Annotated in this window: 103 protein-coding genes, 2 tRNA genes and 1 pseudogene (1 of these 106 running past the window's edge); 60 read left to right on the plus strand and 46 right to left on the minus strand. The window is 44.9% G+C overall.

The window, feature by feature from the left end:
* Positions 1-499, minus strand: a 499-nt coding sequence (locus DYU05_RS10540; protein WP_205771857.1) for a 6-phosphogluconolactonase, incomplete at its 3' end; no start/stop codon positions are given.
* Positions 500-600: 101 nt separating this feature from the next.
* Here DYU05_RS10540 and DYU05_RS10545 point away from each other — a divergent pair.
* The 7 genes from DYU05_RS10545 to hflX all read left to right on the plus strand — a co-directional run bounded on the left by DYU05_RS10545 (position 601) and on the right by hflX (position 8235).
* Positions 601-1788, plus strand: a complete 1188-nt coding sequence (locus DYU05_RS10545) for an anhydro-N-acetylmuramic acid kinase (RefSeq protein ID WP_117383023.1) — start codon at positions 601-603, stop codon at positions 1786-1788.
* Positions 1789-1827: 39 nt separating this feature from the next.
* Positions 1828-2274, plus strand: a complete 447-nt coding sequence (locus DYU05_RS10550) for a cytochrome B (protein WP_117383024.1) — start codon at positions 1828-1830, stop codon at positions 2272-2274.
* Positions 2275-2487: 213 nt separating this feature from the next.
* Positions 2488-3897 (plus strand): anthranilate synthase component I family protein, encoded by a 1410-nt coding sequence (locus DYU05_RS10555; RefSeq protein WP_117383025.1) that lies wholly within the window; start codon positions 2488-2490, stop codon positions 3895-3897.
* A 53-nt stretch (positions 3898-3950) separates the two neighbouring features.
* Positions 3951-4562: an anthranilate synthase component II gene (locus DYU05_RS10560; RefSeq protein WP_117383026.1), complete on the plus strand. Its 612-nt coding sequence runs from the start codon at positions 3951-3953 to the stop codon at positions 4560-4562.
* A 60-nt stretch (positions 4563-4622) separates the two neighbouring features.
* Positions 4623-5408 (plus strand): indole-3-glycerol phosphate synthase TrpC, encoded by a 786-nt coding sequence (gene trpC / locus DYU05_RS10565; protein ID WP_117383027.1) that lies wholly within the window; start codon positions 4623-4625, stop codon positions 5406-5408.
* 15 nt (positions 5409-5423) lie between these two features.
* On the plus strand, positions 5424-6839 hold the full coding sequence (locus tag DYU05_RS10570) for an ATP-dependent DNA helicase (protein ID WP_117383028.1): 1416 nt from the start codon (positions 5424-5426) through the stop codon (positions 6837-6839).
* Positions 6840-7050: 211 nt separating this feature from the next.
* Positions 7051-8235: a GTPase HflX gene (gene hflX, locus DYU05_RS10575; protein ID WP_117383029.1), complete on the plus strand. Its 1185-nt coding sequence runs from the start codon at positions 7051-7053 to the stop codon at positions 8233-8235.
* Here hflX and pepT read toward each other — a convergent pair.
* Positions 8232-9485, minus strand: a complete 1254-nt coding sequence (gene pepT, locus DYU05_RS10580; RefSeq protein WP_117383030.1) for a peptidase T — start codon at positions 9483-9485, stop codon at positions 8232-8234. The two genes, hflX and pepT, sit on opposite strands and share 4 nt — an antisense overlap.
* 62 nt (positions 9486-9547) lie before the next feature.
* On the opposite strand from pepT, the gene DYU05_RS10585 reads away from it, so the two are divergent.
* From DYU05_RS10585 to DYU05_RS10600, 4 genes are read left to right on the plus strand one after another with little or no spacing between them, the layout of a single operon-like run.
* The gene (locus DYU05_RS10585) at positions 9548-10252 is read left to right on the plus strand and encodes an outer membrane beta-barrel protein (protein WP_165852050.1); all 705 of its coding nucleotides are present in this window, start codon (positions 9548-9550) and stop codon (positions 10250-10252) included.
* A gap of 15 nt (positions 10253-10267) precedes the next feature.
* A complete protein-coding gene (locus tag DYU05_RS10590; RefSeq protein ID WP_117383032.1) occupies positions 10268-10624 on the plus strand; it encodes an MmcQ/YjbR family DNA-binding protein in 357 nt (118 codons plus the stop codon).
* Between the two features lie 35 nt (positions 10625-10659).
* Complete coding sequence (locus tag DYU05_RS10595) at positions 10660-12402, plus strand: M14 family zinc carboxypeptidase (protein WP_117383033.1); 1743 nt, start codon at positions 10660-10662, stop codon at positions 12400-12402.
* The gene (locus tag DYU05_RS10600) at positions 12399-13019 is read left to right on the plus strand and encodes a rhomboid family intramembrane serine protease (protein ID WP_317127854.1); all 621 of its coding nucleotides are present in this window, start codon (positions 12399-12401) and stop codon (positions 13017-13019) included. The genes DYU05_RS10595 and DYU05_RS10600 overlap by 4 nt, the downstream gene beginning before the upstream one ends.
* Here DYU05_RS10600 and DYU05_RS10605 read toward each other — a convergent pair.
* The gene (locus DYU05_RS10605) at positions 13003-13992 is read right to left on the minus strand and encodes a hypothetical protein (RefSeq protein WP_117383034.1); all 990 of its coding nucleotides are present in this window, start codon (positions 13990-13992) and stop codon (positions 13003-13005) included. The two genes, DYU05_RS10600 and DYU05_RS10605, sit on opposite strands and share 17 nt — an antisense overlap.
* A 104-nt stretch (positions 13993-14096) precedes the next feature.
* Between DYU05_RS10605 and DYU05_RS10610 the strand changes: the two genes are divergently transcribed.
* Together DYU05_RS10610 and DYU05_RS10615 are read left to right on the plus strand one after the other, a co-directional pair.
* Positions 14097-15107, plus strand: coding sequence for a dipeptide epimerase (locus tag DYU05_RS10610; RefSeq protein ID WP_117383035.1), 1011 nt, complete (start codon positions 14097-14099; stop codon positions 15105-15107).
* Positions 15108-15187: 80 nt separating this feature from the next.
* Entirely contained in the window at positions 15188-17158 is a 1971-nt protein-coding gene (locus tag DYU05_RS10615) for a glycoside hydrolase family 97 protein (protein WP_117383036.1), read from the plus strand.
* A gap of 83 nt (positions 17159-17241) precedes the next feature.
* On the opposite strand, the gene DYU05_RS10620 is transcribed toward DYU05_RS10615, so the two are convergent.
* From DYU05_RS10620 to dinB, 3 genes are all read right to left on the minus strand, one after another.
* A complete protein-coding gene (locus tag DYU05_RS10620) occupies positions 17242-18540 on the minus strand; it encodes an ammonium transporter (protein ID WP_117383037.1) in 1299 nt (432 codons plus the stop codon).
* A gap of 117 nt (positions 18541-18657) precedes the next feature.
* The gene (locus DYU05_RS10625) at positions 18658-19002 is read right to left on the minus strand and encodes a hypothetical protein (RefSeq protein ID WP_133300215.1); all 345 of its coding nucleotides are present in this window, start codon (positions 19000-19002) and stop codon (positions 18658-18660) included.
* Positions 19003-19177: 175 nt separating this feature from the next.
* Positions 19178-20281: a DNA polymerase IV gene (gene dinB, locus DYU05_RS10630; RefSeq protein WP_262511259.1), complete on the minus strand. Its 1104-nt coding sequence runs from the start codon at positions 20279-20281 to the stop codon at positions 19178-19180.
* Between the two features lie 67 nt (positions 20282-20348).
* Here dinB and DYU05_RS10635 point away from each other — a divergent pair, with 67 nt between their 5' ends.
* From DYU05_RS10635 to DYU05_RS10650, 4 genes are all read left to right on the plus strand, one after another.
* Positions 20349-20921 (plus strand): thiamine pyrophosphokinase, encoded by a 573-nt coding sequence (locus DYU05_RS10635; RefSeq protein ID WP_133300216.1) that lies wholly within the window; start codon positions 20349-20351, stop codon positions 20919-20921.
* Positions 20922-21051: 130 nt separating this feature from the next.
* Positions 21052-22143, plus strand: coding sequence for a DUF6515 family protein (locus tag DYU05_RS21130; RefSeq protein ID WP_165852051.1), 1092 nt, complete (start codon positions 21052-21054; stop codon positions 22141-22143).
* A 140-nt stretch (positions 22144-22283) separates the two neighbouring features.
* Complete coding sequence (locus DYU05_RS10645) at positions 22284-22628, plus strand: four-helix bundle copper-binding protein (protein ID WP_117383041.1); 345 nt, start codon at positions 22284-22286, stop codon at positions 22626-22628.
* A gap of 49 nt (positions 22629-22677) precedes the next feature.
* Positions 22678-23865, plus strand: a complete 1188-nt coding sequence (locus DYU05_RS10650) for a class I SAM-dependent rRNA methyltransferase (RefSeq protein WP_117383042.1) — start codon at positions 22678-22680, stop codon at positions 23863-23865.
* A 64-nt stretch (positions 23866-23929) separates the two neighbouring features.
* On the opposite strand, the gene DYU05_RS10655 is transcribed toward DYU05_RS10650, so the two are convergent.
* A complete protein-coding gene (locus DYU05_RS10655) occupies positions 23930-24406 on the minus strand; it encodes an Lrp/AsnC ligand binding domain-containing protein (protein ID WP_067188338.1) in 477 nt (158 codons plus the stop codon).
* A 151-nt stretch (positions 24407-24557) separates the two neighbouring features.
* On the opposite strand from DYU05_RS10655, the gene DYU05_RS21135 reads away from it, so the two are divergent.
* A tRNA-Asp gene (locus DYU05_RS21135) sits at positions 24558-24669 on the plus strand.
* Between the two features lie 1348 nt (positions 24670-26017).
* On the opposite strand, the gene DYU05_RS10660 is transcribed toward DYU05_RS21135, so the two are convergent.
* Complete coding sequence (locus DYU05_RS10660; RefSeq protein ID WP_117383043.1) at positions 26018-26605, minus strand: porin family protein; 588 nt, start codon at positions 26603-26605, stop codon at positions 26018-26020.
* A gap of 188 nt (positions 26606-26793) precedes the next feature.
* On the opposite strand from DYU05_RS10660, the gene DYU05_RS10665 reads away from it, so the two are divergent.
* The 4 genes from DYU05_RS10665 (at position 26794) to DYU05_RS10680 (ending at position 30275) form a co-directional block, all read left to right on the plus strand.
* Complete coding sequence (locus DYU05_RS10665; protein WP_117383044.1) at positions 26794-27009, plus strand: hypothetical protein; 216 nt, start codon at positions 26794-26796, stop codon at positions 27007-27009.
* A 57-nt stretch (positions 27010-27066) separates the two neighbouring features.
* Positions 27067-28803 carry a S41 family peptidase gene (locus DYU05_RS10670; RefSeq protein ID WP_117383045.1) on the plus strand — a complete coding sequence of 579 codons (1737 nt, stop codon included), beginning with the start codon at positions 27067-27069 and terminating at the stop codon, positions 28801-28803.
* A gap of 176 nt (positions 28804-28979) precedes the next feature.
* Positions 28980-29522, plus strand: coding sequence for a hypothetical protein (locus DYU05_RS10675; protein WP_117383046.1), 543 nt, complete (start codon positions 28980-28982; stop codon positions 29520-29522).
* A 315-nt stretch (positions 29523-29837) separates the two neighbouring features.
* Positions 29838-30275, plus strand: a complete 438-nt coding sequence (locus tag DYU05_RS10680; RefSeq protein WP_117383047.1) for a hypothetical protein — start codon at positions 29838-29840, stop codon at positions 30273-30275.
* Between the two features lie 53 nt (positions 30276-30328).
* Here DYU05_RS10680 and DYU05_RS10685 read toward each other — a convergent pair whose 3' ends face one another.
* Genes DYU05_RS10685 through DYU05_RS10695 form a run of 3 tightly spaced genes read right to left on the minus strand, consistent with a single transcriptional unit; the run spans position 30329 to position 34912 of the window.
* Positions 30329-32014, minus strand: a complete 1686-nt coding sequence (locus DYU05_RS10685) for a sodium/sugar symporter (RefSeq protein ID WP_117383048.1) — start codon at positions 32012-32014, stop codon at positions 30329-30331.
* Between the two features lie 47 nt (positions 32015-32061).
* Complete coding sequence (gene xylA, locus DYU05_RS10690) at positions 32062-33390, minus strand: xylose isomerase (protein ID WP_117383049.1); 1329 nt, start codon at positions 33388-33390, stop codon at positions 32062-32064.
* Between the two features lie 34 nt (positions 33391-33424).
* Positions 33425-34912: a xylulokinase gene (locus DYU05_RS10695; RefSeq protein WP_117383050.1), complete on the minus strand. Its 1488-nt coding sequence runs from the start codon at positions 34910-34912 to the stop codon at positions 33425-33427.
* A gap of 173 nt (positions 34913-35085) precedes the next feature.
* Here DYU05_RS10695 and DYU05_RS10700 point away from each other — a divergent pair.
* A tRNA-Asp gene (locus DYU05_RS10700) sits at positions 35086-35159 on the plus strand.
* A gap of 244 nt (positions 35160-35403) precedes the next feature.
* Entirely contained in the window at positions 35404-36642 is a 1239-nt protein-coding gene (locus DYU05_RS10705; RefSeq protein ID WP_117383051.1) for a site-specific integrase, read from the plus strand.
* 151 nt (positions 36643-36793) lie between these two features.
* Here DYU05_RS10705 and DYU05_RS10710 read toward each other — a convergent pair whose 3' ends face one another.
* Genes DYU05_RS10710 through DYU05_RS10735 form a run of 6 tightly spaced genes read right to left on the minus strand, consistent with a single transcriptional unit; the run spans position 36794 to position 44104 of the window.
* Positions 36794-40426, minus strand: a complete 3633-nt coding sequence (locus tag DYU05_RS10710; RefSeq protein WP_117383052.1) for an ABC transporter permease/M1 family aminopeptidase — start codon at positions 40424-40426, stop codon at positions 36794-36796.
* Between the two features lie 21 nt (positions 40427-40447).
* Entirely contained in the window at positions 40448-41335 is an 888-nt protein-coding gene (locus DYU05_RS10715; RefSeq protein ID WP_117383053.1) for an ABC transporter ATP-binding protein, read from the minus strand.
* A 17-nt stretch (positions 41336-41352) separates the two neighbouring features.
* A complete protein-coding gene (locus DYU05_RS10720; protein ID WP_117383054.1) occupies positions 41353-42093 on the minus strand; it encodes a hypothetical protein in 741 nt (246 codons plus the stop codon).
* Entirely contained in the window at positions 42080-42481 is a 402-nt protein-coding gene (locus DYU05_RS10725) for a GntR family transcriptional regulator (protein ID WP_117383055.1), read from the minus strand. The genes DYU05_RS10720 and DYU05_RS10725 overlap by 14 nt, the downstream gene beginning before the upstream one ends.
* A 2-nt stretch (positions 42482-42483) precedes the next feature.
* Positions 42484-43263 (minus strand): hypothetical protein, encoded by a 780-nt coding sequence (locus DYU05_RS10730; RefSeq protein WP_117383056.1) that lies wholly within the window; start codon positions 43261-43263, stop codon positions 42484-42486.
* A gap of 1 nt (position 43264) precedes the next feature.
* Positions 43265-44104 (minus strand): ABC transporter ATP-binding protein, encoded by an 840-nt coding sequence (locus DYU05_RS10735; RefSeq protein ID WP_117383057.1) that lies wholly within the window; start codon positions 44102-44104, stop codon positions 43265-43267.
* 149 nt (positions 44105-44253) lie between these two features.
* Here DYU05_RS10735 and DYU05_RS10740 point away from each other — a divergent pair, with 149 nt between their 5' ends.
* On the plus strand, positions 44254-45285 hold the full coding sequence (locus tag DYU05_RS10740) for a YncE family protein (protein ID WP_117383058.1): 1032 nt from the start codon (positions 44254-44256) through the stop codon (positions 45283-45285).
* Positions 45286-45304: 19 nt separating this feature from the next.
* Positions 45305-46147, plus strand: a complete 843-nt coding sequence (locus tag DYU05_RS10745) for a phosphatase PAP2 family protein (protein WP_117383059.1) — start codon at positions 45305-45307, stop codon at positions 46145-46147.
* A 14-nt stretch (positions 46148-46161) separates the two neighbouring features.
* On the opposite strand, the gene DYU05_RS10750 is transcribed toward DYU05_RS10745, so the two are convergent.
* From DYU05_RS10750 to DYU05_RS10785, 8 genes are all read right to left on the minus strand, one after another.
* Positions 46162-46575, minus strand: a complete 414-nt coding sequence (locus tag DYU05_RS10750) for an EamA family transporter (protein WP_117383060.1) — start codon at positions 46573-46575, stop codon at positions 46162-46164.
* Positions 46576-46586: 11 nt separating this feature from the next.
* Positions 46587-49652, minus strand: coding sequence for an efflux RND transporter permease subunit (locus DYU05_RS10755; RefSeq protein ID WP_117383061.1), 3066 nt, complete (start codon positions 49650-49652; stop codon positions 46587-46589).
* Positions 49649-50536: an efflux RND transporter periplasmic adaptor subunit gene (locus DYU05_RS10760; protein WP_165852052.1), complete on the minus strand. Its 888-nt coding sequence runs from the start codon at positions 50534-50536 to the stop codon at positions 49649-49651. Before DYU05_RS10760 ends, DYU05_RS10755 begins: the two co-directional genes overlap by 4 nt.
* A 49-nt stretch (positions 50537-50585) precedes the next feature.
* The gene (locus DYU05_RS10765) at positions 50586-51824 is read right to left on the minus strand and encodes a TolC family protein (protein WP_117383063.1); all 1239 of its coding nucleotides are present in this window, start codon (positions 51822-51824) and stop codon (positions 50586-50588) included.
* A 156-nt stretch (positions 51825-51980) separates the two neighbouring features.
* Positions 51981-52421, minus strand: coding sequence for a PepSY-like domain-containing protein (locus tag DYU05_RS10770; RefSeq protein WP_117383064.1), 441 nt, complete (start codon positions 52419-52421; stop codon positions 51981-51983).
* Between the two features lie 50 nt (positions 52422-52471).
* Complete coding sequence (locus DYU05_RS10775; RefSeq protein ID WP_117383065.1) at positions 52472-53743, minus strand: sensor histidine kinase; 1272 nt, start codon at positions 53741-53743, stop codon at positions 52472-52474.
* Positions 53740-54417, minus strand: coding sequence for a response regulator transcription factor (locus tag DYU05_RS10780; protein ID WP_117383066.1), 678 nt, complete (start codon positions 54415-54417; stop codon positions 53740-53742). The genes DYU05_RS10775 and DYU05_RS10780 overlap by 4 nt, the downstream gene beginning before the upstream one ends.
* 51 nt (positions 54418-54468) lie before the next feature.
* Positions 54469-55053 (minus strand): HD domain-containing protein, encoded by a 585-nt coding sequence (locus DYU05_RS10785; protein WP_165852053.1) that lies wholly within the window; start codon positions 55051-55053, stop codon positions 54469-54471.
* A gap of 339 nt (positions 55054-55392) precedes the next feature.
* Here DYU05_RS10785 and DYU05_RS10790 point away from each other — a divergent pair, with 339 nt between their 5' ends.
* The 5 genes from DYU05_RS10790 (at position 55393) to DYU05_RS10810 (ending at position 58710) form a co-directional block, all read left to right on the plus strand.
* Positions 55393-55737: a plasmid mobilization protein gene (locus DYU05_RS10790; RefSeq protein WP_165852054.1), complete on the plus strand. Its 345-nt coding sequence runs from the start codon at positions 55393-55395 to the stop codon at positions 55735-55737.
* Positions 55724-57022: a relaxase/mobilization nuclease domain-containing protein gene (locus DYU05_RS10795; protein WP_165852055.1), complete on the plus strand. Its 1299-nt coding sequence runs from the start codon at positions 55724-55726 to the stop codon at positions 57020-57022. Before DYU05_RS10790 ends, DYU05_RS10795 begins: the two co-directional genes overlap by 14 nt.
* Positions 57023-57090: 68 nt before the next feature.
* Complete coding sequence (locus DYU05_RS10800; protein WP_117383967.1) at positions 57091-57612, plus strand: hypothetical protein; 522 nt, start codon at positions 57091-57093, stop codon at positions 57610-57612.
* A gap of 114 nt (positions 57613-57726) precedes the next feature.
* Positions 57727-58068, plus strand: coding sequence for a hypothetical protein (locus DYU05_RS10805; RefSeq protein WP_117383070.1), 342 nt, complete (start codon positions 57727-57729; stop codon positions 58066-58068).
* A 3-nt stretch (positions 58069-58071) separates the two neighbouring features.
* Positions 58072-58710 (plus strand): zeta toxin family protein, encoded by a 639-nt coding sequence (locus DYU05_RS10810; protein ID WP_117383071.1) that lies wholly within the window; start codon positions 58072-58074, stop codon positions 58708-58710.
* 97 nt (positions 58711-58807) lie between these two features.
* On the opposite strand, the gene DYU05_RS10815 is transcribed toward DYU05_RS10810, so the two are convergent.
* The 3 genes from DYU05_RS10815 to DYU05_RS10825 all read right to left on the minus strand — a co-directional run bounded on the left by DYU05_RS10815 (position 58808) and on the right by DYU05_RS10825 (position 61144).
* A complete protein-coding gene (locus DYU05_RS10815; protein ID WP_117383072.1) occupies positions 58808-59080 on the minus strand; it encodes a helix-turn-helix domain-containing protein in 273 nt (90 codons plus the stop codon).
* Positions 59081-59894: 814 nt separating this feature from the next.
* Positions 59895-60734, minus strand: a complete 840-nt coding sequence (locus DYU05_RS10820; RefSeq protein WP_117383073.1) for a universal stress protein — start codon at positions 60732-60734, stop codon at positions 59895-59897.
* 131 nt (positions 60735-60865) lie between these two features.
* The gene (locus DYU05_RS10825; protein ID WP_165852056.1) at positions 60866-61144 is read right to left on the minus strand and encodes a hypothetical protein; all 279 of its coding nucleotides are present in this window, start codon (positions 61142-61144) and stop codon (positions 60866-60868) included.
* Positions 61145-61407: 263 nt separating this feature from the next.
* Here DYU05_RS10825 and DYU05_RS10830 point away from each other — a divergent pair, with 263 nt between their 5' ends.
* From DYU05_RS10830 to DYU05_RS10855, 6 genes and pseudogenes are all read left to right on the plus strand, one after another.
* Complete coding sequence (locus DYU05_RS10830; RefSeq protein WP_117383075.1) at positions 61408-61863, plus strand: pyridoxamine 5'-phosphate oxidase family protein; 456 nt, start codon at positions 61408-61410, stop codon at positions 61861-61863.
* A gap of 200 nt (positions 61864-62063) precedes the next feature.
* Positions 62064-62468, plus strand: coding sequence for a hypothetical protein (locus DYU05_RS10835; protein WP_133300217.1), 405 nt, complete (start codon positions 62064-62066; stop codon positions 62466-62468).
* A 149-nt stretch (positions 62469-62617) separates the two neighbouring features.
* The gene (locus tag DYU05_RS10840; protein WP_117383077.1) at positions 62618-62998 is read left to right on the plus strand and encodes a hypothetical protein; all 381 of its coding nucleotides are present in this window, start codon (positions 62618-62620) and stop codon (positions 62996-62998) included.
* A gap of 138 nt (positions 62999-63136) precedes the next feature.
* A pseudogene (locus DYU05_RS21505) lies at positions 63137-63906 on the plus strand (MlaE family ABC transporter permease).
* A gap of 5 nt (positions 63907-63911) precedes the next feature.
* Positions 63912-64076 (plus strand): hypothetical protein, encoded by a 165-nt coding sequence (locus DYU05_RS21225; RefSeq protein ID WP_205771858.1) that lies wholly within the window; start codon positions 63912-63914, stop codon positions 64074-64076.
* Positions 64077-64277: 201 nt separating this feature from the next.
* Entirely contained in the window at positions 64278-64463 is a 186-nt protein-coding gene (locus DYU05_RS10855) for a hypothetical protein (RefSeq protein WP_117383078.1), read from the plus strand.
* Positions 64464-64751: 288 nt separating this feature from the next.
* Here DYU05_RS10855 and DYU05_RS10860 read toward each other — a convergent pair whose 3' ends face one another.
* From DYU05_RS10860 to DYU05_RS10880, 5 genes are all read right to left on the minus strand, one after another.
* Positions 64752-65165, minus strand: coding sequence for a DUF6691 family protein (locus tag DYU05_RS10860; RefSeq protein ID WP_117383079.1), 414 nt, complete (start codon positions 65163-65165; stop codon positions 64752-64754).
* Between the two features lie 2 nt (positions 65166-65167).
* Positions 65168-65725 (minus strand): YeeE/YedE family protein, encoded by a 558-nt coding sequence (locus tag DYU05_RS10865; RefSeq protein WP_117383080.1) that lies wholly within the window; start codon positions 65723-65725, stop codon positions 65168-65170.
* Positions 65726-65742: 17 nt separating this feature from the next.
* Positions 65743-67161, minus strand: coding sequence for an MBL fold metallo-hydrolase (locus DYU05_RS10870; RefSeq protein WP_117383081.1), 1419 nt, complete (start codon positions 67159-67161; stop codon positions 65743-65745).
* A 300-nt stretch (positions 67162-67461) separates the two neighbouring features.
* Positions 67462-68274: a sulfite exporter TauE/SafE family protein gene (locus DYU05_RS10875; protein ID WP_235854004.1), complete on the minus strand. Its 813-nt coding sequence runs from the start codon at positions 68272-68274 to the stop codon at positions 67462-67464.
* Positions 68275-68327: 53 nt separating this feature from the next.
* The gene (locus tag DYU05_RS10880; protein ID WP_117383083.1) at positions 68328-68990 is read right to left on the minus strand and encodes a Crp/Fnr family transcriptional regulator; all 663 of its coding nucleotides are present in this window, start codon (positions 68988-68990) and stop codon (positions 68328-68330) included.
* A gap of 361 nt (positions 68991-69351) precedes the next feature.
* On the opposite strand from DYU05_RS10880, the gene DYU05_RS10885 reads away from it, so the two are divergent.
* The 8 genes from DYU05_RS10885 (at position 69352) to DYU05_RS10925 (ending at position 81673) form a co-directional block, all read left to right on the plus strand.
* Entirely contained in the window at positions 69352-70674 is a 1323-nt protein-coding gene (locus tag DYU05_RS10885) for a sigma-54-dependent transcriptional regulator (RefSeq protein ID WP_117383968.1), read from the plus strand.
* Positions 70675-71060: 386 nt separating this feature from the next.
* Positions 71061-72776: a potassium-transporting ATPase subunit KdpA gene (gene kdpA / locus DYU05_RS10895; protein ID WP_117383084.1), complete on the plus strand. Its 1716-nt coding sequence runs from the start codon at positions 71061-71063 to the stop codon at positions 72774-72776.
* Between the two features lie 38 nt (positions 72777-72814).
* Complete coding sequence (gene kdpB / locus DYU05_RS10900; protein WP_165852057.1) at positions 72815-74845, plus strand: potassium-transporting ATPase subunit KdpB; 2031 nt, start codon at positions 72815-72817, stop codon at positions 74843-74845.
* A 4-nt stretch (positions 74846-74849) separates the two neighbouring features.
* On the plus strand, positions 74850-75416 hold the full coding sequence (locus DYU05_RS10905; protein WP_117383086.1) for a K(+)-transporting ATPase subunit C: 567 nt from the start codon (positions 74850-74852) through the stop codon (positions 75414-75416).
* 61 nt (positions 75417-75477) lie between these two features.
* Positions 75478-76557, plus strand: coding sequence for a porin (locus tag DYU05_RS10910; protein ID WP_117383087.1), 1080 nt, complete (start codon positions 75478-75480; stop codon positions 76555-76557).
* 5 nt (positions 76558-76562) lie between these two features.
* Positions 76563-77696 carry a sensor protein KdpD gene (locus DYU05_RS10915; RefSeq protein WP_117383088.1) on the plus strand — a complete coding sequence of 378 codons (1134 nt, stop codon included), beginning with the start codon at positions 76563-76565 and terminating at the stop codon, positions 77694-77696.
* Positions 77693-79447 (plus strand): HAMP domain-containing sensor histidine kinase, encoded by a 1755-nt coding sequence (locus tag DYU05_RS10920; protein ID WP_117383089.1) that lies wholly within the window; start codon positions 77693-77695, stop codon positions 79445-79447. Before DYU05_RS10915 ends, DYU05_RS10920 begins: the two co-directional genes overlap by 4 nt.
* 264 nt (positions 79448-79711) lie before the next feature.
* On the plus strand, positions 79712-81673 hold the full coding sequence (locus DYU05_RS10925) for a beta-galactosidase trimerization domain-containing protein (RefSeq protein WP_117383090.1): 1962 nt from the start codon (positions 79712-79714) through the stop codon (positions 81671-81673).
* Positions 81674-81926: 253 nt separating this feature from the next.
* Here the strand turns inward: DYU05_RS10925 and DYU05_RS10930 are convergent, their stop codons facing one another.
* Positions 81927-82295 (minus strand): iron chaperone, encoded by a 369-nt coding sequence (locus DYU05_RS10930; RefSeq protein WP_117383091.1) that lies wholly within the window; start codon positions 82293-82295, stop codon positions 81927-81929.
* A 10-nt stretch (positions 82296-82305) separates the two neighbouring features.
* On the minus strand, positions 82306-82761 hold the full coding sequence (locus DYU05_RS10935) for a VOC family protein (RefSeq protein WP_117383970.1): 456 nt from the start codon (positions 82759-82761) through the stop codon (positions 82306-82308).
* 705 nt (positions 82762-83466) lie between these two features.
* Here DYU05_RS10935 and DYU05_RS10945 point away from each other — a divergent pair.
* The 9 genes from DYU05_RS10945 to DYU05_RS10985 all read left to right on the plus strand — a co-directional run bounded on the left by DYU05_RS10945 (position 83467) and on the right by DYU05_RS10985 (position 93901).
* Positions 83467-84429 carry a hypothetical protein gene (locus DYU05_RS10945; RefSeq protein ID WP_117383093.1) on the plus strand — a complete coding sequence of 321 codons (963 nt, stop codon included), beginning with the start codon at positions 83467-83469 and terminating at the stop codon, positions 84427-84429.
* 347 nt (positions 84430-84776) lie between these two features.
* Positions 84777-85253: a group II truncated hemoglobin gene (locus DYU05_RS10950; protein ID WP_117383971.1), complete on the plus strand. Its 477-nt coding sequence runs from the start codon at positions 84777-84779 to the stop codon at positions 85251-85253.
* Complete coding sequence (locus tag DYU05_RS10955; RefSeq protein WP_117383094.1) at positions 85250-86650, plus strand: sensor histidine kinase; 1401 nt, start codon at positions 85250-85252, stop codon at positions 86648-86650. Before DYU05_RS10950 ends, DYU05_RS10955 begins: the two co-directional genes overlap by 4 nt.
* A gap of 15 nt (positions 86651-86665) precedes the next feature.
* Positions 86666-88324 (plus strand): response regulator, encoded by a 1659-nt coding sequence (locus DYU05_RS10960; RefSeq protein ID WP_117383095.1) that lies wholly within the window; start codon positions 86666-86668, stop codon positions 88322-88324.
* 456 nt (positions 88325-88780) lie between these two features.
* The gene (locus DYU05_RS10965) at positions 88781-90235 is read left to right on the plus strand and encodes a circularly permuted type 2 ATP-grasp protein (RefSeq protein ID WP_117383096.1); all 1455 of its coding nucleotides are present in this window, start codon (positions 88781-88783) and stop codon (positions 90233-90235) included.
* A 137-nt stretch (positions 90236-90372) separates the two neighbouring features.
* Positions 90373-91308: an alpha-E domain-containing protein gene (locus DYU05_RS10970; RefSeq protein ID WP_117383097.1), complete on the plus strand. Its 936-nt coding sequence runs from the start codon at positions 90373-90375 to the stop codon at positions 91306-91308.
* 20 nt (positions 91309-91328) lie between these two features.
* Positions 91329-92306, plus strand: a complete 978-nt coding sequence (locus tag DYU05_RS10975; RefSeq protein ID WP_117383098.1) for a transglutaminase family protein — start codon at positions 91329-91331, stop codon at positions 92304-92306.
* Between the two features lie 19 nt (positions 92307-92325).
* Positions 92326-93063, plus strand: a complete 738-nt coding sequence (locus tag DYU05_RS10980; protein ID WP_117383972.1) for a peptidase — start codon at positions 92326-92328, stop codon at positions 93061-93063.
* Positions 93053-93901 (plus strand): transglutaminase-like domain-containing protein, encoded by an 849-nt coding sequence (locus DYU05_RS10985; RefSeq protein ID WP_117383099.1) that lies wholly within the window; start codon positions 93053-93055, stop codon positions 93899-93901. The genes DYU05_RS10980 and DYU05_RS10985 overlap by 11 nt, the downstream gene beginning before the upstream one ends.
* On the opposite strand, the gene DYU05_RS10990 is transcribed toward DYU05_RS10985, so the two are convergent.
* Positions 93892-95103 (minus strand): glycosyltransferase, encoded by a 1212-nt coding sequence (locus DYU05_RS10990; RefSeq protein ID WP_117383100.1) that lies wholly within the window; start codon positions 95101-95103, stop codon positions 93892-93894. The genes DYU05_RS10985 and DYU05_RS10990 overlap by 10 nt on opposite strands.
* Positions 95104-95254: 151 nt before the next feature.
* Between DYU05_RS10990 and DYU05_RS10995 the strand changes: the two genes are divergently transcribed.
* The 4 genes from DYU05_RS10995 to gldD all read left to right on the plus strand — a co-directional run bounded on the left by DYU05_RS10995 (position 95255) and on the right by gldD (position 102197).
* Entirely contained in the window at positions 95255-98107 is a 2853-nt protein-coding gene (locus DYU05_RS10995; protein ID WP_117383101.1) for a hybrid sensor histidine kinase/response regulator transcription factor, read from the plus strand.
* Between the two features lie 414 nt (positions 98108-98521).
* Positions 98522-100726, plus strand: coding sequence for a tetratricopeptide repeat-containing hybrid sensor histidine kinase/response regulator (locus DYU05_RS11000; RefSeq protein WP_117383102.1), 2205 nt, complete (start codon positions 98522-98524; stop codon positions 100724-100726).
* 95 nt (positions 100727-100821) lie between these two features.
* Positions 100822-101613 (plus strand): shikimate dehydrogenase family protein, encoded by a 792-nt coding sequence (locus DYU05_RS11005; RefSeq protein ID WP_117383103.1) that lies wholly within the window; start codon positions 100822-100824, stop codon positions 101611-101613.
* A complete protein-coding gene (gene gldD, locus DYU05_RS11010) occupies positions 101613-102197 on the plus strand; it encodes a gliding motility lipoprotein GldD (protein ID WP_449406640.1) in 585 nt (194 codons plus the stop codon). Before DYU05_RS11005 ends, gldD begins: the two co-directional genes overlap by 1 nt.
* A gap of 304 nt (positions 102198-102501) precedes the next feature.
* Here gldD and DYU05_RS11015 read toward each other — a convergent pair whose 3' ends face one another.
* The 9 genes from DYU05_RS11015 to DYU05_RS11055 form a co-directional block, all read right to left on the minus strand.
* The gene (locus tag DYU05_RS11015; RefSeq protein WP_117383974.1) at positions 102502-104637 is read right to left on the minus strand and encodes a carboxy terminal-processing peptidase; all 2136 of its coding nucleotides are present in this window, start codon (positions 104635-104637) and stop codon (positions 102502-102504) included.
* Positions 104638-104860: 223 nt separating this feature from the next.
* Positions 104861-106051 (minus strand): sensor histidine kinase, encoded by a 1191-nt coding sequence (locus DYU05_RS11020; RefSeq protein ID WP_117383104.1) that lies wholly within the window; start codon positions 106049-106051, stop codon positions 104861-104863.
* Position 106052: 1 nt separating this feature from the next.
* On the minus strand, positions 106053-107069 hold the full coding sequence (locus tag DYU05_RS11025; protein WP_117383105.1) for an ATP-binding SpoIIE family protein phosphatase: 1017 nt from the start codon (positions 107067-107069) through the stop codon (positions 106053-106055).
* Positions 107062-107484 carry an anti-sigma regulatory factor gene (locus DYU05_RS11030; protein ID WP_117383106.1) on the minus strand — a complete coding sequence of 141 codons (423 nt, stop codon included), beginning with the start codon at positions 107482-107484 and terminating at the stop codon, positions 107062-107064. The genes DYU05_RS11025 and DYU05_RS11030 overlap by 8 nt, the downstream gene beginning before the upstream one ends.
* Complete coding sequence (locus DYU05_RS11035; protein WP_117383107.1) at positions 107456-107866, minus strand: STAS domain-containing protein; 411 nt, start codon at positions 107864-107866, stop codon at positions 107456-107458. The genes DYU05_RS11030 and DYU05_RS11035 overlap by 29 nt, the downstream gene beginning before the upstream one ends.
* 15 nt (positions 107867-107881) lie before the next feature.
* Complete coding sequence (locus DYU05_RS11040; RefSeq protein ID WP_117383108.1) at positions 107882-108736, minus strand: STAS domain-containing protein; 855 nt, start codon at positions 108734-108736, stop codon at positions 107882-107884.
* A gap of 104 nt (positions 108737-108840) precedes the next feature.
* Positions 108841-109458, minus strand: a complete 618-nt coding sequence (locus DYU05_RS11045) for a tetratricopeptide repeat protein (RefSeq protein ID WP_117383109.1) — start codon at positions 109456-109458, stop codon at positions 108841-108843.
* Between the two features lie 207 nt (positions 109459-109665).
* A complete protein-coding gene (locus tag DYU05_RS11050; protein ID WP_117383110.1) occupies positions 109666-110508 on the minus strand; it encodes an isoaspartyl peptidase/L-asparaginase in 843 nt (280 codons plus the stop codon).
* Entirely contained in the window at positions 110505-111422 is a 918-nt protein-coding gene (locus DYU05_RS11055; RefSeq protein ID WP_117383111.1) for a cyanophycinase, read from the minus strand. The genes DYU05_RS11050 and DYU05_RS11055 overlap by 4 nt, the downstream gene beginning before the upstream one ends.
* Positions 111423-111587: 165 nt before the next feature.
* Between DYU05_RS11055 and cphA the strand changes: the two genes are divergently transcribed.
* Positions 111588-114218: a cyanophycin synthetase gene (gene cphA, locus DYU05_RS11060; RefSeq protein WP_117383112.1), complete on the plus strand. Its 2631-nt coding sequence runs from the start codon at positions 111588-111590 to the stop codon at positions 114216-114218.
* A 23-nt stretch (positions 114219-114241) separates the two neighbouring features.
* On the opposite strand, the gene DYU05_RS11065 is transcribed toward cphA, so the two are convergent.
* Positions 114242-114910, minus strand: coding sequence for a DNA-3-methyladenine glycosylase family protein (locus tag DYU05_RS11065; RefSeq protein ID WP_117383113.1), 669 nt, complete (start codon positions 114908-114910; stop codon positions 114242-114244).
* Between the two features lie 65 nt (positions 114911-114975).
* Here DYU05_RS11065 and DYU05_RS11070 point away from each other — a divergent pair, with 65 nt between their 5' ends.
* Positions 114976-115343, plus strand: partial view of a replication-associated recombination protein A gene (locus tag DYU05_RS11070; RefSeq protein ID WP_117383114.1) — the start only. 913 nt of this gene lie beyond the right edge of the window; 368 of the gene's 1281 nt are visible here — the first part of the coding sequence; it begins with the start codon at positions 114976-114978; the stop codon falls past the right edge of the window.

Here is a 115343-nt window from a genome sequence, read left to right on the forward strand (position 1 = left end):
CCGAGCCCGGCTCGTTGAAGCCGATGTGGCCGGTACGGCCGATACCGAGGAGCTGCAGGTCCAGCCCGCCCAGTTCTTCTATCTGGTGCTCGTAGTTGAGGCAGAAGGCGGCTACCGCGTCCTGCTCCAGGGTACCATCGGGTATATGCACGTTGGCACGGTCGATATCTACATGGTCGAAGAGGTTCTCGTTCATGAACGTAACATAGCTTTGCACCGCGTCGGGTTTCATGGGGTAGTACTCGTCCAGGTTAAAGGTGATCACGTTCGAGAAGGACAGGCCTTCTTCCCGGTGCTGGCGCACCAGCTCGGCGTATACGCCTACCGGCGTTACACCGGTTGCCAGGCCCAGCACCGCTGGTTTGCCTGCTGCCTGCCTGCTGCGGATCAGGGCGGCTATACGCCCTGCTACCGCCAGCGAGGCTGTCTTCTGATCGGCATACACCGTTACCGGCAGCTTCTCATATCGCGTCTCTTCTAGTAAATTTAATCGTGCCATAAAGTAAGATTGTGATGGTTACACAAATGGTTGAAAACAAATATATCAGGATAATTATACAAAGGCCGTTTTAATTTACATTTGTGGATACAGCACCACCTATGAATAAAAACCTGCAAAAACTGTTCAAAATAGCGCAAAAACCGGAACGGTTGGCGATAGGCCTTATGTCGGGAACTTCGCTTGACGGGCTGGACATTGCCCTTTGCAGTTTCAGCGGGAATGGCATGAAAACGGCTTTTAAACTGCTCAATTTTGTCACTATGCCTTACGAAGAAAGCTTTAAGGACGAGGTTAAAGAAGTGTTTGCTAAAAAGGATTCGGTAAGCCTCGAAAAGGTTTGCCTGCTGAACGCTTTCATCGGCAGCTTCCATGCAGAATTGATCTTAGAAGCACTTAAAAACTGGGGTGTCACCCCATCAGATGTTGACCTGATCGCCAGCCACGGGCAAACAATTTATCACGCCCCGCAGCATCAACATAAAAAATCCGCCTATGGCAATGCCACACTGCAAATAGGCGACGGCGACCATATAGCCATAAAAACAGGTATTATTACTATAAGCGATTTCCGCCAGAAACACATTGCAGCCGGGGGAGAAGGCGCACCATTAGCCTTATACGGCGATGTAGTATTGGGCAGTAAGGCTGGGGAGAACAGGATACTACTGAATATCGGCGGAATAGCAAATCTCACTTACCTTCCACGAGACGGCGACCTGACTAAAGTTATGTGCACAGACATTGGCCCGGGTAATACGCTTATCGACGCAGCATGCAGGGAATACTTTAACAAACCATTTGACGAGGATGCAACCATCGCCTACTCAGGAGAAGTAAACGAAGTGTTACTCGAAGCTCTTTTGCATCACCCGTTCTTTAACGAAACACTTCCAAAAACCACCGGGCCTGAGCTTTTCAACCTTGCTTACGTAGCCGATGCGCAGCAGGCCACGCGTACCTTAAATATTCAAAAAGCCGACCTGGTTGCTACCCTAAGCGCCTTTACCGGCCGTTCAATTGCCGGCTTTATCCGGCAACATTTCGATAACAACCAGTTACATATTTATGCAAGCGGCGGCGGTGCCCGGAGTCCTTTTATCATCAACTACCTTAAAAAAGCATTACCTGGAACCTTTATAAGCAATAGTGATGTGTTGGGTATAAACGCCGACGCAAAGGAGGCTATCCTTTTTGCTTTGCTTGGTAATGAGGCTGTTTGCGGTGAGCCGCTCCACATAGGCAACAATCCCGCGGTACTTATGGGTAAATTCAGCTTTCCTAATTGAGCCGCTTTGCCGTATATTGCAGGCAAAAATATTCACCTCATGACCGCTTATAAATTTCTCCTGCAGGCACACTCCGGTTTCAGATACATCGTAATCCTACTATTAGTAGTAGCTATAGTTACAGCACTTGCCGGCTGGTTTGGCAAAAAAACATACACCAATGGCAACCGCAAGTTAAACCTGTTCACCATGATCTCGGCGCATATACAACTGCTGCTTGGCTTGGCGCTGTATTTTGTGAGCCCTTTTGTGAAGTTTGATTCGGGAACGATGAAGGATGACACCACCCGTTACTGGACAGTTGAGCACATTGCCATGATGGTATTTGCAATCGCGCTGATCACTATTGGGCATGCACGTTCGAAAAGGGCACAGCTTCCTGAAGGGAAACACCGCGTAATAGCAATTGCTTATTTATTAGCCACTTTGGTAGTAGTGGTGGCTATTCTGCAGAGTCAGCGTGGCCTTTTTGGTATGACACACTAATAAAAAGACAGAAATAATTTGCTAATTCAATTTTCTTTATAAATTTGCTCCCCGGTCATGAAAAAAACTACAAACAATATGTATTGGTGGCACCAGTTAACACTGGCGGCCGGATAGTTTTTTTCATGATATACTGATCAAATATAAACCTGAATTGAAACCCGGCGGATGCTCATCCCCCGGGTTTTTTATTTAACAACACTAACGAAACTAATGACGACATATAAAATAAACACAACGCACAAAAAGCTGCTTGCAGATACCACAACGCCAGTAAGCATTTACCTGCGCCTGCGTGATGTTTTCCCAAACTCGCTGCTGCTGGAAAGCTCCGATTACCATAGCCGCGAAAACAGCATGAGCTACATCTGCTGCATGCCGGTTGCCGGGCTGGTGCTTGATAACGATGAGTTAAAAAAGAAGTTTCCCGACGGAACAGAAGAAGTAAGTACTAAAGGAACCTTCGATTTACCGGATGAGATAAGTGGCTTTTTAGGTCGCTTTGATACGGATGCGTTAACGTCTAAGATCATCTCTAATGGTTTGTTCGGCTACTTTACGCATGAGGCAGTTGAATACTTTGAGACCATTAAGCTAAAAGAAGCTACAGATACCGCGCGCAAAATACCGGTAATGCAGTACCACATTTATAGCTATATTATTGCTATAGACCATTTTAAAAATGAACTCTACATATTTCATAACCAGGTTGAAGGCCAGCCGGAAACCAATGGGCTGGAAAAACTGGAATATCTAATCAAAAACAAAAACTTCCCTGAATACAGCTTTCAAACTGATGGCAACGAGCAGTCTAACCTCACCAATGAGGAGTTCATCGCTATTGTAGAAAAAATGAAACAGCACATCTACCGGGGCGATGTATTCCAAATAGTCCCTTCACGGGCATTTTCCCGTAAGTTCCTGGGCGATGAATTTAACGTTTATCGCGCCCTGCGTTCTATCAACCCGTCGCCTTATTTGTTCTATTTCGACTTTGGCGATTTCAGAATCTTCGGTTCCTCACCAGAGGCGCAGATTACTATAAAAAACAACGTAGCAAGCATTTTCCCAATCGCCGGCACGTTTAAACGCAGCGGCGATGATGTAAAAGACGCAGAGATAGCACGCCAATTGGAGAATGACCCCAAAGAGTCTGCAGAGCACGTAATGCTGGTAGACCTTGCACGAAACGACCTTAGCCGCCATTGTGAGCAGGTAAGCGTGAAAGCGTTTAAACAGGTGCAGTATTACTCGCACTTGATCCACCTGGTTTCGCATGTAAGTGGCAAATTAAAGCCGGATACGTCATCTTTTAAAATAGTTGCTGATACTTTTCCTGCCGGTACATTAAGTGGCGCGCCAAAATACCGGGCAATGGAAATTATCGACGAGAACGAGAAAACCAAACGCAGTTTTTATAGCGGAGCAATAGGCTATTTAGGATTTAACGGCGATTTTAACCACGCCATTATGATCCGTTCTTTCCTGAGTAAAAACAACACCTTGCACTACCAGGCAGGTGCCGGCATTGTAGCGGGAAGTGTGGCCGAAAGCGAGCTTAAAGAAGTGGATAACAAAATAGCGGCGCTTAGAAAAGCAGTGGAATTAGCGGAGGAGCTATAAACCCCCTAGCCCCCTGAAGGGGGAACAGAATTGATATTTTAGACAAGATTATTATGAGTGAAAATATAAGCTTAAAAAACTTCATACCGAATAGACCGGGCGGCATCCTGATCATCGACAATTATGATTCATTTACTTACAACCTGGTACACCTGGTGAACGAGATCGGTTTGGAATGCGACGTATGGCGGAACGACCAGTTTGCGATTGACGACGTGGATAAGTACAGCCACATCATCCTTTCGCCAGGACCGGGCATTCCCTCAGAAGCGGGTTTATTGCTGGAGGTGATAGAAAAGTATGCACCAACCAAAAGCATGTTTGGTGTATGCCTTGGGCAGCAGGCCATTGCAGAAGTGTTTGGCGGCAAGCTGTACAATCTGCCTCAGCCAATGCACGGCATTGCTACTCCTATAAAAGTGACCGACAACGAAGAAAAGCTTTTTGCTGGATTGCCACAGAACTTTAAGGTGGGCCGTTACCACTCTTGGGTTGTAGAAAAAGAAATGCCTGAAGTGCTGTCGGTGACCGCGATAGACGAAACGGACAATTCGGTGATGGCTTTACGCCATAAGGATCATGACGTGCGCGGCGTGCAGTTTCACCCGGAATCTGTATTGACCGAATACGGCAAAGAGATGATGCAGAACTGGCTAAATGGCTAGTACGTTAATATTATTTTATAACTTGACAATAAACTTCTCCCGCAAAAGGATTAAGACGGCATGACGATACTTGATAAAATTGTAGCACAAAAAAGGCGTGAGGTTGACCGCGACAAACGCGAGACCACCTTTATGGAATTAGAAGAGTCCGAGTACTTCAACAGAGAAACCTTTTCGTTCCGCAAGTTTTTACTTGCTGAGGACCGCACCGGTATTATAGCTGAGTTTAAGCGTAAATCTCCTTCAAAGGGCATTATTAATGATGAGGCACTGGTAAAAGAGGTGACAAAAGACTACGCAGAAGCAGGTGCATCGGCATTATCGGTTTTAACGGATAAGCAATTTTTTGGTGGCCGCAAAATGGACCTTGTACGTGCCCGAAGAGTGAATGCTATACCTGTATTGCGGAAAGAGTTTATGATTGACGAGTACCAGGTAGTAGAAGCAAAAGCGTTGGGTGCCGACATCATATTGCTGATAGCCGCAATACTTACCCCGGCCGAAATAAAGAATCTCGCAGGGCTGGCCAAAAGCCTTGAACTGAACGTCCTGTTGGAAGTGCACAACCTGGAAGAATTAGAACGTAGCATTGACCCAAACCTGGATGCCATAGGCGTAAACAACCGCAACCTGGCAGATTTTACCGTGTCGGTTGAGAATTCCTACCGTTTGGCAGAACATATACCACCCGAGTTTATGAAAATATCGGAAAGTGCCATTAGCGATCCGCAGACCATTAAGGATTTGAAGAAAGCGGGTTTTAACGGCTTCCTAATTGGAGAGAACTTCATGAAGCAGGCAGACCCAGGTAAAGCTATGCGGGACTTTGTAAGCCAGTTAAGCTAAGTACAAGCCAGTTTCATGCCCACAAACCTAAACACCGAACAAAAAGCTGCATTTAAAGCCATTCAGAAGTTTCTGGCACATCCCTCGGCAAACGTATTTGTACTGCAAGGTTATGCGGGCACCGGTAAAACTTTCCTGATGCAGGAACTGGCCAAATGGCTTAAGCAGGAAGCACAGGAGTTTTGCATGCTGGCGTCTACAGGCAGGGCGGCTACTGTTCTTAAGGGCAAAACAGGTTTTACCGCCCGAACGGTACACAGCGAAGTTTACAACTTCAGCGAAATAGGAGGGCTGGACGAAGAGGCTGTTCGTGGCGGCAGCGCTATGGCAGACAACCAGCTTTCCTTACAGTTTGCCATTCGCACAGCAGACGAAGATACCCGCCTTTACATTATCGACGAGGCATCCATGCTCTCCGGCGACACGCAAACCAACTCCAACTTTGCAACGTTTGGTTCGGGTAACGTGCTCCAGGATCTGTTTGCTGCTGCCGGGAAAAACAAGATCATTTTTGTGGGTGACCCGTGCCAGTTACCGCCCGTGGGTAGCTCACTCAGCCCGGCACTGGATGTGAACTGGCTTAATATGCAGGATAAAATAGCCTTATCTGTCCGGCTGCAGAAGATTGAGCGGACTGTAGCCGGCAACGACATCTTAAAGCTTGCCGGCAGCATTCGGCAAATGTTTGACGAAGGTGTCTATGAACTTTACCCCAAGATACCGGCATCTGGCCACAGCAACGTGAAGCTGTTTGCTTCTGACGAAGACCTGCTGAAACATTATTATACAACCTACAGTAATAGCGGCCCTGCTGAAACATTGGCAATTGCCCGTACCAACTGGAAAGTGCAGGAAATAAACCGCTTTATGCGCCAGCAGATCTATGGCGATGCATACGTCCCTTTGCAATTGAACGAAGTACTGCTCGTTAGCCAGAATAACCTTAAAGTTCCATTAACCAACGGCGACTTTGTACGCGTAACGGAGTTGTTAGAGACCTCTCAAAGGGAAGGGCTTAAGTTTCAAAAAGTAAAAGTGAAAACTTTCTTGTCGGATACAGAATATACCCTGCTGCTATCCCTGGATGCCCTGCACAGTTTAAAAGGAGAGCTGACCCAGGAGCAAAGCCAAAGCCTTATGATGGATTTTAGTTACCGTATGCGGGCTAAAAATATTTCTCCAAGGTCCGCCGATTTCCGTAATGCTATGCTGGCCGATGAATACTATAACTGCCTTAAGGCTACCTTTGGTTATGCAGTAACCTGTCACAAAGCACAAGGCGGCGAGTGGAAGAATGTTTATCTCTTTTTAGATAATGACAAAAATGGCATGTACCGCATGCCTCCGGCAGATCTTTGCAAATGGTGGTATACGTCAGTTACACGTGCACGGGAGACCCTGCACCTGGTGAAACATTGGTGGGTTAAATAACTTCGCATCGCAAGCTGTTCAATGTCGTGTTATGTTCATTTAAACCAAATGCTTATCTTTGCGTCACTACTACAAAATGTAATTCCTGATTAAACAAACCGTTACGCGTATCCGCTGTATTCTCTCTATAATACTAACAGAGAGCCTAATTATAGATTTATTTAAACGAGTTACGGATCAGTCTGTAACATAATCGTGCCTGATATTATATATGAAACAAAAATTTTATAATACTGCTGTGAAGCAGGAAAAAGTTGTGCTGGTTGGTGTAATAACACCTAACGAGACCGAAGCACAGGAAAAAGAATATTTAGAAGAACTTGAGTTTTTGGTCGCTACAGCCGGCGGCCTTACCGTGAAAAGCTTTACCCAAAAACTTCAGCGCCCCGAGCGTGCCACCTTCGTAGGCACCGGTAAACTGGAAGAGATAAAAGAATATGTTGTTGCCGAAGAAATAGATATTGTTGTTTTTGACGATGAGCTATCGCCTTCACAATTGCGTAATATCGAGCGGGAACTTAACGTGAAGATCTTGGATCGCAGTAACCTTATACTGGACATATTTGCTGGTCGCGCTCAAACTGCCCAGGCAAAAACACAGGTAGAACTTGCCCAACTGCAATATCTGCTGCCCCGTCTTACCCGGCTATGGACCCACTTAGAGCGCCAAAAGGGTGGTATCGGTATGCGCGGACCTGGTGAAAGCCAGATTGAGACCGACCGACGTTTGATCCTGAACAAAATTTCTTTGCTAAAAGAACGGCTCAAACTAATAGACCGCCAGAACGAGACGCAACGCAAGAACCGGCAGGAACTTATAAGGGTGGCACTAGTGGGGTATACCAACGTTGGTAAATCTACCATCATGAATATGCTGTCCAAATCTGACGTGTTTGCCGAAAATAAACTCTTTGCAACGCTGGATACTACGGTTCGTAAGGTAGTGATTGAGAACGTGCCTTTCCTGCTTTCAGACACGGTTGGATTTATCCGTAAGCTGCCTCACCATTTGGTAGAGTGCTTTAAATCTACACTTGATGAAGTGCGGGAAGCAGATATACTGATACATGTGGTAGACATTTCTCACCCTACGTTTGAGGATCAGATACGCACAGTTAAGGAAACACTTAAAGACCTGGGAGCGGCTGATAAAAAGACCATCACCATCTTTAACAAGATAGACGCTTTTAATCCGGAAGATCACAACATTAACATTGAGCAGCAACCGCTCACCATGGAAGATTTCCGCAATAGCTGGATGGCCAAAAACAACAGCCCGGCGCTGTTTATATCGGCTACGCAGAAAGAGAACATAGATGAATTCCGCAGCTTTTTATACAAGGCCGTGAAAGAAATACATACTGAACGTTACCCGTACGATAACCTGCTGTATTAAGCATTTTCCTCCCATATTGCACAAATGTGCAATATGGTTTGTACCGCCTTATGCATGTCCTGTACCGATACCCATTCCTGTTTACCATGGAAAGCGTGTTCGCCAGCAAAAATGTTAGGAGTAGGTAGCCCCATAAAGGATAATCTGGAGCCATCCGTTCCGCCGCGTATACTGCAAAGCTTTGCTTCCACTCCGGCGCGGCGGATGGCCTCCATTCCGTAATCAACAATTTGCGGGTGCTGTGCCAATACGTTCTTCATATTCCGGTACTGCTCTCTTACCTTTAGCGTATAGGTGGAATTAGGGAACCGCTTTAACACCTTATCCGCTACACCCCGAATCACATCTGCATGCGCCTTCAATTTATCATCTTCAAAGTCCCTGATGATAAAATCTATGGTAGCCTGCTCAATATGTCCGGCAATATCTACCGGGTGTACAAACCCCTGCATATCTTCCGTGCCTTCTGGTGAAAGCTCATATGGTAACCCAGCCACTATCTGTGCTGCAATTTTAATAGCGCTTTCCATTTTACCTTTAGCAAAGCCCGGGTGTGTACTTACGCCGTTTATGGTCAACCTGGCACCATCTGCAGAAAAGGTTTCATTCTCCAGGTTTCCTGCGCTTTCTCCATCAATAGTATAACAGGCAAAAGCACCAATTTTGGTTATATCTGCTTTGTCTACTCCGCGGCCAATTTCTTCGTCCGGCGTAAATAGTATTTTAACTACTCCATGCTGTATCTCAGGATGGTTCATCAGCTGGTAAGCCGCATCCATTATCTCTGCCACTCCTGCCTTATTATCTGCACCCAAAAGTGTATTGCCGGATGCGGTAATAATATCATTGCCTATCTGGTTCTTAAGGTCGGGGTGCTCCGCCATTCTAAGTACCTGTGTGGGATCATCAGGCAGTACTATGTCGTCGCCATTGTATTTGCGATGCACTATTGGTTTAACATCTTTTCCGCTGCAATCAGGCGCGGTATCCATGTGCGAGCAGAAACATATAACAGGCACATTTTCCTTTTCGGTATTTGCCGGAATGGTTGCATACACGTAGCCAAATTCGTCCAGATGCGCATCAGCGATGCCTATGGCCAGCAGTTCTTGCACAAGCAGCCAGCCTAAATCTTTCTGCTTTTCTGTAGAGGGGCATGTTGTTGACCCAGGGTCGGACTGAGTATCTATTTGCACATATCGCAAAAATCTTTCTGTTGCTGTAAATCCAAGCTGACTGGTAAAATCCATATCTTAGTAAAATATTCTGCAAAGCAGATGTGCAAAATTGTAAATAATCCTAACTAATTATTTTGAGAAAGTACATTTTATTGGCCGTTGTAGTTTGTTTTGCATTTGCTGCCCGGGCACAGGGTGGGTTTAATTACAACCAGTTTGGCTTTGGTGTTAGCGCAAGCGCCATAAGGCCCTTTGCCGATCTTAAAAAAAACTATACCGACTACAGCATTGCTGCAAACCTTACCTACTATTACAATCCCTACGTTCCAATTGTTCTTGAGTTTCAAACCGGAAAGCTGCGGGGCGGCGGCGACGCTGTAACTGATGATAAGGACACCCGTAAGTTCAACAATAACTTTAAGGCTGTTGTATTGTACATTAACTATGGCCTTGGCGATGCTATTGATTACGACCGCAGCGCTTTCCTTAATTTTGTAAAGAACTTTTATGGTGGTATTGGCGGGGGCTTTATATTGAATAACGTTAAAGTTAACCGTTACAGTTTGCTTCAGCCGGATTATAAATTTCCTGGTAAGGATAAGAGCGTGAACTTTACAGTGCCGCTAAGGATAGGGTACGAGATCAAGATTTATGATGATCTGCGTTACCCAAAGTTCGGGATTGACTTCGGCTATCAGCACAACATTACCTTTGGAGAAGGCTTGGATGGATATGCAGACCCGACATCTAAATTTAAAAACAACTCACCTGATCAGTATCGCCAATTTACGGTTGGATTGAAATACAATTTTGGAAGCGAATCCAGCTATTATAAATAATAATCGGGCACTAACGTGAATATTGAAGAATTAAGAGATTACTGCCTTAGCAAACCTGCGGTTGCAGAAGAATTTCCTTTTGGAAATGACACCCTTGTTTTTAAAGTTGGTGGTAAAATATTCCTGTTGGCCGGCCTTGATGATGGCCAGCACTTTAATGCCAAATGCGAGCCGGAACTGGCGCAGGACTTTCGCGAACGTTATAGTGAAGTACAGCCGGGCTATCACATGAACAAAAAACACTGGAACACGGTGTTTATGGGTGGTGCGTTAAGCCGTAAACAACTCTGCGAAATGGTAGACCACTCGTACGAACTAGTTGTAAAAAGCCTGCCTAAAAAGTTACAGAGCGAAATTGCAACCGAAGGCTAAACTATCAGCAGCGTGAGTATATTTGCCATATTACCATGAAAAAAACGCTTGCGCTATTTGCCTTTATTTTCTTATTTGCTAACTCCTTTGCCCAGCTTACACCTTTTGAAAAAAGCAGCGATAAGAATTATACACCCACTTACCCGGAGATAATCGGTTATTACAGCTCCTTAGCTAAGCAGTATCCCCAAATGAAACTGCAGAACTACGGGATGACGGACGCAGGCAAACCCCTTACATTAATTACGCTTTCCCGTGATAAAGTTTTTGATCCTGCATTGATTAAAAAGCAAAATAAACGGGTACTGCTCATTAACAACGGCATACATCCGGGCGAGCCGGACGGGATTGATGCCAGCATGATGCTCGCCCGGGATCTGCTTAAAAAGAACCTGCTGCCGAAGGACGTAGTAATATGCATTATAGCCCTATACAACATTGATGGCAACATGAACCGCGGCACCTCCAGGGCAAACCAGAATGGCCCGCGGGCATATGGCTTCCGTGGTAATTACCGTAACCTTGACCTTAACCGCGATTTTATCAAAGTTGATAGCAGAAACGCGCTTGCATTCGCACAGATATTGAATACCTGGCAACCGGAAGTTTTGCTTGACAACCATGTGAGCGATGGCGCCGATTACCAATACGTGATGACGCTTATTGAAACACAAAAAGATAAGCAGAACCCGCTTTTAGCAGATTACACGGCTAAAACAATGACCGCCGACTTGTATAAAGGCATGAAGAAGAGCGGCTTCGAGATGATTCCGTACGGTGCGGGTGAATCAGGATTGCCGGATTCTGGTATTGTAAGCTTTATGGAAACTCCACGATTTTCTACGGGCTTTGCAGCACAGCACAACATCATTAGCTACATGACGGAAACGCACATGCTAAAACCCTATGACAAGCGTGTGTATGCTACCTACTACTTCATGCAGCACCTGATAGACATTTGCCAGCGCGATGCTAAAGTAATAGGCAACCTTAAAAAGAAGGCAGATGCGGAAGTTAGCGCTCAGAAAAGCTTTGCACTTGCCTGGCAGCTCGACAACAGCAAAATAGACACCATTACCTTCAAGGGCTTCGCTGCCGATTACAAAACCAGCGAGGTTAGCGGGTTAAAACGCCTTTATTACGACAGGACGAAGCCATACACCAAAACGGTTAAGTTTTACAACACGTACAAACCTTCGGTAATTGTCGACAAGCCTTTGGCGTATATAATTCCGCAAGCATGGGGTAAAGTTATAGAGCTGCTTAAGCTCAACAAAGTTGCAATGAAGCAATTCACGCACGATACCACACTGGCCCTGCAGATGTACTACATAGGCGATTACAAATCACCTCAGCGGCCTTATGAAGGCCACTACATCCATACTGGTGTTAAGGTAAATCCCATAGACATGAAGGTAAAGTTCTTCGAGGGCGATTACGTGATATATGTAAACCAGCCCATTAACCGTTATGTTGTGGAAACGCTGGAACCGCAGGGCGTGGATTCCTTCTTTGCATGGAACTTCTTTGACTCGGTACTGGGGCAAAAGGAATATTTCTCCGACTATGTTTTCGAAGACATAGCTGCCGACCTGTTAAAGAAAGATCCTGAACTTCGTAAAAAGCTGGATGATGAAAAAGCTAAGAACCCGCAAATGGCTAACAGTGCAGGCGCGCAGCTTAACTTTGTTTACCGCAATTCGCCCTATTTCGAAAAAACGTACCTGCGCTATCCTGTAGGTAGATTGTTAACCGATGCTAAACTCGATCTGAAATGATGGAATACCTGATGGTTGCTCCTGTAGCTTCCATAATATTTGCCTTAACGCTGGCAACTTCTCTTTACGCTTTTTCCAATGAGAGTATTTATGGCAAGTTTATCCTTAACCCGTACGAGGTATCCCGCGGTTATCGGGTATATACCATAATTACAAGCGGACTGATACATAAAGATTGGAACCATTTGTTCTTCAACATGCTTTCATACTACTTCTTTGCTTTTCAGCTGGAGGCAGTATTGGGGCACTGGCAGTTTGGAGTACTATATTTTGTCAGCATGATACTTGCCGATCTGCCGTCCATTCAAAAACATAAAGACGACACCTGGTACAATACACTTGGTGCATCCGGGGCAATCAGCGCAGTGGTTTTCAGTGCTATTTTGTTCAATCCCCGTGGCGAGATGGGGTTGCTAATTATTCCGGGGATCAGTTTCCCTGCCTGGGTATTTGGTATACTATACCTGGTATACTGTCACTTCGCGTCTAAGCATGCACGGGACAACATCAACCACGACGCTCACTTATTTGGTGCGCTTAGCGGTATACTCATCACCATCATTCTTCACCACAGCGTAGTGAACGATTTTATATCTCAGTTCAGCGGGGCAAATTAATATCTTCCGTAGAAATACGGTTACCATCTGCATTAAACAGGAAACTCTTTGGATGTTCCGGGTCTTTTATAATCTCGAACAATAGAAAGCCCCAATTCTTCCAGAAGTTCTCCAATACTTGTCCATAGGTTTTTACTATCCAGTCGTCAAATAGTGGCTTGCTGCTCATGCCGCGCAACGGCATTGCTTCTATGTACACCTCCTCCCCAACAGGTAAAATATTGTACTCCGGCAGGCGGTTAAACAGATAGGCAGAATAAAACACCCGGGCCGAGAACTCCTCAAATTGTATGGGATGCAGCCTGTCGTCTTTTATCTGCTTGTATATTTTTTGGTGGTATCGGGCATTGGCTCCATTATCTTGAAGGCACATCACCAAGCCAAAATCTTTTATTCGCAAGGCAAAAGTCTGGGTGTTTATTTCATCACGGTATCCGAACTCCTCCGGCTGGTTATCCACCTGAAAAAGGAAAAGGCTGTAAGGAGTAAAGTCTTCAAAATGTATTGGCTGGTTGAGGCTTTGCAGCATCAGGTGCAATTGCCCAAATTTATGGATAATAGCCTGCGACATGCTGAACTCCTCGCCCTGGGCATGCTGCATTTTTATGCCTGCTTGTATCTCATTAAAAATTATGCCGTACAACAACTTCCCTACCCATTGGAATAGCTTCAGGCTGTCAAGTGATTTTACTCCTTTGTATCCATTGGCAAACGCATTAGCTACATCAGCTTCCAATGGTTCCAGATACTGTTCGTTAACGTTTGCGGCGCAGGGTATTTTAAGGTCTTTATAAGTGGCCATGCTCTCGTCAAGCATTTTAAATGGCTTATCTTCCAGCGCGTACATACTCATTAACCATTGTGGAAAAACCTGGATCTTTTCCTCCGTACTGCTCAGCGCCTGCCCGGTAAGGAAGCAGTTGCGGTTGCTAAAGTTAAACAGGTCGAAAGGCTTATAAATTCGTGCGGCCATAGCGGCAAAGATAAGCAGCTTTTTAAATGATTATTTTAGCTTTGAGTTTTATGGGGTAAATATGACCCTGCAACCCTCAAACAAACACCACAGGGCATAATAATATGAAACTGACCTGGCAGCCATTCAATTTACAGCTTAAGCATACTTTTACTATAGCCAGGTTTTCGCGTAGTTCAACACCAATAATGCTGGTACAGGCAGAGCATGAAGGCATAACAGGCTATGGCGAAGCATCTATGGTGCCCTACATGGGCGAAAGCCACCAAACCGCGGCAGACTTTCTTAGCCGTGTTGATCCAAGCCAAATAAGATATCCCCTCAACTTTAATGATGTTATTGCTTATCTCGACAGTATAGCCCCAGGCAATCCGGCGGTAAAAGCTGCTATAGACGTTTCCCTGCATGACCTCCAAGGAAAGCTGCAGCAAAAGCCTTGTTGGGAAATAGCAGGCAGCCTGCCGGACAAGATGCCGGTAACCAGCTTCACCATTGGTATAGACACCAGAGACGTGATCTTGCAAAAAGTGCAGGAGGCTGCAGGCTTTAAAGTAATCAAGGTAAAGCTGGGACGCGATAACGACAGGGAGCTTATACAAACAATCCGCTCGGTAACTAACGTGCCCTTGTACGTAGATGCCAACCAGGGCTGGACAGACCGCAAGCAAAGCCTCGACCTGCTGTACTGGCTGCAGGAACAAGGTGTAGTGTTGGTAGAACAACCCATGCAGAAGACAGATGTAGAAGGCAACGCCTGGCTTACCGCGCACAGCCCTATTTCGTTAATCGGCGATGAAGCCGTACAGCGCCTGGCTGATGTTGACAAGGCAGAGGGTGTTTACCATGGTATAAATATTAAGCTAATGAAGTCTGCCGGTATGCATGAAGCTTTGTTAATGATTAAGAGAGCCCAACAACTCGGGCTGAAGGTGATGATCGGCTGCATGAGCGAAACCAGTTGTGCAACGCTTGCCGCGGCGGCATTAGCACCACAATGCGACTGGGCAGATCTGGACGGGCCATTCCTAACCTCTAACAACCCCTACCGTCTGCCAGATTTTGAAGATGGTAAGTGGGTACTAAACAAACAGCCCGGGCTGGGCCTTTCCCTTTAACCACGACAGCTCTCGTTTTTTAAATAACCGTCAGGTTTACAGATAATTTATATAATTTCATGGCACTAATTATTCCTGTCATGAAAATAAAATATCTGTTGCTTTTGGCATTTTGGCCCATGGTGTCATCTGCGCAGTCAGTAAAAACCTATCACGTAAAATCGCCCGATGGTAAAATTGATGCCAGCGTTAACATCGGCAGCAATATACAGTGGTCTGTAAAGTATAACCAAACAGATGTGATCACCCCATCAGCTATTGGGCTGGTACTTAGTAACGGTGCCGTACTGGGCAACAACCCGGTGGTTAAAAGCAATACAACGGTTAACAAAGATGAGTCGTTTAGTACTCCTATCTACAAACGGGCCCGTGTTCGCGATAACTATAACCAGCTTACTCTGAAGTTTAAAGGTGACTATGGCGTAATCTTCCGCGCGTATAACGATGGTGTTGCTTACCGCTTTGTTACTTCGATAAATAACGAGCTGACCATTAAAGACGAGGAAGCGAATTTCAATTTTGCTGACGATAATCAGGGCTTCTTTCCGCTTGTAAATGACTATCGTAACAAGGACAAGTTCAATACATCCTTTGAGGCACACTACGACAACATCAAAATATCGGCAATGAAAAAAGATGTGCCTGCGTTTTTACCTGTCGTGGTAAGTGTTAGCGACCAGATTAAAGCCGCCGTAATGGAAGCAGATATTGAAGATTATCCCGGCATGTACCTCACCAACAATGGTACGGGTTTACATGGCGTATTTGCAGCCTACCCGGCAGAACAGGGCACTGGGGGTTATTCATCAATGAACTACGTGGTGAAACAAAGGGCTGATTACATTGCCAAAACTAGTGGTACCCGCAGCTTTCCGTGGCGCGCCGTTGTTATCAGTACCGAAGACAAACAGCTTGCGGATAACGATATGGCGCAAAAACTGGCAGCCCCATCAAGGATAAAGGATATCTCGTGGGTAAAACCTGGTAAAGTGGCCTGGGACTGGTGGAACGACTGGAACATTAGTCATGTTTCTTTTAAAGCAGGGATAAACGTACCAACCTACAAATACTATATAGATTTCGCCGCAGCAAATAAACTGGAGTACATTATTATAGACGAAGGCTGGTCCAGCGATACCGACCTGAACAAGATCTCTCCGGACATCAACATTCCCGAGGTGGTAGCCTATGCTAAAGAAAAAAATGTAGGCGTTATCCTTTGGGCAAGCTGGTTTGCCACCATGCAGCAAACAGATGCAGTGTTTGACAAATACTCCAAAATGGGTGTTAAAGGCTTTAAAATAGATTTTATCGACCGGGATGACCAGTTCGCTGTAAGGTCGCTTTACGAGATAGCGCAAAAAGCTGCGGACCACCACCTGTTGGTAGATTACCATGGTATGTACAAACCTTCGGGCATGCAGCGTACTTTTCCGCATATCCTGAACTTTGAGGGTGTAAAAGGCCTGGAGAACATGAAGTGGGGGGTAGACAACCAACCAGGCTATGATGTAAGTGCACCGTTCGTCCGAATGCTGGCTGGGCCAATGGACTACACACCAGGCGGCATGCGCAACGCACCGAAAGGCGATTTCAGGCCGGTAAATAACAACCCCATGACGCAGGGTACCCGCACCCACCAACTGGCTATGTACCCAATATTTGAAGCACCCCTGCAAATGCTGGCAGATAACCCAACCATATACATGCGTGAGCAGGAGAGTACAGATTTTATTGCGTCCGTTCCGACTACATTTGATGAAACCGTAGCGCTAGATGGCAAAGTGGGTCAGTTTATTAGTCTTGCACGCCGCAAGGGCAACACGTGGTATGCAGGCACCATGACCAATTGGGACGCACGTGAAATTACCATAGATCTTTCCTTTTTAGGTGAAGGCAGCTATAAAGCTGTAATATTTGAAGACGGTATAAACGCCAACCATAATGCAACCGACTATGTGCGTAAAGAACTAACCGTTAGCGGCAAAGACAAACTTACCGTAAAGATGGCATCCGGTGGGGGCTGGGCTGCACGGTTTGAAAAGCAGTAGAAAGCACAAATGTTATGTAAATAAACAAAAAGAGGGGATCGCAAATGCGATCCCCTCTTTTTGTTATGACATGTAGATTATTGCTACAACTCTTCGTCGTGCTGGCTGATGTCCAAACCTGCAAGTTCCTCCTCTTTTGTAACACGAAGCGGACTGATCAGGTCGGTAACTTTCAATAGTATGAATGAACCAACAAACGCAAACACTGATACAGCTACCAATGCGATAAGGTGTTTTACAAACAATGCGCTATCGCCGTAGAACAAACCATCTGCACCTGCGCTGTTAACGCTTTTTGTAGCAAATACGCCGGTAAGTATCATACCCACCATACCGCCTACACCGTGGCATGGGAATACGTCAAGCGTATCGTCGATATTGGTTTTTGAGCGCCACATAACCATAAGGTTACTTACCACCGCTGCAACTATACCAATGATGAGCGAGCTGGATACCGTTATAAAACCGGCAGCCGGTGTTACAGCAACCAGGCCCACTACAGCGCCTATACAAGCACCCAAGGCGGATGGTTTTTTACCACGCAGCATATCAAAGAATATCCATGACATAGCAGCTGCGGCAGACGCGGTAGTTGTAGTTGCTAATGCAGTAGCAGCAAGCTCGCCGGACGTTAACGCAGAACCCGCGTTGAAACCGAACCAACCGAACCAAAGTAAACCTGTACCCAGTATTACGTAGCTGATACGTGCAGGGGTATGTGCTTCCTCAACCTCGTTACGTTTTTTGAGATAGATGGCCGATGCCAAAGCTGCCCAGCCTGCAGACATGTGTACCACGGTACCACCTGCAAAATCCAGAACGCCCATCTTAAAGAAATAACCTTGTGGATGCCATGTTGCGTGGGCAAGCGGGATATAGATGATTACGATAAAGAGGGTGATGAATATTAAATAGGAATTGAAACGGATACGTTCGGCAAAGGCACCGGTAATAAGCGCCGGTGTAATAACCGCGAACTTTAACTGGAACATAGCAAATAATATAACTGGAATAGTGCCCCAGGCAGTGCCAATGGTATTCTGCATCATGAAGAATGATTTAGGATTACCAATAAAACCTAAACCGCCAACATCCTCGCCGAAGGCCATACTAAATCCAAATACTACCCAAATGATAGTGATAAGGCCCATACAAACAAAGCTTTGAAGCATTGTAGAAATAACGTTCTTTTTGCGAACCATACCGCCATAGAAGAAAGCTAGGCCTGGTGTCATTAATAATACAAGGGCTGTAGAAATTAGCAACCAGGCAATGTCCGCCGCGTTGAATTCAGCTGGTTTAGCCGCCGCCACGTTGCCCGGGTACATTAGCGCCAGGATAACAACAATGACAAGAATGCCAAAAGGTACAATTTTTTTCATGTGTTTAGTGATAAGAAATTGATAAATAGTTAGTTAATAGGGTTGTTTACTATGTTAGGTGGTGGATAGCCTTCAAAACGCAAGTAGTATGAGTTATAAAGGCCGATGTATAGCTTATTACAAAAAAGAATGGAACGGAAATAATATCAATTGGATGTTTCTGTAAGGTCTCACTGCAGCTTGATAATAATCTGTAAGCTTTAAAACAGGGAAGTAAATAACAGACACTAAAATCCTTTCAGGAAAATTTAAACTGCCTTTAAACGGATTTTCTTGATCTTTTTTAATGCTAAATGGGTGATTTAAATCCGAAAAAGCCGGACTTAAGCTGTTAAAAGCATTAAACGTGGTTCTGCTTGTAACAAAATAAGCATTGTTTCTAAAAAAAGCGTTAGCAAACAACAATAATGCCTCTATTGGTAAGAGAAAAGTTAATATATGTCTATATTTTCTTATCGGCATACCCTAAAAGTAGCATATTAAAATCAATATTTCAAAAACAACATCATATTTTTATAATTTTTTCACAATAATACACCTAATTTGAGCTTAGTAGTAAAATAACTACCAAAATAGTATACCTTTTTATTAAAATAATATCGATGGACCTCAAAAAGATATTAAACGCTATGGCGGATTATTTAAATAAGGAAAGTTGCCCGGAATTGCTCTTGGGTTTCGCCTCCGGGTCAATAAAGTTTGATACTGTAATTCCCAGCAATCTTATTCGGCTGTTTTCCGTATCTGTAGCCAGCAGCAGTTCCCGGGCAGTCTGTAGTATAATCTCCAGGTCGCTTACGCATTGAGGCAGCGAAACACTTCGGGTAATTTGCCTGAAATCGCTGTATTTTATTTTTAAAGTAACCGTGCGGCCCTTTAATTGGTATTTCATCAAGCGCTGATGTACAATCAGGGCAATCTTAGCCAGTTCTGCGTTCATCTCCTCCACCGTGGTGAGATCATAAGCAAAGGTATCTTCTGCACCCATCGATTTGGTTTCGCGGTGTGGCTGCACTTCCCGGTCATCTATCCCTCTTACAATTTTATAGTAAAAGGAACCAGCTTTGCCAAAGTTCCTTATAATCTCTTCTTCGGTAAGTTGCTTAAGGTCAGCGCCGGTAAAAATACCCATCTTAGTCATCCGGTCGGCAGTGACTTTGCCGATACCGTGAAACTTTTCCACGGGCAGCTTTTCCATAAAGGCCTCTATAGAAGATGGGCCTATAAACGTGAGTCCATCGGGCTTTTGCATGTCCGATGCTATTTTTGCCACAAATTTACTCACCGAAACGCCTGCTGATGCCGTAAGGTGTAACTCGTCTTTAATTGCCTGCTTTATCTGTGTGGCGATAGCAATAGCCGAGCCGATGTTCTTTTTATCCGCTGTAACATCAAGGTACGCCTCATCAAGCGAAAGTGGTTCAATCAGATCGGTGTACCGGCAAAAAATCTCCCGTATTTTTTCAGACACTTCTTTATACACCGCAAACCGTGGCCTTACAAATATGGCATGCGGGCAAAGCTTCAATGCTTGTTTACTGGGCATGGCGGACCGTACACCAAACTTGCGGGCTTCATAACTCGCGGTAGCAACAACACCACCGCGGCCCTCCGGCAAACCGCCAACAACAAGCGGCTTACCACGATACTCCGGGTAATCGCGTTGCTCTACCGACGCGTAAAATGCATCCATATCAATATGAATGATCTTTCTGCGTGTTGTTCTTACGGCCTCTTCCACAAATAGATTATTGTTGTTGCGTATTCGCTTATCTTTACAAAAGTAAACGCACAGACCGAAAAATTGTATGTCATCCCACCACATTGTACGCGAGAAACAAGAACCGGCGCTGCTGCTGTTAAGCTTAGATAACTTTGACGACGAACTACTCGGTCAGCTACTGGAGTGGAGCCCTACTGTAATTGCCACTTCAAAAACAGCCGAACAGGTTTACGCTTTTGGTATTAAAATAGATGTGATTGCTGATGATCACAGCCAGGCAGACAACCAATCAAATATTAAACAAATCCGCCTTAATGGACAAAGTACCACCAATGCTGTACTCAACCACCTGGTAGAAGCCGGGTACCCGGCAGTGAATATAATTGCTGATGAATTAGACATTGCCGCTACAGAGCAATATGGCAATAGCATCAATATCGTTTGGTTTTGCCATGATGAGAAAGTCTTCCCAATCCGCAGCGGCTTTAAAAAATGGAAGCCAAAAGGAGAGCAGATCAGGGTATTATCCGACACATCAACACTGGAGTTTGAAGGCCTGGAACGTGTTGCACCTAATATTTACTCCACCACTGCTGATGGCTTTTACAGCTTCACTTTCCATGAGCCGTTATTGTTTATAGCAGAGCAAATTATATAAGCTATTTCACTCCGAAATAAACTGCGATTTACAGCAAAAATAATTTAAGCTTTGTTAAACCGTTAGTGTAGTTCTTAGTCTATACATCATCAGCGTAGAAAACTGAGGCAATCCTAATTTCAAAATGAAAATGTCATATAAAAAATTATTATCAATCGCCTTTACCGGCCTGTTTGGCCTGTTCCTGGCGTTACCCGCAGTTGCCCAGCACAGAGGTGGCGGAGGCGGCGGTGGTCGCTCCTTTGGTGGCGGTGGTGGCTTTAGTCGTGGCGGAGGCGGTTTCGGCGGAGGCGGCTTCAGCCGTGGTGGCGGTAGCTTCGGTGGTGGCAGCAGACCTTCCGGCGGCAGCTTTTCAAGGCCTCAAGGCACATTCAGCCGCCCGGGTGGCGGCAGTTTCTCACGCCCTAACGTAGGTGTTTCGCCGCAGCGCGGTTATTCACAAGGCGGCTTTTCACGCAGCCCACGAACTAATGGCTACTATGGTGGCGGCTTCAACAGAGGCTCTATAGGTACCCGTGGTAGCTTTGGCCGTGGTGCTTACGCTTACCGTGGCGGCAACTATGGCCGCGGCACTTACCGTGGTGGTTTCTATGGTGGTTACCGTAACGGGTATCGTTCGTACTATTATGGCCCACGCTATTTCAACCGTGGTTTTTATAACTATCGTGGTTATTACAACAGCTATTACCTGCCACGTATTGGTTTCAGCATAGGCGTATTGCCTTACGGTTATTACCCGTTCTATTGGGGCGATTACCAATACTACTACAGCGACGGCTTATACTATCGCCAGTACAATAACCAGTATACCGTGGTTGAACCGCCGGTTGGCGCGCAAGTGAATTCTTTGCCATCAAACGCAGAGTCTATCACTATTAATGGCGAGCAGTACTTCGAATCAAACGGTGTTTACTATCGTGCAGTTACCAAAGATGACGGCAGTGTAGTGTACGAAGTTGCAGGTAAAGACGGTGAACTAAACACCGGCACTGACGGTGACGACGGCTCTTATTCGTCAGCTGACGATGCGCCGCTACAGGTAGGCGACATTGTTGATCAATTACCTCCTGATAGCCGCAAGATAAAAGTGAATGGCGAAAAGCTATTCGTTGCTCCTGACGGAACTTATTTCCAGGAAGCACGTGACGAAGACAACAAAAAAGTTTATAAGGTGGTGGGTTTGCCCGGCGATGAACAGCCTGCAGACGACGATCAAAAATAAATTTCTGAGCTAATGTTTTAGTAAAGGCGTGATGGTGGTATCCATCATGCCTTTCTTATTTTAACTGGCTGCCTTTTCAAATTAATGAAAACTATTTGCAACCAGTATAGTAGTACTTATAACACTTTAAATGTACTACTATGGAAAATCATGATCACACTAACCTTATACAAAAGCTGCTTGCTTGTGTAGCAGCATGCGAAAATTGCGCAACTGCCTGCCTTAACGAGGATGATGTTAAACCTATGGTGCGCTGCATAAGCCTGGATCGCGACTGTGCCGATCTGTGTTCTCAAGCTGCGCGACTGCTTGAGCGCAAATCAGAAATAGCGCACCAATACCTGCTGCTTTGCGAAGAAATTTGCCGCATGTGCGCCGAAGAATGCGGTATGCACGGGCATGACCATTGCCAGATTTGTGCCGACGCATGCCGCCAATGTGCCGAAGCTTGCCATATGCACCACGAGAGGATAAACCAGGACTAAGCGCCAGGCTCATAGCTCAAGGGTGGCATATTGTTGCTACCTTTGCGCTATGATTGACGTTTTGCTTAAAAAAGGAAAAGAAAAAGCGGTGCTGCAAAGGCATCCGTGGGTATTTTCCGGTGCGATAGAAAAGGTAAAAGGCAACCCTGCTAACGGCGAAATTGTACGGTTGGTGAATGCACAGGGGGCTTTCATGGCTTATGGCTTTTACAATAATCAGTCGCGGGTTGCGGTGCGATTGCTGGAATGGGACGAAAGCGTTGCTGTAAACGATGACTGGTTTCGCAATAAAGTTAGGATAGCTGTTGCAGGCCGCGCGCATATCCTTGCAAGCGGCGAAACAGATACCTGTCGGCTGATTTTTAGCGAGGCCGACTACCTGCCCGGCCTAATTGCCGATAAATATGCAGACCACCTCGCTTTACAGGTGCTCACCTCGGGCATACAGAATGCTCTTCCTGTTATTATTGATGAGCTTCAGCAACTACTGTCACCATTAAGTATTTACGATAAAAGCGATGCCACATCGCGTGCGCACGAAGGTTTGGAAACCACCAACACCCTGCTGGCCGGCACACCTCCACCCGAGCTGGTTATGGTTAAGGAAAATGGAATTACTTACGGCATTAACATTGCCGAAGGACAAAAATCAGGCTTTTACTGCGACCAGCGGGATAACCGACGCTTACTGGCGTCGTATTCGAAAGGTAAAAAAGTGCTGGACTGCTTTAGTTATACAGGCGGATTTACACTTAATAGCCTGCGCGAAGGTGCTGCTTCCGTTACCAGTGTGGACAGCTCGGCACTTGCAATAGAGACCCTGAACGAGAATATCAATCTCAACAACTTCAACAATACAGAGCATATTGCCATTAAATCGGATGTTAACAGCCAGCTGCGCAAGTTTAGGGAAGAAGGCGATAAGTTCGATGTAATTGTGCTAGACCCGCCTAAGTACGCGCCATCCCGTTCGGCATTGGACAGGGCTTCACGCGCTTATAAAGACCTTAACCGTATTGGCATGCAGCTGCTAAACAGCGGTGGCTTGCTGGCCACATTTTCATGCTCGGGCGCTATGGATATGGAAACATTCAAACAAGTGCTTGCGTGGGCTGCGCTGGATGCAGGTAAGCAAGTGCAATTCATCTACCAGTTCCACCAGCCGGAAGATCACCCGGTACGTTCATCTTTTCCGGAGGGTGAGTATCTCAAGGGGCTGCTTTGCCGGGTATGGTAAAAACAATGCCGGATAACTACCTCAGTTATCCGGCATAATATTATCACAATAGCCCGTAAAGCATTTACTCCAGGGTTATCTGCCTTTTAATGCTTTCTTCTAAAGAAATAAAGGTCTCGGTACGTTGTATACCTTTTACACTTTGTATTTGTTCATTTAATACCTCACGCAGGTGGTTGGTATCATGGCAAACTATCTTCGCAAATATGCTCCAGCTGCCGGTAGTATAATGTAGTTCCACAATTTCGGGAACCATTTTCAACTGTTTTACTGCTTCATTGTATTGCGAACCTTTCTCTAAAAATATGCCCAGGAACGCTGTAACGTCATAACCGAGCTTTTGAGGGTTAACTTCCAGGCTGGCACCTTTTATCACACCCAACTCCTCCAGCTTCTTCATCCGCACGTGTATTGTTCCGCCTGAAACGATCAATTCCTTTGCAATCTCCGTGTAAGGAGTGGTTGCATTTTTCATCAAAATTGACAAAATCTGGATATCAAGATTGTCAATTTCTAAATTTTGGGGTTTCCTGTGAGGCATATTTTTTAATATCTATATTCAAATACAAGTTTAATTAAAAGAAAGCTAAAAATAAAAATATTTTATTGAAATATTTGCAAGGAATATCAAACTCCTTTAAATTTGTATAAAGCAAATGAGAATTGCTTGCTGTTCTTTTAAGAAAAAACATTGTTGGGTGGTGAAATTTTTGGCAGACACACCTCCTTGTCCCGGTGGCGGAGATCATGGAAAACCCGAAGCGGGCTAACCACTCTGTGAAGGTTCGAACCCTTCCCCAACAGCACGCTAAACGCAAGGTTTAGTTTTTATCCTGTAGGATGGTGAAATTTTTGGCAGACACACCTCCTTGTCGCGGTGGCGGAGATTCTGGGAAACTTCTAGCAATAGGAATAACCACTCTGTGAAGGTTCGACCCCTTCTCCTACAGCTCTTCTCATAATTTAGGTTTATAATTGGTTAGTAAAGGCCCCTGCCCATCAGGGGCTTTGCTGTTTTATAAGGTTTTTTATTCCACCCTCCTAACCCCGTGAAGGAGGAATACTAATATTTAGGATTGAATATTCACTAGCATATAAAAAGGATTATTCCTCATGTGTACCAACGCTTAACGACTCACCCCGACATCGCTATTGCTCGTCGACCTTCGCTACGCTGCACTGAAATAGGACAATACAACAAATCGTCATTGTGAGCGATAGCGTGGCAATCTCCCGACACGCTTGCAAAGACCCTTATTACTGGGAGATTGCTTCGTTCCTCGCAATGACGTGGTAGTTAGATTTCTTAATTAAATCCTAGATATTCTCGCAGGAAACCCATTTTCTATCATCAACAACACCAACGCCAGCCTCTTCTCTCATAACTTACTCACCCCGACATCGCTATCGCTCGTCGACCCTCTCTCCGCTTCGCGCAAAGGGGGGTAATACAAAAAATCGTCATTGCGAGCGATAGCGTAGCAATCTCCCGACATGCTTGCGACGACCTTTTCTATCGGGAGATTGCTTCGTTCCTCGCAATGACGTAGTAGTTAGATTTCGTAATAAAATCCTAGACATTCTCGCAGAAACCCCATTTTCTATCATCAACAACACCAACGCCAGCCTCTTCTCTCATAACTTACCCACCCCGACATCGCTATCGCTCGTCGACCATCTCTCCGCTTCGCGCAAAGGGGGGGTAATACAAAAAGTCGTCATTGCGAGCGATAGCGTGGCAATCTCCCGACATGCTTGCGACGACCTTTTCTATCGGGAGATTGCTTCGTTCCTCGCAATGACGTAGTAGTTAGATTTCGTAATAAAATCCTAGACATTCTCGCAGAAACCCCATTTTCTATCATCAACAACACCAACGCAAGCCTCTTCTCTCATAACTTACTCACCCCGACATCGCTATCGCTCGTCGACCCTCTCTCCGCTTCGCGCAAAGAGGGTTGAAATGCGGAATTAAACAAATATATATGACAGAACCCCCTCTCTCCACTACGCGCAAAGAAGGTTAAGACGGAAATAGTATATACACGCGACAGCACCCCCTCTTTCCGCAACGCGGAGAGAGGGGGCTGGGGGGTGAGTAAAAAAAAGCTCCGGAAAACACCGGAGCCTTCAACACATATTAACTTATCTATTAGAACAATTTAAAACCAATGCTTAATGCCCATAAATTCTGGCGTTGTCCGTAGTTCTGATTGATTTTGGTTAGCCCGCCTTCATAACGTAGGTCGGCTGTAATATGGCCTATATCTACACCGGCACCCGCCTGGAAACCTAACGTGCTTTTACGGTAATCTCCAAAGTCTTGATATGCGCCATTGACATTGTCGGCAAAGTTTTGGTTCTTATCCAGTACGTAGCTGTAAATAGGGCCGGCCATTATCCTGAAGTTGAGGTTATCGCCACCAAAGCCTTTACCTACCAATAAAGGTACATTTATAGTGGTAAAAGAAACCTTGCCGTTGGTAGTAACCGTATTGTTGTTGTTCTTAAAATCGAACTTACCACCGCTGCTGCCCAGGTAAAGCTCGGGCTGCAGGTATAGCTTACTGCCAAACCTAGCGAAAACACCTGCTTGGTAACCCGTTTTTGTAGACTCGTCAAATTGATCGGTGTTGATTTTGGAGAAATTTACCCCACCTTTAATACCCAATGAGAACTGGGCCTTTGCCGTTATTGCTGCCGATATGAGGATAGCAATACTTAAGAATAACTTTTTCATAATTGTAAATGAGTTTTAGTAATTACCCGTAATTATACCATCATAGTTGCCTTTGTTTAAAACCACAGGTAATTAGCATGGTTAATAATTTGGTTCGATGTGGCTGGCGTGTAAAAGTTTAACCGCAAGCCGGGTATTTAACGCAACCGCCATGGTATTTTTTATATTTTTGCTCAAATAATTTATTTATGGCAGAGATTACTATCAGCGATAAAGACTGGCAAAGGGTTAAAATTAAGGTTCAGCGCAAGTATAACCACCTTACTGATGAGCAGCTGCAATATACTCCCGGCGACGAAGAGGGCCTGATAAACCGCTTGATGGCGTTAATAAACCGCGACCGCAAATATGTAGTGTTCACCCTTAAGAAGGCCTTGGTGAATATTGACAATAACCGCCTGTAAATTGAGTTTATTACTTAAAGCTCAGCGCTTTTTGTAGTTTTATAGTTTAGGGAAAAGATGATAACAGAGAAAAGGAAGAACAATTACAAGCGGCCGGCCATTATTGCAGGCGTACTTGCGTTTGCCATAGCCGGTTTTGGTTTTAGCGATGACCTTTTCCAGATCACCAAGAACCTAGATGTTTTTGCCTCGGTTTACAAAGAGGTGAACATTAACTACGTTGACGATATAAACTCGGCCAAACTTATAAAGACCGGGGTTGACGCTATGCTGGACGGACTGGACCCGTATACCGAATTTGTTCCGGAATCTGAAATAGAGGATTACAAGCTTCATTATGTAAGTACGCAATACGGCGGCATAGGGGCAAGCATATTTGTGCGTGAAGGTAAAATATTTATAGCAGATATATTTGCCGGCTATCCAGCCCAAAAAGCAGATGTACGCCAGGGCGACCAGTTGCTGAAGATAAACGACATTGAAGTTACCGGCAAAACCAATGACCAGGTAAGCCTGCTGTTAAAAGGCAGCAAAGGAGCCGCAATAAAGCTTCTGATTAAGCGCGGCACCGAACCGGCCGTTGAAAAGAACCTGCTACGTGATGAGATTAAGCAGCCAAACGTAGTGTACTACGGAATGGTTGACGGTAACATGGGCTATATAAAGCTTAACAAATTCCTCGAGAATTCTGCAGATGAGGTAACTACTGCACTTGCCGCACTCAAAAAGAACAACCCGAACGGTATTATACTGGATTTGCGTTCTAACGGTGGTGGTATATTGCAGGAGGCTGTTAAAATAGTGAACCTGTTTGTTGCCAAAGACATAACTGTGGTATCACAAAAGGGCAAGATAAAAGAAAAGAACTTTACCTATAATACGGTGTCTGCACCCATGGAGCCAAACCTGCCGCTGGTAGTACTGGTAAACAGTCGTTCGGCATCAGCGTCAGAGATTGTAGCGGGTGCTCTGCAGGATCTGGACCGCGCTATTGTAATAGGACAGCGCAGCTACGGAAAAGGCCTGGTGCAGCAAACGTTTAACCTGCCGTACAACAGCCTGGTTAAAATAACTATTGCCAAGTACTTTGTGCCTTCCGGCCGTTGTGTGCAGGAACTTGATTATGCACACCGGAAAGACGACGGAAGCGTGATAAAGGTTGCCGATTCGCTTATACATGAATTTAAAACCAAAAATGGCCGCTACGTTTATGATGGCAGCGGGGTTTATCCGGATATCCTGGTAAAGCAGGAACGCTTTGCCAACATCACCCAAACATTAGTAAGCAAGCTGCTGATATTTGACTACGCTACACAATACCGCAATACCCACCCGGAGATAGGCGATCCACGGGCATTTGCATTAAGCGAAGCCGGCTATGCTGATTTTGTAAAATACCTGGGCACTAAAAATTATACGTACAGCACCGTATCAGAAAAGTTGCTTACTCAGCTTAAAACAGAAGCAACCAAGGAGAAGCAATTTCCGGAGATACAGGCCGAATACGATGTGCTGAAAGCCAAAATGGCTGCAAGCAAGAAGAATGACCTGCAGCTGCATAAAGAAGAAATTAAGCAAATACTGGAAAACGAAATAGCCTCCCGATATTACTACGAAAAAGGCCGTTACGAGACCAACTTTAAGTATGATAAAGAACTGGCACAAGCGGTAAAGACCATGCAGGATAAAAACCAGGTAGCCTCTATATTAAAAGGGGAAGGCGCTTTTAAAACCATAGGTAAACCTATGTTGGCTATGGCAAACCCTAAAGCGGATAGAGACACTACCCAATAGACCATTGTGAAAAAAATTGATAAAGGCGAGGCATAGATGTTTCGCCTTTTTTATTGGTGCTGGAGCATTGCACGTGATACTTACAGCTTGTAACTTCCTTGTTATACACCAGCTAAGGGTGGCAATCCGTTAAACTATCGTGATGTGGTACCGTCATACTACCAAACATTACGATAATGAAAAAGATAATTTTAACAACCGCAATATTCTTAAGCGCCTTGAGTTTTCAGGCCGCTAAAGCCCAGGTAAGTTTTAGTATAAACATTGGCAGCCAGCCCGAATGGGGACCAGTAGGATACGATCATGTAGACTACTATTACATGCCCGACATTGATGCATATTACGATGTACCGGCACACCAATACGTTTACCTCGAAAATAACAATTGGGTGCATCGCTCTAATCTGCCATCGCGCTATAGCAACTACAACGTTTATAACGGCTACAAAGTAGTGGTTAACGAACGCAACCCATGGGTGCGCAACAATGTATATCGTGCTAAATATGCCAACTACCGCGGCAGAGGTAACCAGCCAATCATTCGTGATAGCCGCGATGCCAGGTACGCAAATCACTGGACAGCAGACCGTCGGGACGACCGAAAAGACATTCGTAACGATCGCCGGGAGATCCGCGATGACCGCAGAGATTTTCGCCAGGACCGTAAAGAACTAAAGCATGACCGTAAGGATGCAAGGCACGATCGCGGCCGTCATTAATCTTCATAAACAAGAACAAGACAAAGGCAGCCCAAAAACGGGCTGCCTTTTTTGTACATAATAAAATGAATTTACACCTGTAATTTATAGTATTACCTGCAAATATATTTTCATTTTGCCTGTTAAATAGGTGTGGTTTTTGAAGATAACAGTTAAAGTTTTACGTCAAAAACAGCTTATTTGATGCTAATAGCGCGGTTTTTTCTAGGTATTTGACCGGGTGTTCAAACTGGTGTTCAATTGTGTGTTGTCAAAAAAACGTGAACACTTTTCATAAATCTAAAACAATCTGTCGTACAGCAGGCTTTTAAAATCATGAAAGCATCGCAAAACATTTTGGGTGGTATTGCGGGTTCAATAGCCCTCAACCTGGTACATGAAACAGTAAAGCGGTACAGCAGGTCTGCCCCGCGAGTAGACCTTGTTGGCGAGGATGCCATAAAAAAATGGCTGCCGAAAATAGGATTAACTCCCCCATCAGGCACTAACCTTTACCTGGCAACCCTGGCCGGAGATGTTATCAGCAATGCCATATACTATAGCATTGCCGGTGTGGGCAAAAAGAAGAATGTATTGCTAAACGGCTCCGTATTAGGCTTGGCTGCAGGGGTCGGCGCATTGGTACTTACAAAACCCCTGGGCTTAAGTGATGCTCCTGTCACCCGCACAAATACCACTAAGGCGTTAACAGTAGCCTGGTACTTAATAGGCGGCGTGGTAGCTGCCAGTGTTATAAGGAGGATGAGGAAGTAAATAAAAAGCAGAGGACAAACGGCCCCTGCTTTTTTGTGTTATTGCTTTACTTTCTACCAGAAGAACGAATACAGCGCAACGATTATTCCGCCTACAATTAAGGCACCGGCTGTAAATGCCCTTGAGGTCTTAAACATAGATGAATCTATCTCAAGCCCGTTAGGAACTACACCTTTAGCATTGTCTATTTTAGAGATAATGTACATGCCTATAACACATAGCAGGAACACAAATCCCATACGGTCAATAAAAGGGATTTCGTAGATGCCTTTGTCGTTCAGCTTAGAAAACCCCACTGGCGATAGGAACTGCAGATTCGCAAAATCTGGAAGAAACTTAAAAAATACCGAAAATATAAACCCGCCAATAGTCGCAAACAAAGCCGCATTTGAAGTTGCTTTTTTCCAGAAGAAACCCAGTATGAACATGGCAAAAATACCCGGTGATACAAACCCGGTGTATTCCTGTATGTACTGGAATCCTTGTTTGCCTTCACCCATCAAAGATTCGCCTATTGCAAGTGACATTATCACACCTAGTGCCATGGCCACTACAACCGACCACTTGCCTAAGGAAACCAGCTTATTATCAGGAGCTTTCGGGTTTATAGCCTTCTTGTAAATATCCAGCGTGAATATGGTAGCAATACTATTGGCCTTCCCCGCGAGAGATGCCACAATAGCCGCTGTCAATGCAGCAAATGACAGTCCTTTTAAACCTGAAGGCAGCAACGAAAGCAAAGTAGGATAAGCTTTATTATAATCGATAACGCCCTTTGAGCTTAGCATTTCCTGGTGGAACATTCCGCGCTCGTGTAACACATAAGCAGCTATACCAGGTAACACCACAATTATCGGCATTAATAATTTTAAGAATGCCGCAAAGAGAATACCACCTCTTGCCGTCTTCAGGTTTGCGCCTAAAGCACGTTGAGTAATATACTGGTTACATCCCCAATAGTTAAGGTTCACAATCCACATACCGCCTATCAGGACTGATAGGCCGGGCAGGTCCATATAATTAGGATTCTCTTTTTTAAATATCATATGGAAGTGATCGCTCGCCTCGGCATGCAACGTTTTTAGACCTGCAAGTAACGATTGATCAGGCGCATTCTTGGTAAGCTCACCTAAGCCGTAGTAAGTAGCAGCCAATCCGCCCAGAATTAATACAAATACTTGGATAACGTCTGTATATCCGATAACCTTCATGCCACCTAATGTGATTACCACAGCGAATACAGCAAGGCCTATTATACACACATAAATGTTTATGCCTGATATACCACTAATGGCAAGTGCACCAAGGTACAGGATAGACATTAAGTTCACCACGATGTACAACAGCAACCAAAATATTGCCATTACCATAGCTACAGTACCATTATACCGCTGATGCAGGAACTGCGGCATAGTGAAGATTTTGTTGCGGAGGTAAATCGGGATAAAAAATACAGCTACAATGATCAATGTGGCTGCAGCCATCCACTCGTAAGTTGATATAGCCAGGCCCATTTTGAACGCAGAACCGCTGGTTCCTATAAACTGCTCTGCAGAAATATTAGAAGCAATTAACGATGCGCCAATAGCCCACCAGGTAAGTGATCCTTCTGCAAGGAAATAATCCTTTGATGTCGCATCAGCATTCCGCTTGCGACGGTATATCCAATAGCCATAGAAAGAAACTATCAGAAAATAGATAACAAAAACGATCTTGTCGCTATTGGATAATGCATTCATTTACTCCGCCCGGTTTAATTTGGCCAATGCTACGTAGTGGCTGGTGTTTAGATATAACGATTAATTAAATTTTCAAGGTATTCCTGCTTCCCGCTGATAGTGGCTGGTTCACCATTGTCTATCGCGTACTGACGAAGGTCTTCTAATGAAAGCTTACCCGCTTCAAAATCTTTACCTGCACCGCTATCGTAAGACGCGTAACGTTCCTCACGGATCTTGTTGTAATCTGATTTCTGAAGAATGTTATCTGCAGTAATCAGCGCACGTGCAAACATATCCATACCACCAATGTGTGCGTAGAACAAATCAGCAGGGTCGGTAGAGTTACGGCGAATTTTAGCATCAAAGTTGATACCTCCACCCGCAAAACCACCTGCTTTGAGAATAATGAGCATGTATTCGGTTACTTCATTGATGTCGTTCGGGAACTGATCAGTATCCCAGCCATTTTGAGCGTCGCCCCTATTGGCATCTATCGAGCCAAGCAAACCAGCATCTGCAGCTACCTGCAGGTCATGCTGGAAGGTATGACCTGCCAAGGTTGCATGGTTAACCTCAAGATTCAGTTTAAAGTCGTTCAGCAAATCATATTTCTGCAGGAAGCCGAACACGGTTGCGGCATCATAATCATACTGATGCTTAGTTGGCTCGCAGGGTTTAGGCTCAATAAAGAAAGTGCCTTTGAAACCTTGTTTGCGGGCATAATCTTTAGCAGTGTGCAAAAATTTGGCTAAATGTTCCTGCTCGCGTTTCATATCGGTATTTAGAAGGCTCATGTAACCTTCCCGACCGCCCCAAAATACATAGTTCTCGCCACCTAACGCAATTGTTGCATCCAGCGCAGCTTTCACCTGAGCGGCACCATGCGCAAGCACGTGAAAATCAGGATTAGTTGCAGCACCATTCATGTATCTGCGGTGGCTGAACAAATTGGCGGTACCCCAAAGTAACTTTACGCCACTGGCGGCTTGCTTTTGCTTAGCATATTCAACAAGAGCTTGTAAGCGGCGGTCATTCTCATTTATGTCATTGGTATAGTCTACTACGTCCACGTCATGAAAGCAGTAGTAAGGCAAATTCATTTTCGTGATGAACTCGAACGCTGCGTCCATCTTGTCTTTGGCACGTTCTACCGCGTCAGATTTCTCATCCCAGGGAAAGTTATGGGTTGGGCCACCAAATGGATCGGCACCGTTACCGCAGAACGAATGCCAGTAAGCACAGGCAAAGCGCAAGTGATCTTTCATCGACTTTCCCGCAACAATCTTGTCCGCATCGTACCAGCGGAAAGCCATAGGATTGTCTGATGCTGCTCCCTCGTATTTAACTTGTCCGATGTTTTTAAAGAACTCTTTATCGCCTGTTACTATAGCCATTGTTGTTGATTTAAATTAAAGATTATATATTACTTTATGGTTGTAAACTGTTTATCTGCTTTTGCAAAAGGCCTTTCCAATCTTGATAAACCTCCTCAAAGCTGTCGCTCTTTGGCTCAACACGGTCTATAGCACTCGCATTACTAAATGCATCTGCAGCAGACGAAAATATTTCTGCACCAATTCCCGCACCTATTGCGGCACCCGCACTGCCGTCATTATTATGAAGCTCTACAGGCACACCCGTAGCGCTTACAAATGTTCTGGTGAAGAGTTCGCTTAAAAACATGTTGTTTTTCCCTGCTTTAATAAGAGTGGGGTTCATGCCGTTCTCACGCATAATATCAAGCCCATATCTGAAAGCACAGGCTATACCTTCTTGCGCAGCACGGAAGATGTGGGCAGGCGAATGTAAATTAAGATCGATATTCAATAGATGTGCACCTACCAGCTTGTTGTTCAGCATGCGTTCTGCGCCATTACCAAACGGAAGTATACGTAAGTCGTCTGCCCCCGTCGGTGCTTTTTCTGCTTCTGCATTCATTTGCTGATAAGTTAAGCTGCTGCCAAAACTATTCTTTATCCATCTATATAAGCTTCCCGTACCGTTAATACAAAGTAAAACGCCTAAACGCTTGCGTTCGTTAGTGTAATTTACATGGGCAAAAGTGTTCACGCGCGATTGCGGATCATACGTTAGCTCATCACTAACACCATAGATTACGCCGGACGTTCCTGCAGTAGCTGCTACCTCTCCTGGTTTTAATACGTTTAATGATAGTGCGTTATTAGGCTGATCGCCTGCTTTGTAGGTGACCGGAATGCCTGTATTTAGGCGCAATGCCGCTGCTACATCAGCCGTTAAGCGGCCGTGAGAGGAGAATACAGGCTTAACCACCGGGAATAATTCGTTGTCAAATCCAAAATAATCTACAACATCTTTGGACAATCCATTAAATTGGAAATCAAAGAATATACCTTCAGACAAAGCGGATGCAGAAGTTGTTATCTCACCGGTAAGCTTCATGGCTATGTAATCGCCTGGAAGCATTATCTTGTCTATCTTATCATATAATTCAGGTTCATTGACTTTAACCCAGGCCAGCTTTGAGGCTGTAAAGTTGCCGGGTGAGTTAAGCATGTGTGATAAACAAGCCTCCTGGCCTATGTCTTCAAAAGCTTTATCACCAATTTCAACAGCGCGGCTATCGCACCATATAATGCTGTTGCGCAACACTTTTTGGTTCTTATCTACCAGCACCAGGCCGTGCATTTGATAAGCTATACCAATGGCCGATATGTCCTCCGGATTATAGCCCCCCTTTTTGTGACATAACGCTATTGCCTGACCAGTTTGGTGCCACCACATGTCGGGAGACTGCTCGGCCCAACCAGTTTGCAAAGAGATTATAGGCGATTCAGTTTCCGGGTAACTCGCAGAAGCAACAACACGTTGCGCAGCAGCATCCACCACGCTTACCTTCACCGAAGAGGTGCCTATATCGATGCCTAATAGCAACATGTTCAGTAGAATGTTTAGTAAAGGTTAATACTTGGAGAACCAGCAACGAAATTAAATTAATTTTTGAAATTGTGGCATTTTGCTGCAAATAAAGCTGGAAAAGGCATTTTTTTTAATTTTTTAAAAAAGCGCTTGCGTAATAAAAAACGAAGCGTATATTTGCAGTCCCAAACGGAGTGGTAGTTCAGCTGGTTAGAATACATGCCTGTCACGCATGGGGTCGCGGGTTCGAGTCCCGTCCATTCCGCTAAAAGGGTAACAAAACCCATCGAAAGCGCTTAAATCAATGATTTAGGCGCTTTTTTTATGCCATAAATACCCGTTTCATACCAAGAAAAATGGATCATTCGGTTACCTATTCGGTTACCTATTGAGATTCACTAAATTTGAGGTAACCGAATAGCTAATAATTGATTGATTTTGAATGAATTGCAAAGCAAATCATAGTAGTTCAAAACGTATTAATTCGGTAACTAAAAATTCATGGTATTATGAAGAATTCGACAAGTTTTTCGGTCCTTTTCTGGACTAACAAAGCAAAAGCAGACAATAATGGCCTCGTACCTCTCTATGCAAGGGTTACGATAGGTGGTAAAAGAGCGGAGATATCCCTTAAAAAGAAACTGAATCTCAAAAAGTGGGACGTGCGAACAGGTTTTATGAAAGGCAGCGGAGAAGATGTGCGCATAACTAACAAATATATCAATGAAGTTCGTAACGAGCTATTCGAGATCTACATGGAAATTAATAGAAGTGAGAAAAAGATTAGCGCGGACGACATCAAAATTAAGTTTACAGGCCAAATGAATGTTGATGTCCCAGGCAGAAGTTTATTGGAGGTCTTTGACGAACACAACCGGGAAATTGAAAGCCTTGTAGGTAAAGACTATGTTAAAGCCACCGTAACTAAATATAGAACAATAAGGGGGAAGGTGAGCGACTTTATCATAAAGAAGTATAAAAAGCAAGATCTATTTCTTGACAGCCTTGATTTCACTTTTATAAGCAACTTTGAAAAACATCTTAAAATTCAAGAAGGTATTGAGCATAATACTGCGATGAGTTACATTAAAAGGTTAAAACGAATTTTGACTATTGCCGTTAATAATAGATGGGTCGCACATAATCCCTTCTTAGCATTTAAATGCACAAGCCGTAAGGTTTCCCGGACACATTTAACGGAGCATGAGCTATTCGTTCTTTCCTCGAAAGAGTTTAAAATTAAGCGACTGGAAGAGGTCAGGGATTGTTTTCTTTTTAGCTGTTATACCGGTTATGCTTTTGTGGATGCGCAAAAATTAACATCGGCCCATATCCATAGAAGAAACAATGGTGAATTTTGGATTGAGACAAGCAGAACTAAAACGGAGATAGTCGCAAACGTACCATTGCTCCCCCAGGCAATAGCAATTATTAAAAAATACAAAGACAATGATGTATGTACAGCATCCAACAGGCTGCTTCCAATTAAAAGCAATCAAAAAATGAATGCCTACTTGAAAGAAATAGCCGATTTATGTGAGATCGAAAAAAATCTCACAACACATATTGCAAGACATACTTTTGCAACGACAGTAACCTTAGGCAATGATGTACCTATTGAAACAGTTAGCAAGATGTTGGGGCATACTAAAATAACCACAACTCAAATTTATGCCCGTGTTCAAGAAAATAAAATAAGCCGCGATATGGCAGCACTGAACCGGAAATTAACGTATACAGAAATTTAAAAAACCGCTTTTTAACGAAAAAGGAATGTTACCTGGTTTGGGTCTTAATGGGGCTACCTACCACTGTAGGCCCAAGAAGTCAAACATTTTGATATGTAAACATTTGCATCACGTTTACTTTCAATTGTTTGGCATAGCCGAGAATTTAATTTTAAAATTTTTTTATATTATCATCAGGCATTTGGTCTATTAATTTTCCATAAGGATCAATTCCCACGGAGACCGGTTTCCCTTTTACAACAAGGACAATCGAATGCGTTCCGCTCTTTAATTTCTGTTTTTTTACATATAACGGATTCAATTGCATCCGTCCGGTTTTATCCTCGGATGGTGCTGCAAATACCGCTAGGTCTACGTAATCGTCCATGGGAGTAGAGACGTAGTTGCCTTTTCCAAGCAAATAAGACTTTTCTGCCTTAAGAATGATGGTGACTTTGTAATTATTTTTATCTAGCGGGGACGCCGTGACGCTAAGAATCTTATTGTTATAAAATGTTATTTTCTCCCACGTGTCTTTTAGATAGTATTGCAGCGAATCCGGTGTATGCATTTTTAGGTAACGATAAAGGTCTCTACTCCCTGCGTAAGGAGGATCTTTTTTAAAAGCATATTCATTTTTAAATCCTCTGAGCGCTGCGTTCATGTTTTCATCACCGATAAGATCCCGTAAGCCGTATAACACCTGAGCGGCTTTCGTTTCCCACTCATACCATCGGTTTGCATTGATCAGTGGACGTTCAGGTTCCTGTCCGCGACTATGCCAAAAAAGGTAATTCCAGATCTCCTCCTGCAGTATTTCACCCATATTCTCTTTACCATATTTACGTTCTATCATCACATAAGCATCGTACTTCGGCAGGCCGACAGAAATAACCTGTGAACCAACCGTATTATTTGGAGGTGTTTGAAAGATCCACCATTGTCTTGCAATGAGCTTTGACGCATCATAGTAACAATAGTCAAGCAAACCCTGGTGACTAAGATCAGCACTCCAGCCGGTATTTTCATTGTAGGTATTTAAGGTTGGATAGGAAGATGAGCCGCCGCTATAAATACTCGTTTCAACAAGCCGCAGGTCTTTATAAGGATAAGTGCCGTAAACCTTAGAGTAATACTTCAATCCATCCTCCATCGCATTCATAAACCGCCAGGTATTGATCGACTGGACAGGGTTATAGTAAATACTTGTTTTTACGTTATGCAAGCTGTCAATTTTTACATTACCTGAAGATACTGAATATCTTGCTGACAAGATTTTAAACGACGGGTAAAGGCCGGGGCTTTGCTGCACGTAATGGTAATAATTACGGCCATTTTGTTTCCATGTCTTTTGCAACTCTCCGGGTGCGATGGCGGTTTGGTCGCCCGCGGTGCTGACAGTAATGTCGAGGCTGTATAAATCTGCCGCTGAACCCATGATTAAAGTGCTCTTTCCGACGGGATCATTTTGGGATACCTCTTTATCCGTTTTTGGACTGAGGCCGAAACGTTTCCGCTCATAGTTACTACCCAGTTCCTCGCCTTCATCATATCCTAACCCGGGTATTCCTCCGCTGAAGTATGTGCCATTATGGAGAATGTCACCGCTATAAGAATCATTCTGAAATCCTTTATGTTTGACAACAGAGTTCATTTCAACCACAACAGAATCATGCGGTGCAAGCGCCCTGGCAAAGCTATAGATACGGAAATCAGCGGTATCTCTTTCCGGCCTAAACCAGTTAAACTTGCCGCGGGCATAGGTTAGCGGAACGGTGTAATCCATATCTTTTCCTTCAATTTTGAGGTCATATGTGATGCCTTCACCATCAAGCAGCATTTTTGAAATAGGTTTATCCGTTTTATTGACTAAGGTGAAATAGGCATGTGTTTTAGCCTCCAGCTTATTAGGAAAAAGGTCGACTACCAATTTTATACTGGTTAATTTTGGCAGCGGTAGGTTTTCATACCGCTTTAATGTTCTTTCGTAATCCACCGCACGCTTGTCGGATTCGGCACCTGTCAGGTAGCTATTTAAATAGCTTACATTATAATAGATGTATGACCCTGCGGCGAGAAAACATACCGTTACGGCGAAGGCCATCCATTTCGTTTTGCGGTCAAAGCGTTCCCTGGCCAGTTGCCATCTCTCTTTAAAGGACGATGAAATGCCACGATAATAAAACAATGCTGACATAATAATGAGTAATCCACCGGCCAGTAGCCAGTAAATGTTAAACCATAATACCGGGGTCAACATATGGCCGATGCCATCCATATCGGATATTGAATAATTCGGAGGATAAGAGTATAAAAACAAATTGTAATTAAACACGCCAGTTATGTGCGCGAAGAACAGGACGATCCAGATGGCGATGCCAACGCCATGTGCGGCAAACTTATTATTGATCACCACGTGTATCACATAAGCAAACACCACCATTTCCAGGAAACGCGGTAGCATGAGCACAAATACGTCCAGCAAATAAACTAATAGGTTAAACTGGTAATATCCTTTTATAACCTGGATGAAAATTCCAAGGAACATGGGTATAGTGGACAGGAAAGTCCCCAAGACAAGAAGGCTTAACAATCTGGAACCATTCAACACCCAGTTTGGGGCCGGGAGTGAATCGTTAATGTAAGCATATCGTGTTGTCCTGTCACGGTGAACGGTCTCGCCTGTATAAAAGATGATGATGAAAAATATGAAGAACAGGAAATTATCATAAAAGATCACCAGCAAGGAAACGGTACGCGGCAGGTTGGGCACACGATAAAAACTATCCCCCAGGTAAAATATGAAGCCAAGAAAGGTAAGCCCGCAGCCGATAATGATCCAAAAATAGTTGTCCCGGATGATATTTGACAATTCGGTTTTGGTTAGCGTAAGTAAGGTCCTGATATTATATTTGCCGGCAAAGCTGGTTGAGACTTTTGGCCGCTGCGCACTTCGGTTAACGATTTCATCTTTGATGATCTTCTTATCCCTTTTACCGCTAAAAAAATCTGCAAAATTAAACCGGAGATAACTGAATAACAAAAGTGCGAAACCTATACCCGGCCACAGCAGGCGATTGATTAAAAGCACCCCTTCAAAACTTACCGTAGAAATGTTTTTAAGATAGTCATCAGCCTGATTGACCTGCATGCGTACTCCGTTAAAGGCAAATGGGTCGGCCAGTTTTATTACCATCTCGTTACTGGAATGAGCAAGAAAAAAGGTGGCTATTAAATAACCCAAAAACAGAATAGTGCCACCGCTGTAAATCACTTTAATATTACGGGTAAGCGCGACCAAGCCATAAAATAAGGACGAGGTAAATACAAGATTAGGTACACCGATCAGCAGAAATGGCTGTAAATAGTATATTAATTTATTGGGACCGTAACGACCGGCGTCGTTAAGACCGAGTAGGGGCCCCAGGAATGTGCCGATGTATGCGCCAAACATCACTGCGCTGCCAATAATTAGAACAAACAATAATGAACTGCAGTATCTCCCCCAAAAATACCCTGCCTTTGTGATCGGGTAAGTGAGATAATAATCTTTCGTATTATACTCGATATCTTTATACAATGGCATGCCCATTATTGCCGACGTCACGAGCATCATAATGATGCTTAACCACGCATACGTCCGGGCGATCATCATCGGGCTGTTAAAATGTTCTTTTTCGCCGGCCGGAAGTGCACCTGCTGAAAATGAGAAGATTACGAAAAGTAATACAGCTAAAAAATAAACATAAACCGCCGGTCTCCTGAGGCGGTTCTGCGCCTCAAAAACAAATATTTTCCAAAACATAATCTATTTTTTAGTGGTGGTTTAAATAGTATTTACATCAACACGGGTCGCAATATTGCTAAAGTATACGTCTTCCAAATTAGGCGTTGCAGGTAAAAAACCCTTCCCTGGATCGCTTTCATGTAATACGCGGATATGCAATTTCCCTGTTTTTAGCTGAGTGGATATGACGGTAAAATCATCCTGGTAAAAGCTCAGCTCTTGTTTGGAGATCGCTTTGGTGAAGATCTTTCCTTCCATTTCTTTCACGGCGTTATCAGGCTGGCCGGCATAAAGCACTTCGCCCTGGCAGATGATCGCGAAGTTGGAGCAAAGCGTGCTGACATCTTCCACAATATGGGTGGAAAGAATAACGATCGTATTTTCGCCCAGCTGACTTAAAAGATTATAAAAGCGGTTTCGTTCTGCAGGGTCTAGGCCGGCGGTCGGTTCATCAACAATAATAAGTTTTGGGTTCCCTATCAGTGCCTGGGCGATACCAAATCGCTGCTTCATCCCTCCTGAGTAAGTGCCAAGGCTTTTCTTTTTATCTTTTGATAGGTTTACATTATCCAGTAATGCAGCAACAAGTTCTTTTCTTTCACTTTTATTGCCTACCCCCTTCAATTGCGCGATATGGTCCAGCATCCTTTCGGCTGATATCTTCGGGTATACCCCAAATTCCTGCGGCAGGTAACCCAGTAGTTGCCTAACTTTCGTTTTATCCTGCAGAACGTTCAGATCATCCAAAAAAATGCTTCCGCTGTCTGCTTCCTGTAGCGTGGCGATCGTTCGCATTAAGGATGATTTGCCCGCACCGTTCGGCCCAAGTAAACCGAACATACCGTTACTTAAATTAAGTGAAACATCTTTCAATGCCTTTACCCCGTTGGAGTAAGTTTTTGAAAGGGAATTGATGGTTAATTGCATTCGACTTGGATAAATGGTTATTGCTTTTTAAATAAGTTCTGGGACTGCGCACCGATGGTCAATTTGGCGCTATCAGCTAAATGATAACGGATATTTTCGATTCCGCTGTTACTGAGTAGGAGCTCACTGCGGTTCAGAATTTCAAAGTTTGCGTTTTTTAGCCGGTTGCCTTTCAACAGGTTGATCTTTGAACCGCTTCCGGGGCTTTTCCCTACCGTAGCGTTTACATTTACCAATTCATTATTTGCAAGTTCCACCATACTGCCATCGTCCTGCGAGATCGTCAAACTATCTTGTTTAAATCCGTCTACCAAAACTTTGCGCATGTTCCAGCTGTTGTAATTTACCGTATCTGTAACCCTGATATCTTTACTGACGGTATAGGTTGCACCGGCGTGTACAGCAGATAATCTTGGGCAGGAAATCACGATTAGGTATGGATTGACATTCCATAAATATTCTTTATCATATACGGCCTTTATGACTAGCTTTCTACCTTCCTGGGAAATTTTTATATTAGTTAATGCCGCGGCATCAGCTATTATTTTGAATGGCCCTTGTACAAATTTGACATTGGCTGCAGTAGAAGACACAAGATCTACCGCGTCAAAATCTTTAAAATTTAATTTTACAAAGTCCTTATATGGATCTTTATAACGGCCACTGATGAATTCGGCTTTTAATAGATTATCATAACCCAGCTGCGAAACAACGATCAGTAGCAGAGCAAGTATTATTAATCGGTTACTTGTTTTCATTTTGTTGGTTTATGGGCTGTTTGTAATTTTCGGATATAAACTTTTCATAGCGTTCCTGCAAGTCCTGCAAACCAATATCCAACAGGAAAATATTACGGAAAAACTCCGGGAGGTCTTGTGCTACAAAACGCTCTTTTCGGTAAGCTTTTACTTTGTCAAGACCATCGACTGCAACGAATAAGCCAAGGCCCCTTTTATTGGTCACCACGCCCTGCTGTTGTAGGAATTCATATGATCGCAAGATCGTATTGGGATTAACCTCCAGTTCAACCGCAAGGTCACGAACAGAAGGAATTTTATGCTCCGCTTTCCACTTGCCTAGCAAAATGTGTTCACTTATATAGGCGGCAATTTGCAGGTATATCGCCTCGTTATCTCTAAACTCCATAATTATACCTGTTTTTCTGTTAAGCGGAAATATGCGGCAACCCACAAAATCAGGATGAACGTTATCACCGTGTATTGTGTTATCCAGTCATAGTGAGGGGGCGTCCTGATCACGATGTTATGCATTTGTTCGGTAAACCTCATTTCTCCAAACGGTACATTAGGCCTTACTTTCTGACCCGTCATCAAGCCAAGCAGATACTTATTGCTTATCATCATCAAAGCGATCGTTATGAAAAACGCAAATGCCGTTTTTATAAAGTGTAGTTTGTTGAAATGGATGGCACCATAAAAAGAAACCGCCTGTAATAAACCATATACAATGTATATCTTGAATCCCGCAGGATTATCAGCGATAATACTGAATATCCTTGCATGTTCCCCCCCGGGCTTTAACCGAAGCAAGAAAATCAGCACTCCGTAAAAACTTGCCGTATAAATGATTAAAAACAATGGAAATGAATAAACCCATGCGACCAGGTATTTTTCAAAGTGCGAGGCCGGCAGTGTTAGAGCTGAAACGGACTTCTTCTTTTCGCCATAGTCAGCAAAAAGGGTACTTGTGAAAATGGTTCCTGCAGCAAGCATCACCATAACGTATAATGTAATCTGAAAGCTGACGTTCATCTCATCCGGAAGTGCGTAGATAAAAAGAATCCCTCCTAATAATAAAACACCAATAAGTACAGCCCAGCTCATGAAGTAGGTTTTATAATGGTCAGCCGTGTGTTTGATGAACAGCCGGCCAAAACGGTTATAGCTGAATGAAGAGGTCAGTGCCATATTATTTGGATGAATTGATAAAATCTAAGAGAGTTGTATTGCCGCTGATGACCGCGTTAAATAGCAGTTCCAGATCTACTTTGCTGAATAAGCCCTTGTGATTTTTTAAGATTGCATTTTTGCCCCGAAAATCTTTTTCTTCATATAACACGGGTAAGCCCTCCGTAGCGGGGTAAATCCCAAAAGTAAGTAGAGCTGCGAGCTTATCAAGAGATTGGTTGACGACAATGTCGCGGTTATCTAATATTAATAAAGTATCTATCAGATTATCTAAATCTCTCACCTGGTGCGTAGAGATCACTATACAGCGGTCTTCGGTTAACACCGATGCAATGAGTTTTCGAAATTGGGCTTTCGAAGGGATATCAAGGCCATTTGTTGGCTCATCCAGGATCAACAGTCCAGTATTTGTTGCCAGGCCAAATGCGATCAAAGCTTTTTTTTGCTGCCCGAATGATTGCTGATCCATTTCTGCAGCCACGTCAACGTCAAATACATTCAAAAAATGGTAGAAATCAGACTTACTGAATTTGGGGTAAAAGGCGGCGGTACTTGCGGCAAACTTTTCACAAGACAGCGAGGGTGCATAAAGATCCTCGGCCAGAAAATAAATATCGGAAAGTACAGCGACCGGCCGCCTTGCAACGTTAACACCATTGTATAGGCAACTGCCTTTTGTTGGAAAAGCTAGCCCGGTGATATTTTTTAGTAAGGTCGATTTGCCTGCGCCATTTTTCCCTAATAAGCCGTATATATGGCCTTTTTTAAGCTCCAGATCAAGTCCCTGAAATAATAGTTTCTTTTTAGCATAGCCGAATTCTAATCCTTTAACTTCTATCATATATAGTGTCTTAGTTACATAGGTCACTGCAAATATATTACTAATCTAATCATTCGCAAGTTTTGTAATTTTTTTTGCAACATCTTTCGGCCACTTTATCCAACATTCCTACAGAATATACCCTTAAATAGCATCAAATTAAGGTAGCTATGTTATTTACTCATAAATTAAGAGCTTTAGGTATAATTTTAATTACCCTTGCATCGCTAAATGTGTCAGCCCAAAGTAAAAGCGGTTTACACATCCTCAAAAAGCACGCAATAAAAAGCAGCGGTGGCTGGGATTATGTTACCGTTGATGCTGCCGATAAAAAGATCTATGTATCGCATGGTACGCAGGTTAATATTTTAAGCACTGCAACCGGTGATTCTATCGGAGTGATCCCAAACACGAACGGCGTTCATGGTATCGCTTTGGTTAAAGCTTTAGGAAAGGGCTACACCAGTAACGGCCGTGATAACAGTTGTACCGTGTTCGATTTAAAGACCAATGAAGAGATAGGTAAAATAGCCGTCGGCACCAACCCCGATGCGATATTTTATGACGATTTTTCTAAAAAGGTTTATGCATTTAATGGTAAGAGCAGCGATGCCTCGGTAATTGACCCGGTTACCGATAAGGTAGTTGCTACTATTCCGTTAGGTGGTAAACCGGAAACAGGCGTATCTGATGGTAAAGGGAAGATCTTTGTAAATTCTGAAACCACCAACGAGGTGGTTGTGATAAATGCCAATACTTATAAGGTGGTTAACCGTTACAAAATAAACGAAGGCGATGAGCCCTCCGGCCTCGCTATTGACAAGCTGTCCAACCGCTTATTCATCGGTTGCGGTGGTAATGCTACCATGGTTGTGATGGATGCCGCAAATGGTAAAAACATAGCCAAATTTAAAATTGGCGATTGTGATGGTGTGGCTTTTGACCCTGCCTTAAAGTTGATATACAGCTCAAACGGAGATGGTAATATGTCGGTTATAAAAGAGTTGAACGCTAATAAATTTATGTTCATCGAAAATATTACCACAGAAAAAAGCGCGCGTACTATCGGCATCGATCTAACAACCCATCACTTGTTTTTACCAGCCGCTCAAATGGAAGCAACGCCGCCAACTGCAGAAAATGCACACCCCAGGCCGCACATGATAGCCGGTTCGTTCCATATTATAGAAATAGGTAAGTAATACCCCTAACAACTGTACATTGAAGAAAGTAATCTACATCATACTTTGCCTTGCCGGGTTTAATGCCTCTGCACAGGTAACCGATAGTACTAAAAAAGTAAACATAGTTGATACACTCAAAAAAGATCTGTTTACCGCGCCCGATACGGTCAAGCATTTACGCAGTAAAGCATGGGCTTTAGTACCGCCATCGATTTTGGTAGCTTATGGCGCCAGTAATTTTTTCTTTCATCCTGTAAGGCGGCTCGATATTAGTATCAATAATGATATCATGGAGGACGCGCCTAACTTTCGACATCACCCGGAGAACTTTTTTCAGTACACCCCGGTAGCCTTGGTTTACGGGTTGAATTTAGTTGGCATACATGGCAAAAACACTTTTGTTGACCGCACCTTAATATTTGCTATGGCCGAAGGGATGATGAGCTTAACAACCTTTAGTTTAAAAAAAGTAACCCATAGGCTTCGTCCCGATGGTTCTAACTATTACTCTTTTCCATCAGGCCATACTGCCAACGCTTTTCTTGGCGCGGAGTTTATGGCCCAGGAATTAGGTGATAAATCTATTGGCTACAGCGCCGTGGGTTATGGTTTTGCAACGGCTACCGGTATTTTACGTATGTATAACCGCGATCACTGGTTTAGTGACGTAGTTGCAGGAGCCGGTTTTGGCATCCTTTCTACAAAAGCGGCATACCTGCTTTATCCTTACATCCGTAACCGCCTGTTTAAAGCCGGCCGTGAAAAGGAAAATAACAGGGACGTGCCCGACGAGTTGAAAAAGCAACCTAAAACCAGTTCTATAATAATGCCTTCATACAACGACGGTGTGCTGGGTTTACATTTCGCTATGCAATTGTAAACAGAACAAGAACATTAAAAAATGAGGATGATGGTGCCAATCAAAATAAATACGGCACCAAATGCTGCCTTTATGGTAAGCGTCTCTTTCAAAATTACTACAGAAAGTATGATGGTTAGCGCAACGCTTAGTTTATCTACCGGTGCAACTTGCGATACCTTTCCTATCTGCAGCGCCTTGTAATAAAAAATCCAGGAAAGACCGGTTGCGAGACCGGATAAGATCAAAAACCAAATGCTGTGTTTAGACAGGTCGGTAATACCCTTTAATTCACCGCGGGCAACAACAATACCCCATGCTACAACCAATATCACGATTGTACGGATGGCTGTAGCCAAATCTGAATTAACATTCGTTACACCTATTTTCGCGAAAATGGCCGTTAAAGAGGCAAAAAAGGCTGATAAAAGGGCATAAATCCACCACATGATTTTTATATTTATTTGACAGACGTAGTTGCGTTTTCAAAAGAATGGTTTTTATACAGCACCCTGATCATCGACGGTAAAACAATTAATAACAAAGGCAGCGCAGCTAAAAAGCCACCAATTACAGCTATAGCTAATGGCTGGTGCAATTGCGCGCCTGCCCCGATACCCAATGCTAAAGGCATAAGCGCGATGATAGCACCCAAAGCCGTCATTAATTTAGGGCGAAGCCGTGTTGATATAGAATAAACAATGGCATCATCCACACTGCTTGCTTTCGCGCTTTCGCGGAACTGCCAGAAAGTAAAGATGGCATTTTCACCAATGATCCCTACGATCATGATGAGCCCCGTATAGCTGCCTACATTAAGCGGCGTGTGGGTGAGGAATAAGGCGAGCAAGCTGCCGCCAATGCCTAAAACGGCTACAACCAAAATCAACAGCGCTATCCTGAATTGTTTGAACAGAAATAGGATTACCCCGAAAACCAGCAGGCTTGCCGTAACCAATATCATCAATAGCTCTTTGAACGATTGTTGCTGCTCCGCATATGCGCCACCATATTCCACGTGGTAACCGGGCGGCAGTTTTACTTTCTCGGCTATGCCTTTTTGTATAGCGGGTATAACGCTGCCCAGGTCGCTGTTCTCTAAACGTGCGCTGATAACGCCCATTGCCTGTAGGTTCTCCCGTTCTACTTCGGCTTCTCCGGCGTGCAGGTTTATACTGGCTAATTGTGTGATGGGTATTAACCTGCCGTCAGGTAAAAACAGGCTGAGGTGTTTGATACCCGCTACATCCTGCATGCGGTTACCGGGGTAAACCATCCGAATAGGTGATTGCTGTTCGCGCTCGAACAAGTTACCTATCACATTGCCTTCCAAGGCTGATTGCACTTGTGTCTGCAATGAGGCAGGGGTAATGTTGTATTGCGCAAGCTTTGTATAATCGGGTACCACATCTACGGATGGGCCTGCGATAACAATACCGTCAAATACATCAGCAGTACCTTTTACATCTGTTACGATGGCTGCTACTTGTTTAGATAGCACCTGTAGCTTTGCCTGGTCATCGCCGAAGACTTTTATCTCAATAGGTTGGGTCGAGGTCATCAGGTCACCCAGCATATCGCCGATGACCTGGCCGAAATCCACACGCAGTGCCGGCTGCGTCGCCTCGATATGTGCCCGCAGGTCGCTGATCACTTCTTCAGATGTTTTGCTATGCCCTCTTTTCAGCTGGATCAGGTAATCGCCGGTATTAGGTTCGGTGATAAAGAAACCCATTTGCGTACCTGTACGGCGCGAGTAGGCAGCTACGTCAGGTTCTTTGATAATCACTTTTTCAATTTCCCGTAGCATGCGATCGGTTTCCTCTAGTGAGGTGCCGGGCGGCGACGTGTAATCCAATACGATACTACCCTCGTCCATATCGGGCAGGAAACCTGTTTCTAACCTGCCCGGGATGATCACAATAACTGCCACAAGGGCCAGTATCAAAACAATGCTCATGAACGGGCGCAGGATAAAGAATGATACCCAGCGCTGCCTTTTTACTTCGTGCGCTTCTTCTTTTTTACCGACGGCGTTTACTTCCGAGTTTTTGGTGAGCAGAAGATAAATAACAGGAAGGCCTATCCAGGTGACAAAAAAGGATGATACCAGTGTGATGATCATGGTATCGGTCATTACCTTGAAGTAAGCACCGGCAACGCCAGTCATCAGCAAAAAAGGAATAAATATGACAATAGTGCTGATAGACGAACCCACCATTGCCGGGAGCAGGTAATTGATGGCCCGCTGTAAAAGCGTTATAGTTGGCTCCTCAGGATGCTCCTCATGCGTGCGATGGATCTGCTCCACAACCACAATGGCATCATCAATAATTAAACCGATGGCAGCCGCAATGGCGCCCAGCGTCATGATGTTCAGGGTGTAACCTATGGCGTATAAAATAATAAGCGTTAACCCCAGCGTAACCGGGATGGTTAGTAAAATGGTAGCACTTGCCTTGATGGAACGCAGAAAGATAATGGCCACAATAATAGCCAGCGCCAAGCCTATCCATAGGCTATCACTTACGCTTTTTACGGATTCATTCACGAAATCCGCCTGCACGTAATAAGGCTTAATGGACACTCCTTTTGGAAGTACCTTTTGTAATTCGGCAACCTTGGCAGTCATGGCAGCGGATAGGTCTATCAGATTGGAATTTGGCTGTTTGATAACTGCTATCAATACACCCTCGTGCCCGTTGGCGTTTATTTTTGTGTATTCGATGCCCGGGTTGATCTGGATCTCAGCCACATCTTTTAGCTGGATAATGCGCTTGCGGTTGTTGCTAACCACCAGGTTTTGCAATTGCTCGCTGGTATTTACGCTGGCATCCGTAACGGTTAGATACAGCATCTTAAAATCAGACAGGTAGCCGTTGCTCTTAATGAAAGCCGTTTGCGCCAGCGTGTTGGTGATCATGTCTGATGTTAAGCCCAGCGCGCTCATTTTTTGGCGGTTCAGCACTAGCCAGTATTCCTTGGTTTTGCCGCCGATAACCCTAATCTCCGACACACCATCAACCTGCGAAAGAAATGGCTTTACCGTATAGGTAGCCAGTTGTTTTAGTTCAATAGGCGAAAGATCATGGCTTTCCAGCGTGTACCCGCTAACCGGCAATATCGAGGGGTTCATTTTTTCTACCGTTACGTTGGCTTCCGGTGGCAGTTGGTTTTTGATCTGCGCTATGCGCGATTCAATACGCTGCTGGCTAAGATCAATATCCGCATCCCAGTTCATATAGGCGGAGATCTCGCAGCTTCCCCGGCTGGTCGTGCTGCGTACGTATTGCAGATCAGGTACCTGTTTAACGGCATTCTCCAGGGGTTTGGTTACCGTAACCATCATCTTATTCACCGGCTGTAAACCCGCATCGGCAATGATCTTGATCTTGGGGAAAGTAATTTCAGGGAACAAAGAAGTTTGAAGTCTCGAATAAGCGAACCCGCCTCCCAGCAGTATAATGAAAAGCACCAGACTAATAGGCTTTTTATGGCTGATGAAAAAATTGTTAAGACTGTTCATGGTTTTACAATTTTAACCCTGGCGGTATCTGCCAAGCCATAATTGCCGGTCACCGCGACACGATCAGTTGGGTTAAATGCGGGTGACAGGATCTCTATTTTCCCGCCCGATTCGATACCTTTTTTTACAGGCATCTTAACCGCCGTAGTGTCATTGATTAGCTTCATTACCCAAAACTCATTCTGGGTTTCGTTTGACAGCACCGCCGATTTTGGTAACGATGGCGTGCTGCTTTTTGCCGCCTTGATGATAAGCGCCTTTGCTACCAAATTTTCTGGGATAGGGTGGCTGTTATTTACTTTTATTACAATGCCCTGGGTTTGCGAAAGCGTATCGACCGACGGCATCAATGAGGCAATGTGCCCGCTTAGTTTCTCACCATCAGGCAGGGTGAGGGTCATATTTTGGTTATGGGCGATAACGCTTCTTAATTCGTAAGGCAATTGCAATACAAAAGCAAAACTTTCGCGGTCACTGATGATGGCCAGTTGCTCGCCATCCTGCACGTAATCGCCTACCTGATGCAGCAGTTGGGTTACAAAGCCGCTGCGGGATGCCCGGATGTTATTCATGCCGGAGAACTTAAATGTAGTATCCAGTACGTTAATGGTATTGCCAATGCTTTGCGCTTCCTTGGTTTTAAGGGTAAACATAAGCTGGCCTTTTTCAACATAGTGGCCTGGCTGTACACTTACTTTTTGGATGTAGCCTATAGCGTTTGCACTTACAAAATTCTTTTGCAGGAACGATGAAGTAGCGTTTAATTCAATTGTATCTGCCAGTGCACTGTTGCCAATGGTAGTGACCGTAACAGGTGTTTGCGATTCTACACTGTCTTCTTCATCAGCTTGCTTGGCGCCTCCGCAGGAGTAAAGTGCCGTCATTACTAAACAGGCAAGAAATAGGGCTAACGGCTTCTTATATAGTGTCATCTTATCGGCTCCAGTAGTTAAGTTGGTTAATGAGTTGCAGCCTGCTGATGGTATTTTGTGTAAGCAGGTTTTTTATAGTAAGGTAGTTGTTAACTGCTAATATCAGGTCGGCAATTTTAAGGTCGCCGGTTTGCAGAAGCTTGGTATCCACTTTTATCAGGCTTTGAGAATACTTGAACTGATCGTTTATTTCGGCTATCAGCTTATCATATTCCCCTATCTGCTGGTTAAGCTGATTGATTTGCTGCGTGTATTGGTTTTGAAAAAACGTTCTGTAACCCCGGCTGGTTTCCTGCTCAAGGCTAAGTTTTTTATAAAGCAGCTTCCGTTGCCCGCCATCGTACAGTGGCACGCTTACAGTAAAGCCAACGCTTGTGCCAAAGTTTTTATAATATTGAGCGGTCAGATCAGAATTGTAGCCGCCATCCGCAAAAACACTAAGCCTGGGTCGGTAGCTATAATCTATCAATTTACGACTATTGTTTAGCCGTATACTATCTAATTGATACTGTTTAAAAAAGATACTTGTATTGCGGTCAGTAAGGTTTACTGCCTTTTGAAGTTGGGGTTTAGCTATTTCAAAAACAGTGGTATCAGCTACGCCGGAAATATAACTAAGGGTCGCGAGATCTGTTTTGTATTGCAGTCGGGTTTGCAATAGCTGTAACTGCGCCTGTTTAAGGGTGACTAAAAAAGTAAGGTAATCGCTTTGCCGATAAACGTTGCTGCGGGTAAGGCGTTTGAGCAGGTCTTCTTCTTTACTCAACAGGTCAACCACTTCCTGATTAAAGCGTTGCTGCTGCAGGCTGCCGTAAGCGGTAATGTATTGGCCGATGATTGTACGACGAAGGTCTTGTTCAGATAGTTTTATGCTATTGCGTAAAGAGTCGGTTTGAATACCGAGCGATGCAAATTGTGCGTTTAGGTAACCTTTGCCAATAAAAGCCTTATTTACAGTTACCAATCCGTTTAATGATTGCCCGTTGGTAATAGCCGATGAATAACCATATCCACGAATAACCGGCGCATATAAACCCGTACTGCTGGCAGTAACCTGTGGTTTAAAGCCTGCTTTAATACGTACGCTATCTAATTGGGCTGATAAGATCTGGTTGTTCAGATCTTTGATCAGCGGACTGTTATTTACCGCCTGTTGCAGGTAATCATCCAGCGTTTTGTTTTGGGCAAAACAGGTTGTTGTAAGTAAAAGAAGTAATAACAGATTTGTAAAATATTTCATCCGGTATCCGGCTATGGGCTATTAAGTTATGCAGTTTAAAGCGTAAATTGCTAAGTAAATCTGTAAACATTTTGTACGATAAAAAAATACTGCGGGTAATTTTACCCGCAGTATTTTAACAGGCCACAATCGGCTAATAAATGGGCATGTTTGCTGTTAGTCTTTGGCTATTTTAATGAATTTGCCGGTATGGTCAAAAAGCAAGTCTTTGCCTTGAACCTCGGCCTCGTAATTAACCTCTCCGGTATCGGTTTTGGTGATCTTTGCGGCTTCTTTAATTGTGGCTCCCTTGTAGTTCTGCTTCACGTAGGCTAAAACCGGGGCAGGCAGGGTAGCCGAGCTTATTTCCATTTCAGATTCTGTCTGCGTGCCATCAGCCTTAAAAACTGCCGACATTTCGTTGTTGCCCTGTTTAAATCCTGCTTCAAAGTTGCCCTTTTCTCTTTCCCATTTAATAGTTTTTACCGCCGGGTAAGTTTTGGCGAACGATGCTTTAACCGCTGCAGGTATTTGTTTTGAATTGATTTTTTGGGCTATCGCTGTCAAGCCCATGCCTGTTGCTATAAAAATAGCTGCTGTTGTTTTAGTGTATTTCATATTTAATCATTTTGCACTAAACTATTTGCAAAAGCTGTGAACAATCTGGACTAATACTGTAGAGAATTGGGATTATTAAATATTACCAAGAAGGTATGTAATTTACCATCCGGCTGGTAAGAAAGTGTAAATCCATAGTTGTCACATATCTGTTTACAAAGGGTTAGGCCAAGACCTATACCCTCAGATCCATCAGACTTATGGAATCTTTTTATTACCTGTTTAAAATCAAAACTGCCTTTGCCGGTATTATTGATGATTAGTTTATCCTGGCTGAGATAAACCGATAGTTCGCCATTCTGGTGGTTGTGCCTGATTGCATTACTAAGCAGGTTGTTACACATGATTTCCATAAGCGACTTATTTGCCTGAACCGTTTTATCGTGCATATTGATCGTTAACCGGATATTTAACTGCTCTACCAGTTCTTCATGCTGGTAAAGGGCTTCTTCCAGAACCGCTTTCAAATTAACGTCTGATTGATCATGTATCAGCCCATTCTCGATCTTAGCAAGGAGCAACATCGATTTATTCAGTCGGGTTAAACGGGATACCGTGCCGTATATGTCGTTTAGCAGCTTACTTTGCCTATCGGTAAATTCATCGGTCTGCACAAGGGTATCCAGTTTGGAATTGATGATGGATATGGGTGTCATCAATTCATGAGAAGCATTTTCAGTAAATACTTTCAGGTTTTGATAATCGCTTTTTACCCTGTCAGCCATACTGATTACCGCCTGGTCAAGCTCTGCGAACTCGTCTATGTTCGACGGGGTGGAGTAAATACTGGCATGGTTAGCCAAACTGAAATCTTTTAACTGCAGGAGAATTTTGTAAAATGGCTTCCAGATACTTTTTAAGATCACCCTGTTCAGAATGAGTAAGATGGCAAGCAGGGCAACGATCACTCCAATAGTGATCAAAAAGATGATCTGGATCAGGTCTTCTGTCTCCACCTTGCTTTGCGTTACCAGTACCCTGTAATTGCGGCCGGCGACTACCACCGAACTGATCAGTGCACGGCCGGCCTCTAGATCTTTTTCGTCCGAGTCATGGTAGGTGGTGTCTAAAAAACGGCGTTTTATTTTCTCTTCTTTTAACGGGGTGAAAATTATTTGTTGATGATTGCTTTCATAAACATCGGGCAGGCGGTGGTTTTTGCTTACATAGCTAAACACTTCGTTCTCTTCTAATACTAGGTCCTTATCTATCTGCCCAGTTAAAATATGGCTGATTGTGTAATAATAGATGAGGCCTGTCACCAGCATGATGATAACGGTAAGTCCTATATTGATCCGGTTATATTTAGTAAGTAATTTCATGCATCGGTGAATTTATAACCCATGCCATAAGCTGCATGGATATAATCTTTTGCGCCGGCCTCAACCAATTTTTTGCGGATATTTTTTATATGTGAATAGATAAAATCAAAATTATCGGCAATATCGATACTATCACCCCAAAGGTGCTCAGCAATGGCGCTTTTGGATACCACCTTTCCTTTATTGGCAATGAAGTAAATTAACAATGAATATTCCTTACGAGTAAATTTTACTACCGCCTCGTTCACTCTTACTACTTTTGCATCCAGATCGATACTAATCTCATTAAATTTAAGCTGACTGCTTCCGTTGAAAGATCTTCGCCTGACAATGGCCGTAACCCGGGATTTCAATTCAGACAAATGAAATGGCTTAGTGAGGTAGTCATCGGCGCCGAGGTCGAGCCCAGTTAGGCGGTCATCCAGTGAATTTTTAGCCGAAATGATGAGCACACCATCATTATGACTATGTTCTTTTAAATGCTTTACAATATCCAAACCGTTCCCATGAGGCAGTGTAAGATCAAGTATCACACAGTCGTAACGATAAACGCTTACTTTAGCCAGTGCCGTCGTAAAATTGGTTGCTGTTTCGCAAATACTATCGCTGCCGGTAAAGTAGGCCTCAATGCTATCGCGCAGACCGGTCTCATCTTCTACAATAAGTATTTTCACTTTATAAATTTAATATTTAAAGTTAGAGGATTGCAGTATTCGCTACTGTAATTATCTCAACAGCATATCTATATTGGCAAGCTTGTGCTCCTGTAATTCGGTTTTTCCGAAATCTGTAAAGTATTTATGCTGTATTAGCATATTCAGATTTGTTTTACCCCATTGCTCATCAGTATAGCGTTGGTTTAAAACAAGGTCCCATTCGCTGCGGAGGCGCTCCGCATAAGCTGGATAATCATCATCCGCCAGGTGAAACATATCAGCATCGCACATTATTTGTTGTAAAAGCGTTTGTGGCGCTTGCGGCATTTTAGTAGCTTCAATACAAGCTAAAATATCATTAGTGAAACTTGCAGCCGCATCTACCTGCTTTAGAAAAGTAGCTGCAATACCAATGCTATTGTCCTCATGGCCAAGGTAAGCATAGCAATAACCGGTATCATGAAACCATGCAGCGGTTTGTACAATAACCATTTCGAGATCGCTTATCTTGCATTTAAACCCGATCTCTGTAACTGCGTTTACCACATACTGGGTATGTGATAAATTATGAAAGTGCATGCTTTTTGATAGATGGGTATTTAATAAATCCTTCGAAAATTTAGCAGCCAGCCTAACTAATTTGTACAATGCCATTAAAATTTTTTTGGCGATTTACCAAAACATGTTGGAGAAATTTTGAAGTGCAAAGAATTCAAATGGATAAAATAATAAAACCTTTATACCTATCTATATTCAGAACTAAAAAATTAAGTAATCAGTTTAAGCAAGTTATGTTTTGGTAATACCAAAACGACTTGCTTTCGTTCGGTGTGCTCCTAATTGCTACCTCACTTCGTTCCGCAGACCAATAAAAGAAGAGGTGGATATTAGCGTTTTTGCATCCGCCCGAAAATTATGTTTCTGTACTACCGAAATGCTTGTCATAAACGCATTTTTTTAAACCCCAGCTTTGCTTCTAATCAATGCAGCAAAATGGCCCGGCCAAAAAAAGAAAAAGAACATAAGCTATCCAAAGTGCTCGTAGTTCGCCTGACCGAAAGCGAATTGCGGCAACTGGAACAATTCAGCATCATGTGCCGCCAGCATGTTTCCGTAATGGTCAGGAAACGACTTTTCTCGGGCAATTACCCTAAAGCCCTGCCTCCGAAAATCACCGTCCAGCTATACGCTGAACTCAACCGCATCGGCGTAAATCTGAACCAACTGACCAGGCAGGTGAATTCCGGCAAACTGGCAGTGGGATTGCTACAGGTACTAAATGCGCTGTTTGCCCAGCAGCAAACCATCATTAAGCACTTACTGGATGATCGCGGTTGAAAAGTTCGGATCAAACTTTATAGGTGCGTTAGCTTATAACCTAAAAAAGCTGAATCACCCGGATAGGAAGCAACAAGCCGAGTTATTAGCGACCAGCTTCATTTCCCTATTGCCGGGCGATATAAAGAAAGAGGTGGAACTGATCAGGCAGCTGCGGCCGACATTGGGCAAATACGTTTGGCACACCAGCCTCAATTTTTCCAATGATGAGAAACCGACGAACCTGACTAACGCGAATTTACTGGACATTGCTTTTGACTATATGAAAGCCATGGGGTATGATGATAACCAGTACCTGATCGTCCGGCATTATGATGCAGACCACCCTCATGTTCACTTACTGGTCAACCGTATCCGTTACGATGGCAGCGTCGTATCCGACAGCAATAATTACAGGAAAAGTTTATCTGCGTTAAGAAAGCTGGAAGAACAATATAACCTCATATCATTAGCACAAGATAACATTGGATCAAAAAATCAACTTAACCTTGGAGCCGGCGAACAAAGTAATGAGCTAACGGCAGAACTTTATCGCAAAAGAACAATTGAACCGCGTAACCGTGCAACCCAGCGCTCTCTGACCAAGAACGAAATCGAAAAGGCGGTGCGTACCGGTATTCCTTCAGATAAAAGCCTTTTACAAGCCTTGCTTGAGCCGATCATCTTTAAAAACCATCAATCTCTTCAAGAATTTATTAAACGCTGTGAGCAAGCTGGTATATACTTGCTCTTTAACCAGGCCAGCACCGGTAGGATAAGCGGCATCACTTATTTTATCAATGATTTTAAGATCAAGGGCCAGGCATTAGGTAACCGGTTCAAGTGGGCGGAGCTAACTAAATTTATTGACTATGAGCAAGACAGAGACCGCAAGGCAATTAGCCGCGCAAACGATCTTACAAAAGCAAGATACAGCGAACTCACTACAGCCGGAAAATCAGTTGAAGGACAAACCGCAGCAGGAAGACAACCAGGCCATACTGGTTCAAACGTTAGCCCAAATGCAACTAAACGCGACAGCGAGCGCGAAGTTTCTTCGGGAGATGAAAGACAGCCAGCAAATAAACGCACAACGGATAACCGATCTGGAGAAGACGGTAACCAGTCAACAGGTAGCGCTAAAGATATTAAGGACGATAGTTATATTGATACTGATAGCAATAGTTACACTGGTACTGATTTACAAAGCAACCCAAGAATAGAGATAAGTGATGATATCGATGATGAAGCAATTCACGGCAGGAACAGGCACCGTCAAAGAAAGGCCAGAACGAACAAAAGATAATGGAGGCTAAATTAAATATTGGTATAATTCGCGATTTGCGAATTGAAGAGTAAATGGTAAATTTGTATATGAAGGCACATAACGGCATGAGGCCACACGATCTGGTGGTGCTTCTGAAAATCATCGCATCCGATAGGGATTGGTTAAATAAAGACCTTGCCGCAAGTTTGTTTATTAGTAATTCGGAGATCAGTGAGTCTTTAAACCGGTCCATGATCGCCAAACTGATCAGCCCTGATAAACGGGTCGTTTTTAAAACAGCTTTATATAACTTTATTGAGCATGGCTTGAAATTTGTTTTTCCTGCGGAACCTGGCGCGGTTGTAAGGGGAGTACCTACAGCACATAGTGCGCCTATTCTCAAAGATTATTTTATTGCAGAAGATCATTACGTTTGGGCAAGCCCCGAAGGAAAAGTAAAAGGCCAGGCAATAAACCCGCTTTACCCTAACCAGGTTAAAGCAGCTCTGGCTGATGAAAAGCTTTATAATATGTTGGCATTAGTTGATGCTATACGTGTTGGCAAAGTCAGGGAACAAAAGAAAGCATTAGAGTTATTAAGGCAATCTTTTGAGTCAGTTTATGCATGAGAATATAATCAGGATCGAAACAGTTAACCGGCATACTCTCCCAAAAACCTGCTAACCCTTGGGCATAACATTTGTTAAATATGATTATATTTGATTGTTATTTAAAGCGCTCCTATGGAAGTAATACTTGATAATGGACAACGTCCACGCGGCGTTTTCCTTCCATTAGAGGAATGGGAAACACTTAAATTCGGCATTAATAAAGCCAGCGAGCTTTATAAGCTAATGGATGACCTAAGTCATCCTGATGTTTTTGAAATGAACGCTTCTCAATTTTCTGAATATTTAGAGCTCCCTTCACAGCAGCTAGTGAATAAGGCGCTGGAAAATGGACTGTATCTTTCTTATCCTGCAGGATTGCCAAATACTTTTATCCACCAGTACAAAGATGGCTCACAGGAAACGGTAGCGTATGACATGGAAACCGGCAAGGAACATATTGTAAAAAAGCGATAGCGCATGCCGGTTTTTACTGTGGTGGCAGGTCCGAATGGTGCTGGTAAAAGCACTTTTTCTACTTTCTTTTCTCGGCCTGGTACGTTAATTTTCGATCCGGATATTGAAAAGTTTAAAATTGAGAAGCAATTCCCTGACATAGCGGAGGAGGCACTCGAATCAGCGGTAAACAGGGTATACCTCAATTTTCAAACTAAGGCACTAGGTACGGGCCTGCATCTGACAGTAGAGACAAATCTACGGAACGATTTTTTATCAGAGAGTGCTGAGCTCTTTAAAAGTGCAGGATACGAAACCCGGCTCATCTACCTCTTACTGCCAGATATAGCTGCTTCAATGGACCGGGTAGCTTTGCGTGTAAAACAGAAAGGACACTTTGTAGATGCGGCCAGTATCAAAATCAATTTCGAGCAGGGTCCTCAAAACATGCTTAAAATTTCGAATTACTTTGACGGAGTTATGCTTCTTTCAGGCATTAATAGCAATCTGGCAATTAATACACAGCCACAGCTTTTATTAACTCTTAAAAACGGGAAAGTAGTCTTTAAGGAGCAGCTAATCCCTGATTGGTGTAAAGATATGGTTGAATTTACCGAGGTGGCTGTAGCTAACGAGCAGAAACCAAATAGGCCGAAGCGATAAAAGCATTGTATAAGCTAGGTTCTAGTGCTTGCTATAAGCAGTCCCAATTCGTTGATGCTAATAGCATGCTTCCTTAAAAGTTAATTCAATGCAAACTTTATTTTCTTTTATGGTTGCCCTCAAGTAAACGCTGAATGTCTTCGTACTTATAATACAGGATACCTCCAATCTTTGTATAATTAATGGTGCCGTTGACCCTTAAATTTTGAAGAGTTCCCGGCGAAATCTTAAGCATGTTTTTTACCTGGTAGCTTTTGAGCCACTTAGTGTTCTCAGCGATGGGTTTTCCTTGTAGAATTGCTTTGAAGTCGTTTAATAACAGTTCCCTGAATTCGTTGAGATCTTCTTTCGTTATAATTTCTGTTGCCATGATTTGAATTATTTTATACAAATCTGGTAATAGCAAATTGTACTTAATGACAAGCTTTTCGGTAGTACCGATGTTTTTGTTGGTATTTACGAATTAGACTAGATTATTAAGTGACGTAATACCTCATGTAGTGGTAAGCAAATTATATAACTTCAACCAGGTTTACACACTAACTTCTAATCAGTGATATTTAAAAGATAAAGTTTGGATTTTAAACCTTTTCTTGCTATATTTATATTGTAGTTCTTTCAAAACCAGTCAATTGATATTAAAATATTCGGTTACCTAATCGGTTACCAACGGGATATTTAAAAACATAAATTATTGATAGTCTTTACGATAACTGAATGGTTCGAGTCCCGTCCATTCCGCTAAATACATTCACAGATGTGCAGAACCCTTCAAATTTAGATATTTGAAGGGTTTCTTGTTTTTATGCTCCCCCTCTAAAAACGCCAATATGTTAAGACATCATTTTATGGCGTATTTTTTCGTGTGCACGATGTAGAGAATTACGCTTTAAAACAGCCAATGCGGTTTCAGGCAGTGGCTGTTAGTTGCCCACAATTTAGCTTACAGTATTAGAACCCGATGTGGCACCATCCCGTACCAGTCGCTTATTGCCTCCGTGCATCCGACATGCCGCTCAAAGAAGTCGTGGAACGCGCCGTAGCTGATGACCACTGTTTGTTTTACAAAAACGAATTGGAATTTCTGAGAATATTTTCGCTAGATAGCCTTTTCTATATAGCGTGAGCCATATGAGGAATGGCTAGGATTACTCGTAAAGATAATAGCCATGCCGGCTCAGCGGCTATTCCGGTAACTTCGGGAGTGTCAGCAACGGTAATTTTCCTTTAAAAGAATAGTTCTTGGCATTTGAAGGATAAAGAAGTTTTTCGGTCAGGGACCTCTCCTGGTGCGTGACTAAAACTAACAGGTCCGGATTGATCTTGTGCAGCATCTTGCCGATATCATCCAAAAGCGTATGGACGATTTTTCGATCGCTTACGATCACCTCGACATTATAATTGATCTGTTTGCTTAAGGTGGCCGAAACCAATTCAGGAGTGGGGTCAGTTTCGTAGCTTTCTTTAAGGTACAATAGCTGAATGTTGGCATTGACGGGCTGTGCGAAAGAAATGACCTGTTTCAGTTCTCTTTTATAATCCGTCAGGTCGCTGGCATAAAGCAGCGTTTGCAGGGGTTTTAGCCGGTAATGACTTGGTATCGTTAGCACCGGCACGGGCGAGCGGCCAATAAGATTGCTGGTATGCGTGCCAAATAGCTTTTTAATAGGCCCGGCACCGCGTGTAGCGATGCAAATAAAGGAACAGCGTTCTTTTACTGCATGCCGGATGATCCCTTCGGTGACGTCACTGTCATCAATCAATGCAAGTTGGTAATCCAGGGAAGGATTGCCAACCTGGCGTAAAATCCCCCGGACGAAAGCAGATAGTTCTTTCCGCATGGTGCGTTTGTAATCGGTCGTGTAAATCTCGAAAGCCAGTGGCGACCAGTTGAACGGTTTGATTAAATGATAAACATAGCAGATCTCGAGCTCAGCCGTTCTGGCTACGGCTTGCTGAACTGCAAACCGGAGGGCTGACTTTGAATTAACAGACATATCAGTGGTTACCATGATCTTTTCCATGCTCAAAGATCCTTCATTCTTTCACCCGCGATAATGACCAGCAGCAGTCAATTTACTGATTGATATCATTCACGTGACCGCCTTGGAACATAATCCTGAATGATCGATATCTTGCTTCGAACTAACCGGCATCATATGCGGGCCGGTTTGAAAAGCAGACTTTTAAATGTCTTTAAGTAATGCCAGCCATGAACGGAGCCCATTAGAACTTGCTCCTTAATCACCTCCCGATCATTATACCAAGCGTTGGATTTTTGGTGATAACCGGCGGCTTTATTTTGGAAAACGTCAAAAGAACTGTCTACAGCATCTTTATACTCGCGGTGCTGACTATTGCAGCTTTTACCAGTGGGGAAGCAGCGGAATAAGAGATCGGTCACCTCCAAGTCGTCAGTAAAAAACTGATCCACCAGCATGAGGAAACGGGAGAAGTGTTTGCCGTACTGGTATATAGTCTGGGTGCCTATCCCAGGGCTTTTTTGCCGGCAGATTACCAGTACACTTTTTCAAAATTAAACCTGCCCAAGTGTAAGGCCGGCCGGGGCAAAAGTGACCAGCATCACTTCAGCGGCATATCCTGATCATCCCAGACCGGCAGTTGTTGTTGTATTTTCGTTGGTGAAGGAAATTGCACCATTATGGGCTCGGTTCCTTTGCTTTCAGCAATAAAATTATGTTAGGAAAATTGAATCACACACAGATCGAGCGCCTGCTGAACGAGCAGGTGGTCGGCCGTATCGCCTGCCAGAGACAGGGCGAGCTCTACCTGGTACCCATTAACTATGTGTACCGTGACGGGTGTATTTACGCACATTCCGGTGAGGGCAAGAAGATCCGCATGATGCGGGAAAACCCTAAAGTCTGCTTTGCGGTGGATGACATCCGGAGTGTGTTCAACTGGCAAAGCGTGGTAGCTCAGGGCACATTTGAGGAGATCACCGATATAGAAGAAAAACAGCAGGCGCTGCAGGGCATCATCCACCGGATCATGCCGCTGGTCACGAAGCCGGAGGGGCATCCCTCACACGGTATTACCGAAAAGGAAAGCGATGTGGGTACCAACGTTGAGTTGGTTATTTACCGGATTCGGTTGGGCGAAACCAGCGGGCGGTTTGAAAGTGCTGAGTAGCCGCGTCCGTTATTTTTTCCGGACCTGCGCCATCAATGCCGGCATATGTACGGCGGCGCAGGCCGTGACGAGGGCTTGGAGCCCTGCCAAAGCAAGGGTTCATTAGTTTTAAAGTGGATACAGCCTTTTTAAAATTTAGCGCCGGTCAGTTGCTGGCTGAACTGTTCGTGCAAGTACACTTATCATTTAAACAACACCATATGAGCCACGCACCCATTGACACCGAACTGGAAGCGGAGCTTCAGGAGGTTTATCTACAGGCCACCCTTTGGCTGCAGGACATTTCGTTCCTGGAAACGGAGACCCATTTTTTCCGTTCGCTGATAGACCGCTACGAGCTCGCTGCCGCTAACGGCCAGCCCCGCCCGTTTGAGGAACTGGTCAGTACGCAGCAGGAACGGCTGCAAACGCTTAAAGCGAAGATCCCAGAATTCCTGGCTTTTGTCGAACCTTACCTGGGAGACCTCAAAAAGCCCATGCACCTGGACTTCCTGAACCGTTATAATATGCTGCAAAAAGAACTGAGCGGCTTGTTCGCCGCCGTCAGGGCAACAAAGAAGGAGCTCTTCGACTATACCGAGCGCCTGCTACCGACCAGTAAATGACTAAATCGCCGTGGTAAATATCTGGGTAGGGCAGCAGTTGCAAATGCGCGAACAGCAGGTGACGCAGGCTTGTCCCCTAATGACGGTCGTCATCACCGCGGCTGCCGGCGATCATTTTTCCGACAAGGACTGCACCTTAATCTTGTAGCATGAAAAAGACCAGTATCAAACATTTGACCTTTGCGCATCAGTCCACCCTGCGCAGCCTAGCGTTCTACCAGCTGGAAACCGGCTTTTTACAGGAACGGCTGGAAGAGGTAGCCAGCGACAATACCGCGCATGAAGTTGCAGTTCAGGTCGAGCATTTTCAAAACCAGTTGATTATCCATCGCAATCAGTTGGATCGGCTCCACCACCGCATCCGGGAAAACCTCGACCAGGTCGCTGCGGAATTAAAGCTTTCTGAAAATTTCATCCGGCAGGCGACGGTAGATGCGGCCGATCAGATCGCAAAAGATTACGCGCAGGAAGAAAAACTATTTCAGGAAATGAGATTTGACTTCTACCGTTTTGCTGAGCAATGGATGTGATCATTGAACCAGCCCTCTTTTGCAAAGCCTTAGAAGGCTATCCCGTTCGGCGGCTCTTTTGGGCGACACCTAAGCAATTGGGCTAGGCGCTGCCTGCAGACCACACCAGGCTTAACTTTGATGATTAACAGCACGCTTATGCCACTCACTGAAAACTTTGCCGCCTTTCTCGAGCAAACCGGTCAGATCGGCCGGTTCGCCGGCCGGTTCTTTTCGTCGGGGCTGAAACCGCGCTATGAGTTCCGTGAGCTCCTGGCGCAGTCTTTCATCATTGGCTACCAGTCGCTGCCCTTGGTAGGCCTGACCGGTTTTATCATGGGACTGGTGCTCACCATGCAGCTCCGGCCGAGCCTGGTAGAATACGGCGTCCAGTCACAATTGCCGGTAATGGTCGGCATTGCCATCGTCCGTGAGATCGGCCCGGTCATTACGGCTCTTATCTTTGCCGGCAAGATCGCCAGCAGCATCGGCGCGGAACTCGGTTCGATGAAAGTCACCGAGCAGATCGATGCCATGGAGGTCAGCGGTACTAACCCCTTCAAATACCTGGTCGCTACCCGCATTCTCGCCAGTACGCTGATGCTGCCGATGCTGACGATATTGGGGGATCCGTCTCCCTTTTTGGCCCCTACATCGGCGTCAACATCCGGTCGGTGACAAGTTTCCGTTTGTTTTTTGACCAGGTTTTTAGGAGCTTGAGCTTCGGCGACATCTTACCGGCGTTGATCAAGACCTTTTTCTTTGGTTTCGCCGTCGGGCTGATCGGTTGTTACAAAGGTTATTTTTCTAGTAAGGGCACAAGGGGCGTAGGTCATTCGGCCAATTCGGCGGTGGTCCTTTCCTCTGTTATCATTTTTATCATTGATCTGCTGGCAGTCCAGTTTACCGACCTGATCGGCTTAAACTGAACCGTATGAGAGCCGCCGATCCCGTTATCGTTGTTGAACACGTCTATAAGCGTTTCGGCAGCAACGCCGTGCTGAAAGATTTCAGCCTGACGGTTCAGGCCAGGGAAAATGTTGTCGTGCCTCACCACGAAACTACTTTTACCCTGGCTTTTCCAATTGCCCCTTTTTAATCACATCCCGCTGCATGTTGTGCACTAGCGCTTTACTCTTTGTTAATGTGTTATCGGTGTTTTCATTGTTACCATACACGGCTCCGCACCACTAAGATCGTTCAACCGTGTGGACAATCAGCCCTGAAGATGATGCATGTCATGGCAGTTGCCTGCGAGGCTACCGAGATTTGTTACGATAGCTCATCAAGCAACAATATCATGAAAGAACAAGTCAAAAAAATGGGAACACAAGGTAGCGCCATCTACGGGATGGCTGTTTTAGGCGCATTGGTCTATTTCATTCAACACGCTCATACCTTTTGGAACGGCGCAGTAGGAATCATAAAAGCTATTTTCTGGCCAGCCATGGTTATTTATAAGGTTCTTGAACTATTAAAGTTGTGAGCACCACATTAGAAAATAATTCAACCGCAGAGGAATTGCCCGTATGCCGGCGATGTAAGCGTCCTTGTGATGCACGGATACCGCGTGGGCAACTGGTTAAACTTTTGTTAGGCCTACTTCCTTTAAAGCATTATGTGTGTTATCGGTGTGACCGAAAGTTTTATAAATGGTCAACTTGACCCTCTGATATGTGTCGATGGCGAGGTCGCCCGAACTTAGGTTTTCTAATGACAGCGCTAACACCATGAGTATTCCCATGCCTAATGAATGTAATTGCATCCACGGCGTTCAATGTGGTAGCCTGTGCCTGATAAGGCCATACACATAGGTACCCAATAACGAGCCAATAATGACCATTACAAAGGTAGTATAGCCATAACCCAAATTAACAAACATGGGCCCTGGGCAGGCTCCTGCCAGCGCCCAGCCCAAGCCAAAAATGGTACCACCGATAATATATTTAGGCCAGCGGTTGTCTTTTTGTTGAAATTTGATCATTTGGCCAGTATGATCTTTTAGGTGAAACCGCTTAATAAGGTAAACGGACAGCATGCCCAGCACGACGGCTGTGCCGATAATTCCATACATCTGAAACGATTGAAACCGGAACATTTCCTGGATACGATACCAGGAAGCTGCTTCGGATTTCACCATGATGATACCAAATATAATCCCGGCTATTATGAATCTCAGTCCTTTCATAGTTAAAATATTAACGGTAATATCATGTGTGTCATGAGCAGCCCGCCGGCGAAAAAACCGATGACGGCCCAGAGCGACGGTAGCTGGAGATTAGATAAACCACTGATGGCATGCCCCGAGGTACAGCCTCCGGCATAGCGCGAACCGAAACCAACTAAAAAACCGCCGCCTGATAAGATCAACAGACCCTTGAGGCTGGCAGCGAAATGCCAGTTAAAGATAGCCAACGGATTAAAGCCACCATCAAAAGGGACACCTAATGATCTCAGATCATGCACCGTGGCTGCAGATAACTTCAAGGGCGCATTACTTTTCAGGATGGTTGATGCCAGAAATCCGCCGAGGATAGAACCCAGTAAGAATAATAAATTCCAGCGCTGGGTCTTCCAGTCAAAATCAAAGAAGGCGTTCCTCTTTCCTGCGCCGGCCAGCGTGCAAATTGTTCTTAGGTTGGAAGAAAAGCCAAAGGACTTGCCATAGTAAAGCAACAGAACCATAATAAAGGCGATGGCTATGCCCGATACATACCAGGGCCAGGGTTGTTTAAGTATTTCGAACATTTGGTTTCGGTATTAAATTAAAGCATCGTGTTGGGGCAAACATACGGGCTGATGTTAAACTTACCCGTCTCTTTAAGTGCTTTAAATCCCCCGCTAATATTGATCAGGCGTTCGTACCCCCGTGCTTTCAGGATAGAAATGAAGATCATGGACCGATAGCCACTTGCACAATGTACATAATAGGTTTTGTTTTTATCCACCTGGCTCAGGTGATTATTGATATTATCCAATGGGACGTTCTCGGCGCCGATGATATGTTCCGAATTGAATTCACTGGCTTTACGTACGTCCAGGATATTCACCTCCCTAACACTTAGTTTCAAATCCTCAACCTCTTCAGCAGACAAGCATTCAATTTTGTCGGTATCTTTCCCTGCTGCCATCCAGGCTCTATAACCACCCTGCAAATAACCTAAAGCATAGTCGTAACCTACACGGGCCAGCCGTGTGACTACTTCTTCCACCTGGTCATTTTCAGCAACGATCAAAATCGGCTGGTTGATATCGCTCATCATGGCACCAACCCACGGTGCAAAGCTACCTTCAATCCCTATATTAATAGATTTGGGTATAAATCCCCGGGCAAAAACCTCTGGAGCGCGGGTATCCAGCACAATAGCGGCTGTTTCATTGGCAGCGGCTTCGAATGCATGCACAGACAAAGGGGTAGTTCCCTGGCTAAGGATGGCGTCGATGCTTTTATAGCCCTCTTTGTTCATTTTCACATTCATCGGAAAATAAGCAGGTGGAGGCATAAGGCCGCGGGTTACCTCCACAATAAATTCGTCCCGCGTCATATTTGCGCGTAGCGCATAGTTGTATTTTTTTTGATTACCCAAAGTGTCCGTAGTTTCCCTACTCATATTTTTACCACAGGCAGAACCTGCACCATGCGCAGGATAGATGATGATGTCATCATTCAGGGGCATGATCTTGTTGCGCAAGGAGTCGTATAATGTACCGGCCAGTTCTTCCTGTGTAAGGTGCGCCGCTTTTTGGGCAAGGTCCGGACGACCCACATCCCCTATGAATAGCGTGTCGCCCGAGAAAAGAGCCGTTTCTTTACCGGTCTCATCGGTTAGCAGGAAACAGGCTGATTCCAGCGTATGCCCCGGTGTATGCAATATTTTTATCTTTATTTTACCTAAGGCGAATTCTTCCCCATCTCCAGCCACGTAAGCCTTAAAACCCGGTTTAGCAGTCGGTCCATAGATAATGCTGGCGCCTGTTTTATCAGCCAGGTCAATATGACCTGAGACGAAGTCGGCATGAAAATGCGTTTCAAAAACATATTTGATCTGCGCGCCGGCTGCTTTAGCTTTCTGAATATACGGTTCTACTTCACGAAGCGGGTCTACGATGGCCGCTTCATTTTCTGATTGGATGTAGTACGCTCCCTGAGCTAAACATCCGGTGTAAATTTGTTCTATGATCATCACTAAAATATTTAGTTAATTTTATACAAATGTGCGCAGACAGTTATTCCTAAACGGTGATAAAAGTCACACGGCGTGATTTTCATCTTTACCACCGGAACAGAAATGCCGGCTCGGCGGTTCCGCACACGAACCCAGCGCACACCCCGGATTGATTATTGCCTGGAAAAGCAGCACTAAGCTCAGTAAGCCAAACAGCCTGTTTGATCAGCAACCGACACGCATAGTACCGTAAGGCTGATGAGCAATCGCAGTATCCTGATCAGGCCCCAGCCCATCATGAGTTGTTTTTGAAAGTTTTCATGGCGTTTGTTTTTTTAAGAAAAGTTCTTTAACAATAATGTAAGTGCCCATCATCAGCACGAACCAGCCGAACCCCTTTTTTAATTTTTGGCCGCTGATCTGTTTACTGAGCGCTTCGCCGGCGATTATCCCGGCGATGGCAATGGCGGTAATCTTAAGCAAGAATAACCAGTTAATGTCAAAGTGGCCCAGGTCACCTATAAAACCGATCAGTGAGTTTAGTGCAATGATCAGCAGGGATGTGCCGACAGCCTCTTTCATCGGTAAGCCAATGAGCAGTACCAAAGTGGGTATCAACAGAAACCCGCCACCTGCACCGAGTAGGCCGGTTGCCAGACCTATCGCTACACCGGTTAACAGCAATCTGGGTATATGTACCCCTTTTTTACTTGTTTCACCAGACTTAAGCTTGTTGTTATCGCCAATCATTGCTAACGACGCGGCGATCATGAGTATCGCAAATAACACCATGGTCGCTAAATAGCGGGTTACACTGAAGCCTCCGATCATGAGTAGCTGGTCCGGAATAATTGGGATGAGGTATCTGCGTGTCAGGAATACGGTGGTTATAGAAGACAGGCCGAACAGCAGGGCCGTTTTGATACGCACCAAGCCTTTGCGGTAACTGTTTATAGCGCCGACCAGACTGGTAGAGCCGACAATAAAAAGGGAGTAAGACGTAGACAAAACCGGATTAAGGCCGAACAGATACACCAAGACCGGTACCGTCAATATCGATCCGCCGCCCCCTATAAGGCCTAATGAAATGCCGATCAAAGCCGACGCGATATAAGCTAATATTTCCATCATTTGAATTGTGAGTCAAAGATGGCGGCTTGGGGACAGGATCACGGTGACTTAGGTCACACTTCGTCTTTTTTTAACCATTTAATCCAGTTGCGATGCAAGCGAACCTCTCCGCGTTGTTCCATTTTCTTTAACAAACGCGAGATCACCTCCCGTGAAGAATTCAAATCGGAGGCTATCTCACTGTGGGAAAGTTTGAGCTCCGCAGATTTTAGCTGGCGATACTGCTTTTGCAGGTAAAAAAACAGACGCTCATCCATAGCGCGAAATGCTACATCGTCAATCACGGTGAGCAATTCCTCAAACCGGAGCCGGTAGGTTTCGAGTACGAAATAATACCAGGTTTTGTACCGGCGCATCAGGTCGTCCATGTAACCTATCGGTATCATCAATACGGTGGTATCTTCCACAGCTTTAGCCATCACCTGGCTGGTTTCCTGTTTGGTGGCACAGATCATCGACAGCGCGCAGGCGTTACCCGGCTCCAGGTAATACATGAAAAATTCACCTCCATCTTCGCCTTGACGGTACAGTTTCACCCTCCCAGTAACAATAAGCATAGTAGCTCTCATATACTGGCCCGTTTGCATCAGCAGTTCACCCGCCTTATAGGCATTTTGTTTAGCATGATCACCTAAAAACCTTTTCAGTTCAGGTTCAAATTGTGGGAACAGCTTGGTAAGGTAATCATCGGTCGCCCGATTATCAGTATCAGTCATCCTGTAAAATTAAAAGTAACATAAGGGATTCGGCTGGCGCCTGGCAGCCTCCTAAAGCGTTGAACTATAACCGACGATACGGCCAACCTTACAGATAGCACATCGCCTAGAACAAGATAGGGATATTCTGATAAGTTGCGCAAAGCAAAACTAACACCAACGAACTTCAGTTACTTAGTGCTCCATAAGTTTTGCTATTGGGCGATGTACGCTAATCATGAGCAATACGCTTGCAAAGACAAGTACAAAACCCGCGAGGTGGATCAAGGGAATTGTTCATGAAGTAGCAGGCAGGACAAGGCCCGTTATTTCTTCAGAAGGCCTTTGTAACCCAGCAATAATCTATATTATTGCATTCACAATGCCGGCAACCATCCTCATTATCGACGACGAAAAAAAGCTTAATGACCTGCTTGCCCGGATCATTGGTCTGGAAGGCTTTAAGGTTGTTCAGGCTTATAATGGCAAAGATGGTATTAAGTTACTGGAGCGGGAAGATGTACAGGTTGTTTTAAGTGATGTTAAGCTTCCTGATGTAAACGGGGTGGACCTGGTTAGTACCATTAAAACTAAAAAACCCTATGTTGAAGTAATTAACCTTACTGCTTACGGTACCATACATGATGGGGTGCGGTCTATAAAAAATGGCGCGTTCAACTACATTGTAAAAGGTGATGATAATGACAAGATCATCCCATTGCTCAATCAAGCTGTAGAAAAAGCCGTTTTACAGCAAAATGCTTATAAAGAAGAGAGAAAAGTAGCGGGCAAGTTCAGTTTTGCGCAGATCATAGGCCAATCCAAACCCCTGCTAGACGCCATCAACCTTGCACGGCGCGTGGCTGCTACAGGTACTACGGTACTACTGCTTGGCGAAACCGGCACAGGTAAAGAAGTCTTTGCATCAGCTATACATTATGAAAGTGAACGAAGGCTGATGCCTTTTGTGGCTATTAACTGTAGCAGCTTTACCGCAGAGTTACTGGAAAGCGAATTGTTTGGATATAAGGCCGGGGCATTTACCGGCGCTGTAAAAGACAAAAAAGGTTTGCTGGAGGAAGCCCATCACGGTAGCATATTCCTGGATGAAATTGGTGAGATGAGCCTCGAACTACAGGCCAAACTGCTGCGGGTGCTGGAGAACAAAACGTTTGTAAAAGTTGGAGATACCGTTGCTACAAAGGTAAATATCCGCATTATGGCAGCCACGAACCGTGACCTTCAGAAAGAAGCTGAAGAAGGCAAGTTCAGGCTGGATTTGTATTACCGCTTGTCCGTATTCACTATATCCTTACCATCGTTAAATGATCGCAAAGGCGATGTGGAGCTACTTGCCAAATATTACCTCAAACAATTCACAGATAAGGCTGGTCATCAATTAACCATGAATGACGATTTTCTTGATCAGCTTAAACAACACTCGTGGAAGGGTAACATTCGTGAATTAAAAAACGTAATGGAGCGTGCTGTGATTCTCTCTTATAATATACTCGACCGTTACAGCCTGCCTCCGAATTTTAACAACCAGACTAACTCCAACGCGCTCGATCTCCAAAGTGTAGAGAAACAGCATATTGTTAAAGTACTTGCCTACACAAACGGCAACAAAACTGAAACAGCCCGCTTACTTGGCATCGGGCTCACTACACTTTATAGAAAGATAGAAGAGTACCAATTAGGTTAATGTCTGCAAGACAAATGGTCAAAGCATACCATTGACCTTCATTTAAAAATCCTTCCAAAACGATAGTAGACCCTTCCATAATGGAAGGGTTTTTTGTTGCTGCAAATTATCATAAATAAATAACTAGCTGATAAACAGTTTATTGATGTTGGTCTACTGACATCGGCATTCCTATTGGCATAGAGTGATCAAACAATAATACACGTATGATCACTATCATCCTTTTTCTGGCCATCGTCCTCCTATGGTGGCTTGCATTTAAAACTATTAACTGGTTCGAAAAAATTTAGTCTGCCATGATTGCACTATTCATTATTTCCATTGCAGTATTCATGTACATGATATATGTACTGCTTAAACCAGAGAATTTTTAACCCATCTACACAATGAATACGGAACTATTAGGCATAATTGCCACGTTCGCCATTACGCTGGTTATAGCCATCCCACTTGGTAAGTACCTGGCTAAGATGTTTGCCGGCCAAAAGGTATGGACGGACTTTATGCGCCCACTCGAGAACTTCATTTACAAACTGAGCGGTATTAATCCTAGTGAGCCAATGGATTGGAAGCGGTTCCTGAAGGCCATGATGACCATTAACCTGCTTTGGCTGGTATATGGCTTTTTTGTACTGATGTACCAGGATAAGCTGCCACTAAATCCGGATGGCAACCCGGGCATGACGGCCAATCTTTCTTTTAACACCATCATTAGCTTTGTAGTAAACTGCAACTTACAGCATTATAGCGGCGAAAGCGGCGCTACTTATTTAACGCAGCACTTCATCTTCATGTTCCTGCACTTTACCAGTGCGGCAACAGGTATTGCCTGCGCTGTGGCCATCTTTAAAGCATTTAAAGAAAAAACAACTACTGACGTAGGTAATTTCTGGAACTTTTTTGTAAAAGCAATTACTCGCCTACTGCTGCCTTTGTCGGTTGTTGTAGCGTTAATCCTTACATTTAATGGTACCCCATCAAGCTATGCCGGTAAAGACCAGTTTATATCCTTACAGGGAGACACAGTAAACGTATCACGCGGGCCTGCTGCGCAAATGATTGCTATTAAGCACCTGGGAACTAATGGTGGCGGATGGTTTGGTGCAAACTCCGCTCATCCGCTGGAAAACCCCAATTACTTCACTAATATGGTAGAAATCATCTCTCAGATGATCATTCCTATTGCTATGATACTTGCCTTCGGCTATTTTATTGGGCGCAAAAAGCTTGGCTGGGTAATATTCACTGTGATGATGTTAGGGGTACTGATGCTTATGATACCATCTGTCACAAGCGAATTGGGCGGCAATCCTGATCTGTCTAAAATGGGCATCACGCAAGCGTCCGGCGCCATGGAGGGTAAAGAAGTTCGCTTCGGGCCGGCAGCCACTGCTTACTGGAGCACACTTACCACGGTAACATCTACTGGCTCGGTAAACGGAATGCACGATAGTACTATGCCGCTCACCGGCTTATGGCAACTACTTGCCATGATGATTAACGGCTTTTTTGGCGGCTGTGGTGTTGGTATTCTTAACTACTTTATTTACCTCATCATTGCCGTCTTTATATCAGGGTTAATGGTGGGCCGTACGCCGGAGTTCTTAGGGCACAAGGTAGAGGCTCGCGAAGTAAAGATCGCCGCCTTAATAACTTTGCTTAGCCCCTTCTTGATCATGGCCGGCACTGCATTATCCAGCTATGTATTCATGAGCCATGGCAATGCCGATTGGGCGGTAAAACCATCTGCATGGTTAAATAACCCGGGTTATCACGGCTTCTCTGAGATGCTTTACGAGTATACATCTGCAAATGCCAATAACGGATCTGGCTTTGAGGGTTTGGGTGACAACAACGTGTTCTGGAATGTAACCACAGGTATAGTACTCTTATTGGGCCGATTCCTGCCGATTATTGGCCCTGTAGCTGTAGCTGGTTTACTGGCCAAGAAGAAATTTATCCCCGAATCTGCCGGTACCCTCAAGGTAGACACAATGACTTTTGGAATGATGACCCTGGCGGTAATACTTGTACTCAATGCATTATCCTATTTCCCTGCATTGGTATTAGGGCCAATTGCAGAATATTTTTCAATGCACTAAGCTCCCACTATCTATTAAAAGGACCTAAAATAAGATCCATGAAAACTCAAAATAAATTATTTGAACCGGCTTTAGTGCAAAGCGCTTTGAAGGAGTCGGTTATAAAGTTGAACCCTAAGGTAATGATGCGTAACCCGGTGATGTTCACCGTGGAGATTGGTACACTCATTATGCTGTACATGTGCTTTTACAGCTTTGCGCACAACGGCCAGGGGTCATTTGCCTATAACGTAGTAATATTTGTGGTACTCCTGCTTACGTTGTTGTTTGCCAACTTTGCAGAAGCTATTGCAGAGGCACGTGGTAAAGCACAAGCAGACAGCCTCCGTAAAACCCGTGAAGAAACCCCTGCTAATGTGGTACTAAAAGATGGTACAGTTGAACAGCGTTCGTCAAGTACGCTGCAGAAAGGCGAAGTTTTTATTTGCGAAGCAGGCGATACAATACCTACTGACGGTGAGATTGTTGAAGGTTTAGCAACCATTGATGAATCGGCAATCACCGGTGAGTCAGCTCCGGTTATCCGCGAAGCAGGAGGTGACAAGTCATCCGTAACCGGCGGCACAAAAGTTTTATCCGACAAAATAAAGGTAGTAGTTACCACACAGCCAGGGGAAAGTTTTTTAGATAAAATGATTGCGCTGGTAGAAGGTGCATCCCGCCAGAAAACGCCCAACGAAATAGCACTTACTATTTTGCTGGCAAGTTTCACACTCATCTTTATTATCGTTTGTGTAACCTTAAAGCCTTTTGCCGACTATGCCAACACCCCTATTACTATAGCTGCGCTAATCTCGCTCTTCGTTTGTTTAATCCCTACTACTATCGGTGGCCTTTTATCAGCCATTGGTATAGCGGGAATGGACAGAGCACTGCGCGCAAACGTTATAACCAAATCTGGTAAAGCCGTTGAGACTGCAGGCGATATAGACGTATTATTGCTTGATAAAACCGGCACTATTACCATAGGAAACCGTAAGGCAACACAATTTTGGCCTGCTCCCGGCATATTGCCCGAAGATCTGGTGAAAGCGGCTGTATTATCCTCATTAGCTGATGAAACACCGGAGGGTAAATCTATTATTGAACTAGCACAACAAAGCACTACGCGTATCCCCAATGTAGCACCTGCAGGAGCAGAATTCATCAACTTTACGGCAGAAACCCGATCAAGCGGGATCAATACTCCGGATGGCATTCGTATACGCAAAGGCGCTTTCGATTCAATGTTAAAGTTATCTACTTCAGCGGGCAATAAATTTCCGGACGAAGTTCAGGACCGGGTAAAAGCAATCGCATCCAATGGTGGCACTCCATTAGTAGTTGCTCAAAACGAAAGTATTCTCGGAACAATAGAGTTGCAGGACATTATAAAACCTGGTATTGCCGAACGGTTTGAACGCCTGCGCAAAATGGGTATTAAAACAGTGATGGTTACCGGCGATAATCCGCTTACAGCAAAATTCATAGCCGAAAAAGCCGGTGTAGATGATTTTATTGCTGAAGCTAAGCCTGAAGACAAGATGAACTACATAAAGCAGGAGCAGCTAAGTGGCCGTCTTGTAGCTATGATGGGTGATGGCACTAACGATGCTCCCGCCCTTGCACAAGCAGATGTGGGCGTAGCCATGAACAGTGGTACCCAGGCTGCAAAAGAAGCCGGCAATATGGTTGATCTCGACAATGACCCTACCAAACTTATTGAAGTGGTAGAGATTGGCAAACAATTGCTCATCACCCGGGGAACGCTTACAACCTTTTCTATTGCTAACGACGTAGCAAAGTATTTTGCCATTGTTCCGGCTTTATTTATCGCGTCTATCCCAGCACTGCAAAGTATTAACATTATGCACCTGCATAGCCCGGAAAGCGCAATACTATCCGCCGTAATATTTAACGCGATTATCATCCCCATACTTATACCGCTTGCGCTTAAAGGTGTTGAATACAAACCCATAGGAGCCAGCGCTTTGCTACGCCGCAACCTGCTTATTTATGGTCTTGGTGGTGTTGTAGCGCCGTTTATCGGCATAAAACTTATAGACCTGGTTATCTCCTTAATATTCTAATACAATGAAAACAGATCTTGTAAAATCAATACGCCTAACACTGGTACTCATCGTGCTGCTCTGCGTGGTTTATCCTGTACTAATAACCTTTGCAGGCAAAATGTCCAAAGGAAAAGGCGACGGCGAAACCATCACCGTCAACGGTAAAGTAGTGGGTTATGCCAATGTAGGCCAAAACTTTACTAAACCAGAATACTTTTGGGGAAGACCATCGGCAGTTGGCTACAACGCCGCAGGTTCTGCAGGCTCTAATAAAGGCCCCACTAATCCCGATTACCTGAAAGATGTGAATAATCGCATCGACACCTTACTCAAGTATCATCCTTATTTGAAAAGGAGCGATATCCCAGCGGAAATGGTTACTGCTTCAGGCAGTGGCCTTGATCCTGATATTTCGCCAGAAGCTGCACGGATTCAAATCAAAAGGGTAGCTAGCAACCGTGGGCTATCTGTTCAAAAAGTAACAGACCTGGTATCTCAACATACTGAAACTCCCTTGCTGGGAATGTTTGGCCCCGCGGTAGTAAACGTATTAAAATTGAACGTTGCGCTTGATGCGCTTAAAAAATAAAGACCCTTATTCTACCTATATATCACCCCTACAGCAAATGCTGTAGGGAATTAATAAGAACATGAAAAAAATTCTATTCAGTGCAGCAATCTTGTTGGCTGCTATAACATTAAAGGCACAAGACAGCGTCAAAACAAGTAATCTAACCATCAGTGGTTATGCGGAAATTTATTACGGCTTTGACTTTAACCGCCCGGTAAGCAATGCCCGCCCTAGCTTTGTTTATTCGCACAACCGCCATAATGAGGTGAATCTAAACCTGGGCTTCGTTAAAGCTAATTACGATAACGGCTTAATACGTGCTAATGTGGCGCTAATGGCAGGAACTTACACCAATGCCAACCTCGCAGCAGAACCAGGCGTTTTAAAGAATGTTTTTGAAGCTAATGCCGGTGTAAAGCTGTCTAAGTCGGCCAACCTTTGGCTTGATGCAGGCATTTTCTCATCGCATATAGGTTTCGAGAGCGCGGTGTCAAAAGATTGTTGGGTACTAACCCGTAACATAGCCTCTGATAATACGCCCTACTATGAAGCTGGTGCAAAACTGACTTATATTACCAATGATGGAAAAGTAACGTTATCGGGTTTATACTTAAATGGCTGGCAGCGTATTCAGCGACAGGACGCTAATAGTAAACCGGCAGGCGGCTTGCAGGTGAGTTATAAACCATCAGATAACATCACTCTAAATTACAGCAATTACCTGGGTGTTGAAGGTGCCGACTCAGTTGGGGTAAAACGTTTTTATAATAACTTTTATGGAATATTCCAGGTAACTAAAGCATTAGGCTTGACATTGGGCTTTGATTATGGTTCCCAGCAACAAGGTAAAAACAGCAGCGAATACTATCATGTAATTTCGCCGGTAGCGATAATGCGTTACCAGTTAGCAACCAAGTGGGCCCTGGCCGGCAGGGTAGAATATTACCAGGATAAAAATGGTGTATTTATAGCAACAGGAACACCTAACGGATTCAAAACGACTGGCTATTCATTAAACCTGGACTATGCACCGGTTTCCAATGCAGTAATTCGTTTAGAAGGGAAAGTTTATGATAGCAAAGATGATGTGTTTAGACGTTTTGGCAACCCAATTAGCACCAATCCCCTGATTACGGCAAGTTTTGCAGTATCATTTTAACCGGCATGAAAGAAGAGCAGCATAAGGATACCTCCGTAAAGGACTTTATTGAACTGGTAAAAAAAAGCCGGCGCGGTAAGTTTAAGATTTACATTGGCATGAGTGCCGGTGTAGGTAAAACTTACCGCATGCTGCAAGAAGCTCATGCACTCGTTAAAAATAACATTGATATTCAGATAGCTTACATAGAAACACACAATCGTGCTGAAACGCATGAATTACTTGCAGGTTTACCCATAATACCCCGACGGACAACTTATTACAAAGGCAAAGAGTTAGCAGAAATGGATCTGCAAGCAATACTGAACCGACACCCTGAAGTTGTGATTGTGGATGAACTGGCCCACACGAACATCGAAGGGAGCAAGAATGACAAGCGCTGGCAGGATGTTTTTGACATTTTGAAGGCAGGCATCAGCGTTATAAGCGCGGTAAATATTCAGCATCTTGAAAGCCTTAACCAGGATATTGAAGAAATAACAGGCATTTCTATTACCGAACGGGTGCCTGATAAAGTGCTTGAAACAGCGGATGAGATTGTTAATATCGACCTTACCGCAGATGAGTTAATAGACCGGCTTAAAGCAGGTAAAATTTACGACAAGGCGAAAGTGCAAACCGCTCTTCAAAACTTTTTCCGGAGCGATAAAATACTGCAACTGCGCGAAATTGCATTGAAAGAAGTCGCACATCATCTGGAGCGGAAAATAGATGTAGAGCTTCCAAAGCAGATTAAATTACGACCTGAGAAATTCCTCGCGTGCATATCGTCAAACGCTGATACTGCGAAAACCGTTATACGCAAAACCGCCCGGTTGGCGTCTTATTACCGCTCGCCATGGATAGTACTTTACGTGCAGAGCAGCAGCGAAAGTTTGGACAAGATAAAGCTAGACAAGCAGCGCTTCCTCATAAATAACTTTAAACTGGCAACGGAGTTGGGTGCAGAAGTGATTAAACTTAAAAGTGACGATATCACCCAAACCATCATGCGCGTAGCCGAAGAGCGTGAGGTAACCACCATTTGCATTGGTAAGCCGCACCTCAATCTGTTCCAGGTGATACTCAGAACAGCTATCTTTAACCAGTTGCTCAACAAAATTGCAGCAACAGAAACCGACCTGGTAATACTATCATGAAAGTTAAAACTAAACTCCGGCTAGGCTTCGGCTTTTTATTTATTGTAGTACTGTTTTTTGGTGCAACAGCACTCTTTTACATTCGCGATATTTCGGAGAATTCTAAAGTAATCCTAAAGGATAATTACGAATCGTTAAGCTTTGCAAGAGAGATGCGCAATGTGCTGGATAAAAATGAACTTCCCTTGAGCGAAAAAGCGAAGGCTGATTTCAACCGCTACTTATCCAGGCAGGAAGCAAATGTAACGGAACCGGGGGAAGCTACCATAACAAAACGGCTTCGCGCCGCCTTCATTAAACTTGCTGAGGCTCCTGCAACTACTGAGAATCTAATTGGTGCCCGCCAGGTAAGAGATGAACTATCCTCGATAGAGTTGCTAAACATGAATGCCATTGTACGCAAGGACGCTAATGCTCGCCATGCTATTAGCCGGGCTACTTTTCTGCTCAGTTTAATCGGCTCATTTACCTTTCTGGTGCTGTTTAGTTTCAGCATCAACTTCCCCGGATTCATAGCTAACCCATTACGCCAACTGCTGGAAGGTATCCGGGAGATTGGGGAAGGAAATTATAAAAAGCGCTTGAATTTTGAACATCAGGACGAATTTGCCGAAGTAGCAAGCGCCTTTAACCAAATGGCCACCAAGCTAAATGACTGGGAAAACAGCAACCTGGCTACAATCCTGTCAGAAAAACGCCGGATTGAAGCAATTATAGAGCAAATGCAGGATGCTATTTTCGGGTTAAATGAAAAGCAGGACGTGCTTTTTATAAACGATGCTGCACGTAAAACATTAAACATCAACGACGACAAAATCGTTGGCAAGAACGCTTCAGCCATAATAAATAGTAACGATCTGCTGCGTTCTGTACTCAAGGATGATTCTGCTATAGGGTCCTTTAAAATTGTTATAGACGGGCGCGAGATGTTCTTTCGCCTGCAAAGCAGCGATATTATCGTGCCTAATATTGATCAGTCCAAAGAAAGCTTACGCATAGCGAGCAGGCCTGCAGGAAAGGTATATATCCTCCGAAATATTACGGAGTTTAAAGAGCGTGACGAGGCTAAAACAAACTTCATAGCCACCATATCGCATGAATTAAAAACGCCGATATCATCCATCAAGATGAGCCTTAAGTTGCTTAATGACACCAGGGTAGGCCAGGTAAATTCTGAACAACAACAACTGATAGATCACATTAACGAAGACAATAACCGCCTGCTGAAGATCACAAGCGAACTGCTGGAACTTTCACAAGTAGAGACGGGTAACATCCAGCTTAACTTTGTGCCGGTAAAACCACTGGAGATTGTTGAGTATGCGGTCGCCGCTGTAAAGTTCCAGGCGGAACAAAAAGGCGTAACACTGGAGGTCGCACACGACGCCAACTTATCCCAGGTCACTACCGACGTTGAGAAAACCGCCTGGGTATTGGTCAACTTTTTATCTAATGCGCTAAGGTATAGCGCCGAAAAATCTAAAGTGATTATTAGCGTCCTCAACAAGGGCAACGAGGTAGAATTTTCTGTAAAAGACACCGGCAAGGGCATTGATGAACAATATCAAAAGCGATTGTTTGACCGGTACTTTCAGGTGCCTACGGATGGTCAGAACAAGTCAGGGTCTGGGCTCGGCCTGGCCATTTCTAAAGACTTTATTGAGGCGCAGAACGGCCATATTTGGGTTAAAAGTGCCATAGGAGAAGGCAGTACTTTTGGATTTAGTTTACCTAGGAGTCAATCTATTTGAAGATACCGACGTACTCGCCGGTTAGCTACTCATCGGCATCTTAAAAACGCTTCTAAAAACAGCCCGTTAGCTAACGTGACCGTGGTCGAAAAGGTGTGCCGTGCAAAATGGTAAGTACGTTCCTGATACCATATCCATTCGCAATTCTTAGGGTCAACGTTCAATTTTTGATTACTTCCGTCGGCTACCAAATGTTGTTAACCCCTACATAAAACCATTCTGCTACATGTAAGTTAATTATACGTCTCTAAAGCCGGTAATTACATGCAAAATACATCAAAGCAACAAGCAACTCCTATAATGTTCGGGGCAGAGATATTTATTGAGCCCGGCCAAACCTTTGAGGAAATAGACCTATGGTTTAAATGCCTTAAAGAAGCAGGTATGACAGTCACCCGCATCCGGTTGTTTGAAAGCTACATGCACCGGCCTGACGGAACATGGAATTATACACTGTTTGACGCCGCTTACACCGCTGCTGAAAGGTACGGAATAAAGGTTTATGGTAACTTATTTCCATCTACATCCTTTACAGATCTTGGCGGTTTAAAATTCCCTAAGGATGCGGATCACCTCCAGAGCATCGCACGCTATATAGAGAATGTTGTTACTCATTTTAAAGACTTCTCTTCTTGCTATGGCTGGGTACCGGTTAACGAACCAGGCGTGGGCCATTTTCCAAAGGAGCAATTTGCAACAGATAAATATGCGGAATGGAAGCAGGCGCAAGCTGCTATAGGTTATAACAGTGGCGGTTACGACCGTTTTAACTTTGCAGACGAACGCTTTCACCTGTACTATAATACCTGGTTCTTACAATGGCTAACGGATGAGATACATAGGTATGACCCCGGTAGTGTTATACATGTAAATAACCACGCTATCTTTAAGAATGTTGCCGAATACGACTTTCCGGCATGGCGGAGTTTTCTCACCAGTTTGGGTGGCTCTGCACATGCCAGCTGGCATTTCGAATATTTTACCCGGCAGCAATATGCACTCGCAGTTGCGGCAAATTGTGAGATCATCCGTTCAGGTGCGGGAGATATCCCCTGGTTCATGACGGAGCTGCAAGGGGGAAACAACACTTACAGCGGCTTTCTGGCGATGTGCCCAACAGCAGAAGAAATAGCGCAATGGCTTTGGCTGGCTGTAGCTACCGAAAGCAAAGGGGCTATCTTCTGGTGTTTAAATCCAAGGTCCTCAGGTATAGAAGCCGGGGAGTGGGCCATGCTCAACTACCATAACGAGCCATCAAACAGGCTCGAAGCAGCTAAAAGCGTTATAGATGTAGTTAACCAGGATAGCCAGTTCTTTAACAATGCCAGGGAAATAGAATCCGGTATAAATGTTATCTACACACGAGAATCACTTTGGATAGAGAAGACGCTCCAAATGGGCGGAAAAAGCTATGAAGGCCGGGACGAAGGCGGCGTAATGAAATCGGCGCTGGCTTATTTTGAAGCGTTAAGTGAAGCCGGCCTGCAGGTCAACTTTAAGGAAATCCGCGAGTTTGATTTCGACCTCGAAGATTACTCAAACAAAAGCATCATACTTGCGCACCAGATCTCTATACCATCTAAATACTGGCCATTACTGCAGCGCTTTGTAGAAAAGGGCGGCACCTTAGTTGCAGATGGCTTGACAGGTTACTATGATGAAAATGCTGTAGGCACCATGCGCCTCGACTTCCCGCTAAGAACATTACTGGGAGCTGATGTGCTGGAATACAAGGCAATAGATAAGCAAGGGGAGATTAAGGTAAACGGCATCACCTTACCAACATACATGTGGACAGGGGAGCTAAAAGCCACTACAGGCACATTAATTGCCTCTGAAAGGGAAAAACCAACAGCTGTGAAGAATCAGCTTGGCAGAGGAACCACCTGGTGGATCCCGTCACTTGTTGGTTTAGCAAGCAGGATATCAGGAGATTACCATTCGCTTACACAGTTTTTAGACAATGCTTTGCAGTTGCGTTCGCTGCCATCTGTACCGGTGATGTTTGAGGAGCCGCAGCCCGGAATGTTAATGAAATCACTAAGCTACCAGCAGGATACCGTAACTGTAATCATTAATAACTCCGCAGAACGGAGAGAATTCAACCTGGTGATTAAGAATCCATCCAAACAAGCGAACGTGCTTTACGCTAATAAAGGTGGTAAGATTGGCGATACACACATCAGTATAGATGCCGGCGAAAGCATGGTTATCCGGTGGGAATAGCCTGTCAACAGTAGGACATTAGATCAAAACCGTTTCGGGTGTTTCGCCCGGGAAAAGTGAAACACCCGAAACAATCTATATAACTATACTGCTGACTAACAGTAACTTACACTTTAGGCCGAAACACCCCGAAACAGTAGCAATTATTTAGATATAGCTCGTAAAACATTATTAATTAAGAGCTTAAGCAATTTATCTGCTTCTGCAACCTATAAGCGAAACACTTCGCAGTGAAACACTTCAGCCAGGCTTTTTACTCCTTTTTAGCTTTAATGTTGGCCGTGTTCTCTTCCAGTCGGAACCTTACCATTCGCTCTATCAGGTCCAGCGGCATAGGCTGGTCTAAAGGGAACTGCACCGAACCCTTTGCATTCTTGTATCCGGATATCTCGTCCTTGAACACCTCTATGGCTTTCGCTCCCGGGTAAAAGCCTATGTGCTTGTCATACCCGCCGAAGTGGGCCAGCAAGCCTCTATATTTATACGTGGGTATGCCGTAGCTAATGCTCTCCTCGGCCTCTGGCACCACCTTGTAAATTACAGCTTTAACCTGATTCATAGCATGTTGCGTAGCTTCAGGATAGCTCAAGAAATAGTCTTTAACGTCCTTTGGTTTAAGCATGGCAGGCTACTTATCCGTTGTTATAAGCTTCTTCTAAACCAGCTACATCTATCTTTACCATTTTCATCATGGCTTGCATAACCCGCTGTGCCTTAGCCGGGTCGGGGTCATTCATGAGGCGGCCGAGCGCATCCGGGATGATCTGCCACGATACCCCAAACTTGTCGGTTATCCATCCGCATTGCATCGGTTTTGCCTCATTATCAAGCATTTTGTTCCATATCTCATCAACTTCTTCCTGATCTCTGCACTTTACAAACAGTGATATGGCCGGGCTAAACTGGTACTCTCCCTGCCAGTTCAGGATCATGAACTCGGTGCCTTCCAACTCTATTGTAGCGCTGAAAAGCTGTCCTCCATGTTTGCTAACTTGCTTTATCTCAGCATTTTTAAAAATTGAAACATACAAGTCGAGTGCTTCCTGGCCGTTGCCATTGAACCATAAAAAGGTGCTTATCTTTTGCATAATGGGTTTATTATCGGGTTTATAATACATCAAATCTACCTTCAATTAAACCAATTAACAAGGTGTTATTGCGACCATTCAAAGGGCCAAACGAGACATCCGTTCAAATGATTTTAATTGTCCCGATTTTTAACTTTTGAAAAAGTGGTGCCAAAATCATGATCCAAAATCTGCAAAAACCACACTTTTTTGTACAGCTAAAAACACCGTTAAGCTCCGCCGGGGGTACATAAAGTAAAATTTTTTAAAAACGTGTTTTTTGCCTGTTTTTTAAAACTTGGGGGCGGGCATCACCCCGCCGAAAATTCACGCGACTTACCAGGCAGGCAAATCGGGGACGGGGGAGGGTAAAAATGGTGGTGGGGTAAATTGGAAGGAGGCGGAACGTTTGCGGTATTGTAGGCGAGGCTTGGCACAAGTGCAAGCGCTACTCCTGCGGCAGTTGTGTCGAGCCCTGTTATTTACGCGACTGCCATTGATCAGTAAGCGGCACGAGCTACAAGCTCGCGCCAGCACGAGGGAGTCGAAACCCCGAACCCTTTTGGGTCTACAGATTTAAGTCTGTCGTAATCGGCCAATCTACCACCCTCGAATAGCGTTAATTGATATTCGAGGATAATAGTGCAAGCCAACACATATGCAGGGACTTGGCCAAAAAATGTTTAATTTGCTCAGGTGTGAGAGGGCCAACAACACTCAAATGCTATGCTGAAAAAACCTAATTTGTTAATCTATGATGATTTAATCGAGCCGATTTCTGAGGCGATAAAAGAATTGCACGATATTGAAATTCATTATCAGAATAATACACCACCTGCGGATTTTATAAACAAGGGAACTTTTGCGTACGTGCTAGCATTGTTTGAAGGTGCTATAACCGAATGTGTTGAGCGCTATTTGTTTGCGTTTCCGGAGAAACTTCCCAAAATAAAAGTCGATTTTGAAAAATACAAGGAAGAATTATTAGGGGCTGATTTTAGCTACGAACTAACCGCCTTCTTAATCAGAGAGTATTTAGCTGATAGCAGTTACGAAAACAGTGGGCAATTGATTGAAAAATATTGCTTGTTACTAGATATACCGAATTTAGCACCGCTATTTAATAAAACGCTTCGTGAAAAAAAAGCCCGTAGAAACGCTTTAATCCATAACAACCTCAAAGTCGATTTAAAGTATATAAGAACGGCTGGTGGAGATGTGCGCAACAAAGGAAAATATATGAGAGTGAAGCCGACCTATGTACTTGAAACTATAGCAAACACACTAGAAATCCTTGAAAAATTTCGGGCTGAGTTGGCGTTAAAATATAACTCTTACACTATTCTTAATTGCGTTAAAAAGGTTTGGGGTTATTTATTCGGATCTCCTATTATGAAATTTGATGATTACTGGAATGTCCATGATGATATGCTGTCTATAAATGTGGAGGGAATAAAGAAATATTACAAAGGTCTTTCATCGGGGGAACGTACGTTATTGTTCTACTTTCTTCAAAATTACAACCCTGGGGCTTGTAGCAAAATATTTAAGTCATCTGACTTGAATATGCAAGTCAGTAATAATCAAGGAATGATTTTTTTAGTTAGCGTGTTTGATCGGTTTCCTTTATTGTTGCAAAGTTTAAAGTCAATTAAACCACATACATTGTTTAAGTACGTAACTGAATAGTTCAATTAACCCTTTATGTTGCAAGCCTACCGCTTGTGGTAGGTAAGCAGACGTCAAAATATCTATTGCTGCCGACGCACCCACGCGACTAACGTGCATCGTTATACCTACCTCTTTTCGCAAAGTATTCCACACCTCTGCAACACAGTAGCATCCGCAATAAGGTTGTTTATTACTCAAACGGGGTTACGCCCGCCGCACGCCGGCAGTTCCCCCTCTAACCCCCGCTGATAAAAATTTACCTCAGCTGCATAGACTGTGATATGCTTCTAGTTTTATTACCTTTGATTATCACTGTTCCTTGTAAAAACTATTGGCTAAACAAGGCTGTAGTAATTTATCCTGCTATGAAAAACACTCCCACCTTGTACGATTGGGCGGGCGGCAACCAGGTTCTGGAAGATCTTACCAAGCTCTTTTACGAGAAGGTATTGGCCGATGAACTGCTGCTGCCGGTGTTCCGCAACATGTCTGCCGAGCACACCAAACACGTTGCCCACTTTATAGGCGAGGTTTTTGGCGGGCCGGAACTGTACACCAAACATGACGAGGGCAGCCACGCCAAAATGGTAGCGCACCACATTGGCAAACTGCTTACCGAAGAGCAGCGCCAGCGCTGGATACACCTGCTGCTGCAAAGCGCCGACGAGCTGAAACTGGCTGATGACCCGGAGTTCCGGTCGGCACTGGTGGCGTACCTGGAGTGGGGCAGCCGCATAGCCGTTATTAATTCTAATTTAACAGACAATCCGCTGCAGCAGGATGCACCTATGCCCAAGTGGGGATGGGGTGTACCGGGCGGCCCGTATATACCCGAACAATGACCGACGTAAAACTGGAAGAACTTAAAGCCATCCCGCTGCTGGAAGGCGTGCCGGATAATCAGCTGCAATGGCTGATAGACAATGGCAATGTACGCCTGCTGGAAGAAGGCGAACGCATGTTTGAGGCAGGCGAAGCTGTAGATAAAACCAGCATTATACTTGAAGGCCGCATTCGCCTTTGCGTATCGCAAAACGGAAAGCTGCGCGAGGTTGCTGTATTTAAAGAGCAGGCCATTACCGGGTACCTTCCTTTCTCGCGGGCCCTTAAAACGCCGGGTTATGGGCAATGCATTAAAAAAGCCCGGGTGCTGGTTATCCCAAGTGAAAAAATCAAAGCTGCAGCCCGCGAGCACTATGAACTTACCGAAGCGCTGGTACACATCATGACTACCCGCGTACGCGATTTTACCTCGCAGCAGCAGCAAAACGAAAAGATGTTTGCCTTAGGCAAGCTATCCGCAGGTTTGGCGCACGAGCTTAACAACCCAGCGGCAGCTATTACCAGAGGGGCTGCCGCACTTGAGGACCAGATAGAGCGCCTGCCTGAGCTGTTTAAATCCATCGTACAACTTAATATTCCGCCCGAGAAGGTAGATGGCATTAACCAGCTGCTGCACACCCGCGCACATCAGAAAGACCGTCCGGTACTCAGCATGATGACCCGGGCGGCACATGAGGATGACCTGAACGACTGGCTGGATGACCATGAGATAACCGACTGCGACTTTGCAGAGAACATGGTGGACTTTGACTTTAAACCGGAGGACCTTGACCACATGAACGCCTGCACCCCGTCGCCGCAACTACCTGTGGTGCTGGAGTGGGTGAACAACTACCTGGTGGCAACAAAAATGATCAGCGACATAAAGGAATCATCACAACGGGTATCGCAGCTGGTAACCGCGGTAAAAAACTTTACCCACATGGACAGGGCTACCGATAAGCAGCCTTTGGACATACACAGTGGCTTGCGCAATACGCTTACCATGTTGGATTATAAGCTAAAAAAAGCTAAGGTTACTGTAGTGGAGAACTTTGATCTTGACATACCGCAGGTAAAAGCAATGGCCGGCGAACTAAACCAGGTATGGACCAACATTATTGATAACGCTGCCGACGCAATGGAAGCAAATGGAGGCGGTACCCTGGAGATCACCACACACCAGGACAGGCAATTTGTACAGGTAACCATAAAAGACAGTGGCCCGGGCGTTCCGCTGGAGATACAGTCCCAAATATTCGACCCGTTCTTTACTACTAAGGATATGGGCAAAGGTACCGGCCTTGGGCTTGACGTAGTAATGCGCATAGTGCGCCAGCACAACGGCTCGGTAAAGCTGCACTCTGTACCGGGCAGTACGGAGTTTATTGTTTGTTTCCCGATATCGGGCGAGTAAAAATTAAAAATACACATGGATCAACCTTTCATATTTGCAATTGACGACGACCCGCAGGTACTGCGGGCAATAACACGCGACCTCAGGAACCAGTACCGTAAAGATTACCGCATACTCAGCACCACCTCTGCTAAAGAGGCGCTTGAAGGCTTGTTAGAGCTGAAGAACAAGGGCGAAGTGGTGGCCATGTTCGTGTCGGACCAGCGCATGCCCGAGATGGAGGGCATAGAGTTTTTGTGCCGCGCCATGAACTATTTTCCCAATGCCAAGCGTGTGCTGCTTACCGCGTATGCCGATACCGATGCGGCTATAAAAGCCATAAACGACGTTCGGCTCGATTACTATTTGACCAAGCCGTGGGACCCGCCCGAAGAAAAGCTATACCCCATACTTACGGATATGCTGGAAGACTGGCGCGGTAATTACCGGCCTAACTTTAAGGGAATAAAGGTTATTGGCTACTCTTTCTCGCCAAAGTCGCACGAGATCAAAGAGTTTCTCTCCGGCAATTTGGTTCCCTTCCAGTGGCTGGATGCCAATGCTGAAGAGGCAAAAAAGCTCACGCAGATAAACAAGATAGAAGCGAAGGACCTCCCGGCTATTATTTTTGACGACGGCACTTTGTTAAAGGCTCCTGCCGTGAGAGACATTGCCGCACGCATAGGCCTTAACCCCGCTGTTAAGAACGAGCTGTACGATGTTGTGATCATAGGTGCAGGGCCGGCAGGGCTTGCTGCCTCGGTTTACGGCTCGTCCGAAGGATTAAAAACCTTGCTGATTGAGCGCAAAGCACCGGGCGGACAGGCGGGTACCAGCTCGCGGATTGAGAATTACCTGGGGTTCCCGGCTGGCTTAAGCGGCGCCGACCTAACCCGCAGGGCCATTACCCAAAGCACCCGTTTTGGTACAGATATTATTTCGCCGCAATCGGTAAAAGAGATCAAGACCAAAGACCAGTATAAAATACTGGTATTGGAAGACGGCACCGAAGTGACCACTAAAAGCATAGTGATCACCACCGGGGTAGACTACCGGCAGCTCACCACGCCCGGTATAGAAAAATTTACCGGTGCCGGCATTTACTACGGCGCAGCCATGACGGAGGCCGCATCCTGCAAAGACGCCAACGTGTACATTGTTGGGGGCGGTAACTCCGCTGGCCAGGCGGCTATGTACCTGTCTAAATTCGCCAGGCAGGTTTTCATCCTGATACGTAAAGAAAGCCTTGCAGCTACTATGTCCTCATACCTTATCGACCAGATTGACGGTGTAAGCAACATTACGCTGATGCCTTGCAGCGAAATAAAGGAGGCCAAAGGAGAGACCAGGCTGCAACAACTGGTAATAGAAAATCTGGATAACAACGAGACCCAGACCGTTGATGCGGACGCGCTTTATATTTTCATAGGCGCTCGCCCTTATACCGACTGGCTTTGCAAAAACATCATTAAAAACGACAAAGGTTTTGTAGAGACCGGCCGCGACCTGAACAGCTGTGTTGATTTTGACAAGATATGGCACAACAACCGCGACCCATACCTGCTGGAGACCAGCATCCCGGGCATATTTGCCGCCGGTGATGTACGTGCCGGTGCCATGAACCGCGTAGCTTCCGCCGTAGGCGAAGGATCTATGGCCATTAGTTTTGTGCACAAGTATTTAAACGAGATATAACGAAGGGATATTTGTTATTTCCCCTCTTGAGAGGGGCCGGGTGTGTTAGCCGCAAGGTTAACACACCTCTTTATTTTGCAGCAGCACATGGCTTAAAAATCCTCTTTAACGCAACCATCCATCTACTTTATACGTATTAGCTACAAAGCGCAAAACGCCTTTACTTGAATGCCACACTATGCGGCATTCTGCAACCATATTATATAGCCGAACCTCTCTTATTTAAATTCCCGAAACGGCAGCTATCCTGTGGGTAGCTGCTTTTTTATTTATCCGGGCGGCATTTCCATCATTTTTGCTACTCCTTTGCTCAACTTTACTGCAAAAATTGTAGCAGATGAGCAATTATTTTTATAATTTACCAAAAAATAGTGGGTTTGATGATGTAATTGGCTGCAATTACCTGTTCACTATTTAATTTTATTTATTCAGATGCTCTAAAAACCAAGGTATTTTATGTACAGTTCGCAACATTTTGAAAAATACAACCTTATAAACGGCGTATGGGACGAGATGTATAACGAAAACCATATTGTCCGCGACCATTATCAGAAAGTGATTGAATACCTGGCGCGCGAATCTGCCGAGGATCTTAATAAAAAGGAAGAATTGGCTAAGCGGCTGTTCATGTCGCAGGGTATTACCTTTACGGTTTATAATAGCGGCGAGGGTATCGAAAAGATATTTCCGTTTGATATTATTCCGCGCATTATCACTGCAGACGAATGGGCCTTTGTAGAACGGGGCATAAAGCAGCGGCTTACCGCACTCAACCTGTTCCTTAAGGATATTTACCACAACCAGTTCATAGTAAAAGACGGCATAGTGCCGATAGACATTGTTTACTCCTGTCCGCATTTCCTGCGCGAGATGTACCAGCTGGATGTGCCTTATGACATTTACGTGCACATTGCGGGTATAGACCTGATCCGCGATCACGACGGCACCTTTTATGTACTGGAAGATAATCTGCGCACACCATCGGGCGTAAGTTACATGCTGGAGAACCGGGAGATTACCAAACGCCTCTTCCCCGATCTGCTGCCTAACTGCAGTGTTCGCAGCGTTACCGAGTACCCGGCAATCCTGTACAAGAACCTTATGGCGCTATCGCCAAGGCAAATAAGCAACCCTACCATTGTGCTGCTTAGTCCGGGTATATATAACTCCGCCTACTTTGAACACACCACCCTGGCCCGGTTAATGGGCGTAGAGCTGGTAGAGGGCCGTGACCTGGTGGTGAACAACCATAAGGTATACATGAAAACCACAACCGGCCTGCAACAGGTTGATGTGATCTACCGCCGGGTGGATGATGAGTTTTTAGATCCCTTGGTGTTTAATCCGCAAAGCGTACTCGGTGTAGCCGGGTTAATGGGCGCTTATCGCAAGGGTAACGTAGCCATTGTAAATGCTATTGGCAACGGCGTAGCCGATGATAAGGCCACTTACATTTACGTACCCGAAATGATAAGGTATTACCTTAACGAAGAGCCTATATTAAAGAACGTGCCTACCCATCGCCTTGGCAATGCAGATGAGCGCGAGCATGTGTTTGCCAACATTAACAAAATGGTGGTGAAAAAAACCAACGAAAGTGGTGGCTACGGCATGCTGATGGGTCACGCCGCAAGTGAGGAAGAAATAGATAAATACAAGCAGGAAATATTAAAGGACCCGCGCAGTTTTATCGCGCAGCCTACCATATCGCTGTCGGCAGCGCCGTGTTATATCGGCGGAGTACTGCAGCCGCGCCGGATTGACCTGCGCCCATACGCCCTTTGCGGCCCGGATGGGATAGAGATTGTACCCGGCGGACTTACACGCGTAGCGCTGACAGAAGGATCGCTGGTGGTAAACAGCTCACAGGGAGGCGGCAGTAAAGATACTTGGGTGTTAAACAACTCCTAGCTACAACCCCCTAACCCCCTAAGGGGGAACAGGAATTAGAAGCAGGACTTTTAAAATCAAGAGACAAGACACATGTTATTAAAAATAATAGTTACAAACAAAAAGTTCCCCCTTCAGGGGGCTAGGGGGTTTGGCTTATGTTAAGCAGGGTGGCCGCAAGCTTTTACTGGCTAAGCAGGTACATTGAACGTAGCGACGGTATACTGCGGATGCTGAAGATCAACTATAACTCTTCGCAGGACTCCATGCAGGGTTTTAGCTGGAAGCCTGTGCTGCGCATTTTCTCAGGGTATGACGAAAGCCTGCAGGAAAAGCTAAATGACGATAGCCGCGCCGTTCTTAAATACATGGTGACAGACCGGGGAAATCAAAACTCTATCCTGAACATTATTACCCTTGCCCGCGAGAACGCCCGAAGCGTACAGGAGCATATCCCTAAGGATCTCTGGCAATGCCTTAATGAGTATTACCATACCATAAAGGACCCTAAGCTTAACGACAGGCTCCAAAAGGACGACCCTATAACTGTGCTGGATATTGTTATTAAACAGGTGATGCTCTACTACGGCACAGCAGAAATAACCATGGAACGGGGCCAGGCACGCAGCTTCATGAACATTGGCAAATACCTGGAAAGGGCAATTCAGTCGATAGATATTCTTGACGTTAAATACGGGCCAACCAATGCCAACCCCGACCTGCTTACCGATATTACCTACTGGAAACACCTGCTCCTTTCCATAGGCGGGCACGAGCTGTACCTGAAAACCTACCGCGACGGCTTGGAAGCGCAGAACGTAATAGAGCAGATCATCCTGAACAATGACTTTCCGCGATCGGTTATTTATTCGGTAAACAACATACAGCGCTATTTCGACAGGCTCAAGAACAACAGCAATGTGAACGATTACCGAGATATTTCGTTCCAGATAGGCAAGCTGCAGAGCAATATCAAATATAGTTCGGCAAAAAGCATCAGCCAGGTAGGGTTGCACCAGTTCCTGACCATTGCCAGGGATGATCTGTACAAGATCGGCAACTGCCTTAACGAATACTATTTCGCCAATTCATGATAACCCCTAATTGATCTGAAATGCCCGAATTTAAAATACAGCACATAACTAAATACTCGTACGATAACTTTGTACGCGACAGTGCCAATAAGATCATCCTGTTCCCGATAGCAGATCTCTACCAGGAGGTTTTAAAGCACGATTTGAGCATCACCGGCCACCCCCTTGTAGATACGTATATTGACTATTATGGCAATGAGGTAGGCAGCTTCACTTATACAGAACCACATAACCTGCTGGTGATCAACTCACAGGTATCCGTAAATACACATCCCCGCCCATTACCGCTAGACGATGTTGCAGCAGTCACCCAGTGGGACGAGCTATTCAATCTGAGGCATATTGTGCCCTACATAGACTTTCTTAAACAGGAGTACTTTGAAGGCCTGAGCGAACTTACCCCGATAGTAAACGGCGAACGTAATGCCAACGACACGCCCTACAGGGCAGCATTAACCTTTATGGAGTACGTTTTCAGGAACTTTGAATACATAAAGGGGGTAACTACAGTAGAAACCACGCTTGACGAGATATGGAAAATAAAGGCCGGCGTATGCCAGGACTTTGCCCATATCCTGATGGTAATGCTGCGGCTGGTGGGCATTCCTGCACGATATGTTAGCGGTTACATATGCCCCAACCGCGACGGCATGCGCGGCACCGGCGCAACACACGCCTGGGCCGAAGCGTACTTACCCGGTTATGGCTGGCTGGGCCTGGACCCTACAAACAACTGCATTGCCAACGAAATGCACGTGCGCCTGGCAGTAGGCCGCAACTTTAGCGACTGCTCGCCGGTGAAGGGTGTTTACAAAGGTTCGGCAAGGCACATACTGGATGTTTCAGTTTCGGTAGGGTACGAAGAGGAACACATTCCACAGGAAAAAGATATATTTACCGTTTCAACGTTTCCAAAAACCGACCATGTTGCACCGCGCAACAGCTACGAACGGTATATGGAAATTATACAGCAGCAGCAACAACAGCAGCAGCAGTAACGGAACTAAATATAGCACAATGACCTACTGTTTAGGAATTAAGGTTAAACAGGGCCTCGTAGCTCTGGCAGATACCCGTATTACCACCGGCACCGATACTACAATTAAAAAAAAGATCACCATTGTTCAAAAGAAGAACCATTCGCTTTTTATCATGACCAGTGGTTTGCGATCGGTACGGGACAAGGCTATTGTTTACTTTGACGAATTGCTGGAGACGGAGGAGTTCACCAAATTGTACCAGGCCGTTAATGCTTTTGGCCAGCAGGTACGCCGGGTTGCCGAGGAAGACAGGCCCACTCTTGAAAAAGCAGGCTTTAAGTTCGACCTCAACACCATAATCGGCGGGCAGCTAAAGGATGATGAAGAACACAAGCTGTTCCTGCTTTACCCGGAAGGGAATTGGGTAGAGTTAGGGCTGGGCGCCCCGTTTGTCATTATCGGTAATTCCGGGCATGGTAAGGCTATTCTAAACCGTGTGGTAAATGAAGATTCGGATATGCGGCTGGCACTTAAAGCTGGCTTCCTATCATTCGACAGTACGCGCGTAAGCAGCAATAATGTAGACTTCCCTATAGATGTGGCACTCTACAAAAAAGGCACCTTTGAGTTGGTAGAACAGCGTTTTACCGAAAAGGAGATGGCCGAAATATCTGCCCAGTGGGACGAAGAACTAAAAAATGCCCTGATGAATATCCCGGGCGAATGGATGGACAAAGCTTTTGATAAATTACCCGTAAATACAAATGAAGTTTAAAGTATCGGCAGAGTTAGCTTATAACGTAAAAGCGCCAAGCACGCTGATATTGAACATAAATGCATTACGGACAGACCGGCAAAACATAATAGAAGAGAGCCTTGTCCTAGATCCGCATATTAACTCTGAAGAACTCCCGCCAATACATGGCGAAAACCGCTTCGTTAGGTTGGATATACAGCAACCGGGGCCAATCGCTGTGAGTTATCATGCCCTGGTGGACAATTACTACGAGGTAAGAAACCACTCTAATATGCCCGAAATACCGGTGGCGCAATTTCACCCATCGGTGCTTACTTACCTTAACCCAAGCCGCTACTGCCAGTCAGACAAGTTGTACCGCCTGGCAAGCAACACCTTTGGTCACATTCACACACCATTTGAACAGGTTTTTGCAATAACAGACTGGATCCACAAAAACGTGGAATATCTAAGCGGCTTCACCAATTCGGAAACATCCGCTTATGATACCGTAACCCAGCAAGCTGGTGTATGCCGCGATTTTGCACACCTGGGCATTGCGTTGTGCCGCGCGCTTACTATCCCGGCAAGGTATTTTACGGGTTATGCTTACCAGCTGTATCCACCAGATTTCCATGCTTGTTTTGAAGCATATTTGGGCGGCGATTGGGTACTATTTGATGCTACGCGACTAACACCATTGAACGGTCTGGTGAAAATAGCCAACGGGCGAGACGCAGCCGACGCTGCTATAGCCAGCATATTTGGCGACGTGGAGTTTAAAAGCATTAAAGTGTCAAGCGAATATGCAGGTGAAACACCGTTTGAGCCTATTTATTACACCCGACACGTGAGCGACGGTGTCACCTACTTTTGATAGCTACTAGCAAGTTCAGCTTCTACTTTCTCTATTACTTCAGACATTTCATCGGCACGTTTTTGCCAGGTGTTTCCCTCGGCAATGTCCAGCCGCGATTGTCGCTTGGCTGTTGTATCCGTATTTATTTCTTCCAAAATATCACGCAGAAAATCTTCCTTATTGTCTGCTACTTTGATAATGCCCTCAAAGTCAGACAGGTCACTAAAGTCGGTACTTACTACCGGTAAACCGGCGGCGAGGTACTCGTTTATCTTCATGGGGTAAATGCCCCGGGTAAAGTCGTCTTTAATAAATGGGATTATGCCTGCAGAAAACTCTTTGGAATAGCCGGGCAGCTGCTCCGGCGACTTTGCACCTTCCAGCCTAACGTTAGGGTACTTTCTTAGGATAGCTTCACCTCTTTCGCTGGTAATGCGGCCAACAAATGTAAAAGTAGCATCGGGCATTTGGGTGAACAGGTGTTGCAATATGTCGTAATCCAACCGGTCGTCTACACTGCCAACATACCCAACCACCTTTTTATCCGTGTTTACATCAGGGTTAAACCCCTGGCGGAACAGCGATGCTTTTACGGCATTATTTACAATATAACAGCGCTCTGTCCAGTCCTTTTTACTTTCATAAAGTCCTTTGCTGGTCACAATAACGGCATCCACCATTTTCATGAAAATCTGCTCCAGCTTAACGCCATGCTTGCTCAGCCATGATCCTGCCCCCTTAACCTCATCGTAGCAGTGGTATATCAGCGTTTTCTCGTTAAACCTGCGCCCGGTCATCACGCCCAAGGGCGGGTTAAAGGATACTATGTTGATAAGGTCCTCCTCCATTTTCAGCCGTTTTAATGCCTTGCGTATGGTACGCCTTATAAGCAACCCATTATAGTTCAAGAAAAATTTGTGCAGCTTACCGGGGGGCAAAAAGCTAACCGGTACCACCAGCGGCGGCGTTAAAAGGTAAACCGTACCGCCACCTTCGGTAGCAATATTGGTTATGCGGCTTTTAAGCCCCATAGCCTGTATATAGTCCAGCTTTTCTTTTGCTTTAACACCTACTATCGCGTCCTTATAGGTATAAGGGTTTTCTACAAAAAGCACCTTGTTGGTAGTGCTAAGCACTTTCATCAGCTCAACAGTTGCTTTAATATAGTTACCATGCCATTCGGTGTTACATATGCACAGTATATTGCGATTTTGGAGCATGATTGGGTATTTGTAGAAACTACTAATATAGAGATTAAACGACAATTGGATAGGGGAAGTTACAAGCTGATTAATTCGCGGACTGATTAATTTAACTATTGTACAATATCGGGCGGCTTTCTATCTTATAATTAATTATTTTAGCGGAAGTATGTCCCCTTATACCCGCCGCCTAACCTTTAGTAAAGCAGTTTTAACCTGCGTGATGCTATTTGCGGCATTCTACGGCCAGGCGCAGCAGCAACCAGCGGCTGCCGACCCTCTTTCAAGGCTTAAAGACCTTACCGAAGTTAAAGACATTAAACTATTTGGCGATTCGTTACTTAAAAAGGCACGGCAGCAAAATAACAAAGTGTTGGAAGGGCGGATACTTTCTGCCGTATCTTACAAATGTTATAAGGCCGGCGAAGAAATAGAGGCGCTAAAATATGCGCAACAAGGTGCTGTTGTAGCACCCAAAAGCGATTCCGTAACCTATGTGCGTCTCAGGACGCTTATTGCCTGGATGTACAGCCGTCAGGGTAACAGCAAGGAGGCACTAAAAATTGCCTTCGCCGTGTTGAGAGAGAGCGAGCAAGCAGGGTGGAAAGCGCTTGTTGTCGATTGTAAGATCTGTATCTCTGACCTTTTCCGTCCTGTTAAAAATGCTGCTAATGCTATCGCCTACGCCGACCAGGCTGCGAAAGAATCCCTGGCGATAAAAGACACCATCCGGTATGTGAATGCGATAAGCATGCTTGCCAATGCCTACTCAAACAACCCCAAACCTAATAGCGATCTCCCCCCGGAAAACCTTCGTAAAGCTGTTTACTACTTGGAAACCTTGTTAAAAAAGCCTTTTGAGGACAAGCTGAACTTGTTTGCCAAAGTGAACATAATGGGCAACCTGGGCATGTTCTACCAGGACCAAAACCGTTTTAATGAAGCGGAGAAGATAACCCTTGCCGCTTACGAACTTGCTAAAAAAAACAACTTTGTATCACTGCAAAAACACGATTTGCGGGAATTGATGACCATAGAGATTGGCCGCAAAGATTTTAAAAAAGCAGTTGAGTATGGCGAACGGGCACTTGCCACACAGGCAGAAGCCAACAGCAGCAGGTTAATGCTGGTATCAACCTACAGGCGGTTAACGGAGGCTTATACAGGTGTAGGCAACTACAAGTTGGCCTTAAAATACTCCGAGAAGACGAGAGATTTAAACGACAGCTTACTATCTGAAGATCAGCAACGCATCGCATCAGACCTGGATAAACGGTATAAAGCAGACACACAACTGCTGGTAGCCGCACATAACAACACCATGCTTACACAGCAGCGCAACTTTATCATCCTGCTGGGATCTGTAGTTTTAGTCATCTTAACAATAGTATACACATGGATTGCTGGCAGGAAAAAGCGCGAAGCGGCCGCCCTGGCCGAAGAACACCGGCAACTGGCACAGTTGGATACCATGAAAAACCGCTTTCTTGCCAACATTAGCCATGAACTAAAAACACCCCTGACATTAATTATGGGGCCGGCCGAGCAACTACTGAACCATAACGTAGTTCCTGAACAACAAAAAAGCAACCTGCTTGCCATACAGCGGAATGGTAAGAAACTGCTGGATATTGTAAACGAACTTTTGGATTTGGGTAAAATTGAGTCGGGCAATATAACACTGAAACCGTCAACGGTTAACATCCATGAACTTATCACGCTGATATTCCAGAGCTTTACCTCGGCAGCCGAATACAAGAAGGTGAGCTACTCGCTTAGCTGTGATATTGATAGGGCCCTTACGATCTCCATTGACAGGGATAAGTTCGAAAAGATAGCTAACAATTTAATCAGCAATGCCCTAAAATTTACCCCAGCGAGCCATGCTGTTAACGTTAAAGCCACAACAACAAACGGCTTTGTTAACTTTACCGTACATGATAATGGGGACGGGATTCACCCGGATGATGTCCCTTATATTTTTGACAGGTATTTTCAAAGCAACCGCAACACTCCTGCAGAAGGAGGTACCGGTATAGGGCTTTCTATTGCGAAAGAGTTTGCTGAGTTGATGGGCGGTACTGTCAAAGTCGAAAGCAGCTACGGATTGGGCAGTACTTTTACAGCGGAGATACCAATAGTTGCCGCAACAAAGCAAGACAAAGCGCCGAAAGATGCCAAGCAATTAAGCATAATTGCAAAAACAACCTTTTTACCTGTTACGGAAAGCAGCACCATATTGCTGGTAGAAGACCACCGGGAAATGGCAGATTACATCATCTCAATTATCGGGCAGGATTATCAGGTCCTTACAGCGGACAGTGGCATTAGTGCGCTGTCTTCGTTAGATAGCATTAACCGCTTGCCTGATCTAATAATTTCCGACGTGATGATGCCCGGTATGGATGGCTTTACCTTGCTGGATCACCTTAAAGCACACCCAAAATACTTTAAAATACCGGTAATTATGCTCACCGCACTTGCTGATAGCAAAAGCAAAATGCGCGCCTTGCACACCGGGGTAGATGATTACCTTACTAAACCTTTTATGCGGGATGAGTTGCTTGCACGTGCCGCTAACCTTATAAATAATGCAGCTTTTCGCGACAAACCAGCGCCCGACGAGCAGAAAGAAGACTCTTTGTTGGTTTTACCGGTAGCTTGTGCCCAAACAGACCCCGAGCCCCTACGCGATCTGTCGCCTTCGGACATGGCATGGTTGGCTACACTGGAGGATACTGTAAGAAAATTCATCGGCAAAACAGACCTCAACCTGGCTATGCTAAGCTATGAAATGGCAATAAGCGAGCGCCAGCTTTTCAGGCGTATAAAAGCCATCACCGGCCTTACCCCTAACAAATACATCCGCACTATTCGCCTCCAGATAGCCCGTGAGGCAATAGAGAGCGGCCGTTACCGCACCGTTGCGGAAATAGCCTATGCGGCAGGTTTTGATACCCCTGCTTATTTCAGCAAGCTCTATAAGGAGCATTTTGGCCGCGATGCGTCAGAACTAATATAACTCCAGGCCTATCCTGTACAATGGCAGTTTTATAATATGCCAAGGCAGTTTTGTTCATGTTAATGGCGGTTTTGTTAAGCAATATGGCAGAATATCCCGTATGGTTTATTCTAATTTTGTTTAAAAACCTACACAATGAACTTAATATATAATGAACAAACCCCTGCCATGAAAACAACTCCTGCCGAAGACCTTAACGTAGTGTGCCCCAGATGCGGAAGGAAGTCTTGCATGCGTATAAAAAGAGGTGTATTGGTAAAAACACTTTTACCCTGGCTTAATTTAAAACACTATCATTGCCAAAACTGCATCCGCAACTTTTATAAGTTCTAAATCCGGCTACAACTTACAGGCATACGAACAATTAGCTTTTGAACTTTACAGTAGCTATATTAGTTTTGTTTAAAACCTGGTATGACCCCATCACCCGCTTCAGACTTAGAAACTATCAACCAGTTGCTTGATGAGGCGTATGGCAACAGGATACACAACCTTAAGTACAGTGTTAAGCTTGCAAACCAGGCCCTACAGCATAGCCGCAGGATAGGCGATAAACCTCTTACAGGCAAAAGCCTTAATCTTCTCTCTCTTTTTTACATGATACAAGGGGCGCACAAGCGCTCGGTAAACATGGCTAAAGAAGCAATTAAACTGTTTGAAGAGTTGCAGGATGAGCAAGGTGTTGCTGACGCCAAGTACAGCATTGCAGGTGTTTATTACAAGACAGATAATTATCACCTGGGGCTGATTTGCCTGTTCGACTGCCTTAGCATCTACCGTAAGTTTAATGACTACCATAACCAGGCGCGCACGCTTAAATCGTTGGGTACTATTTATGAATATTTTGGCGATCCAAAAAATGCAATCAAATCCTACGAAGCTTCTATAGATGCAGCCAGGAAGGTGAAGGATCTTAACCTGGTATCTAACGCGTATAACCCCTTATCGGGCATTTACCTTAACCAAGGCAAAGCTGATAAAGCACTTCGGATTATACAAGACTCCATTGCTATCAAAGCAAAAACAGGCGACATTCGCGGGCTGGCTTTTGCGTTGTACGGACGCGGCAAAATATACACCTTCAACGGTCGGCTGCATGAGGCCGAGCAGGACTTTAGCAACGCCATTGAAATACACCTTAATGCCGGCGAAAAGCTGGGATTGGGTATGGCTTACCAAAAAATGGGCGAGCTGTATATAGCAATGAACAGGTTAGACAAAGCAAAGGCATTCTTGCAAAAAGGCCTTGATTTTAGTAACCAGTACAACATTGCTATAGTCCGTTTTAAATGCAACTTCCTGCTGTACCAAATAAGCAAACAGGAGAACGACACCGCTAAGTCGCTGGAGTACCTGGAACTTTACCTGCATCAGAAGGAAGCGGTAATTAATACCCAAACGCTTAAAGTTATTGAGAACTATGAACTGATTGTGAAGATGGAGTCCATGGAGAAAGAGGCGAAACTCCAAAAAGAAAAAGCTGCCATTGTTGAAAAGCAGAAAAGGGCGGAGGAAGCCGCCCGCATAAAGCAGGAGTTCCTTTCTACCATGAGTCACGAGATACGTACACCGCTAAACGCAGTAACTACTATCACCTCTATGATTACAGCGCGCTCCGCTTACGACAGCGAATTGATGGAGTCGCTAAAGGCAGCATCCAACAACTTACTGCTGGTAATAAATGACATACTGGACTTCACCAAGCTGGACTCCGGCAAAGTAGAGATAGACAACCGGGCATGTATGTTTACAGAGCTGATGGAACATGTTGTAAAAACATATCGGGCCCTTGCTCAACGAAAAGGGATAGAGTTAGTGCTGGATGCAGATGCATCCCTGGCAGAATGCTATGAACTTGACGAAACGAAATTGTCGCAGATTTTAAGCAACCTTATCAGCAATGCTGTTAAATATACCGACCGTGGCCAAGTAACACTGCAGGTAAAGAAGACACAAACGACAGGCGATACTGACACCATCCATTTCGTAGTTGCAGATACGGGCACAGGCATACCCGAGGAATACTTTGATGAGATATTTGAAAGTTTTTCTCAGCCTAAAGCTATTACCACCCGCAAGCACGGCGGATCAGGGCTTGGGCTGGCCATTGTTAAAAAGCTTACTGCGTTATACAACAGCACCGTTAACGTAAAAAGCAAGGTTGGCGAGGGCTCTGAACTTTCTTTCGAGATCACGTTGAAACGGGCCCAGATTCCCGGCAGGTTAAAGCCCATGAACACCGAGGGGTTAAAAGGAAAAACTGTACTGTTGGCCGAAGATAACATGATAAACGCCATGGTGGCCCGCAAGCTGCTTAGCAACTGGGGGATAGAATCTGAACATGCTGTTAACGGCTTAGAAGCTGTAGAGAAAGCCGGACGAAAAGTGTTCGACTTTATTTTGATGGATATTCACATGCCCGAAATGAACGGTTTCGATGCCACAGAGCAAATTCGCCAGCAACAGAACCCCAATAATACTACACCTGTCTTTGCCCTTACTGCAGATATTACCGCTGAAGGAAACTCTGAATACAAAGATTATTTTAGCGGCTTCCTGCGCAAGCCTATAGAAATTGACCGCCTTTATACTGCCTTGTTACAAGCGCAGGCTGTTTAACAATAAATTATAATTCCTCATGCTTTGTTGGTAATATTACCGTTTTAGCTTTAAATAGCTAAGCGAAATATTGAACGCCATTATAGTCAGGAAAAATGAAAAAATACGGACTTATCGGTTATCCGCTGTCGCACTCCTTTTCTAAAAAGTACTTTACCGAAAAGTTCGACAATGAAAAGATCGTGGACACGGTTTATGACCTTTACCCATTAGAGCAACTTAAAGACTTAACACCACTGTTAAAAAGCAATCCGATGCTCTGCGGGCTAAATGTTACTATTCCGCATAAAACAGCTGTACTGCCGTACCTGGACTGGATAGAGCACGACGCGAAAACAGCGGGCGCGGTAAACTGCATCCGCATAATAAGCCAAAGTCCCGTGTCCGTTGCTTTTTCAGGGGAAGTGGGTATACTTGGAGACGACCTGCGCCTGGAAGGTTACAACACAGACATACATGGGTTTGAACGCTCGTTAAGCCCGCTGCTGACAGGCGATCATGATAAAGCGCTTATACTTGGCGACGGCGGCGCTGCAAGGGCCGTAAAGTGTGTACTGGAAAATAAGGGTATCAAGTTTAAATCTGTTACGCGTAAGTCGGCTGAGGACCATATTTTATTTCATGATCTTACAGCTGATATGGTATCCGAGTACAAACTCATCATCAACACCACGCCACTGGGCACTTACCCTAATGTAGACGAGTGCCCGCCAATACCTTACGAGGCAATTGGGTCAGACCATTTGTTGTATGACCTTGTTTATAACCCCGCTGAAACAATGTTCCTGGCTAAGGGAGCCGAACGCAAGGCGACCACCAAGAATGGTTATGAGATGCTGGTACTACAGGCCGAAAAAGCATGGGAAATATGGAACTCAAAAGAATAATGAAGCTCACGAGTTATGTATTGCCATTTGCTGCTGCACTATTGCTTAGTGCATGCGGGGGAGAACCGGATTACTCACCAAAGCCGCGTGGATTCTTCAGGATATACTACCCTAAAAAGGATTATATAGCTTATGAGCAAGGATGCCCCTTCACGTTCCAATACCCTAAATACGGGCAGATAGAACCAAACAAAGCTAAAGATGCTAAACCCTGCTGGCAAAACATCCAGTTTAAAGACTTCAACGCCACATTGCACCTAAGCTACGAGCCTATAAAATCCAAACAGGAGTTTAATGAGTTGGTGGAGGATGCCCATAAGCTCAGCTTTAAGCATACAGTAAAAGCAACTTCTATAGACGAGGCGCGCATTGCCTACCCTGATCGTAAGGTTTATGGCATTTACTATACTATTGATGGTAATGCAGCTTCATCCGCGCAGTTCTTCCTTACCGACAGTACTAAGCATTATTTGCGTGGTGCCCTTTACTTCAATTCCGAGCCGCGGCTGGACTCGATACAGCCTGTATTAACCTTCCTGAAGAAGGACGTGGATGTGATGATCAGGAGCTTTAAGTGGAAGTAAAATAAACCCAACCCTTTGGGCCGCACTGTTCAAAAGTGTTCAGCTTTTTTTGTGCCCATGCGTTTTGAACACTTTTATTTCACTTGATCTTCATTCGCGAAAACCTTTGAAAAAAGCACTATTAAGGCGGTTTTTTACCTGATTTCTATTCAGCAACCTTTAAAAACCGCAGCAATTAAACAGCTAAATTTCACTTTTATTTGCAAGCAATACTATTTATTACAGGTAAATTTTACCTTCCGGCGAACACAAAAAAAGAGCGGCTTTCTTTTTAGAAAAGCCGCTCTTTTTGAAGTTATTTATTTTACTTGATCACGGTCGATACTTTGTTGTCAAGCGTGATGTAGTCAGTAAGTATTTGTCCTGCTTCAATCTTCAGGAAGTCCAGGTCTTCGTTCTTCGGTTTTGCTTCGCCTTTCTTTAATGGCGGCAAGCCCAATGCTACACGGCGCTGGTTGCTCTTTTCAAAGGCGGTCTTCTCATCCGTATCACGTTGTTGTTTAAGCTGCGCCTCGTTTAGCGTTACGCTAGTCTCGGCATCGCGCTTTTTCATTTCGGCAATGTCTTCCATCAGGTATTTAAAGCTTGCGCTGGTGCTCATGCGCTGCTCGTGCATTTTAGTTAGCTGTGGCAGTACCGATGTAAAGTCGCCAACCTTTGCGTAATCTGTTTTCGGGATCACATCGTAAGGCATTGCAGATGGCTCAGTGTCTTCACCATATTTATCCATTGGGATAACCGATGGGAAGGTGATATCAGGCATTACACCTTTGTGCTGCGTAGAACCACCGCTAACGCGATAGAACTTACCAATGGTTAGGTTAAGCTGCCCAAATTTGTTTTGACTGCCGGTAGCCACCGTGGTAGATTTACCCATCATTTTAGCTAAACGGTCTTTAAGTGATGGGCTGATCACCTCATCAAGGTCTATAATGCGCTGTACCGAACCCTTACCATAAGTTTGGGTACCCAATATAACGCCGCGGCCATAGTCTTGTATAGCGGCAGAGAATATCTCTGTTGCAGAAGCACTAAAACGATCTACCAATACGGCAAGCGGACCAGACCAGGCAATTGCCGGATCGTCGTCTTTCTCTACCTCTACCTGGTTACGTGGGTCACGCACCTGCACCACCGGTCCAGTTTTAATGAACAAGCCGGTAAGCTCAGAGGCTTCCATAAGCGATCCGCCACCATTTTGGCGCATATCCATCACGACACCATCAACGCCTTCGCGTTTAAGGGTGTCTAATATCAGCCTAACGTCGCGGGTGGTACTTTTATAATTGGGATTGCCGCTTTTGTAATCGTTAAAGTCCAGATAAAAGGCGGGTACATTAATAATACCTATTTTAACCTGTTTGCCATTAAGGTTGTACGTACGGATCTCTTTCTTGGCAGATATATCCTTAAGGATGATCTTTTCCCTTACCAATTCCAATATTCTTGGTTTGGCAGTGGTATTTACGCCTTTCGGCAAAATTTGCAAACGTACGGTAGTACCTTTTGTACCGCGGATAAGCGCTATCGCGTTTTCTATCCTCCAGCCAATAATATCCTGAAACTCGCCTGCTTTACCTTGCGCAACACCAACTATGCGGTCATCAACTGCAAGTTGCTTGCTTTTATCAGCCGGGCCGCCCGGTACAATGCTGGTAATGGTTACGTATTCGTTTTGAGACTGCAGGGTAGCGCCTATACCTTCCAATGAGCGCGCCATATCAATATTGAAACGGGCCGCTTCTGAAGGAATAAAGTAATTGGTATGCGGATCTATAGCGCCTGTGAACGAATCCATAAATACCTGGAAAACGTCGCCGCTGTTCATTTTATTCGATTGCGACAAAATGTTGGTGTAGCGCTTTTTAAGGGTAACCTTATTAGCCGCCAGGTCTTTCCCGGTAAGTTTCAAGTTAAGCAGGTCGTATTTTACACGTTGCGCCCAAAGGTTATGCAATTCCGACTCCGAAGAGGCAAATGGCAGTTTCTCACGGTCGTAAGTAAAGGTTTCGTTTTTAGCAAAATCAAAATCCTTACCCAGTTGTGCTATAGAAAAGTTCACGTACTCGTTGTAGCGTTTCTGGAAAACGTTGAACATATAAAATACGTGGCTCAGGTCGCCCGCTTTAATATCGTCGTCCAGCACGGTTTTGTATTGTTCAAATTCCTTAACGTCCGATGCGAGATAGTAGTTGTGGTTAGGGTCTATCTTCTTTAGGTAATCTGTATAAATCAGCGCTGAGATGGAATCATTTAATTCTACCTTTTTGTAGTTATAGCCAGATACCAGGCCCGCTACCTTTTGCATAATTACGCTTTGCTGCGCATCAGGCACCAGGTCGTTTGGTCCTGCTTTTCTTGCAGGTACCGGTTTTGAGGGAGAGGCGTTACAGGCAAGCGCGGCGCCTAACACCACCAATAAATAAAATTTCTTAAACATATCTTTTACGGTAATTAAATCTGGGCCCTGGTTAAACATCAATACTTGTGCCTGTTTTATTTTGCTTATAAAAAAAGAGACAGCCACAGCCGTCCCGCTAATATATTGAATAACAATATTACAATTATGTTTGTGTTGTTTTATAATACGACGGGCATTTTACGCAATTGTTACACAGACCTATGTGTTTAGCCAATTAATTACATAACGCCCGGGCGGGCAATTAATTATGTGCAGAAAGCGTAAACGAAAAGCAAGAGCCTTCCCCTTCTTTACTGGTGACGTTTACCGTTCCCTGATGATCATTAATAATGCGCGATGTAATATAAAGGCCCATGCCTAATCCGCTGTACTTATGTATCACGCCTTCACTCCTGTAAAATTTGTTAAACACATTAGCTATAGTATCGTCAGACATCCCGATACCCTTATCTTCCACGCAAACAGTTACTCCCCCTTGCTCTTTCCTGGTGTAAAGGCGAACCGGGCTGCCAGCAACCGAGTATTTAGCTGCATTACCTACTAAGTTACTTAACACCTGTTCAAAACGGAGCTTATCAATAAATACGTTACACGTACTATCCAGGGATATCTCCAGCGTGTGCGACGATATGAGCACCGTTAGCGATTCTGAAAGCTCTGTGATAAACTCGTTCAGATCTGTAGGTTTACGGTTGTACATTATCTCGCCGTTCTCTATCTTACTTATGTCTAATAGCTGCTGCACCAGGTTGTTCAGCTTTAGGGTTTGTGTATCTATTTTCTTCAGGTATTTGGTAAGGGTTTCATTTTGCCCCTTATCTGCACGCACAGCAAGCTGCGCGAATGAACGCAATATAGTTAACGGTGAGTTGATCTCATGGCTTACAACGGACAGGAACTCGTTCTTTTGGCTGTCCAGGTACCTTGCTTCTGTTAAGGCGGTTTCATGCTGCAGGTTTAACTGGTGCAGTACTACATTTTGCAGCTTAACCTCTTCATAGGCACTTATCGGGCCTTCTTTTTTAAACTGTTCTTTAACAAGTAGCACCTTGTGTGCATCAACCTTGGTATGCCTGGGTATAGATAGGCGCAGCTCAACCTGTAAGCGATCTCCGCTAATGCTGGTATTTAAAACCGGCACCAGTTTGCGGGCATATTCAAAACCTTCGTTGTGCCTGTTAAAATCTTCTTCAACAACGCCGGATATTTGTGCTACCATGTAGTAGCGCCCAGTGTCGGTAGTAGTACCCAGCACCGCAACCCCATGTATGGCTTTATCTATAACCTCGCGGCAAACTTCAGATACTGCGGTAGAGAATGCTGTTTGTGTTGAAATGCTGAGGCCCAGTAGCTCAGCCATGCGGATAGACCTCTTATAGGCGAGTATAAGGTCCATTTCGTTCTCGAGGGTGATAGAAACAAGTTCTGTCATATCAATTAAATCTGGCAATAACAACAGACATGTCGTCCGTTCTGCGTGCAAAATCTTTATAAATAGCGGCAGCCTGTACAGTTATGCTGCTGCGGACAATGGCTGGTAATTTATTAACTTCCCACCGCGAGCGCATCCCGTCAGAACATAGCACCAGCTGGTTGTAGTCGGCCAGGTCAAGTACCTGGTCGTTCATGGTATTGGGCACGTTATGGCCGATTATGCCATTATATGCCAGGTGGCTTTTTGACATTGCAGGGCCGGAAAGCTTGGCTGATATATTACCTACCCCTGCTATGCTCAGCTTCCGGGTGGTTATATCAACCACTACAATAGTGGCCACCATGCCACGTGTTTTACGTACCGAGCTATGCAGGTACCTGATGATCTCTGTAGGGGAATGCAGCGGACATACCTTAAAAGCTTTAGCGGCTTCGTTAACGGCAAAATTAGCCTCAGGGCCATGCCCCAATCCATCAGCAAGCATCAGCTTTATATATTGTTCCGTTATTTTAATTGAAAACCCATCGCCACTGGTGGTTTCACCCGGCTTGGAAACTACAATGGGCGAAAGCAACAACGTATTCTTAATCCTGTTTTTAGCGGGCGGCGCGGTTTTATAAACCCTGCTGTAAAGAATGGTACCCCAACCTTTTTGCGAATATATATCAAATTCGTCCGAAAGGCGTTTTATGCTACCCAACCCATGGCCCATTGTGTTTGTGGTAGAATAGCCGTCGGCCATTACCCTGTTCACATCGTTTATCCCGGGGCCATTATCAATACATATCAACTCTATAAACTCTTTACCCTGCTCCGCAAAATGCGCAAGCAGTATCTCACCGCCGTCGGCATACTTATGCAGGTTAGAGGTTATCTCTGCTACAATAATATCCAGTTCGGCAATCCGTTTCTCGGGGAACGCGGCGTTTAGCGCAAGCGCGTGTACGGCTTTTTTCAGAATTGCGTAGTAGCTCCTGTCTGAGACATCAAAGCTAATGTGCGTGGCATCAACCATTGGCCCACTTTAAAATAGTAACTATTGTACCCTTACCCAATTCGCTCTTAATATCAAATTCATTTACCAGCCGTTTAGCCCCGGGCAGGCCAAGGCCAAGGCTTTTTCCTGTACTAAAGCCGTCTTTTAAAGCCATGCTAATATCTGCAATGCCCGGCCCCTGATCCTTAAAGGTTAAACGTATACCATTATCCCGCCCCCTTGTAACCACCTCTATAAGCACCTGCCCGCCATTGCCATAGCGTAGCATATTGCGCACCAGTTCGCTGGCGGCAGTAATAAGTTTGGTTTGATTGACAAGGCCCATGCGAATTTTAACTGCATACTCCTTAACCCGGTTACGAAAAAGCACAACGTCCTGTTCGCGCTGAACAATAACGGTGTCTTTATTCAGGGAGATCGTCGCTGTTATCATCTTCCTGGTCTATTGTTTCATCTTCAAACTGAATCTTTGATTTCAATAGATCCATGCCGCGCTCGACATTAAGAGCGGTGTAGACCCCTTTTAACGGCAGGCCAAGTTCTACAAGCGTAATAGCAACAGCCGGCTGCATGCCAACAACAACCGTTTCTGCATCCAGCAGCTTAGACATAACCCCTATGTTGCCAATAATGCGGCCCATAAAAGAATCGACGATACTTACCGCCGATATATCTATAAGGATTCCGCGGGCACCGGTTTTGCTCACGGCCTTAACGAGGTCGGCCTCAAGGTCAAGCGCAAGCCTGTCATACAGATCAACCTGTATAGTTACCAGTAAAAACTGGCCCATTCTTAAAATAGGAATTCTATCCATAGCAGATAAAATTGATTACAGCTTTGCAGCGTTTTTACGTACCTCTAATCTCATTGTCCTGAAAGCATACTGCAACGCGCTGGCCAGGCTTGCCTTGGTAACAATGTCTGACAGGTCTATCCCCAGGTGCACAATGGTTTGCGCAATTTCCGGCCGTATACCGCTTATTATACATTCGGCACCCATCAGGCGGGTTGCACTTACTGTTTTTAAAAGATGCTGTGCCACCAGCGAGTCAACTGTAGGGACACCACTAATATCTAATATAGCAACACTGCTGCTCGATTCTACAATTTCGGTAAGGAGGCTTTCCATCACCACCTGCGTGCGGGCACTGTCCAGCGTACCTATTATAGGCAAGGCTAATATACCGTCCCAAACACGTATCACCGGGGTGGAGATTTCGGTGATCTCGTCTGTCTGGCGGAGGATAACTTCTTCCCGGCCTTTTATGAACGTTTCAAACGTCATAATTGAAAAGCCATCCATCAGCCGCGAGATAGCCAGGCTAAGGTCAACAAATTGCGCAAGGTCTTTAACTTCTTCCCTAAGTACTTGCAACAGGGCTTCTTTAAGACTGATGATGAACAAACCTGTCTCGCGAGGGCTAAAACCTTGCCTGGACCTGGAAATAGAAATTCCGCCCAATATCTCTATAACCTGATCGAAATCATCAGAATCCGGGTTGTTGATATTATTATCGTTGATAGTTTTAACAAGTGCAGATATTAACTCGTCTGACTCCTGGCGCAGATCCTCATTGCTCATAAGGTCCTCACGCATCGAATTGTCGGCCATCTGGTTAGTCATCCAGCGTTCCAGTATAACAGCTTGTTTCTTTTTTAAAAGCTTAGAGATATCTAAAGGCATAGGGCTTTGTTGAAATTTTATGGTAATAGTACAACATTTTTGCGTATTACCAAACACCGCCCTATGGGTATTATGAAATAGTGGATAAAAAAAAGTGCAGCGGGTTACTTCGTCTTAACAACTACTTCCGCGTTATCAGCATAGCGCAAGTCAGTTTTCGGGAGCCAGATTTTGTTGCTCTGAACAAACCGGATCTTGCTGTCAATCCTTTTGACGTCATCGGTACGGTTGGCCAGCTCAGCAATTTTGCGGGCCTCTGTAAGGTCCTGCTGTGCTTGCTCCAGGTCGCCAAGGTCAGCCTTTATCATGGCCAGGCTTATAAGGCTGTTAATGGTGTGTGGGTTGTCGCTTTGGTTTTTGGAGATAAGGATGCTTTGCAGGAAATACCACTTAGCTTCGGAAAGGCGGTTCTCCTGAACATATAATAAAGCCAGGTCGCTGAAGTTGTAACTCGCCATTGCATATTCCCTGAAGCGCATATGGTGCTGCGCTTCGCGCATCACCAGGTTCTCGCATACGTTTAGATTATAAGCAGAACGCGCTATTTTGAAACCCGGAAGCTTTATGTTGGTAGTTGACTTAATTAAACGCTTTGCCGAATAGCTTTTTGGTTGAGCTGTAATTAAGGGCAAACGCGGGTGTTTTTTGAAGTCGCCGCGCCACCATTGTGCAGATGCAGTAAGGTTTAGTGCGCAGAAGAGGAGTAAAAGTATGTATCTCATCTATGTTTTCGCCCGGGAATAGTTAAATTAACTGGTAAGTAAAGATACGCACAAATATTGCATTGTCAAGAGACAAATTTAATCGCCCGCATATTAAGATGTAACGATCTTGTTTTACGCTCCTGAAAACGTAAAAGTTTCATTGTTAGTATACTAGATGCTTAATCTAAAAGCGGGAGAATGTTACGTAGAGGCGAACAGTTTAAGCTATTCAAAAACCTCTACTTCGCCATCGTGCAGGGCCCAAACCATGTACGGGTGTGTATCGGCATGATAAATATCGCCTGTGCTGCTAATTCCTATCACCCCTGCAAAGCCGTCGTATGGTTTCATTTCGTCAAGGGTTTTATCTGTCGCAGCAAAAAGCGGCATACCGTCGGTAACACGGGTAACAATTTTTGTAGCCACGCTGCCGCTTACAATGTCTTCGCCCACACCAGTGCAGGATATTCCAGCAAACGCATTGGCGTAGTTGCCGGCGGTAGTTGCGGAGTCACTCACGCGGCCGGGCATCTCAAACCCTTTACCACCGGTAGAGGTTGCGGCGGCAATATCGCCATATATGTCCAGTGCTACAGCGCCAACAGTGCCCAGGCGGATGGAGTCACTAAGTTTTTTCTCATATTCCTTCCTGCGCTGAGGCGTTTCGGGGTTGTAATAGTCAAACCCGTTCTCGCGGGCGAAATCGCATGCGCCTTTACCGCTAAGCACACGGTCTTCGTAGCCCATCAGCTTTTCGGCAATGCAAATAGGGTTGCGTACATCCTCAATATTTATCACCCCCGAAAACTTTTGTGTCTTTCCGTCCATTAGCGAAGCGCTCAGGCGTATTTTGCCGTCGCTTTGTATCTGCGAACCGGTGCCGGCATTAAACAGATCGCAATCTTCCAGCAGGTGTACGGTGTAAACTACGGTTTGTGCCGCTGTATGTGTTTCCAGGTACTTGTGCCCAAGCTCTACAATTTCGCGCAAGGCATCCTGCTTGGCTTTTTTTACTTCCTGGTTGGTTTGGCTTTCGCTGAAGAAGCCGCCGTGTATGATGAGTTTCATTGCAGGTCGTTATTATCAGGCGCAGTTATAAACTCGCCTTCCTCTACTTTAATTGCCTTTTTTATGAGCAGGCGATGTTGCATCAGGTCGTACTTATCAAATATGGACATTACATGCACCTTCAGGTTCTCAATGGAAACCGGCGCACCTATCTCTACATCATAAATGTTAGTCTCTACCATATTCGTGCCATCAACCAGCATAATCAATCCGCTGCCAATGGCCTCCATCATGCTGCCTTCGGTAATCAGCAAACCGGCATCCTCTCCAAGGCCAATACCTAATATCCCCGGATTGGTGGCTACTGCATAAAGCAACCGGCCTATACGGCCGCGCTGCACAAAGTGCGTATCAACAATAACGGAATCAATAAAGCCCAGGCCTGCTGTTATCTGCACTTCGCCTTTTATCAGGGCTTCATTGCTCTGCCCGCGATAGATCATATGGGTAGATGCCGCGGCAGCGCCTGCGGAAGTCCCGGCTATAACAAAGTTTTCTTCGTTATAGCGCCGTTTTACTATCTGCAGGAACTGGGTGCCGCCAAATATTGCAGTTAGGCGCAGCTGATCGCCGCCGCTGAACATCACCACATCTGCGCGGCTGATGCGGTCTAAATACTCAGGACTTGAGGCGTCTTCCCTGCTTTTAATGTGCAGCACATCTACGTGCTTTACGTTAAGCTGGTTGAAGGCTTTTATGTACTCGTTACCTACTAAGTTTGGGATCTGCGAGGCAGTGGTGATCACCTCTACTATAGAGGCCTCCTGCTTTGCCGACTCATTGATAATGCGGCGAAGTATGCCTTTTTCGAAAAATTTGATGTATTGCGGCTGCATTATATGTTCCAGCACGCTCACGTTACTGCCCATATCCACAGCGCCGCCAATTATAACCAGTTTTCCTTTAGGGCTCATATAGCTTAAGTATCGTTCAATACAAATTAAAATAAAAAACGGTAAAAACCACTGATTTAAATGATAATAATGCAGTTTTTAGGCCGAAACATTTTATCTGCTTTAGAAGTTTTCTAGCTTTAGGACGTATTACCCCCCTAACTACATACACGATTTTACCCACCTATGAAAATAGAGAACATACAAGTACTGCGCGGCCCTAACATCTGGAGCATTTCCCGGAAGAAATTAATTCAAATGCGGCTTGACCTTCAGGAGCTGGAGCACAGGCCTACAAACGAAATTGATGGCTTTTACGAGCGCCTTAAAGCGCTGCTTCCCTCTCTGTACCAGCACCGCTGTTCGCCCGGCGTTCCGGGCGGCTTTTTTGAGCGTGTAATTGCCGGCACCTGGATGGGTCACGTTATAGAACATATAGCCCTGGAAATACAAACACTGGCAGGTATGGACACCGGGTTTGGCCGTACACGCGAAACCAAAACGCCCGGCGTATACAATGTAGTGTTTGCTTATGTAGAGGAGAAGGTGGGCGTATTTGCCGCCGGTTCTGCAGTACGCATAGCAGAAGCCCTTATAATTGGCGAAGAGTATGACCTGGAAAAAGATATACAGGAAATGCGCGAGATACGCGAGAACACCCGCCTGGGACCAAGCACCGGCGCTATCGTTGAAGAAGCTATTGCCCGCAACATACCCTGGATAAGATTGAACAACCAGAGCCTGGTGCAACTGGGTTACGGCAAAAACCAGGTACGTTTCCGAGCTACCATGACCGAGAAGACCAGTAGCATAGCCGTTGATATTGCCAGCAATAAAGACGAAACCAAACGGCTGCTGCAAGAGCAGGCCATTCCCGTTGCTAAAGGTATGACCATTAGCAAAGTGGAGCAGGTGGTAGAAGCAATAAATAAAATTGGTTTCCCGCTGGTGTTTAAGCCGTTGGACGGCAATCATGGCCGCGGCATCAGCATAAATATAAAAACTACCGAAGAGGCCATTGCGGCATACGAACACGCGGCCCGTATATCCCGTCGCGTTATTGTAGAACGTTTTATTACCGGTTACGACTTCCGTGTGCTGGTCATCGATAATAAAATGGTTGCTGCTGCCCTGCGCGACCCAGCCCACGTAAAAGGCGACGGTACCCATACCATACAGGAACTGATTGATATAGAGAACACCGACCCTCGTCGTGGCTACGGGCATGAGAATGTGCTCACGCTGATAGATGTAGACCGCGACACACTTGACCTGTTAGATAAAAAGGGGTATACCCTGGACACCGTACCTGCAGCAGGAGAGAAAGTGTTTGTAAAGTCGACCGCCAACCTAAGCACCGGCGGCACATCTGTCGATGTTACGGATCACGTGCATCCGCAGAATGTTTTCATTTGTGAACGTATCTCTAAAATTATAGGTTTAGATATTTGCGGCATAGACATAATGGCCGAAAACCTGACCGAGCCGCTAACCGAGAACGGAGGTGTAATATTAGAAGTGAACGCTGCACCCGGCTTCAGGATGCACATAGCACCAAGCGAAGGCTTGCCCCGCAACGTAGCCGGGCATGTTATAGACATGCTTTACCCTCCGGGTGCGCCGTCGCGCATACCTATTATTGCTATCACAGGCACAAACGGCAAAACAACCACTACGCGCCTTATAGCGCATATTGTAAAAAATAACGGACACCGGGTGGGCTACACCACGTCAGACGGTATTTATGTGCAAAATACCATGATGATGAAGGGCGATACAACAGGCCCGGTGAGCACCGAATTTATATTGAAAGATCCAACAGTAGACTTTGCTGTACTGGAGACAGCCCGTGGCGGTATCCTGCGGTCCGGACTGGGTTTCAGCAGTTGCGATATAGGTGTTATCACTAATATACAGGAAGACCACCTTGGCCTTGCGGACATACACAACCTGGACGACCTTACCCGGGTAAAAAGTGTGGTACTTAACTCCGTAAAGAAAGATGGCTGGGGGGTGCTGAATGCCGATAACGAGTACTGCGTACGTGCAGGTAAAAGGGCTGATTGTAACATTGCTTACTTCAGCCGAAATGAAAACAACCCCGTTATACAGGCACACTGTAAAAAAGGCGGCATAGCGTGCGTGTGCGAGAACGGCTTTATTACCATCCTTAAAGGCGACTGGAAGATCCGGGTACAACGTACCAGTCTTATCCCGCTAACATTTGGCGGAACGGTACCGTTCATGATAGACAACGCCATGGCTGCAACACTGGCTACCTTCCTGTGGGGCTTCAAAACAGAAGATATCAAGATTGCGCTGGAAACGTTTATCCCATCTGCTGCGCAAACGCCTGGAAGGATGAACATCTTTAACTTCCGCGACTTCCGTTTCATGATAGACTTTGCTCATAACCCCGACGGATACATTGGCATACGGGAGTTTTTACGCCATGTAGACTCTCCTTATAAAATTGGCTTGATTGCAGGTACCGGCGACCGCAGGGATGATGACATACGCGAACTTGGCCGCCTGGCTGCTACCATGTTCGACCACATACTGCTGCGCCAGGAAAACCATATGCGCGGCCGCACACGGGAGAACATACTGGACCTGATGATAGAAGGCATTAAAGAAGTAAAAGCGGATATGTCTTACGAGATCATACGAGGTAATAATGAAGACGCTGTACAGGCAGCTATCGATCGTGCCAGGCCGGGTGCTTTTATAACCACATTAAGCGACGCGGTAGATAACGCTATTGAAATAGTACAAAACTTCCAGGAGAAGGACAGGGATGGCAACCCATTGCTGTAAGTGGCATTTATGAATATACCTTATTAAAGCTCCTTTACAGGAGCTTTTTTATTTTCAGCTGCTTTACGGCTACGCGGAACGGAGAGATAATAATGCCATAACAGCATACTGGCTACTGTGCGGTATGGCTTCCACGGTTCAGCAATCAGCAGCAGTTCTTCCTTCGTTGTTTCCTTTGGTAGCGCCTTAAGCTGTTTAATTGCGTTCACAATAGCAAGGTCGCCCAGGGGCAGTATATCCGTATGCTGCAATACAAACATCAGGTAAACGTCAACAGTCCAGTTGCCGATGCCCTTTAACGCGCACAATTGTGTACGTATGGCTTCATCTTCCATCTGCTCAAATGCTTTTAGGTCAATTTGCCCGCTGATGATTGCTTCCGCTAAATAGCGTATGTAAGCGGTTTTTTGCCTGCTGCAATAACATTCGCGCATTTCTGTATCGGTTAGCAGCAGCACCTGCGCCGGGGTTATTTCCTGTATCCGCTCGCGCAGTTTATTAAGGGCAGAAAGCGCTGATGCCAATGACACCTGCTGCTCCAGGATAATATGCACAAGCGTTTCGAAGGTGTTTGCTCGGCTCCACATCGGCGGATAACCGTACTTGTTTATCACCGAAGCAAAGTCGGCGTCAGCAAGGGCAAGCTGATCGCAGATGGAGTAATAATTATCTTTGTTAAACTGCAGAGGCATAAGTCGGTTAATCAATATTACTAATTTTCTTAGGATATCGCGTTTCCATTTATCATTTTTACTTCATGAACAACCTGCCGCCATTAGCCGAACGCATGCGACCAAAATCGCTGGACGATTATGTGGGTCAAAAACACCTGGTAGGTAAAGGCGCCGTACTGCGTAAAGCTATTGAAAGCGGCTCGCTGCCTTCTATGATATTTTGGGGACCACCGGGAGTAGGCAAAACCACGTTAGCCTATATCATTTCTCAATCGCTTTATCGTCCGTTCTTTTCTTTAAGCGCCATCAATTCCGGGGTTAAAGATGTGCGTGAGGTAATTGAAAAAGCGTCGGTGTTAAGGGAGCAGGGCGAAGTGTTACCCATATTGTTTATTGATGAGATTCACCGCTTCTCCAAATCGCAGCAGGACTCGCTGCTGGGAGCGGTGGA

Source organism: Mucilaginibacter terrenus (assembly GCF_003432065.1).
GTDB lineage: Bacteria > Bacteroidota > Bacteroidia > Sphingobacteriales > Sphingobacteriaceae > Mucilaginibacter > Mucilaginibacter terrenus.

Coding starts and splice junctions, on each gene's coding strand:
- DYU05_RS10545 (WP_117383023.1), top strand. CDS start 601: ATGAATAAAAACCTGCAAAAACTGTTCAAAATAGCGCAAAAACCGGAA.
- DYU05_RS10550 (WP_117383024.1), top strand. CDS start 1,828: ATGACCGCTTATAAATTTCTCCTGCAGGCACACTCCGGTTTCAGATAC.
- DYU05_RS10555 (WP_117383025.1), top strand. CDS start 2,488: ATGACGACATATAAAATAAACACAACGCACAAAAAGCTGCTTGCAGAT.
- DYU05_RS10560 (WP_117383026.1), top strand. CDS start 3,951: ATGAGTGAAAATATAAGCTTAAAAAACTTCATACCGAATAGACCGGGC.
- trpC (WP_117383027.1), top strand. CDS start 4,623: ATGACGATACTTGATAAAATTGTAGCACAAAAAAGGCGTGAGGTTGAC.
- DYU05_RS10570 (WP_117383028.1), top strand. CDS start 5,424: ATGCCCACAAACCTAAACACCGAACAAAAAGCTGCATTTAAAGCCATT.
- hflX (WP_117383029.1), top strand. CDS start 7,051: ATGAAACAAAAATTTTATAATACTGCTGTGAAGCAGGAAAAAGTTGTG.
- pepT (WP_117383030.1), bottom strand. CDS start 9,485: ATGGATTTTACCAGTCAGCTTGGATTTACAGCAACAGAAAGATTTTTG.
- DYU05_RS10595 (WP_117383033.1), top strand. CDS start 10,660: ATGAAAAAAACGCTTGCGCTATTTGCCTTTATTTTCTTATTTGCTAAC.
- DYU05_RS10600 (WP_317127854.1), top strand. CDS start 12,399: ATGATGGAATACCTGATGGTTGCTCCTGTAGCTTCCATAATATTTGCC.
- DYU05_RS10605 (WP_117383034.1), bottom strand. CDS start 13,992: ATGGCCGCACGAATTTATAAGCCTTTCGACCTGTTTAACTTTAGCAAC.
- DYU05_RS10610 (WP_117383035.1), top strand. CDS start 14,097: ATGAAACTGACCTGGCAGCCATTCAATTTACAGCTTAAGCATACTTTT.
- DYU05_RS10615 (WP_117383036.1), top strand. CDS start 15,188: ATGAAAATAAAATATCTGTTGCTTTTGGCATTTTGGCCCATGGTGTCA.
- DYU05_RS10620 (WP_117383037.1), bottom strand. CDS start 18,540: ATGAAAAAAATTGTACCTTTTGGCATTCTTGTCATTGTTGTTATCCTG.
- DYU05_RS10625 (WP_133300215.1), bottom strand. CDS start 19,002: ATGCCGATAAGAAAATATAGACATATATTAACTTTTCTCTTACCAATA.
- DYU05_RS10635 (WP_133300216.1), top strand. CDS start 20,349: ATGTCATCCCACCACATTGTACGCGAGAAACAAGAACCGGCGCTGCTG.
- DYU05_RS21130 (WP_165852051.1), top strand. CDS start 21,052: ATGTCATATAAAAAATTATTATCAATCGCCTTTACCGGCCTGTTTGGC.
- DYU05_RS10645 (WP_117383041.1), top strand. CDS start 22,284: ATGGAAAATCATGATCACACTAACCTTATACAAAAGCTGCTTGCTTGT.
- DYU05_RS10650 (WP_117383042.1), top strand. CDS start 22,678: ATGATTGACGTTTTGCTTAAAAAAGGAAAAGAAAAAGCGGTGCTGCAA.
- DYU05_RS10655 (WP_067188338.1), bottom strand. CDS start 24,406: ATGCCTCACAGGAAACCCCAAAATTTAGAAATTGACAATCTTGATATC.
- DYU05_RS10660 (WP_117383043.1), bottom strand. CDS start 26,605: ATGAAAAAGTTATTCTTAAGTATTGCTATCCTCATATCGGCAGCAATA.
- DYU05_RS10665 (WP_117383044.1), top strand. CDS start 26,794: ATGGCAGAGATTACTATCAGCGATAAAGACTGGCAAAGGGTTAAAATT.
- DYU05_RS10670 (WP_117383045.1), top strand. CDS start 27,067: ATGATAACAGAGAAAAGGAAGAACAATTACAAGCGGCCGGCCATTATT.
- DYU05_RS10675 (WP_117383046.1), top strand. CDS start 28,980: ATGAAAAAGATAATTTTAACAACCGCAATATTCTTAAGCGCCTTGAGT.
- DYU05_RS10680 (WP_117383047.1), top strand. CDS start 29,838: ATGAAAGCATCGCAAAACATTTTGGGTGGTATTGCGGGTTCAATAGCC.
- DYU05_RS10685 (WP_117383048.1), bottom strand. CDS start 32,014: ATGAATGCATTATCCAATAGCGACAAGATCGTTTTTGTTATCTATTTT.
- xylA (WP_117383049.1), bottom strand. CDS start 33,390: ATGGCTATAGTAACAGGCGATAAAGAGTTCTTTAAAAACATCGGACAA.
- DYU05_RS10695 (WP_117383050.1), bottom strand. CDS start 34,912: ATGTTGCTATTAGGCATCGATATAGGCACCTCTTCGGTGAAGGTAAGC.
- DYU05_RS10705 (WP_117383051.1), top strand. CDS start 35,404: ATGAAGAATTCGACAAGTTTTTCGGTCCTTTTCTGGACTAACAAAGCA.
- DYU05_RS10710 (WP_117383052.1), bottom strand. CDS start 40,426: ATGTTTTGGAAAATATTTGTTTTTGAGGCGCAGAACCGCCTCAGGAGA.
- DYU05_RS10715 (WP_117383053.1), bottom strand. CDS start 41,335: ATGCAATTAACCATCAATTCCCTTTCAAAAACTTACTCCAACGGGGTA.
- DYU05_RS10720 (WP_117383054.1), bottom strand. CDS start 42,093: ATGAAAACAAGTAACCGATTAATAATACTTGCTCTGCTACTGATCGTT.
- DYU05_RS10725 (WP_117383055.1), bottom strand. CDS start 42,481: ATGGAGTTTAGAGATAACGAGGCGATATACCTGCAAATTGCCGCCTAT.
- DYU05_RS10730 (WP_117383056.1), bottom strand. CDS start 43,263: ATGGCACTGACCTCTTCATTCAGCTATAACCGTTTTGGCCGGCTGTTC.
- DYU05_RS10735 (WP_117383057.1), bottom strand. CDS start 44,104: ATGATAGAAGTTAAAGGATTAGAATTCGGCTATGCTAAAAAGAAACTA.
- DYU05_RS10740 (WP_117383058.1), top strand. CDS start 44,254: ATGTTATTTACTCATAAATTAAGAGCTTTAGGTATAATTTTAATTACC.
- DYU05_RS10750 (WP_117383060.1), bottom strand. CDS start 46,575: ATGTGGTGGATTTATGCCCTTTTATCAGCCTTTTTTGCCTCTTTAACG.
- DYU05_RS10755 (WP_117383061.1), bottom strand. CDS start 49,652: ATGAACAGTCTTAACAATTTTTTCATCAGCCATAAAAAGCCTATTAGT.
- DYU05_RS10760 (WP_165852052.1), bottom strand. CDS start 50,536: ATGACGGCACTTTACTCCTGCGGAGGCGCCAAGCAAGCTGATGAAGAA.
- DYU05_RS10765 (WP_117383063.1), bottom strand. CDS start 51,824: ATGAAATATTTTACAAATCTGTTATTACTTCTTTTACTTACAACAACC.
- DYU05_RS10770 (WP_117383064.1), bottom strand. CDS start 52,421: ATGAAATACACTAAAACAACAGCAGCTATTTTTATAGCAACAGGCATG.
- DYU05_RS10775 (WP_117383065.1), bottom strand. CDS start 53,743: ATGAAATTACTTACTAAATATAACCGGATCAATATAGGACTTACCGTT.
- DYU05_RS10785 (WP_165852053.1), bottom strand. CDS start 55,053: ATGGCATTGTACAAATTAGTTAGGCTGGCTGCTAAATTTTCGAAGGAT.
- DYU05_RS10790 (WP_165852054.1), top strand. CDS start 55,393: ATGGCCCGGCCAAAAAAAGAAAAAGAACATAAGCTATCCAAAGTGCTC.
- DYU05_RS10795 (WP_165852055.1), top strand. CDS start 55,724: ATGATCGCGGTTGAAAAGTTCGGATCAAACTTTATAGGTGCGTTAGCT.
- DYU05_RS10800 (WP_117383967.1), top strand. CDS start 57,091: ATGAAGGCACATAACGGCATGAGGCCACACGATCTGGTGGTGCTTCTG.
- DYU05_RS10805 (WP_117383070.1), top strand. CDS start 57,727: ATGGAAGTAATACTTGATAATGGACAACGTCCACGCGGCGTTTTCCTT.
- DYU05_RS10810 (WP_117383071.1), top strand. CDS start 58,072: ATGCCGGTTTTTACTGTGGTGGCAGGTCCGAATGGTGCTGGTAAAAGC.
- DYU05_RS10815 (WP_117383072.1), bottom strand. CDS start 59,080: ATGGCAACAGAAATTATAACGAAAGAAGATCTCAACGAATTCAGGGAA.
- DYU05_RS10820 (WP_117383073.1), bottom strand. CDS start 60,734: ATGGAAAAGATCATGGTAACCACTGATATGTCTGTTAATTCAAAGTCA.
- DYU05_RS10830 (WP_117383075.1), top strand. CDS start 61,408: ATGTTAGGAAAATTGAATCACACACAGATCGAGCGCCTGCTGAACGAG.
- DYU05_RS10835 (WP_133300217.1), top strand. CDS start 62,064: ATGAGCCACGCACCCATTGACACCGAACTGGAAGCGGAGCTTCAGGAG.
- DYU05_RS10840 (WP_117383077.1), top strand. CDS start 62,618: ATGAAAAAGACCAGTATCAAACATTTGACCTTTGCGCATCAGTCCACC.
- DYU05_RS21225 (WP_205771858.1), top strand. CDS start 63,912: ATGAGAGCCGCCGATCCCGTTATCGTTGTTGAACACGTCTATAAGCGT.
- DYU05_RS10855 (WP_117383078.1), top strand. CDS start 64,278: ATGAAAGAACAAGTCAAAAAAATGGGAACACAAGGTAGCGCCATCTAC.
- DYU05_RS10860 (WP_117383079.1), bottom strand. CDS start 65,165: ATGAAAGGACTGAGATTCATAATAGCCGGGATTATATTTGGTATCATC.
- DYU05_RS10865 (WP_117383080.1), bottom strand. CDS start 65,725: ATGTTCGAAATACTTAAACAACCCTGGCCCTGGTATGTATCGGGCATA.
- DYU05_RS10870 (WP_117383081.1), bottom strand. CDS start 67,161: ATGATCATAGAACAAATTTACACCGGATGTTTAGCTCAGGGAGCGTAC.
- DYU05_RS10875 (WP_235854004.1), bottom strand. CDS start 68,274: ATGATGGAAATATTAGCTTATATCGCGTCGGCTTTGATCGGCATTTCA.
- DYU05_RS10880 (WP_117383083.1), bottom strand. CDS start 68,990: ATGACTGATACTGATAATCGGGCGACCGATGATTACCTTACCAAGCTG.
- DYU05_RS10885 (WP_117383968.1), top strand. CDS start 69,352: ATGCCGGCAACCATCCTCATTATCGACGACGAAAAAAAGCTTAATGAC.
- kdpA (WP_117383084.1), top strand. CDS start 71,061: ATGAATACGGAACTATTAGGCATAATTGCCACGTTCGCCATTACGCTG.
- kdpB (WP_165852057.1), top strand. CDS start 72,815: ATGAAAACTCAAAATAAATTATTTGAACCGGCTTTAGTGCAAAGCGCT.
- DYU05_RS10905 (WP_117383086.1), top strand. CDS start 74,850: ATGAAAACAGATCTTGTAAAATCAATACGCCTAACACTGGTACTCATC.
- DYU05_RS10910 (WP_117383087.1), top strand. CDS start 75,478: ATGAAAAAAATTCTATTCAGTGCAGCAATCTTGTTGGCTGCTATAACA.
- DYU05_RS10915 (WP_117383088.1), top strand. CDS start 76,563: ATGAAAGAAGAGCAGCATAAGGATACCTCCGTAAAGGACTTTATTGAA.
- DYU05_RS10920 (WP_117383089.1), top strand. CDS start 77,693: ATGAAAGTTAAAACTAAACTCCGGCTAGGCTTCGGCTTTTTATTTATT.
- DYU05_RS10925 (WP_117383090.1), top strand. CDS start 79,712: ATGCAAAATACATCAAAGCAACAAGCAACTCCTATAATGTTCGGGGCA.
- DYU05_RS10930 (WP_117383091.1), bottom strand. CDS start 82,295: ATGCTTAAACCAAAGGACGTTAAAGACTATTTCTTGAGCTATCCTGAA.
- DYU05_RS10935 (WP_117383970.1), bottom strand. CDS start 82,761: ATGCAAAAGATAAGCACCTTTTTATGGTTCAATGGCAACGGCCAGGAA.
- DYU05_RS10945 (WP_117383093.1), top strand. CDS start 83,467: ATGCTGAAAAAACCTAATTTGTTAATCTATGATGATTTAATCGAGCCG.
- DYU05_RS10950 (WP_117383971.1), top strand. CDS start 84,777: ATGAAAAACACTCCCACCTTGTACGATTGGGCGGGCGGCAACCAGGTT.
- DYU05_RS10955 (WP_117383094.1), top strand. CDS start 85,250: ATGACCGACGTAAAACTGGAAGAACTTAAAGCCATCCCGCTGCTGGAA.
- DYU05_RS10960 (WP_117383095.1), top strand. CDS start 86,666: ATGGATCAACCTTTCATATTTGCAATTGACGACGACCCGCAGGTACTG.
- DYU05_RS10965 (WP_117383096.1), top strand. CDS start 88,781: ATGTACAGTTCGCAACATTTTGAAAAATACAACCTTATAAACGGCGTA.
- DYU05_RS10970 (WP_117383097.1), top strand. CDS start 90,373: ATGTTAAGCAGGGTGGCCGCAAGCTTTTACTGGCTAAGCAGGTACATT.
- DYU05_RS10975 (WP_117383098.1), top strand. CDS start 91,329: ATGCCCGAATTTAAAATACAGCACATAACTAAATACTCGTACGATAAC.
- DYU05_RS10980 (WP_117383972.1), top strand. CDS start 92,326: ATGACCTACTGTTTAGGAATTAAGGTTAAACAGGGCCTCGTAGCTCTG.
- DYU05_RS10985 (WP_117383099.1), top strand. CDS start 93,053: ATGAAGTTTAAAGTATCGGCAGAGTTAGCTTATAACGTAAAAGCGCCA.
- DYU05_RS10990 (WP_117383100.1), bottom strand. CDS start 95,103: ATGCTCCAAAATCGCAATATACTGTGCATATGTAACACCGAATGGCAT.
- DYU05_RS10995 (WP_117383101.1), top strand. CDS start 95,255: ATGTCCCCTTATACCCGCCGCCTAACCTTTAGTAAAGCAGTTTTAACC.
- DYU05_RS11000 (WP_117383102.1), top strand. CDS start 98,522: ATGACCCCATCACCCGCTTCAGACTTAGAAACTATCAACCAGTTGCTT.
- DYU05_RS11005 (WP_117383103.1), top strand. CDS start 100,822: ATGAAAAAATACGGACTTATCGGTTATCCGCTGTCGCACTCCTTTTCT.
- gldD (WP_449406640.1), top strand. CDS start 101,613: ATGAAGCTCACGAGTTATGTATTGCCATTTGCTGCTGCACTATTGCTT.
- DYU05_RS11015 (WP_117383974.1), bottom strand. CDS start 104,637: ATGTTTAAGAAATTTTATTTATTGGTGGTGTTAGGCGCCGCGCTTGCC.
- DYU05_RS11020 (WP_117383104.1), bottom strand. CDS start 106,051: ATGACAGAACTTGTTTCTATCACCCTCGAGAACGAAATGGACCTTATA.
- DYU05_RS11025 (WP_117383105.1), bottom strand. CDS start 107,069: ATGGTTGATGCCACGCACATTAGCTTTGATGTCTCAGACAGGAGCTAC.
- DYU05_RS11030 (WP_117383106.1), bottom strand. CDS start 107,484: ATGATAACAGCGACGATCTCCCTGAATAAAGACACCGTTATTGTTCAG.
- DYU05_RS11035 (WP_117383107.1), bottom strand. CDS start 107,866: ATGGATAGAATTCCTATTTTAAGAATGGGCCAGTTTTTACTGGTAACT.
- DYU05_RS11040 (WP_117383108.1), bottom strand. CDS start 108,736: ATGCCTTTAGATATCTCTAAGCTTTTAAAAAAGAAACAAGCTGTTATA.
- DYU05_RS11045 (WP_117383109.1), bottom strand. CDS start 109,458: ATGAGATACATACTTTTACTCCTCTTCTGCGCACTAAACCTTACTGCA.
- DYU05_RS11050 (WP_117383110.1), bottom strand. CDS start 110,508: ATGAAACTCATCATACACGGCGGCTTCTTCAGCGAAAGCCAAACCAAC.
- DYU05_RS11055 (WP_117383111.1), bottom strand. CDS start 111,422: ATGAGCCCTAAAGGAAAACTGGTTATAATTGGCGGCGCTGTGGATATG.
- cphA (WP_117383112.1), top strand. CDS start 111,588: ATGAAAATAGAGAACATACAAGTACTGCGCGGCCCTAACATCTGGAGC.
- DYU05_RS11065 (WP_117383113.1), bottom strand. CDS start 114,910: ATGCCTCTGCAGTTTAACAAAGATAATTATTACTCCATCTGCGATCAG.